This is a genomic window from Mucilaginibacter lappiensis (assembly GCF_050433765.1).
Taxonomy (GTDB): Bacteria; Bacteroidota; Bacteroidia; order Sphingobacteriales; family Sphingobacteriaceae; genus Mucilaginibacter; species Mucilaginibacter lappiensis_A.
In genome coordinates this window covers 173015-268254 of record NZ_JBNPWP010000010.1, presented here as the reverse complement: position 1 = coordinate 268254, position 95240 = coordinate 173015, and the positions used below count along the sequence as shown (strand labels likewise).

The 95240-nt window shown below is 41.4% G+C and carries 89 protein-coding genes and 1 tRNA gene (1 of these 90 cut by a window edge); 41 read left to right on the top strand and 49 right to left on the bottom strand.

The window, feature by feature from the left end:
- A partial coding sequence (locus tag M2273_RS25250) for a hypothetical protein (RefSeq protein WP_429400549.1) occupies positions 1–300 on the bottom strand: 300 nt, incomplete at its 3' end.
- A gap of 72 nt (positions 301–372) precedes the next feature.
- On the opposite strand from M2273_RS25250, the gene M2273_RS25245 reads away from it, so the two are divergent.
- A complete protein-coding gene (locus M2273_RS25245; protein WP_429400548.1) occupies positions 373–642 on the top strand; it encodes a hypothetical protein in 270 nt (89 codons plus the stop codon).
- Between the two features lie 252 nt (positions 643–894).
- Here M2273_RS25245 and M2273_RS25240 read toward each other — a convergent pair whose 3' ends face one another.
- Complete coding sequence (locus M2273_RS25240) at positions 895–1251, bottom strand: hypothetical protein (RefSeq protein ID WP_429400547.1); 357 nt, start codon at positions 1249–1251, stop codon at positions 895–897.
- A 315-nt stretch (positions 1252–1566) separates the two neighbouring features.
- On the bottom strand, positions 1567–3420 hold the full coding sequence (locus tag M2273_RS25235) for a DEAD/DEAH box helicase family protein (RefSeq protein WP_429400546.1): 1854 nt from the start codon (positions 3418–3420) through the stop codon (positions 1567–1569).
- Positions 3421–3893: 473 nt separating this feature from the next.
- Between M2273_RS25235 and M2273_RS25230 the strand changes: the two genes are divergently transcribed.
- On the top strand, positions 3894–4367 hold the full coding sequence (locus M2273_RS25230) for a hypothetical protein (RefSeq protein WP_429400545.1): 474 nt from the start codon (positions 3894–3896) through the stop codon (positions 4365–4367).
- Between the two features lie 71 nt (positions 4368–4438).
- On the opposite strand, the gene M2273_RS25225 is transcribed toward M2273_RS25230, so the two are convergent.
- The gene (locus tag M2273_RS25225; protein WP_429400544.1) at positions 4439–5620 is read right to left on the bottom strand and encodes a tyrosine-type recombinase/integrase; all 1182 of its coding nucleotides are present in this window, start codon (positions 5618–5620) and stop codon (positions 4439–4441) included.
- A 56-nt stretch (positions 5621–5676) separates the two neighbouring features.
- Between M2273_RS25225 and M2273_RS25220 the strand changes: the two genes are divergently transcribed.
- From M2273_RS25220 to M2273_RS25210, 3 genes are all read left to right on the top strand, one after another.
- A tRNA-Phe gene (locus M2273_RS25220) sits at positions 5677–5743 on the top strand.
- 182 nt (positions 5744–5925) lie between these two features.
- Positions 5926–6474, top strand: a complete 549-nt coding sequence (locus M2273_RS25215; RefSeq protein ID WP_429400543.1) for a tetratricopeptide repeat protein — start codon at positions 5926–5928, stop codon at positions 6472–6474.
- A 19-nt stretch (positions 6475–6493) separates the two neighbouring features.
- Positions 6494–8284 (top strand): ATP-binding protein, encoded by a 1791-nt coding sequence (locus tag M2273_RS25210; RefSeq protein WP_429400552.1) that lies wholly within the window; start codon positions 6494–6496, stop codon positions 8282–8284.
- 446 nt (positions 8285–8730) lie between these two features.
- Here M2273_RS25210 and M2273_RS25205 read toward each other — a convergent pair whose 3' ends face one another.
- Together M2273_RS25205 and M2273_RS25200 are read right to left on the bottom strand one after the other, a co-directional pair.
- Positions 8731–11406: a carboxypeptidase-like regulatory domain-containing protein gene (locus tag M2273_RS25205; RefSeq protein WP_429400542.1), complete on the bottom strand. Its 2676-nt coding sequence runs from the start codon at positions 11404–11406 to the stop codon at positions 8731–8733.
- Positions 11403–12335: a GLPGLI family protein gene (locus M2273_RS25200; protein WP_429400541.1), complete on the bottom strand. Its 933-nt coding sequence runs from the start codon at positions 12333–12335 to the stop codon at positions 11403–11405. The genes M2273_RS25205 and M2273_RS25200 overlap by 4 nt, the downstream gene beginning before the upstream one ends.
- A gap of 233 nt (positions 12336–12568) precedes the next feature.
- Between M2273_RS25200 and M2273_RS25195 the strand changes: the two genes are divergently transcribed.
- The 4 genes from M2273_RS25195 to M2273_RS25180 all read left to right on the top strand — a co-directional run bounded on the left by M2273_RS25195 (position 12569) and on the right by M2273_RS25180 (position 15052).
- Positions 12569–13717, top strand: a complete 1149-nt coding sequence (locus tag M2273_RS25195) for a sensor histidine kinase (protein ID WP_429400540.1) — start codon at positions 12569–12571, stop codon at positions 13715–13717.
- Positions 13714–14403: a LytR/AlgR family response regulator transcription factor gene (locus tag M2273_RS25190; RefSeq protein ID WP_429400539.1), complete on the top strand. Its 690-nt coding sequence runs from the start codon at positions 13714–13716 to the stop codon at positions 14401–14403. Before M2273_RS25195 ends, M2273_RS25190 begins: the two co-directional genes overlap by 4 nt.
- Positions 14404–14628: 225 nt before the next feature.
- The gene (locus tag M2273_RS25185) at positions 14629–14793 is read left to right on the top strand and encodes a hypothetical protein (RefSeq protein ID WP_429400538.1); all 165 of its coding nucleotides are present in this window, start codon (positions 14629–14631) and stop codon (positions 14791–14793) included.
- Between the two features lie 4 nt (positions 14794–14797).
- Positions 14798–15052 carry a DUF1801 domain-containing protein gene (locus tag M2273_RS25180; RefSeq protein ID WP_429400551.1) on the top strand — a complete coding sequence of 85 codons (255 nt, stop codon included), beginning with the start codon at positions 14798–14800 and terminating at the stop codon, positions 15050–15052.
- A 256-nt stretch (positions 15053–15308) separates the two neighbouring features.
- Here the strand turns inward: M2273_RS25180 and M2273_RS25175 are convergent, their stop codons facing one another.
- Genes M2273_RS25175 through M2273_RS25155 form a run of 5 tightly spaced genes read right to left on the bottom strand, consistent with a single transcriptional unit; the run spans position 15309 to position 17343 of the window.
- Positions 15309–15749 carry a hypothetical protein gene (locus M2273_RS25175; RefSeq protein ID WP_429400537.1) on the bottom strand — a complete coding sequence of 147 codons (441 nt, stop codon included), beginning with the start codon at positions 15747–15749 and terminating at the stop codon, positions 15309–15311.
- On the bottom strand, positions 15746–16171 hold the full coding sequence (locus M2273_RS25170; RefSeq protein WP_429400536.1) for an SRPBCC family protein: 426 nt from the start codon (positions 16169–16171) through the stop codon (positions 15746–15748). Before M2273_RS25170 ends, M2273_RS25175 begins: the two co-directional genes overlap by 4 nt.
- Entirely contained in the window at positions 16140–16553 is a 414-nt protein-coding gene (locus M2273_RS25165) for an LIC_13387 family protein (RefSeq protein ID WP_429400535.1), read from the bottom strand. Before M2273_RS25165 ends, M2273_RS25170 begins: the two co-directional genes overlap by 32 nt.
- Positions 16550–16969 (bottom strand): SRPBCC family protein, encoded by a 420-nt coding sequence (locus M2273_RS25160; protein WP_429400534.1) that lies wholly within the window; start codon positions 16967–16969, stop codon positions 16550–16552. The genes M2273_RS25165 and M2273_RS25160 overlap by 4 nt, the downstream gene beginning before the upstream one ends.
- Positions 16970–17010: 41 nt before the next feature.
- Positions 17011–17343, bottom strand: coding sequence for an ArsR/SmtB family transcription factor (locus M2273_RS25155; protein ID WP_429400533.1), 333 nt, complete (start codon positions 17341–17343; stop codon positions 17011–17013).
- A gap of 138 nt (positions 17344–17481) precedes the next feature.
- Between M2273_RS25155 and M2273_RS25150 the strand changes: the two genes are divergently transcribed.
- A complete protein-coding gene (locus M2273_RS25150) occupies positions 17482–18147 on the top strand; it encodes a DNA alkylation repair protein (RefSeq protein ID WP_429400532.1) in 666 nt (221 codons plus the stop codon).
- Between the two features lie 2 nt (positions 18148–18149).
- Here the strand turns inward: M2273_RS25150 and M2273_RS25145 are convergent, their stop codons facing one another.
- Positions 18150–18650 carry a VOC family protein gene (locus M2273_RS25145; protein WP_429400531.1) on the bottom strand — a complete coding sequence of 167 codons (501 nt, stop codon included), beginning with the start codon at positions 18648–18650 and terminating at the stop codon, positions 18150–18152.
- Positions 18651–18971: 321 nt separating this feature from the next.
- On the opposite strand from M2273_RS25145, the gene M2273_RS25140 reads away from it, so the two are divergent.
- Together M2273_RS25140 and M2273_RS25135 are read left to right on the top strand one after the other, a co-directional pair.
- Complete coding sequence (locus tag M2273_RS25140; RefSeq protein WP_429400530.1) at positions 18972–20108, top strand: YncE family protein; 1137 nt, start codon at positions 18972–18974, stop codon at positions 20106–20108.
- A gap of 289 nt (positions 20109–20397) precedes the next feature.
- Positions 20398–22293, top strand: a complete 1896-nt coding sequence (locus tag M2273_RS25135; RefSeq protein ID WP_429400529.1) for a patatin-like phospholipase family protein — start codon at positions 20398–20400, stop codon at positions 22291–22293.
- A gap of 452 nt (positions 22294–22745) precedes the next feature.
- Here M2273_RS25135 and M2273_RS25130 read toward each other — a convergent pair whose 3' ends face one another.
- From M2273_RS25130 to M2273_RS25120, 3 genes are read right to left on the bottom strand one after another with little or no spacing between them, the layout of a single operon-like run.
- The gene (locus tag M2273_RS25130; RefSeq protein WP_429400528.1) at positions 22746–24899 is read right to left on the bottom strand and encodes a molybdopterin cofactor-binding domain-containing protein; all 2154 of its coding nucleotides are present in this window, start codon (positions 24897–24899) and stop codon (positions 22746–22748) included.
- A gap of 30 nt (positions 24900–24929) precedes the next feature.
- Complete coding sequence (locus tag M2273_RS25125; protein WP_429400527.1) at positions 24930–25583, bottom strand: hypothetical protein; 654 nt, start codon at positions 25581–25583, stop codon at positions 24930–24932.
- On the bottom strand, positions 25580–26053 hold the full coding sequence (locus tag M2273_RS25120; RefSeq protein WP_429400526.1) for a (2Fe-2S)-binding protein: 474 nt from the start codon (positions 26051–26053) through the stop codon (positions 25580–25582). The genes M2273_RS25125 and M2273_RS25120 overlap by 4 nt, the downstream gene beginning before the upstream one ends.
- Before the next feature lie 130 nt (positions 26054–26183).
- Between M2273_RS25120 and M2273_RS25115 the strand changes: the two genes are divergently transcribed.
- A complete protein-coding gene (locus tag M2273_RS25115; protein WP_429400525.1) occupies positions 26184–26747 on the top strand; it encodes a dihydrofolate reductase family protein in 564 nt (187 codons plus the stop codon).
- Positions 26748–26795: 48 nt separating this feature from the next.
- Here the strand turns inward: M2273_RS25115 and M2273_RS25110 are convergent, their stop codons facing one another.
- The 9 genes from M2273_RS25110 to M2273_RS25070 form a co-directional block, all read right to left on the bottom strand.
- Positions 26796–27791: a helix-turn-helix transcriptional regulator gene (locus M2273_RS25110; RefSeq protein WP_429400524.1), complete on the bottom strand. Its 996-nt coding sequence runs from the start codon at positions 27789–27791 to the stop codon at positions 26796–26798.
- A 104-nt stretch (positions 27792–27895) separates the two neighbouring features.
- A complete protein-coding gene (locus tag M2273_RS25105; RefSeq protein ID WP_429400523.1) occupies positions 27896–28456 on the bottom strand; it encodes a biliverdin-producing heme oxygenase in 561 nt (186 codons plus the stop codon).
- A gap of 27 nt (positions 28457–28483) precedes the next feature.
- Complete coding sequence (locus M2273_RS25100; protein WP_429400522.1) at positions 28484–29758, bottom strand: S41 family peptidase; 1275 nt, start codon at positions 29756–29758, stop codon at positions 28484–28486.
- Between the two features lie 10 nt (positions 29759–29768).
- Positions 29769–30779: a hypothetical protein gene (locus tag M2273_RS25095; RefSeq protein WP_429400521.1), complete on the bottom strand. Its 1011-nt coding sequence runs from the start codon at positions 30777–30779 to the stop codon at positions 29769–29771.
- A 169-nt stretch (positions 30780–30948) separates the two neighbouring features.
- On the bottom strand, positions 30949–31587 hold the full coding sequence (locus M2273_RS25090; RefSeq protein WP_429400520.1) for a hypothetical protein: 639 nt from the start codon (positions 31585–31587) through the stop codon (positions 30949–30951).
- 242 nt (positions 31588–31829) lie between these two features.
- Positions 31830–32795: a hypothetical protein gene (locus M2273_RS25085; protein ID WP_429400519.1), complete on the bottom strand. Its 966-nt coding sequence runs from the start codon at positions 32793–32795 to the stop codon at positions 31830–31832.
- Positions 32796–32812: 17 nt separating this feature from the next.
- Positions 32813–33607 (bottom strand): HmuY family protein, encoded by a 795-nt coding sequence (locus tag M2273_RS25080; RefSeq protein WP_429400518.1) that lies wholly within the window; start codon positions 33605–33607, stop codon positions 32813–32815.
- A 31-nt stretch (positions 33608–33638) separates the two neighbouring features.
- The gene (locus M2273_RS25075) at positions 33639–34310 is read right to left on the bottom strand and encodes an HmuY family protein (protein WP_429400517.1); all 672 of its coding nucleotides are present in this window, start codon (positions 34308–34310) and stop codon (positions 33639–33641) included.
- Between the two features lie 4 nt (positions 34311–34314).
- Positions 34315–36672 carry a TonB-dependent receptor gene (locus M2273_RS25070; RefSeq protein WP_429400516.1) on the bottom strand — a complete coding sequence of 786 codons (2358 nt, stop codon included), beginning with the start codon at positions 36670–36672 and terminating at the stop codon, positions 34315–34317.
- A 362-nt stretch (positions 36673–37034) separates the two neighbouring features.
- Between M2273_RS25070 and M2273_RS25065 the strand changes: the two genes are divergently transcribed.
- From M2273_RS25065 to M2273_RS25045, 5 genes are all read left to right on the top strand, one after another.
- The gene (locus M2273_RS25065) at positions 37035–37553 is read left to right on the top strand and encodes an HmuY family protein (RefSeq protein WP_429400515.1); all 519 of its coding nucleotides are present in this window, start codon (positions 37035–37037) and stop codon (positions 37551–37553) included.
- Positions 37554–37619: 66 nt separating this feature from the next.
- Positions 37620–38495: a heme/hemin ABC transporter substrate-binding protein gene (locus M2273_RS25060; RefSeq protein WP_429400514.1), complete on the top strand. Its 876-nt coding sequence runs from the start codon at positions 37620–37622 to the stop codon at positions 38493–38495.
- Positions 38492–39532: a FecCD family ABC transporter permease gene (locus tag M2273_RS25055; RefSeq protein WP_429400513.1), complete on the top strand. Its 1041-nt coding sequence runs from the start codon at positions 38492–38494 to the stop codon at positions 39530–39532. The genes M2273_RS25060 and M2273_RS25055 overlap by 4 nt, the downstream gene beginning before the upstream one ends.
- A 1-nt stretch (position 39533) precedes the next feature.
- Positions 39534–40352, top strand: coding sequence for a heme ABC transporter ATP-binding protein (locus M2273_RS25050; protein ID WP_429400512.1), 819 nt, complete (start codon positions 39534–39536; stop codon positions 40350–40352).
- Between the two features lie 2 nt (positions 40353–40354).
- Positions 40355–41389 (top strand): hemin-degrading factor, encoded by a 1035-nt coding sequence (locus M2273_RS25045; RefSeq protein WP_429400511.1) that lies wholly within the window; start codon positions 40355–40357, stop codon positions 41387–41389.
- On the opposite strand, the gene M2273_RS25040 is transcribed toward M2273_RS25045, so the two are convergent.
- The 3 genes from M2273_RS25040 to M2273_RS25030 form a co-directional block, all read right to left on the bottom strand.
- Positions 41366–41677, bottom strand: coding sequence for a hypothetical protein (locus M2273_RS25040; protein ID WP_429400510.1), 312 nt, complete (start codon positions 41675–41677; stop codon positions 41366–41368). The genes M2273_RS25045 and M2273_RS25040 overlap by 24 nt on opposite strands.
- Positions 41678–41783: 106 nt before the next feature.
- Positions 41784–42794: a class I fructose-bisphosphate aldolase gene (locus M2273_RS25035; protein WP_429400509.1), complete on the bottom strand. Its 1011-nt coding sequence runs from the start codon at positions 42792–42794 to the stop codon at positions 41784–41786.
- A gap of 117 nt (positions 42795–42911) precedes the next feature.
- Entirely contained in the window at positions 42912–43538 is a 627-nt protein-coding gene (locus M2273_RS25030; protein ID WP_429400508.1) for a helix-turn-helix domain-containing protein, read from the bottom strand.
- Between the two features lie 364 nt (positions 43539–43902).
- Between M2273_RS25030 and M2273_RS25025 the strand changes: the two genes are divergently transcribed.
- Positions 43903–44643: a tetratricopeptide repeat protein gene (locus tag M2273_RS25025; RefSeq protein WP_429400507.1), complete on the top strand. Its 741-nt coding sequence runs from the start codon at positions 43903–43905 to the stop codon at positions 44641–44643.
- Positions 44644–45061: 418 nt separating this feature from the next.
- Positions 45062–47395, top strand: a complete 2334-nt coding sequence (locus M2273_RS25020; protein WP_429400506.1) for a glycoside hydrolase family 95 protein — start codon at positions 45062–45064, stop codon at positions 47393–47395.
- A gap of 69 nt (positions 47396–47464) precedes the next feature.
- Here M2273_RS25020 and M2273_RS25015 read toward each other — a convergent pair whose 3' ends face one another.
- Positions 47465–47698 carry a hypothetical protein gene (locus M2273_RS25015; protein ID WP_429400505.1) on the bottom strand — a complete coding sequence of 78 codons (234 nt, stop codon included), beginning with the start codon at positions 47696–47698 and terminating at the stop codon, positions 47465–47467.
- Between the two features lie 208 nt (positions 47699–47906).
- Between M2273_RS25015 and M2273_RS25010 the strand changes: the two genes are divergently transcribed.
- From M2273_RS25010 to M2273_RS24995, 4 genes are all read left to right on the top strand, one after another.
- On the top strand, positions 47907–48077 hold the full coding sequence (locus tag M2273_RS25010; protein WP_429400504.1) for a hypothetical protein: 171 nt from the start codon (positions 47907–47909) through the stop codon (positions 48075–48077).
- Positions 48078–48218: 141 nt separating this feature from the next.
- Positions 48219–48659 carry an Hsp20/alpha crystallin family protein gene (locus M2273_RS25005; protein WP_429400503.1) on the top strand — a complete coding sequence of 147 codons (441 nt, stop codon included), beginning with the start codon at positions 48219–48221 and terminating at the stop codon, positions 48657–48659.
- Positions 48660–48717: 58 nt separating this feature from the next.
- Complete coding sequence (locus M2273_RS25000) at positions 48718–48894, top strand: hypothetical protein (protein WP_429400502.1); 177 nt, start codon at positions 48718–48720, stop codon at positions 48892–48894.
- A 203-nt stretch (positions 48895–49097) separates the two neighbouring features.
- The gene (locus M2273_RS24995; RefSeq protein WP_429400501.1) at positions 49098–49889 is read left to right on the top strand and encodes a CHAD domain-containing protein; all 792 of its coding nucleotides are present in this window, start codon (positions 49098–49100) and stop codon (positions 49887–49889) included.
- Here the strand turns inward: M2273_RS24995 and M2273_RS24990 are convergent.
- The 3 genes from M2273_RS24990 to M2273_RS24980 all read right to left on the bottom strand — a co-directional run bounded on the left by M2273_RS24990 (position 49881) and on the right by M2273_RS24980 (position 51607).
- The gene (locus M2273_RS24990; protein WP_429400500.1) at positions 49881–50462 is read right to left on the bottom strand and encodes a TetR/AcrR family transcriptional regulator; all 582 of its coding nucleotides are present in this window, start codon (positions 50460–50462) and stop codon (positions 49881–49883) included. The two genes, M2273_RS24995 and M2273_RS24990, sit on opposite strands and share 9 nt — an antisense overlap.
- A 5-nt stretch (positions 50463–50467) precedes the next feature.
- Positions 50468–50722 (bottom strand): hypothetical protein, encoded by a 255-nt coding sequence (locus M2273_RS24985; protein WP_429400499.1) that lies wholly within the window; start codon positions 50720–50722, stop codon positions 50468–50470.
- A 129-nt stretch (positions 50723–50851) separates the two neighbouring features.
- A complete protein-coding gene (locus tag M2273_RS24980; RefSeq protein ID WP_429400498.1) occupies positions 50852–51607 on the bottom strand; it encodes an SDR family oxidoreductase in 756 nt (251 codons plus the stop codon).
- A gap of 324 nt (positions 51608–51931) precedes the next feature.
- On the opposite strand from M2273_RS24980, the gene M2273_RS24975 reads away from it, so the two are divergent.
- The gene (locus M2273_RS24975; RefSeq protein WP_429400497.1) at positions 51932–53707 is read left to right on the top strand and encodes a hypothetical protein; all 1776 of its coding nucleotides are present in this window, start codon (positions 51932–51934) and stop codon (positions 53705–53707) included.
- A gap of 255 nt (positions 53708–53962) precedes the next feature.
- On the opposite strand, the gene M2273_RS24970 is transcribed toward M2273_RS24975, so the two are convergent.
- The 4 genes from M2273_RS24970 to M2273_RS24955 form a co-directional block, all read right to left on the bottom strand.
- The gene (locus tag M2273_RS24970; RefSeq protein ID WP_429400496.1) at positions 53963–54946 is read right to left on the bottom strand and encodes a FecR domain-containing protein; all 984 of its coding nucleotides are present in this window, start codon (positions 54944–54946) and stop codon (positions 53963–53965) included.
- The gene (locus M2273_RS24965) at positions 54943–55518 is read right to left on the bottom strand and encodes an RNA polymerase sigma-70 factor (protein ID WP_429400495.1); all 576 of its coding nucleotides are present in this window, start codon (positions 55516–55518) and stop codon (positions 54943–54945) included. Before M2273_RS24965 ends, M2273_RS24970 begins: the two co-directional genes overlap by 4 nt.
- Positions 55519–55620: 102 nt before the next feature.
- Positions 55621–56220 (bottom strand): porin family protein, encoded by a 600-nt coding sequence (locus M2273_RS24960; protein ID WP_429400494.1) that lies wholly within the window; start codon positions 56218–56220, stop codon positions 55621–55623.
- A gap of 95 nt (positions 56221–56315) precedes the next feature.
- Positions 56316–57380: a hypothetical protein gene (locus tag M2273_RS24955; RefSeq protein ID WP_429400493.1), complete on the bottom strand. Its 1065-nt coding sequence runs from the start codon at positions 57378–57380 to the stop codon at positions 56316–56318.
- 118 nt (positions 57381–57498) lie between these two features.
- Between M2273_RS24955 and M2273_RS24950 the strand changes: the two genes are divergently transcribed.
- Together M2273_RS24950 and M2273_RS24945 are read left to right on the top strand one after the other, a co-directional pair.
- Positions 57499–57858, top strand: a complete 360-nt coding sequence (locus tag M2273_RS24950; protein ID WP_429400492.1) for a DUF488 domain-containing protein — start codon at positions 57499–57501, stop codon at positions 57856–57858.
- Positions 57855–58142, top strand: a complete 288-nt coding sequence (locus tag M2273_RS24945) for a hypothetical protein (RefSeq protein ID WP_429400491.1) — start codon at positions 57855–57857, stop codon at positions 58140–58142. The genes M2273_RS24950 and M2273_RS24945 overlap by 4 nt, the downstream gene beginning before the upstream one ends.
- 419 nt (positions 58143–58561) lie before the next feature.
- On the opposite strand, the gene M2273_RS24940 is transcribed toward M2273_RS24945, so the two are convergent.
- The gene (locus tag M2273_RS24940; RefSeq protein ID WP_429400490.1) at positions 58562–60445 is read right to left on the bottom strand and encodes a chloride channel protein; all 1884 of its coding nucleotides are present in this window, start codon (positions 60443–60445) and stop codon (positions 58562–58564) included.
- Positions 60446–60724: 279 nt separating this feature from the next.
- Between M2273_RS24940 and M2273_RS24935 the strand changes: the two genes are divergently transcribed.
- Positions 60725–61378, top strand: coding sequence for a Crp/Fnr family transcriptional regulator (locus M2273_RS24935; RefSeq protein ID WP_429400489.1), 654 nt, complete (start codon positions 60725–60727; stop codon positions 61376–61378).
- A gap of 86 nt (positions 61379–61464) precedes the next feature.
- The gene (locus tag M2273_RS24930; RefSeq protein WP_429400488.1) at positions 61465–63312 is read left to right on the top strand and encodes a chloride channel protein; all 1848 of its coding nucleotides are present in this window, start codon (positions 61465–61467) and stop codon (positions 63310–63312) included.
- Positions 63313–63314: 2 nt separating this feature from the next.
- Here the strand turns inward: M2273_RS24930 and M2273_RS24925 are convergent, their stop codons facing one another.
- Positions 63315–63674: a DUF7009 family protein gene (locus M2273_RS24925; protein ID WP_429400487.1), complete on the bottom strand. Its 360-nt coding sequence runs from the start codon at positions 63672–63674 to the stop codon at positions 63315–63317.
- Between the two features lie 22 nt (positions 63675–63696).
- On the bottom strand, positions 63697–64425 hold the full coding sequence (gene cobA / locus M2273_RS24920; RefSeq protein WP_429400486.1) for a uroporphyrinogen-III C-methyltransferase: 729 nt from the start codon (positions 64423–64425) through the stop codon (positions 63697–63699).
- Between the two features lie 278 nt (positions 64426–64703).
- Between cobA and nirB the strand changes: the two genes are divergently transcribed.
- Complete coding sequence (gene nirB, locus M2273_RS24915) at positions 64704–67193, top strand: nitrite reductase large subunit NirB (protein WP_429400485.1); 2490 nt, start codon at positions 64704–64706, stop codon at positions 67191–67193.
- Positions 67194–67259: 66 nt separating this feature from the next.
- On the top strand, positions 67260–67610 hold the full coding sequence (gene nirD / locus M2273_RS24910; protein WP_429400484.1) for a nitrite reductase small subunit NirD: 351 nt from the start codon (positions 67260–67262) through the stop codon (positions 67608–67610).
- A 16-nt stretch (positions 67611–67626) separates the two neighbouring features.
- On the opposite strand, the gene M2273_RS24905 is transcribed toward nirD, so the two are convergent.
- Positions 67627–68268 carry a Crp/Fnr family transcriptional regulator gene (locus M2273_RS24905; RefSeq protein ID WP_429400483.1) on the bottom strand — a complete coding sequence of 214 codons (642 nt, stop codon included), beginning with the start codon at positions 68266–68268 and terminating at the stop codon, positions 67627–67629.
- A 558-nt stretch (positions 68269–68826) separates the two neighbouring features.
- Between M2273_RS24905 and M2273_RS24900 the strand changes: the two genes are divergently transcribed.
- From M2273_RS24900 to M2273_RS24870, 7 genes are all read left to right on the top strand, one after another.
- Positions 68827–70368: an alginate export family protein gene (locus tag M2273_RS24900; RefSeq protein WP_429400482.1), complete on the top strand. Its 1542-nt coding sequence runs from the start codon at positions 68827–68829 to the stop codon at positions 70366–70368.
- Between the two features lie 26 nt (positions 70369–70394).
- Entirely contained in the window at positions 70395–71690 is a 1296-nt protein-coding gene (locus M2273_RS24895; RefSeq protein ID WP_429400481.1) for an MFS transporter, read from the top strand.
- Between the two features lie 6 nt (positions 71691–71696).
- The gene (locus tag M2273_RS24890) at positions 71697–75233 is read left to right on the top strand and encodes a molybdopterin-dependent oxidoreductase (protein ID WP_429400480.1); all 3537 of its coding nucleotides are present in this window, start codon (positions 71697–71699) and stop codon (positions 75231–75233) included.
- Between the two features lie 8 nt (positions 75234–75241).
- Positions 75242–76708 carry a rubredoxin gene (locus M2273_RS24885; protein WP_429400479.1) on the top strand — a complete coding sequence of 489 codons (1467 nt, stop codon included), beginning with the start codon at positions 75242–75244 and terminating at the stop codon, positions 76706–76708.
- A 25-nt stretch (positions 76709–76733) separates the two neighbouring features.
- Positions 76734–77330, top strand: a complete 597-nt coding sequence (locus tag M2273_RS24880) for a DUF4202 domain-containing protein (RefSeq protein WP_429400478.1) — start codon at positions 76734–76736, stop codon at positions 77328–77330.
- A gap of 112 nt (positions 77331–77442) precedes the next feature.
- Positions 77443–79914 carry an AsmA-like C-terminal region-containing protein gene (locus M2273_RS24875; RefSeq protein WP_429400477.1) on the top strand — a complete coding sequence of 824 codons (2472 nt, stop codon included), beginning with the start codon at positions 77443–77445 and terminating at the stop codon, positions 79912–79914.
- Positions 79915–80228: 314 nt separating this feature from the next.
- A complete protein-coding gene (locus M2273_RS24870; protein ID WP_429400476.1) occupies positions 80229–81089 on the top strand; it encodes a sigma-70 family RNA polymerase sigma factor in 861 nt (286 codons plus the stop codon).
- Between the two features lie 251 nt (positions 81090–81340).
- Here the strand turns inward: M2273_RS24870 and M2273_RS24865 are convergent, their stop codons facing one another.
- Positions 81341–81532 carry a cold-shock protein gene (locus M2273_RS24865; RefSeq protein WP_076378023.1) on the bottom strand — a complete coding sequence of 64 codons (192 nt, stop codon included), beginning with the start codon at positions 81530–81532 and terminating at the stop codon, positions 81341–81343.
- 331 nt (positions 81533–81863) lie between these two features.
- Here M2273_RS24865 and M2273_RS24860 point away from each other — a divergent pair, with 331 nt between their 5' ends.
- Positions 81864–82415 carry a hypothetical protein gene (locus tag M2273_RS24860; protein WP_429400475.1) on the top strand — a complete coding sequence of 184 codons (552 nt, stop codon included), beginning with the start codon at positions 81864–81866 and terminating at the stop codon, positions 82413–82415.
- A gap of 103 nt (positions 82416–82518) precedes the next feature.
- Positions 82519–84702, top strand: coding sequence for a TonB-dependent receptor family protein (locus tag M2273_RS24855; protein ID WP_429400474.1), 2184 nt, complete (start codon positions 82519–82521; stop codon positions 84700–84702).
- A 56-nt stretch (positions 84703–84758) separates the two neighbouring features.
- Here the strand turns inward: M2273_RS24855 and M2273_RS24850 are convergent, their stop codons facing one another.
- Positions 84759–85127, bottom strand: a complete 369-nt coding sequence (locus M2273_RS24850) for a response regulator (protein ID WP_429400473.1) — start codon at positions 85125–85127, stop codon at positions 84759–84761.
- 160 nt (positions 85128–85287) lie between these two features.
- Complete coding sequence (locus M2273_RS24845; protein WP_429400472.1) at positions 85288–85860, bottom strand: thymidine kinase; 573 nt, start codon at positions 85858–85860, stop codon at positions 85288–85290.
- Positions 85861–86038: 178 nt separating this feature from the next.
- Here M2273_RS24845 and M2273_RS24840 point away from each other — a divergent pair, with 178 nt between their 5' ends.
- The gene (locus tag M2273_RS24840) at positions 86039–87055 is read left to right on the top strand and encodes a hypothetical protein (RefSeq protein WP_429400471.1); all 1017 of its coding nucleotides are present in this window, start codon (positions 86039–86041) and stop codon (positions 87053–87055) included.
- A gap of 175 nt (positions 87056–87230) precedes the next feature.
- Here the strand turns inward: M2273_RS24840 and M2273_RS24835 are convergent, their stop codons facing one another.
- From M2273_RS24835 to mrdA, 7 genes are all read right to left on the bottom strand, one after another.
- A complete protein-coding gene (locus M2273_RS24835) occupies positions 87231–89342 on the bottom strand; it encodes a peptidase domain-containing ABC transporter (RefSeq protein WP_429400470.1) in 2112 nt (703 codons plus the stop codon).
- A gap of 4 nt (positions 89343–89346) precedes the next feature.
- Positions 89347–90516, bottom strand: a complete 1170-nt coding sequence (locus M2273_RS24830; RefSeq protein ID WP_429400469.1) for an HlyD family secretion protein — start codon at positions 90514–90516, stop codon at positions 89347–89349.
- A gap of 66 nt (positions 90517–90582) precedes the next feature.
- Entirely contained in the window at positions 90583–90756 is a 174-nt protein-coding gene (locus M2273_RS24825) for a hypothetical protein (protein ID WP_429400468.1), read from the bottom strand.
- Positions 90757–90907: 151 nt separating this feature from the next.
- The gene (locus M2273_RS24820; protein WP_429400467.1) at positions 90908–91105 is read right to left on the bottom strand and encodes a hypothetical protein; all 198 of its coding nucleotides are present in this window, start codon (positions 91103–91105) and stop codon (positions 90908–90910) included.
- 187 nt (positions 91106–91292) lie between these two features.
- Entirely contained in the window at positions 91293–91496 is a 204-nt protein-coding gene (locus M2273_RS24815; protein ID WP_429400466.1) for a hypothetical protein, read from the bottom strand.
- Between the two features lie 828 nt (positions 91497–92324).
- Positions 92325–93587, bottom strand: coding sequence for a rod shape-determining protein RodA (gene rodA, locus M2273_RS24810; RefSeq protein WP_429400465.1), 1263 nt, complete (start codon positions 93585–93587; stop codon positions 92325–92327).
- Position 93588: 1 nt separating this feature from the next.
- Positions 93589–95240, bottom strand: partial view of a penicillin-binding protein 2 gene (gene mrdA / locus M2273_RS24805; protein WP_429400464.1) — the 3' portion only. The gene runs 361 nt beyond the window's last position; 1652 of the gene's 2013 nt are visible here — the last part of the coding sequence; its start codon lies beyond the right edge, outside the window; the stop codon is at positions 93589–93591.

The following is a 95240-nucleotide window of genomic DNA, read 5'->3' as shown; positions in this document are numbered from 1 at the left end:
ACACACTTTCTCTTTCTTGACTGGTCCCTTTTGCAGCGGAATCACTGGCCCTATATGCGTCGGAATCGATGGTCCCATATGGAGCGGAATATCCAACTTCAGAATGAACTCAATCTGTCTTTCTAAATGACCTGTCAGTTCTTCCCACTCATTAAACCTTTCTTTGCCAAGTAATATTTGATTGGTGTCTGTATTCCAAAAGCCAGCTTCAAATGGCAGATTGGATGATTCAGCAACCTGAATACTGATAATCTGCTTGCTGATCTTATCAAAGAAAGAAATTGTCTGCCTTAATCCCATAGTGTAAGTATACTACAAGTAAAGATATCGGAAGTTTTAATGTTTATTTTAGCTATCCTAAACCAACGAGAAATGAAATCAGATAACTACACAAAGATTGTTTTAACTATTATAGCAGTTAACCTTACAGTCTTTACCTTTAGAACACTTAACATTATACCAACAGTTGAGGCATCAACAAAGAAGCTTGACACAAGATCTTATGGTCTCGTGCCGGTTAATCCTGACGGCTCCATAAATGTAAAACTTAAACAAGACAATGTTGTAAATGTGCAATTAGTTGGAATTGACGAGTCTTCGTATTTAAGGTGGGAAGCCATTAAAGTCAAGTCTGACAATTGATCGCATACTTTCTTATCTGTCATCAATTTGACACGAGTGAACAGTTAAAGTGAGTTTGGCAAGCGCTAAAACAAATCTTAGTTCCAACCATTCGTATTACAGGGTAAAACCTATCGAATGACTTTCAGAGTGATTTGATAAGTGTATTTGCTTCTGTACCTTTTAAATACATGTGGTTGAATGGCCTTTTAACAAGCAAGAAATCCATTTGCTGTCACAGTAAAACACGCCAGATGTAGGACAGATTGACTCTTAAATACTTGTGGGTTGTAATATCTGATTAACAACATCTGCGAAAATCATTATATCAAATGGCTTCGAGATATAAATATTTGTAATACCTGAACTTGAAATCTCTTTGAGGTCTTTCTCGTTACATATTATTATAACTTGGATATGATTAAGTTTGGCCTTTACCTTAGAAATTAGTTCACTGCCCTCATTGTCATCAATTGCGAGGTTAACTATCAATAGATCAGGATTTAACTCAATAATATCTTCTGAGCAATAAGTATCATGACAAATGGCGTTGTAACCTTGTTCCGAAAGCATATAATCTAAGGCAACATTTATTGACTGAAGTTTATCTACTATTAATACTGTTTTCATATTTTGAATCTGGAGCAGTAAAGGTAATAGATTCAGATGAAATCGCAATTGCCATCAACACTTGTAAAACACCCGTTTTGGACGCAAATTGAGCAAAAGCATCGTTTTATGATTAAAACATGCCAAATGCACGTTTTATCACTAATTCTTTTCAAAATCACCTGTTAACAAAAAAGACCTGCACTGAGGCAGGTCTATGTAATTAAAATTGAGAAGGATAAACACAGTGTAATTCTAAATTTTAAACATGTTTTGTAACATCCTTATATAAAGCAAACTTTCAAATTTTATCAGAAGTTTATTCCTGAGTAAATCTTATGCAGCCATTAATATATTGAAGTTAGCACGTATGATTAAATTGCCGTTTTCATATTCACCTTCCGCCACCTTAAGCTTGCATTTATCCGTGTCAAACCAGCCCTCCTCCTTAAGGTCAGTAGCTTTTGCTACTTTTATTTTTCCATTTGATATGCGTATGTTCAGTTGATCGTAAATTGATTGTAACTTGCTTTTAATATCTGCATTAGAATATCGTAAGCCCGGTCTGAACTGCTGGTTCAGTAATCTGGTGAGTTTGAGTTCTACCATTGTATTCTCCTTAAGGATGATGGCTGTCTCGACTTTCTTCACATTGTAATTTAAGTTTACCATTGTTGCCTCATCCAACAATCTAAATGCTTTATAAGCTGTCGGATTCTTATGGCTGATCTCCTGTTCCGGCGTTTGCCCGAAAGTAAAGATCATTGTTGTTTCCTGCTTTATCTTGAATTGTTTTAGTGTTGAATAATCGTCTTCAAGCTGTTGGGATTTTGACTTACGTTTCATTGCTGTTTTAGTTTCTACTTTGTGATCTGCCTCAAGAACCTCAACTTCAAAGTATCCATCTTCCCAGTCTTTCTTAATAAAATCTATGTGGTTGTATATCTCGTTGTTTGCTGCTTCGTTTATTTGTTGATCAAGTTTCAATGGGTTAAGTGTTGCTAATTTGGTGTCTATATTTATGTCTGCGAACTTTATTATCTCAGTAGTTTCTGTAACCGCCCTATTATGCTTTGCTCGAAGTGCAACTTTTGCGTTCCAGTAATTGATAGTCAAACGGCCTTCATCGTAGAAATCCTTGTTAAACTGGCTTAGTGGCTTAATGTGATTCAAATTCCTTGCATTAGTTATATGAATCAATTGATATGGCTCGTCTTCTGGAATTTCACCTGACCGCAATCTCCCAAATGATTGTTTACCCTTACTTCTAACACCTAAACAAGTTTGTGGTTTGTTAATATCACTAACAAATACCATTGTAGCGTTCAGATCATTCAAGTCCCAGCCTTCAAAGTATTTGCATGTATAAAAATTAACTTTGCTATAACATTCGTCTGTAGGTTCGGCTACAAAATTTGTTATGAGATCGCCAAGTTTATCCATATTCTTACTCTCCTTGTCATCGGCACAGAATATCTTAAATTGCTTAAGGGTTAAACCAGCCCTTCTAATAGCTGCAACAATTTGAGTTATGGAATTGTAAAATATATGAAGGTTACCTGGATATTTATCTAAATTCTTCAAAAGGTAATCAAGAGTGCCTTCAACACTTTTGGCATGAACAAGGGTAACGGTTCCTAAAGGAGCGTTGAATATAATTTTGTGATGATCCAGTGTTCTAAATATAGGATCTGAAAACTCGAAAGGTGTGGCCGATATGATTGACTTGGCTTTAAAACTCCAAAAGTATTGAAATGGCCTCAAGATATCTTTGCGATACGCTTCACTAATAAAGGTATGAGCCTCATCCAAAAGTAAAAACCAATTGTCGTAGACCTCTTTTGTGATATTCAACTCTTCAGCCACATTCATAATTTTCAGCATCCCTTCGGGTGTCGTCATAATTTTATGACCCTGTTTCTTCGATAAGAACATTTCCTTTACCTGTTTAGGACTAATATCACCATAAACAATGTCAATTTCAGGATGTGACCGTTGTTTACTATGTTCAATACTGATGTTTGGCACAACTATAAATGTGCAACGTTTCTTATTTTTAATCTCTGAGTAAGTTCCGCCAATGGCACAGCGTCCTTTATCAATAAAGGCATTAATGGGCAATCCATTGGGCATGATCTTATCTAACCGGGTCTTTGGGTCTACCACGTAGGTAGTTGTTGTTTTGTACATTCTTCATTTCAATTTGGGTTAACAAGGTGGATCTAAAAAGTTGAGTGAATCTGCATTGGAAAGGGCATTTACAAAAAATCGAAATTTTATAGAAAGGCCAGGCAAAACAAAAAGATCAACTCGGGAGAGCTGACCTAGAAGACCTTGTTACTGGTTATATCGATTTTGAAATGTTGACACAAAGATACTAAAATTATTGGCAATTTCATAATAAATATCACATTTACAGATACTTAGAGAATTGTAGCGCTCCTGCGATATGTCATAGAAATGTTTCATTTACTCTTAATTTAAGAAGCTATTTGAAGATGGATGTATTTTCAGTACTTTTGAATCCCGCTGTAGAACCAGCGAACGTTCATTGATTTCTTGATAATTATCTTTCAGCAGAAGTCCTGTTTTCAGAAGCCGGCGAAATTGAGCTTACGGTCAGTTTAGCGTCAATGTTGGCGTATTATTAAAAATAATATAAAATGGAAACAAATGTAAAACTAGGCTTAAATGTAGCCGAAGTAGTTAGTAATAACCCTGAGACCGTACTGACTGCGGTTCTTAAGGAACGTGTTAACGCTATACATCATATATATGGTGAAGATAGCGCACGTATTGTTAAAGAAGTTAATGGAAAGGGCATACGCTCCTGGAAGACCTTTTTTACAAACGCATTGCGAGTATACAAGGCTCGTGGAACTGAAGCAGACTACTACTCTGCGTTGAGTCATTCTTTTGAGATAGGCAAAACCTATGAGATTGAAGAAATCAGTAGAGGAGTAAACGAAGAACGTGCTGATCTTGGAATGGATCCGTATTTTCGTCGAATTAATAGTCAATGTGAAGAGGACTTTCTAAAAGTATTTTATGTCGAGTCTGTATACAGTTCGGTCATAGAACCTGGTAAAAAGCCCAAATTCGTTGGTTATAAACCAATACTTCAAATCAAAGCTTAATTTATTAAGCAGATAGCTATCAAGATCAATGTAGAAACCCGTCCCCATCAGGACGGGTTTTCTTTTAGTCTCTAATCAAGCGAAGGAGCATAAAGAGATAGCTCATCTATGTTAATTTCACCAAGGCTTCTTAAATACTTCAATGTAACGGTAATTGCAGAGTGACCAAGCAACTTTTGTAAAAGATGTACATCCTTAGTGCGCCTGTAAAGTTGAACTGCTGCAGTGTGCCTAAATGAGTAAATTGTTTGGTTTTCATGGATAAGGCCAAGGTCAAACATCTTAGCCCAGGCTCTTGACCATTGGGTGTTAAAGTAGTATTCATTAAAAGGTTCAGATTGCAAACTAAAGATATTATCACGCCTCCCTAATTGTTTTAGCTTAGGATTTACCTCAGCACGTATGAATTCAGGAATGTAAACGACTCTTACTTTCCCCCCTTTATTATCATCGCCGGATAAATGTACTTCGGTATTATCTTTTTTAAAATTATGCTTGGTTAATAACCTTATCTCTTCATGTGGTCTAAGCCAAGAGCCATATGTAAGTAAACAACACAAATGTAAGTTTGGATAATTCGCCTTTAGATAGCTTAGTATAGGTTTAATTTGATCATTCTCATATTTCTCATGCAACTTGGCTTTTGACTTCCTTTTAGGGGTCTCTTTAACCGACTTTATTTGCGTGTCGATTAGCCTCCCTCCTGCTGAAAAAATAATACTTAGGTTGCGCCTTTTATTCATGAAATAAGTCCCCGAAGAACCATACTGAGAGAGAAACTTCTCTATCCTTATGGAGGTTATATAGTTAAGTGGCCCCATTGATTCCTCAGGAGTTAAAAACTCTCTAAAGCTTCTGTAGACACTCTTTAAGTCCCGTTTATAAGTTCTACTTAGATCGGAACGTAATTTATTCCTAACAGCTTCAAAAAGCAACCTTAACGATGACGGGGTTATGATATCTCCAGATTCATGCTTTTCTTTAGACAATGAGATTTCTCTGATTGATGTTGTTATAACAGGATAATCATTATTATCTAAAGCTTTATGCAATTCAAATTGCAACTTCTTGAGTAGATGATTTCTTTCATCTACCGATTTCGCTCTATTGGGATTTATTACTTGTCCAATATTCTTTCCGTGATACTCTCTAATCCGCTCGTTGTTGAAGTAAAATGTTATATATGAACGTTGATTTAAATTATCGCTAGTAACAATTGTTGGTTCTGTGAAAGTTGATAATGTAGTTGACATTTGGCGCACTTTTGGCGCACTTTTTTGTCTGTTAAGGCTAAAACGGCTTTAAAATGATACTGAGGTCGGTAGAGCAAAGGACTGAAAATCCTTGTGTCGCTGGTTCGATCCCAGCTGATACCACAAAAAATTCACACTGTGTTATATATAGTGTGAAAGTGTTCAAGAAGTTTTTATAAAGCCTTTAGATGAAAATCTGAAGGCTTTTTCTTTGTCGGTTAATTTATATTTCTACGTTGGTATGAATTTCTTATTTTTAGGCGGTTTATCATGACCAGTTCAAAAATCCTAAGGCCTTTTTACTAATGAATTTCAAACCTTTATCATTAAAATACACTTTGGTGGGCTTACTTATGTTGATTTCGCTAAGCGTTTCAGCTCAAAAAAAAGAGCAGACACGTATTGATTCGCTGCTCAAACAGCTGCCGCCCGCCAAAGAAGACACCAATAAAGCTAACTTGTTAATAAATCTGGGGCGAACCTATTCAACGCTCAAAAAAGCAGACTCTGCCGTTTATTATCTGCAGCGTGCCCGGTTACTGGCAGAAAAGCTTCCATGGCAAAAGGGGGTGGCCAGATTATATTATTATTTGGGAGACCACTACTATAGCCAGACAGATTACGTCAAAGCGCAAAACTATCTGAAGGAAGCTACTGAACTGAGTTTTAAGATCGGCGATTACCAGTTTGCCTTTAAATCGGTTAGCTACCTTGCCGGCGCGATATATGCGCAGAAAAAAGGTTCCGCGGTGATCAGCTACCTGTTGCCTGCCGCCGGGCGTTTTAAAAAAAAACAACCAGACGGGACTACTGATAAATACGTATGTGCTGATAGGGAATTGCAGCCTGCATGAATTTAATTACAATGCAGCCATGGATTACTTTGATAAAGCATTGAAACTGCAGGCAGCCACTCCGCATAACTATTTGAGCACATACGATTTGATTGTGGTAGCCAACTTCTATTTTCGGCTGCACAATATCAAAAAAGCAAGGACGATCTTTCTGAAAGCCGCCAAAATGGCTGAGCAGACCGGCGATGAGGGCGGCATTGTCGATGTTTACATTGGTCTGGCGCATTGTGCCGATGTGGAGCATGATTATTCCAGGGCAATGGTCTATTATAATAAAGCGATACAAGTAGCTCAAAAAGCAAATAACTACAACAGTTTGTGCGCGACAGAAAATGAGATCAGCTGGGATTATTTTGTAATGAAAGACTATGACAAGGCCTGGCTGCATTCTAAACGCGCGACATCGTATGTAAAAGCCGACTCATCAATATTAGCTTATGCATTATCTACTTTGGGCAGTATTTACAGGGAAGCGCCAAATTCTGTTATGGAGAAGGCAGGCTTGAAACCTGGCCAGCAGTATGAGAAATCGCTTGCTTTATTATCTGAAGGACTCAACTATGGCGAAGCGCACCGGGATTTTGATTTGGTGAACGAAAGCTGGAGGGAGTTAAGCCTGACCTACGAAAAAATGAACCGTTATGCCGACGCTTTTAAAGCCTACAAAACCTATATAACCCAAAGGGATAGCACAGACAGTTTAAAGAACGAAAAGGCTATTTTACTGAAAGAGGCGCAACTTAACTATTCGCATAAAGAAGATTCGCTTAAATATAATCAGAACATCACGAACGCTCAACTGAAACAAAAAAAGCAGCAAAGTTATTTTTTTATAGGAGGGATAGCCGCATTATTGGTTTTATCGCTGTTTATCGCGCTGAATTACAATAACCAGCGCAAGTCGAACAAATTGCTGGCTGCCGCCAATGACCAGGTCACCAATGCCAATCATGAACTGAGCGAACAGCGCGAGGAAATAACAGCCCAGCGTGATCAACTGGAGCATACTCTTGCCAATTTAAAAACGGCCCAGCAACAACTCATTCAAACAGAGAAAATGGCATCCCTGGGTGAACTTACGGCAGGTATAGCACATGAAATACAAAACCCGCTGAACTTTGTAAACAATTTTTCGGAGGTAAGTATTGAATTATTAGATGAATTAAAAGAAGAAGCGCGGGCTGGTCATCATGAGGATGTGATAGCCATAGCCACTGATCTTACCCAAAACCTGGAGAAAATAAATCACCACGGCAAGCGTGCAGACGGCATTGTCAAAGGCATGCTGGAGCATAGTCGCCCCTCAACCGGCCAGAAAGAACCAACCGACCTGAACAAGCTGGCTGACGAATACTTACGACTGGCCTATCATGGTCTCCGGGCAAAAGACAAAAGCTTCAATGCCGAACTGATCACTCATTTTGAACAAAGCCTTCCACGGGTAAATATCATCCCGCAGAACATTGGTCGTGTTTTGCTCAACCTATTCAACAATGCTTTTTATGCGACACAACAAAAGCGAAAAATAGCTAACGAGGATTATAAGCCGACAGTTGAAATCACCACTTTACTGTCCGTAGATAATATCGTTATTCATGTGAAAGATAATGGCATAGGCATCCCCGATACTATTAAGGACAAGATATTACAACCGTTTTTTACTACAAAACCAGCCGGCGAAGGCACAGGCTTGGGATTGTCACTTAGTTATGATATTGTGGTAAAAGGACACGGAGGAAATATTGCCATAAATAGCACAATTACGGAAGGGGCCGAATTTATTGTTCAGATACCATACTTTGTGACATAGATCACCCCGGATCACTTAACTACAACAATTTGAAGTTTATTGGTTCAAATTTGCAATTAGCTGCAAATCCGAAAGGAAATAGTTCGAGATTTGTACAGTAGCCACCACAAAATAAAAACAAAAGCCTTAACTTTTAATAAGTTAAGGCTTTTGTTTTTACATCAATGTCAGGGTTGATGTCGGTTCTGATTATAAAACCACTCCTATCTTTAAGTAAGGCCATTAAGCTTATCAATCTTTATTCTCAATATAATCTTCGAATTCACCCCACTCAATTCTTTCTTCGGCTTTATCATCTACTGTAATAAACGTGACACTGAGGTATCCTGTAGCCATTATAATCTTGTTGAAAGCGCATATTCCCACGTGAACAAACTTGAATTACGTTTCACATAATCATGTACTATCGAAAGCTTACGTTTGTGAATAAAACCAACCAATGCAAATCAAATATTAAACAGCAATTTGAGCAGTATAATCCTTCCCGGCAGGGTATATGAACTGGCTGTCAACGTATTGGCTGATAAGTAAAGCGCGTTGTACGTTTTTATATTCAGGAAGTTGACCGCACTCAGCTCCAGGTCGGTTTTCCATTTTTCGATCCTGAATTTTGCTACGGCGTCCGCAAAAAAATATTTCAGATCGGGGTTGCCTTGTTGGCGGGTGAAGTAATGCTCACCCGATAATTTGAACTGCAAATTGGCAGTAGGGTTATAATTGATTGAGGCCTGCTGAAGCAACTGGTTGATATGAAAAGCTGATGCCCCCACTGCCGAATGACTGTCTGTTTGGGTAATGGTCGCCTTGTAGCTAAAGTTTACCTGCTCGTTCACTTTGGTATCGGCGCCTACATTAACGGTTTCCGAAATGGTGTTGAAAGGCAGCAGTGCATTATTCTGTATCTGCACCGACCTATTACTTTGCCATTGCACGCCACCGCTAAAAGTGGTCTTTAATATAAAGGAATATTTGCTCACGGTACCGTTCACCGTCCACGAATCGGTGCTGTTTGGGTATGGCAGCACCACGCGCTGCTGCAGGCTGTTGGTGATCGCTTGCGAAGCAATATTATTGGAAGCGATATGGTTATAAAGGATGTTCAAGCTGGCGAAAAACAGTGTAAGCGCCTTCCGGTAGTTAAACCCAACAGCTGCCAACTGGTTCCGCCGTTGGGTCAGGTCGGCATTATTGGCGTAAAGCGTCCGGTAATCCTTCAGGATATAACCCTGGTACACATCTTCTATCGTACCCGTTTCATTGCGATAACTGTATAGGAAACTCAGATAATTCTCGATCCCGGTTTGATATTTCACCTTTAACTGCGGGTTGAAATATAACCTTGATAAACGCCTGCTCAGCGCATACAGGCTATCCGAATAATTGATCTGCTGCAGGCTTACCGGCAAGGTCAGGTTCACTTTAAGGATACTGCCCGGCAGATCGTAAGCCGCTTCGGCATACAATTTTTTCCTGGTCCAGTTCAAATGGTTGATGGAGCTGTCCGATTCCTGGTTAATCCTGTTATTAGCCTGCACAACGCTCAGGTCTGATGTTAATGTTTGCGATTGTATATTAAAACCCGTTCTGAAACTTTGCGTGATGAGGTTCGACGGTATTTTGAACGAAACATAGTTATTGGTGAACCAGGTAGGCACATTCACATTTTGCACCAACTGAGCGTAGGGAATGTTGTTGTTAAATATCGCATTGTTATAGTCAGGCCCAATTGTCCTGCTCTCCGGCTCGGCCGAATGACTGATATAAGAATAGGCCTGAATAATGTTGTTCGATCTTAACGATTTGATCAGGTTAAATTCATTGGAGAAACTCAGCTTATTATCCTTGAATACTTGGTTCACGCCAGTGCCGTTGGTGTTCAGGTCCGAATAATTGATTGACCGGTTATTATCCATCAGCAGGGCATCGTTCAGGTAATATTTATCCTGATTAATGTTCAGCGTAAATTGAGTATGCAGTATATCCGGGTGGAAACGGTTGTACTGGGTTTCGTTATAGCGCACAGTGTCGCCGGGCAAAAAAATGGTGGTGCGCTGGCTGTAATCCTGCCGCTGGGTATCATGCAAATACCAGGCGTTGATCTTTAGCTGCACATTCTTTTTAAAGTTGACCAGGTTATTGAGGTTGAGGATACCCGACCGATCGAACAAATACCGGTTACGCGATAAAGCCGGGTCGTTCACCGAGCCAAGTGATAGCACGGTGGCCGGTACATTGTTATCAATCTGCTGCATATAATCAGCAAAATTGTGCGATACCAGGTCCTCCTGCAGGTCGTTACCTGTGTTATTGCCTTTGAGGTAATTAATAGCCTTATACTTATCCTTAAACATCATGGCGTTCAAATCCACGTTATAATTGCCCGGCAATCCCGCGCCGATGCTCTCCTGCCCTACCATCTGTAATTTAGCGCCTTTTTTGAAGCTGAGGTTGAGCGCCACATCGTCACTCATTACTTTATTTTGGAGCGCTTTAATAGGTTGATGATTTTCGATCACCTGCACCTGGTCTACCGCGCCCTGCGGAATAGTGGTAGTAGCGATATTATATTTATCATCCAGCAGGTTATCGCCGCCGATGTACAGGTTTGAGATCGGTTTATTATTATAGCTGATCTTACCATCGGCAGCAACCGTTATACCCGGCAGTTTTTTGATCACATCGCCAATAACCCTGTCCTGTGCGCTGCTGAAATCGGACACCTTATAGCTCAGTGTATCGCCGCTCGTCCGCAGCACCGGCCGGCTGCTTTTGATCATTACCGCCTGTAACTGGTTAATCGAAACAGATAAAATAAAATCGACAGGTGCCTGCACATCCGTAATGCTTTTGCTCTGATTTTTATAACCCACGCAGCGCACCTCGATCACCAGGCCGTTCACAGCCATATTAGCCGGGAGCGGCAAAGCATAGGCGCCTTTGGCATCAGTAATGGTATAACTTACGATACCGTTAGTGGCGGGATTTTTCAGATTAATGCTGGCGTAAGGCACAGCTTTCCCGGTAGTGTCCTTCACGATACCCTTGACACTTTGAGCAAAGCCCGGGGCCGAAAATAGTAACGTAATAACCAGTAACCCCACATATCTTATAGCCTGGCTCATTTCTTTTCGGGCAATTCGATTGGGTTATTAATAACAGGCTGCGGCCCTACTTTTATATTGATTTTCGGCGCCGGCCTGCCACCGCCCTGACTCGCCGCTTGTGCATTTACCATCGACTGTGCAAAAGCGTTAGGGTCTTTGCGCATGGCCTCCTGCAGATTGGCAAACTCCTTTTGGGTAGTTTTGATGGCCTTGGTAGGGAGCTGGATGATATTAGGATCGCTATCCTGGTCGTCCATGCCTATCATGACGGCCATTCGCCCCTGGCTATCCGACGCTTGATTGGCTGGCCGGTCATCCTTTTTTGTGGAAATAACCGCTTTTTCAATCCCGTCGAACTTAAAATCGACTTCTTTTTTAGTATCATAAGCCTCTACGATTACACCCGGCAGTCCGTTGAGTTTCCACGGGCCTATATGCAGTGGCAGATCCGGACAAAACCAGGCCGTATAATCCCTTCCCTTAAAATGAGTTGTCGCTTTCTGGCAATGCAAACCGCCAAACGTTGCTGTATCGCCGCTTATTTTCCAGTCGATGGCGGGCAAAGCATCTGGTATGAGATAATTATTGAACAGCAGCGCTTCTTTCCTCACCATTTTTTTCCCGTTCGGAAACTGGTAATATTCCGTACCTGAACCCGACGACTTTCGCTGGATGTTTACATGTCCGTCGACTGAATTGGCCTCTTGTTCCTGCACCTGTTTTTTGAACAGCGCATCCTGCAACTGCTTGTCATAACTTTTGTAAGCGCCCGCGTTTTTACCTACAATCAAAACCATGTTTTCGGTGTAGGGATGCTCCCGGTTGGTAGTATCCCTGATATGGGAAAACTTGTAATGCACCAGTAATTGCGCGGTATCGGGCTTTTGCGCCCGGGCCATAACGGTGCCGAATAAAAGGGCTGCACACAATAGAAATTGCTTTTTCATAATTTGGATATTTTTAAGCAATAGTACTTTGCCGTTTCAACCCACCGAAAACTATGTTACGAACACCGCCTTCATATCGGCGTAAAATGGATATTTGTTATCTATGGTTCTATCAGGAACAAATTGGTGAAAGGGGGGAGCCTGGATTTCAAAAATTGATAGTTTACCCGCCAAATCGCTATATTGACATCAATAGTTTATGAATAAACCAGGCTTAATATACCTTTGACAGAATGCGCCGCATCAAAGCAAAACATATCATCGAGATACTGATCCACCTGGCATTCTGGATAGGGGTGTATTATACATTGAACTCGCTAACCAGTTCAACTATTAAGGTGCGGGTAAATCACAACGGAAAGATCATAGAAAGGAGCGCGGTGGATACCATTTTTCCCTATTCGCGCTTAACACTCGCTTTTCTGGCCATGCTGTTTTACGGCAATATATTTTGGATATTTAAAAAGGCACTCCGCTATAAAAGCTTACTTGCAGGCATCGCTATAGCCGCCGGCTGGTTTATACTGATCTTTATGGCCAACTATATTTTGGTTGGGGCCAAATTAAACCATAACCAGCCCTTTGGGCCTTTGCCTCCTGGTTTTGATCAAAGCAAGGGCGGCTCTGACCATTTTATGCTGAATCGAAACGCGTTTTTTGCAATGGGGAACTGGGTGCATATGCAGCTCACCATGCTGCTTATTTTTTTAACCGCGGCCGGGCTTTCGGTAGCTTATTTCTTTCTGAAGGAATGGACACGAAATGAACTGGTGCGCAACCAGTTGGAGGCCTATCAATTGAGCACCGAGATCAAGTTCCTTAAATCGCAGATCAATCCGCATTTCCTGTTCAATACACTCAACAACCTGTTTTCGATGGCCCAGGAAAAGGGGAATGATGAGCTTGCCGACGGTATCTCAAAACTGTCGGGTATGATGCGCTATATGATCTATGATAGCAATGCCGGCAGCGTGCCGCTGAATAAAGAGATAGCATACCTGGAAGATTGTATCACCCTGAATAAACTACGTTATGCTGATGATGAGGTAAAAGTGATATTTGATTATCCGGCGCAAACCGGAAACGCCACCATTGCCCCCATGCTGTTTATCCCTTTCGTGGAAAATGCCTTTAAACACGGCGTTTCTATCGGTCAAACTTCCGGGATCGATATTGCCATCTTGGTTTCAGATCACAGATTGATCTTTACCTGTGTTAACACGAAATATAACGCCATCAAAAAAATGGAGGACGAAAAAAGCGGCATCGGGCTCGAAAATGTAAAGCGACGGCTCGATCTGTTGTACCCCGGCAAGCATAACCTGCAGATAAGTGAAGATGATGGAAAATATATTGTTAAGCTCGAAATTGACCTGATATGATAACCTGTATTGCTATTGATGATGAGCCGAAGGCGCTTGAAGTAATAGAACGCTATTGCCACAAAACCAGCCTGGTTGACCTGAGAGCCACTTTTCGCGAACCGGTGAAGGCGATAGAATTCCTGAACCGCGAAAAGGTGGACCTCATTTTTCTTGACATTAATATGCCCGATATCAGCGGAATGCAGCTGGTGCAAACCTTATCGCCCAGACCAATGATCATTTTCACCACGGCCTACAGCCATTACGCTGTTGAAAGTTATGACCTGAACGCCCTTGATTACTTGCTGAAACCTATCACTTTCGAGCGTTTTCTTGCGGCAATAAATAAAGCCGGGACGCTATCCTCAAAAAATGACCTAAGCAATGAGGATGAGTCCACCGTTTTCATCAAAAGCGGTCCGCAAACCTACCAGGTTAAGGTGGACGAAATATTGTACCTGGAAAAAGAAGGTAACTATATCACCGTTCACCTGAAAGACAGAAATATCCTGATCCGTGAAAATATGGGAGATATTTTTGACCTCGTACCGGCATCGGATTTTTTACGGGTGCACAAATCGTACGTGGTGGCCATTAAACATATTACCATGATCGAAATACATCAACTCGTAATTAACGGCGAAAAAATCCCAATTGGCAGCACCTACCGCGACCCTTTGCGCAGCAGGTTGGGGCTAAAATAATGCCCCTGCTTTATTTTCTTTATTGTAAAATACGGCGGCATCAGTCCCCGAATTGACAGAGATTATCACTTCGAGGTTTATTTTGCAACAAACTTTTAGCCTGATGGAAACCAGCAAAAAACTATAGCAACGGGCAGCCATAAAATGTATATCAATCACGTTTTATCATTGGTGCGGGAAATTTGATATTTTCGTAACACGAACGCAAACAAAGCATAGTTTCAAATGGCTGAAAAAAAGACAAAACTGGCTGAAATAAAAACAAAACCAACCTCGGCAAGCGTGGAGGAATTTATCAATGCTATTAACGATGAACAAAAGCGTAAAGATTGTTTTGTGCTTTTGGAAATGATGAAAAAAGCAAGTGGTGAAGAGCCGATAATGGAGTAACTCCATTATCGGTTTTGGCAATAAAAGATACAAAAGTCCCACCACAGGCAGGGAAGTTGATTGGCTCCTCATCGGTTTCTCTCCCCGTAAAGCGAACCTGTCGTTGTACATCAGTGTGGGTATTAAAGCGCATGAAGATGCTCTTAAAAAGCTTGGCAAACATAAAACGGGCGTCGGCTGCCTTTACATCAATAAGTTGGAGGAGGTTGATCTGAAAGTTCTAAATGATATGATAACTACCTCATTAAAAAAAAAGTAAAATACTTATCGCTTTTATTGGAGATTTCTGCCACGCGCTATCCGCGCCGTCAAAAAATTGGACCTTTCAACAAAACTTGCCACTCACTTAGACCGATCTTTGTGTTGTTAAATACAATAACATGGAAAATTCTAAAAAAGATACCCCGGTGTTAAATCTCGATGCAAACCATTGAGGTACGGCATTAATGCAGTCGAAAATGGTCATCGGATCAGCGGTGACCTCGATGGTGGTATGGTATACCTTTGATCTTGCATTATTCCATTTTTTTTAATGCCTCTTTGATCTTGGCCATATCCGGGCCGCTGCCGGCCCCTTCATAAAAGGACAGGTCCTCATCAGTTGCAACCAGGCGCAGGCACTGGCCACCCGGAGCTTGAAAATACAAGTGCGGATCGGGCACCTCCAGTTTTCTGACAAGGCCCGAGTCCAGTATTTTCCGCCTCGTTTCTATCACGTTATCTGACTTAAGTTCCAGCCAAATGGCGCGCGCACTGCGAAGGAATTCGTTGGCGTCATCCACCTCTCCATAAAGAAAGGCTATAAAGAAATCATCGCCCAAACGGATAAAATCCCGGTCGGGGTCGGCCTGCATGAGCTGTCCGCCCAGTACCCCGCAATAAAATTGACTGATATTCTCCCGCTCTTTGCGGGGAACGAGAACCGATGAATGGTTCCCAAAAATCACTTTTGTCATGATGCTTTGATATAATTAAATAACCAGTTTTTGATGACCATATCCCAACCCTTGGTACACTTCGTATAACATTCCTTTTCAGGAATCAGACCTTCATGAATAAACTTTAGTTCGGTTGTAGTTCCTTTAGAGATCAATTCAAAGATCATTGTTGTACCTGTCCATTCCGTTTTGTCTTGCTCCAGCCAGTTCAGTTCGCTCTTCGTCACCAGCCAGACTATTTTCTGGCCAGGAATCGCTTCAATGAGCCGTTGTTTGGAATAATGACGGCCGGGATGGTTAATGACAAATTCGTCACCGACTTTGTTGCTGCTGCCTTCAAAGTCTTTCGACCACCATTGGCTCAACTCGGTGAGACGGTTAAACACCTCAGCTGGCGTAGCTTCAACTTCAATGCTGGTATAATAACTTTGATTTTCCATAAGCCAATAATGTGCTTATCCCTGCCAATAACGAAAACGCCGCGGCAAAAGGGAAAAAATAAACGAATTCAATGATACCCAGAAACAATAGAAACAAGCCCAATACCAAGATAAAGCGCCGGTTTTGCTCAGCAGCCAATATCCATAATAATATACTAACCAGTAATAATACACCGATCATACTGAACCCGTAACCATCAAAAAAAGCGCCCAGTGATACCGAGCGGCCCATAAAATCAAAATGCTCATTTTGCATTCCGGTGATGACAGTGCCCACACGGGCATTTGGGGCTTCTTTCCAGGTCAGCGCCCCTATCGTGTGCCCTAAAGTATGCAGCAGCATCAACACTGCCGCGATCCTTAGTAATAGTTTTGCTTTCATTGTTCCACTTGTTTTCTGTAAAGTTCCAGGATCGTACCCCAGCCTTCGTTCATGCTTTCCACGGCTTTACCGTTGCCCAGTTTATGGAGGTCCTTATGTTCAAATTTCACACGGGTGGTCTTTGGCCCCTCGGGGATAAATTCTGCTACCACTTCCGTGATCAGGTCCGGGTCACATTTAAAATCACCGTTGATCTGCCAGGCCAGTACAAACAGGTCATAGGGCTGGTAAGTGAGTACGTAACCGATATTGGCTTCTGTGCCATCGGTGTGTTTAGTATACCAGCGCCCGTTCACGTAAGGCTCTACAACCATTTCGGTCATTTCCGCGCTGCCGATGTGGTGAGTCCGCGGCCACCAGAGATCCATTTTTTTGGTAAATACTTCAAAGGCCGTCTCCTGCGAGGCTTGGACCATGAGCTCTTTTTTGATGGAGGTTAAACTGATAGTTTCCATAATTATTGGTTAAGGTGTTTGTTATTTTCTTTTTCAGTGTTTTCGGCAAGTTTTTTGAAATTGACCAGTGCCTCATCCCAGAATTTGTCAAGGTATTCGCGCATAGCTAAAATACCCTCCCGGTTCACTTCGTAAATGTTCTTTGTGCCATAGGTTTTAATGCTGATGAGCTTGGCCTCCTTCAACACTTTCAGGTGCTGCGATACGGCGGGGCGGCTTACCGGCAAACCGTTGGCAATGTCGACCACAGCCAAAGGCCGGTCACGTAGTTTCTCGAAGATGGCCCGGCGGGTTGGATCGCCCAGGGCGTTAAAGGCGCTGCTGCTTGCACTCATGATCACACTCATTAAAGGTAAGTATTAACTTACCGTAAGTACAAACTTACCAATTATTTTGAAATATGCAAGGCTTTGTAAATGAATATCATTTATTTTTTTTGATAACTTTAATCAGGGGTTAATCAATTAATACATATGACCGTTACAGAAACCTTAACCAAACTTGAGGCCATGGGGAACGAAAGAGTGCGTCTCCAAAATATTAAACATGGAGCCCGTACTAACCAATTTGGCGTAATGCGCGGAGACATCCGAACGCTGGCCAATATGATAAAGACCGATCATGAACTGGCTAAGGCACTATGGGAAACCGGCAATATTGACGCAAGATTCCTGGCCATACTAATTATTGCCCCAAAACAGTTATCTATTACCGAATTGGATAGTATGGTTAGGTCTGAGCGGTTTGCCGAGGTGATTGACTGGCTGTATGCTTATGTGATCAAGGAACACCGCGGTAAGGAGCAACTGCGGCTGCAATGGTTATTTGACAACGACCCTATGACCGCCCGCCTGGGCTGGAGCCTCACCAGTGGCCGCATAGCGAGAAACTCAGAAGGGCTTGATATAACGGCCATTCTTGACCGTGTCGAGTTGGAAATGCCGGCTGCTCCCCCCGAGGTGCAATGGACCATGAATACCACACTGGCGCAAATTGGCATACACCATCCTGCTTACCGGGAGCGTGCCCTTGCTATAGGAGAACGACTGGGCATCTACCGCGACTACCCGGTATCCAAAGGCTGCACTTCGCCCTTTGCCCCTACCTGGATAAATGAAATGGTAAAACGGCAGGGTTGATCTTATTTGGTCGTCATGGTTCCCATTTTCGCGTACTCCGCATCGTTGGGTTCCCATAACTCAATCTTATTACCTTCCGGGTCCATCAAGTGAACAAAACTGCCATAACTGGCTTTTTCAATGGTATCCGTTGGCAGGATTCCCGCCAGTTTCATTTGGGCTAACAGTTGGGTCAATCCTTCCACCCGGTAATTGATCATGAACTGCTTTTCAGACGGCTGGAAATACTTGGTCGTTTCTTTAAAAGGCGCCCAAAGGGTAAACCCCTTCTTTGTACTGTCCATGCCCTGGTGCCATTCAAAATTGGAGCCATACCCGCCCATGCGCATACCAAGATGTTTACTATACCAGGTTTTCAGTGCTGCGGGGTCTTTGGCCTTAAAAAAAATACCGCCAATACCAGTCACCCTCGGGCCTGTATTAGCGGGGTTAGTTAAACGGCTGAAGCCATAGCCCAGCAGGAAAGTAATAATCAGCAACAGCGCGAGTGCAAATCTTTTCATAATGTATGATTTTAAAGCTTAAATATAATCAATTCATTAAATCAGGTCATGCAATTCACTCCCTTATTCATGGTTTGCGATATGCGGGGCCGCCATTGAATGTTTCGATATCAGTGATAAAATATAACGCAATTTTCAATGTTCGGACTTTAGTTCCCTTTAGAAACAGTTTCTTATTTAAATCAATACTAATCAGTTTTTTTACCCCGTATATGTTTCACAGGCTGGTTACAAACTATTTTCCATTTACACATAATAAACATTGCAGGTATTCAAATCACTTGTTAAGTTTGATAGTAATTATACCTAAACAATATACCTATGAGAACACGATTTAATGTTACTATTTTATTTCTATTGGGGATAGTCACGCTGCTTACAGCTATGAGCCCGGTTAATAAATCCCTTAATCACAGAGAAAAAGCACCTCTCTCAGGCCATTATTTGTTTGTAGCAGTGCCTGGAATACGTGACTACCTGGGATACGGTGGTCATGGTTTACTTGTATTTGATATGGATAACAATCATCAATTCGTAAAGCGGATTGAAACACGGGGTTTTCATTCAAATAAAAAGCCTTCGAATGTTAAGGGAATCGCTGTAAGTATTCCCCTTAACAGTATCTATATAAGCACTATTGAGTCACTGCAGCGTATCGATCTCAATACCGGAGAAACTATATGGGAAAAAGATATTGAAGGGGGCGCCGACCGGATGTCTATATCCCCGGATGGTAAAATAATGTATCTCCCTTCTTTTGAAAATAAAATATGGAATGTTGTGGATTGCAAAACGGGAGCAGTTATTAAAAAGATCCCAGGCTTTATAAGATCACATAATACGCTTTATGGCCTATCGGGCAATCACGTTTATCTGGACGATCTGGCGTCGCCCTGGTTAAAAGTAGCCGATACCAAAACGCATACCGTGGTTAGTAAGGTAGGCCCGTTTGGAAATTTTATCCGCCCGTTTACCATTAATGGAAAAGAAACAAGGGCTTACGTAACTGTTGATAGTTTACTTGGGTTTGAAGTAGGTGATTTGAAAACCGGAAAAAAGCTTGCACGGGTAGTTGTAGAAGGCTGGGATAAAGGGCCTGTAAGGCGTCATGGTAATCCAAGTCATGGGATAGGTCTTACTCCGGATGAGAAGGAGTTATGGGTATGCGATGGATTTAATATGCGCCTGCATGTTTTTAGTGCTGCAGAACCTTATCAGCAATTAACTACCATACCATTGCAGGATATGCCAGGCTGGGTTACTTTTAGTTTAGATGGGAAATATGCCTATCCTTCAAGCGGGGAAGTAATTGATGTTAAAACACGTCATATACTTTCAATACTTAAGGATGAGTTTAGTAATAGCGTGGGCAGCGAAAAAATGATTGAGGTAGATCTCGAAAACGGACAAGCTGTAAAGGCAGGAGATCAATTCGGCATAGGGCGGGTCACGCAATAATCAAAGTTTTGTATTAAAATATATCAACCCTAAAACGCTTAGATCAATTATTCTAAGCGTTTTTTAAATTTCTATTCCCCCCTCTTTTATCCTTATTTAAGGTCATTTTGATGATCAAACCGTGAAAATATGGGCAAATAAATGTGTTATTATTTTATTCTATAAGAATTTAATAATCAGTGTTTTAATTGTATTTTTAAATAGTATTTCATTAGGCGCCAATTAAGGTGTGGCTTATTGGGTTTTATTGGGCCTGTACATTCTGAATAAAGATAATTAGCATCAGTATATGGAAAGTCAAAGTAAAAACGATACGTTTCATGCAGGAATTTGCATGGCCGGAGCTGTATCTGCAGGTGCTTACACCGCAGGAGTAATGGATTATTTGTTCGAGGCGCTGGAACATTGGGAGAAAGCTAAGAAATTGCAGGAGGAGGGTAAACTGAAAGGAATACCAAAGCACAACTTTATTATTGAAACATTGGGCGGAGCATCTGCCGGTGGAATGACTGCTGCCATTACCGCGGCGGCGCTACAAAGTAATTTTGAACCAGTTAAGCAAAGTGATGCAACAAATGATGCTGTAACTCAAAAAAATCCATTGTATAACTCCTGGGTGAACTTGATTGAAGATGATAATAATGACATGATGAGCTATATGCTTGATACAAGTGATATAGAAAACGATGCTGAAACAAATGCGTGTAAGGAAGTAAGGGCAGGCTTTAATTCGTCATTTATAAAAAAGATTGCTGGCTCGGTGCTTGATACACGTGTGGAAAATATTTACGACCGCCCTTACCTGGCCGATGACCTCGATTTTTTCACAACCATCACTAATCTTAGAGGGTTCAGTTATATGATTTCTTTTGATACCGCCAGTGGTACAAGGGAATATTACATGAAAATGCATCGCGATTATGCTTTTTTTAAACTGAGCGAAAAACCTTATGAACAAGATGGTCGTATTCCCATCAATTTTAAAGCATCAACGGGTGGTACGGTAAACGACCAAAATATAGAGATCCTTAAAGCCGCAGCCATGTCAACCGGAGCATTCCCGATAGGTTTGGAAAGCCGTACCTTAAGCCGGCAAAGGGAATATATTGAAGACAGTAAATATTTGAACCTGCGGCTTGCGGGGCAGGACGATAACCGGGTTAAATATCATTTTTTACCCGAAGGTAATTTTGTTTCACTTAACGTTGATGGCGGCGTGATTAATAATGAGCCGTTTGAAGTGACCCAGCAACTACTTGACGACCGCCGGCGGAAAACGATGCCGGCGAAGAAAGCGGAAAATTACACACCTAAAACTTCGCCGGCTGAATTTGATAGCCTGGTGCTCATGATCGACCCTTTTCCCAGTGAGGATACGCCGGCGTCAACTGTTTTTGTCCCTCAACAGGCCTGGAAAAATGTTGTACCATCGGTCTTGTCAGCCATGTTAGGACAATTGAGGCTGAAAGATGAGCAGGTTAAACGCGCGTATCTTGATGATGATTATACCCGGTTTTTGATTATGCCGGTCCGCTCTGTAAATGGCGAAAATCAACCTTATACAATTGCCTGTGGGTCTTTAGGCGGATTTGGAGGCTTTTTTTCCAAAGCTTTCAGGAAACATGACTTTTACTTAGGGCGCAGAAATTGCCAGCGTTTTTTACAGGCCTACTTTACGGTGCCCGAAGAAGCGAAAAATCCAATTTTGGAATATGGATACGAAGGCATTACCGATTTTAGGTATGTTGTGAACAAGCCGGATAAAAGCACTACCTATATACCACTGATACCCGATCTGCGGGTAGTGGAAGATGTAGCTTCAGGAACTTTTAAATATATAACGCCGCCGGTAGAATCGGAATATCCGTATCCCCAAATCAGCCTTAGTTATTTGTTGGGTTTAAAAGATAAAATAGAGAAGCGCATCCAATGTATATTGAATAATGTTCAAAACGCTGTAGCGTTTCAAACAGCCGTACCTAAATGGGAAAGCATCATTGTACCCCGGATCCGTAAAAAATCATGGTTTGGGAGGATATTTTCAAATGTGGTAACCAATAACCTCGCTAAGGGGTACCTGAGTTTAGGCAAAACGTTTGGTAAAGGCGCTGCTGCAGATATGGCCATTGATACAATAATAAAAGATATGGAACAACGCGGATTAATAAATGATGATTACAAGTAATCGATAAATTAAAGTCACTCTGGCTTATTTAAAACCCCGGAGTGAGATTATCTGATCTTATTACGGTTATTGCCATGAAGTCCCATAACTGGCTCGGTGAATTTATAGGTCTTTGATGTCCTTTGCTACCAAATTTAGATTGTTACCGAGCTGGTGCCCGCCGCTTTCAATTTCGCGAAAGGTTGCCACTGGAAGCTTATGTCTGTAAGATGCAAGATGATCAAACGGTATCTCTTCATCGTAGCGGCAATGGTAAAAGAAGATTCGACTATTTTTTGGAAGGCTTTCGGCGAAATCTTCTTGAAGTTTTAATCCCTGCACCCATTCCTCATTACGGCTTTTCTGTACTACAAATCATCTGCGTGCACAATCGTTGCAAGCGAAGTTTGCTTACCCGCCCCTGTGAGTTATCATACGCCCACAATGTGTTAAAGCTCTTTCAAATCCTGCTTTTATACGGCTGCCATATCAAACGGTAGTTTCCTGATCCGCTTACCTGTGAGGTCAAAAATGGCAGCAGTTAAGGCAGGTGAAAAAGCAGGCAAGCCCGGTTCACCAACACCTCCCGCATCCGCATCATTATCGATTACATGCACCTCTATAGGCGGGATATCCGTTATTCTCGGCATCGGGTAATCATAAAAGTTTCGCTGCTGTACGAGCCCGTCTTTAAAAGTAATCTCGTGAATAGTAGCTGCCCCAAGGGCCATAACGATGCTTCCTTCAACCTGAGCCTGTATAATGTCGGGGTTCACATACCAACCGCAATCCATCACCGCCCATACTTTATCGATCTTCACTTTCCCGTCTGCCTTTCTGGATACCTTTACGATCTGACCAACAGTACTGGCGAAGCATTCGGTTATGGCAACACCATAGCCTTCATTCTTTTTCCGGTTTTTCCAGCCTGATACTTCCTCCATTTTATCTATCAGTTTTTGGCAACGATCCTCCTTCAGATAGGTTCTTCTGAAGTCAAGCGGATCCTTCCCCGCTTCGTGCGCCAACTCGTCGATAAAACTTTCGTAAGCAAAGCCATTTGTTGATGCGTATACCGATCGCCACCACATGTTGGGAATAGGTATTTCAAACGGAACATCGGCAAAACTTATATTTTTGATACTTTCAAAATACGGCGCTAAAAAACCTTCGGTTGTGCTGCTATTGGCTTCACCACGCTTGGGACCGCTCCAGTGATCTATATTCTGTCCCGCCATTCTGAATTTAACCGCAGTGATCTGACCATCGGCAATTGCACCCTGTGCCCTGTACGACATACCTGCGCGGTAAGGCCCTTGCGTTGTGTCATCCTCCCGGCTCCATATCACCTGCACAGGGCCACCGATTTGTTTGGAGATCATGGTGGCTTCATACGGATAATCCAAAAATGCTTTACGACCGAAACCTCCGCCTAAAAAGGTCATGTTAACTCTCACGTTATCTATGGGTACGTCAAACTTTTTACTGATATCGCCCTGTACCCAATCCGGTGCCTGGATAGGCCCCCATATCTCCACCTTATCTTTCTGGTAATGAGCGATACAGTTTACCGGCTCCATAGCACTGTGGGCCTGGTAAGGCGTTTGGTAAACAACATCAAGCGTTTTTGCAGCTTTTGCAAGGATGCCGTCCGGGTCGCCCTGCTTTTTAAAGGAAAGCCCCTCTTTTTTAAGTTCCTGTTGCTGGCGCAGATAAACATCGGCTATATTGATATGCTCAAAACCGGTATCATCCCACACCACTTTTAAAGCTTTTCTACCTTGCATAGCTGCCCAGGTACTGGTTGCCACTACCGCAACACCCTCACGAATGGTATTAAAAACCTCCATTTTTACCACAAAGACGTGCTTAACACCAGGTACCTTTTTGGTCGCGGTAGCATCAAAACTTTTAACCTTACCGCGAAACCGTGGGTTACGCTCAACAACTGCATAAAGCATACCTGGCAGTTTTTTGTCCAAACCAAATATGGCAGCACCATTTGTTTTTAAAGGCGTATCCTTGCGGTGCAACGGTTTGCCAATCAATTTATAATCCGACCGCTTTTTAAGTACAATATCCTTTGGCGCTTCCAGTTTAGAAGCGTCGGCAACCAGTTCGCCATAATGGAATTTCTTACCCGACGACCGGTGAATAACATTACCTGATTGGGCAAAGCAGTCTGTAGCCGGAACATTCCACCTGGCTGCCGCGGCAGCAATAAGCACCTCGCGTGCCATAGCACTTAACTTTAACAGATTTTTGTAGGCGCTGCGCACGGTTGAACTGCCGCCGGTTATCTGCCCGCCGTATTTTTTTGGGTCGCCCTGGGCAAAAATAACGTTCACATCTTTCAGGTCCACTTCCAGCTCCTCGGCAATGATCTGTGATACCGATTGATAAGACCCCTGCCCCATCTCTGCCCGGTGGTCTACTAAGGTAACTTTACCGCTGGCATCTATTTTGATCCAGGCGTTCATTTCGATAGCCGACTGATCCCCATCAGCAGCCACGATAACTTTAGCTTCTTTTCCATCTGATGAAAAAGTGAAGCCCAAACAAAGTGCAGCCCCGGTGATACCGGTAGTCCGCAAAAAATTTCTTCTGGATATCGTACTTGTACTCATAAATCAACGAGTTGAGTGGTGATTGATTGTTTATTTCCCTCTGGGTGCGTAGGCACCGGTCGTCAGCCAGGTGACCCAGGCTTTTTTAAATGCTGCATGGCTCATTGGCGGGAGTTTACGGCCTTCACCCGGGTTCCAAGCGGCCAGTACTAAACCATCATCGGCATGCGCTATCAGTTTCTTCATGTCCTTATGGCCGTTTTGCTTTGGATCGATGAGTTGTTTAGCCAGCTGGCGCGGCGTCCTGCCCTGAAACACCATTTTCATATCAGCTGGTGGTAAATGCCAGTTAGGGTTACCCGGCGGCGTATGCAGCCCGGGCGTATTGGTTGGTTGGTGACAATTGGAACATTTCATGGCATACACGCCTTTACCATCAATACCGCGCTTTGGCAACATGGTATGCAGGTGGTTGTCATCGCCCTGAAGCGGTACATCTCCCGAAGGATGACAATTCATACAGCGTGAACTCATCAATACCGTATAAACCTGCTTAAAAGCCTTAACAGATGCAACGCTGTCTTTCTTAACAACCGGTAGTGGTGATCCGGAATCAACTTTTGCACCATTACTATCGTTTATTACGAAGGCCATTATACCTATCATGGATAATAACACGCCGATAACAGCGAACGCCCTCAAAGGAATCCGGTAAATCCACTTGTTTTTTAGCTGCTGCTTCATTGACTTGCACTCTCCTTTCTCTGCAATTCCGCAGCCAGGTGAATAGCCTTCCTGATACGCAGATAAGTACCGCAACGACATATATTACCAGCCATAGCACTATCAATGTCGTTATCAGTTGGGTTAGGGTTTTCCCTTAACAGAACAGCAGCCGACATGATCTGTCCTGAATGGCAATACCCGCATTGCGGGACATTTTCTTCATTCCATGCCACCTGGGCTGGATGGTCATTATCTTTCGATAACCCCTCAATGGTCACTATCTTCTGGCCTTCGGCACGGCTCACCTTAGTGACGCATGAACGGACTGCTTCTCCATTCAAATGAACGGTGCAGGCACCGCATTGTGCTACACCGCAGCCATATTTGGTTCCGGTCAGGCCTATTATATCCCTTATTACCCATAACAACGGCATGTTTGGATCGGCATCTACCTGATAGGTCTTTTGATTTACATTTAGGGAAATCATAATGATTTTCTTTAAGTGATGTATGTCATAAAGTTAACAAAAAGAAATGTTTGTTTTTACAAATTTCAATCAAACTCTTTTTTACCTTCAATATTTATTTTTAACTAAATTACTTCACAGTAACGTATAAATGGCGACAGACACATTTAAAGTAACCATACATATGGTTTCAAGTCTTGACGGCTATATTGCCAAAAAAGACAATAGCGTTTCGTGGTTTGAGACAGCAGACAACTACGAGAAAGGAGTTAATGTTACTGAGCAAGATGCGCAGGAATTTCTTAAAAAGATAGACTGCTATGTAATGGGGGCCCGCACGTATGAACACGCTTTGGAACTTTCAAAATCTTATGGGTGGGTTTACGGAGACGTGCCGACTATTGTATTAACGCACAGAAAACTGCCGATTGACAGACAGAACATTGAAACTTATTCGGGCGATCTGAACAAATTGGTGAATGAACGGCTAAAACCAAAGTACAAGAATGTTTGGCTTGTAGGCGGCGCTAAACTTACTAAGGATTTCATCCGCTTAAACTTAGCGGACGAAATAAGACAGTCAATTCTGCCTGTTATTTTGGGCGACGGAACACCGTTTTTTGATCAAATAGGACAAGAACAAGCATTACACCTAAAAGGGGTAACAGCCTACAAAAGCGGAATGGTGGAGCTACATTACGAAATAAGAAAATAACAGAATGTTCAGCAAAACAAGGTAATTTTTGATTGCAGCTACCTAAAATTATGCAGTTAGCTTGACCTCGCTTGGCAGGATACCAAAATATTTCTTAAACGCATCCGTTAAATGTGCCTGGTGCTTAAAGCCTACCGCCTGGGCTACCTCACCAATGCTTTTACGGTCATAAAGGATCATTTTTTTAGCGGTTTCCATCCTAAGCCTGGTGATGTAACCATATACGGTAGTTCCATAATAAGCCTTAAACCCTTGTTTCAACTTAAACTCATTCAAACTGATCTGCCGGGAAAGTTCCCTGATCGTTGGAGGATTGGCGTAATCCCTGTCGAGTAATTCTTTTGCCTGGTAGAGTTTTTCCATATCCTCTGCTCTAATCAACGTTCTCCCGGTTTCTTCTCCACCCAACTGCATCTGTTCAAGCTGCAGCATTAACAATTCCAGTATTTTTGATTCTGTAAATAACCGCTTAAGCTCCCCGGATTTTTTGCACTCACAAATATCATTGATCACCCGCCTCATTTCCATAGTAACGGCAAGGTCTTGTGCGGCAAGAGAAGTGTAACGCCCTTCCATAATGGCCATTACAAAGGCTGAATGGATGAGGGAATGCCGGTCAACCAGGTGGAAATAATATTCCTTTGAAAGCACCATCAAAAAATAACTGTACTCCACATCGGGTACCACTTCATACTTTCCTTTTGACGAAGGGATATACCGGATATTGTGACGGTTGCTGCTATGGATGCTTTTTTGATGCGGTATTTTCAGGGACATATCACCACCCTCATAAAATATAAACTGTGAGGTAACTGTTTCTCCTTCTATATCAGATAAGATACGCACAGGCTCATTGAACTGCATATTAGCATGCATTAAGAACATTCCTCCTGAACTGATCTGGTAACAGAGCAGTTTTTTAACCGGTTCTTTTTTGATGGATATATGCTTTTCGGATAATTGCCTGACTGCCGAATATGCGTCGGGCAATTCTTCTATAAACAGCCATTCATCCATTCCTTCTATTTTAGATTTGATCTTCATTTGTAATTCGGTTACAGGTTATAATTAATGCCCTTGTTTATAAAGGATGATCTTGTTGCTTTCAGCAATCATAGGTTAGCAGGGTTGTTCAAATTGATCATCAACTAAGCGACTTCTACCCGTTCAAACATTTCGGCGAAATGGGTAAACGTTTCGTTGGCTGTCTTGATCATCACCGCTTCCTCTTCTTCGTTATCCGCCTGTTTATCCAGTATGGCCACAAATGTTCCCCACTTTTGCCCGGTTGCAGGACCATAGCCGGAAAAGAAGGAAACACCTTTTGTTATACCAGCTTTACCCAGCATTTGTACAATGATGCTGCCGCCCATAATGGAGCCTTCCATAACGTATAAAGCACCCAAAGCCTGTAACGTACTATGGATATTGGGAGCAGTTGCTATAGGCAGATTGCCAGTGTTTCCATCTAAGGCTTCGATATCATTTTTGAGATAAGAAGAATTTCTGCGCTCGCTATAATCAGGTAATAATTCTGCTGTAATAAAAGGATCAATTACCTTTTCGAGATTGTTGAAATAAGCATAAAAATAGCTTAGCAGGTCAGCATAATCTGCATTGTTGCGGATTGCTTTTAGCTTTTTTACAACCTTTTTTTCTAATTCCTGGTGAGCCGATTTTGTGGCCTCTCTGATTGCTGTACTTAACATATTTTTGCTTTAATGTGATTATTTAATTTATTGGTTTTTAAGTTTTAACCTGTTCTCGATCATAATTTTCGATACTGAAGCTGTATTTGGGGAGTTTGATTTGAAGGCGGGCTCTGTTTGTGTAGCCTGCCTCTTTACTATTTTTGCAGTAGTATTTACCGGTGAACCATTGATCATGTTCAAAACGGCGTTGAAACAGGGTTCGGCGGGGTTTCCCAGCACCGGATCACTATCCGCCGTTACCAGTACATCTGCCGGGATTCCCTGGAAATAGTCTGACCATCCTTGTGAATTACGGATCAGGAAACCGGATAAATAAACGCTGTACACATCTATATTAACTGGAAAAAAACCAACCGGCTTACCGTAAGTGGTATCACCCACCAGTTTAATATTGAAGTAAGGCTTCATGCTGCTGATCAGCAACTCGCTCGCTGAGGCCGTATTGGATGAGGTAATGAAATAGATGTCTTTTACCGATTCCAGGTTTCCTTTTTTGCTGAACTGGTGGGTATTTCCGGCAACTGTATAGTCCACATCGGCCAGGGTCGCGTTACGGCCTTTATAGGTTATGGTTTTGCCATTGGCATCGAGGTAAAGCTGGTTCTTTAAAATAGTAGCCTGACTGGCCTGTAATAAGGAGTTATACTGTTCGGAAAACATTACCTTACCGTTCAATGATGACAGCGCAATCAGATCAGCTACATATTCTGCAGTTTCTACAAAGCCACCGCCATTAGAGCGTAGGTCGACAACCAGTTGCTGCGGATTTGCAGCAGCTAATTTTGTAAATGCCCCATCGAGTGCTGCCTGGCAGGTGCTCAATTCCGGGAAAGAACCTAAGGCAATATAGGCGACCGGTTTATTATTATTAACTATTATCGTATCCTTTAACACTGCCGCCAGTACAGGTGCACCCACAGCAGCCAGGTCGCCACTGTTGCTGCGTTCTGTGAGAAACGAATATTTGGGTGAACCGGGATTTAAAGAGGCTTCGTATCTAAGTCCCGTCTGGGTATTAATTTTTAATTGCGAGATATCAAAAAGTTCAGTTTCAAATGCATTTACCGCAACGGGATTTGAATCATATTTTCTTGGGTTGAAGGCGGCATAGGAAGGAATCGCATCATTCCAGAGGTAAATCTGTTTGGCATATAAAAAAATAGAATCCAGCGTAAACTGCGTACGTGTGCCGGTTGTTGGTGAAACAGGAATTTCTGTGGGTATTTCACCACCTTTCTTACATCCCGATATACCGGTCAGTAATCCTATAATTCCTATGATACTTAACAACTTGTTCATACCCACCTGATTAATTGGAGATTGGAGTAGCCGGTTCTGTGGTAGCATCCCATACGTAGGCTGTTCCTACTTCTCCGTTATTCAACTCATAAGATAAAATGGCCAGGCTGATCTTTCCATTCGAAATGTCAGCTGGTAGTTTATAATGAACTACATTTTGATTAAGGCTGGTTAATGGTATATCATAGAAAACATCCTCAGAACCGTCTTCCGCGCCATTCACCGGTCTGACCAAAAGCTGGACATTGCCTATTTTTCCGGGATAATATTTCTGGGCTAATTTGGATATAGCATAGTTGAAACTGATGTCATCTCCGGCCTTCAGTGTTTTGCCTGCCTGGATAAAACTGCAGGTAAATAAACTTGAAGTATATTCGGGACGGCCAAAGTTATACGGACCTTTAACAATAGTATTTACGCCGCTTATCAGTTTAATCTTGTAATAGCCGGTATCTATACTTCCATCCATCGGTAATGTAACCGATATGGAAAGTGAATTGAAACTTGACGGGTTCTTTAAACTAATGGGTATTTCTTTGTTGCTGGCATTGATCAGGTATAATTTAGTTTGCAGCGTATCGGCGATAAAATATTGTCCCTGGAGGGAAAGATAGGGGATAGTGAGCGACTCGCTGTTCCTGACCTCAAAAACCGGTGCCGGCTGGTTGATCATCGGAATAAGAAAATAGGTCTTTTTACTGCCATCCTGTGCAGTAACAGTATAAGCAGTTCCGTTTTTAAAGGGAACACTCGCGCCGGAAGCAGGGCTGATACCGGCTCCGAAAGAAAGACTGATTTGTGGTGTAATATTAGCAGGAACCTTTTGAAATGGTGGCCAGTATACCCTGATGCTGTCACCAACTACAGATCCTTTTAATTTATTCCCTGCCGAATCTGTTACCGTAAACGCTTCGATATCCTTATAAGCTGTCTTGGTGTATTCCTTCTTGCAGGAAACCAGGCACAGCAGAAAATAAGAAGCTACAAAGTATAAGTAAAGGCCATGTTTTATTTTAATCATCTTTTTAATATTGAAATAGATAAGGATTTATATTGATCCGTATCGGTAAGATAGGGGCAGCCCGATCCAAATCATGTTAAGACCGGGACTGTCCCATCTTTGTTGTTGGCTTTAAAGTCTCATTAATCACTCTTGCCAACGATGTTAGTTACTATTAAAAATCCCGGGCTTAATTGATCAATGTACCTCTGCGGAACCAGTAACGGCCCCTGTTCAACGTAGCTGTACCCTGGCCAGCGGCAGCGTAGCATTGGAAAGCATAAGTGGTAGTCCCAACTCTTATAAACAGCACAATGTTATGGGTGTAGTTTACAGCATGCGTGGTACTATTATAATTCAACCAGCCATTTGCACCTAAACCGGTATTAAGTGAATCAGTCAGTGTATTTAAATTCAACGTGCTGCCTGTAGCTACAGTAGTAGCCGCTGTATAATCCGCGTTGTTAACTGTTGCCAGTGATTTAGTTGTATTTAAATATTTAAACGTGTAACCTGCACCAGCTTTTGGCGCAATGGCCAGGTTATTGGTTGAGGTAAATGTTAAATGATAGGTAATTGTCCCGGTAGAGTCTTGAGCGCCTGTGGCTATATTGAGGTATTTTGTACCATAAACCCCGGGAGCAGGTGTCGGGCTTCCGTAGTTACCGGTCAATAGCGTTGTAGTAATACCAGTTACTGTCGCGCTCTGGTTTGTCGCGGTTAATGGTTTAGAACTGTCGCTGTTATCTTTTGTACAAGATGTAAATGCTATTGAAACTGCGATTACAGCTATTGCTGTTTTTGATAGGTTTTTGATTATTGAAATCATGGTATTAGTGTTTTTAAATTAAAATTTATTTAATTCGCATGTTGAATGCCGCTAAGGCCTTCATTATCTTCCAGGATAATGATTACAAGGCCCGCGTTTTGAACTTTAGTTGGCAGGTGGTTTGCGAGAATTTACCTGCCAATTTTTTGTTTTATGACTTTGGTATTTACATAGGCTTGGTTTTTAATGTGAAACATAAGGTTGATTATTAAATCGCTTGAGTACGCGAAGCGTTTAATGCTTTAACCCGTCTTGGCTTTAACAACGAGTGGTACATTGCTGATAACCGGCTGCCAGTTACCAAACCGGAAGCTAAAGGGTGTGCTACCCCAGTTACCAACAGGAAAGCCATCAGGAACCTTTACAACAATTTTAGTGCGTGTGCTGGTTTGTATTGCCCAATCATAAGTATGGCCATTTACGGTTACTTTCACCGTTTTCAGGTCGATAAACACATCGTTATTATTTATAAAAGTGATCGAATCGCCTGCTGCTACGGTTTGGGTACTAAATGTGGTTGCAACCTGGGGTACATTATAATAAACTTTCAAAGGCTTATTCATTTTTACAGAATGCCCAAGAAAATCAACCTGAACATTATACGACCCGCTATCAATATCAAGGGGCATTTTAATATCCATTAAATAGGTATCCCCAAAATTATCTGCATTGGTATAAATCTGGGCAGTGGTCATGTCAGGTAGCACCGTTTTATTATTACCGGAATTTACCAGCGTTACTTTCAAGGTGGCTGTACTCTTACTAAGGAAATTGCCGGTGATCAGCGTGATTGCTCCTGTAGGGATTGCCCGCGGATTAGTATCAAACCAATTCAAAGAGAGATCTGGTGTATTTTGCGATACAATGCTCAGCTTATAGGTTCGTTTTGTACCGTCGCCGCCTGTTACGGTATAGGTTTGATCGGTTGCATCAACGCTTACCGGCTGCGGTGTAGCGGCCAGTGATGCATGAGCATCCAGCGTAATCTTTGGTTCAATAACCGATAAGCCATAATAATATGGTATATATACGGTTATGGTATTTTCTTTATTATCAACCGTGCCATAGATCACCGTATCCTGCACGTTCACAATTCTATATTCCAGGATCTTGTTTTGAGGGAGCGGATCTGGATTGATCGTTTTTTTACAGGCAGTGAAGGTCGTAATTAAGCCGGCAAGCAAAAAGTAAAAGTAGCTGATTTTCATTTTATAGTTTTGGGGATTTATTTAATCTCGAACTTTGTGCTTCCCGCGGGTACAATCACATATTCAAAGGTGAAATACATGTGCGGCGTGTTGGTAAACATCTGGTCGGTGGTGAATACATCTTTATAACAGCTGATCATTTTGATCTTTGCATAATCGCCCGAGGCCATTTTTAAAATGATTGTTCTTGCAGGTAAAGTACTTCCATCAGCAAGTTTTAATGCACTGCCCAACGCATAGGCTACATGTACTTTTGTGGCACTGCCGTCACCAACAGTAGTGCCTCCAAAATCATACAGGTACCAGCCTGTTCCTGCTCCAAAGCTTCCTTTATCATCTGTCCCGATCAGGCCTTTACCTGTTTTAAAATCGGCAGCTGACGGAATACTGGTTACATCATCAAAAGCCTGCTGAACAATGGTTATTCCGCCTTTACCGGGGCCCTGGTAGCCTGTATTTGTTTGATCGGCATTATTGTTACCACCCAGAAAACTGTTATAAAGACCGCTGAATGACAGATCCCAAAAGCTTGTTTTTGCATAAGATGCCGGTTGCTCTTTTTTGTAGTCAAGACTGAAAAGAAGTTCAGTTTTGGGCGTTGTAGGGTTCTGGTCATCTGTTTGAGCTGCAAAATTTTCTACCCGCTGCAGTTTGTAATAAGGGACTTTATCTGCATCCCTTGTTGGTGTTTCAGGTGTTGGGTCTGGAGTGACATTATCTGTTTTAGAACAGGAGCTTAGCAATAGGACAGCCATAGCAAGCATCGAAATACAACTGAGGAAACGTTTTTGTAATATGGGTATGATTTTCATTGTAATTAATGGTATTGATTTGAATTGTTGATTAATTTTTGGTTGATAGGTTCCTGCTGCCATCCTGTTGTACATAATAGCGAAAGGTGAAATATGGCGATGGCCAGTTCAGGTCAGTCACCACTGCCGGAGCGCCTTTGTACATACTCAGCAGTTCCAGTTTGGCATATTTGCCATCGGCGGTACGTAAAACGAAAGTGCGGTTCTTAACAGGCACCGCGATGTGTGTTTTCAGATCGTAAAAATACCAGCCGGAGCCGCTGCCGGAATCCCAGCCAACAGCAGTTACACTATTATTGGTAAATTCGGCATCAGCGGGAGCTTCCTTTACCTGGTCATAGGGCCGGTTAATAATTACCATAGCGCCTTTACCCGGCCCGCCGTAACCATAACTGGCTAAATTGCTGCCGCTGTTTACACCCACATAGGAATTGTATTCCCTTGCAAAAGATATATCCCAGGCAACTGTTTTTTTCTGGCTGGTGTCTACCCTGGCATTTGTATTAAAGCTGAAATAAAAGGTTTTAAAGCCGGTGTTGATGGTGCTGCCTACATCACCCGGCAGATCGGTAACCACAGTACTGCTGCCATCTTCTAATTGTGGCTTTACCTGCTCTTTGGTGCAGGAGCTAAGTGCTGTCATTACCATTAAGGTAATGAACAGCATGCTATAGCAGGCGTGACAGGTTTGTTTCAAATTCATAGCGTCATATTTTATTTTTAAAAAAGCGGTAGTTAAGCCCAAGCATGATCGTCCGTCCGCTTTGGGCGGGCATTAGCTGATCGCGGTAGTTCATGAAATTATCGGCGGTTACCTGTATCGAAAAATGCTTATCCATTAAGGTTTTTTGAAGCGAGGCATTCAGCAGGAAAAAGCCAGATACATAAGTATCGTAAGGGTCAAGAAAACCATTTGGCCGGTTGGCTTCCTGGAAACCGTATTTGCCGCGGTAGTTTACCCTGAATGTTGCAGTAATGCCTTTAGGCTCATATTCATAAGTGAATTTAATATTGGCCATGTGGCGCGACCGGTTATTAAGCCCGAAATAATCAGACACTTTAGAACGGCGGGTTTGGCTGGTATTGGGATCGTAAACCTGTGCATAATTCCCGGTTCCGGCTTTAATAGAGTCAATTACTCCCCTATCCTTTGCATAAAGTAACTGATAGCCTGCAGATATATTTAGCCCACGCCCCGCTTTCCAGTTAAGGCCGATATCGGCACCGGCAAGGAGGGCCCTGTCGATATTGAAATAGGAAAATACCTGTTGGCCACCCGTTTTTGATGCCACCTGATCGGTATTGATAAAATTGCGCACATCGTTATAAAAGCCATTAACGTCGGCTTTCAGATTAGCATTTAGCTGCACCGTAAAACCGGCGCTATAGGCTACAGATCGTTCGGGTTTTAACGTAGTTACCCTGGCAGCGTTGGCAAATACGGCCGAGATTTGCCCCGCGTCCTGTAATTTCTGAAGCTCGGCTGCAAATACATCCGTTCCAAGCACGGTATACCCTCCGCCAGCCAGATTGGTAAAGTTGAGGTACAACTGCCTGAAATCGGGCGTTTTAAAACCTGTTGCAACAGCCGCTTTTAAAGTAAGGGCTTTTACCGGCTGATATTTTAAACCAAAGCTTGGGTTGAGGCTGCTGCCGTACCGACTGTGATGTTCCCCTCGCACCCCACCGGTGATGCCTAATTCGTCAGAGATCTTCCAATCGGCCTGCCCGTAAACAAAAGCGGTCGACTGGCTTTTAGCTCCGCTGTACAGGTTATCGTTCATGGTTTCATACTGAATGCCGGTACCACCTGTAAGCACCATGGTACCAAAGTAGGTCTGTGCAGCCTGTAATTCGCCGCGATGCATATACTGCACAAAATTATTTGAGGGAATAACATAGCCACCGGCCAGATTAGTTATATTTTGGTCGGTAGCGTACCGGGTAAGGTAATACTGGGTTTTTACCCGCCAGCCGCTGTTAAAGTTGGTGTTTAAAATGGCTGACGCGTTGAGGTCCTTTTCATTTAATACATCGCGGGATGGAGTAGTATTGTAAGCTGTTTGGTTAACCGAGTTTCGTACGGCGTACCTGCCTGTAATGTTCAACGCGTTCATTTTACTAAGGGTATACCGAGCCCTTCCCTGCAGTGTATAGCTGTTATAGGGCGGCGCTGTTTTACCTTCGCTTAAATATGGATTGGCGTTAAAACCATCGGTGCGGTAATAATTACCAGACAGGTAGCCAGATCCTTTGCCGCCAGCAAAAGGTGTTTCACCTTCCAGCGTTGCATCCAAAGTATTAAAACTACCGTACCGCACACTGGCCAAGCCCTGGCTTTGAGCTATATTTTGCCGTGTTACTATATTAACCACACCCGCTAACGCTTCGCTGCCGAACAGGCAGGATGATGCCCCTTTAATGATCTCTATCCGCTCGATATTAGCCACGGTTATCCTCGACAGGTCGAAATTGCCGGAGTTACGGCCGGTCATCGGCTGTCCATCAATCATGATCATGGTATAACCGCTATCAAAACCCTGTAACTGAAGGCCAACGGCCCTTGCGCCCGAGCCAATATCATTTACAATGGCCAGTCCTGTTTGTTCCTTAAGCACTTCATCAAGCCGGCGGCTGCCCATCATCTCTATCTGCTTACGGGTAATAACCGTTGCCGGCATTGGTGTACGGGTAAAATCTATCAGGTTATCGTGGCTTTCCTGTTTACCCAGAACGTTTACTTCTTTAAGATTTTGTGCTAATCTTTTCAGGCTAAGATTAATGTTGTTTACAGATGTCTTATTGATGCTGATCCGTTGAAATTTCTTTTCGTAACCTACAGCCGAAATGATAAGCGTGTATTCGCCGGGTTTTAATTTATCAATCACAAACCTGCCTATAGTATCTGTTTGCGTACCCAATAAATTTTCTTTGATAAGAATGCTAACTGCTATCAGTGGTTTGCCCTGCTCGTTATGCACTTGGCCCCTGATGCTATAAAGCGGATCGGCGGCAGCTATTAAACCAAAACAGGACATTAAAAGCATCAGGTAGATTTTAAACATTAAACGATAATTTATTTGCTTATTTTTATTCAGTCTAAATAAACACAACAAAAGTCGTTCATTGGTTTCGAAAATCCTTTACGCAATCGGGATTTTCTTTTACTGTTTTAGTATAAACTTTTACCCTTTTTGCAGATAACACCTCAGTATAAACCCCTTAATAACATCGCGGTCAATAATAAACTAAACGCAACTATCTATCTATCAATATCATACACTTAAACCACATAACATTTACCAGCCCCTGTGTATAAACTTTTACTTAAATCCCGATTGCGTAAACGGCATTTCCTTATTTTGAATGATTCTAATTAAATGCTTGATTTGCGCATTCATTATCGTACTTAACTCATTTTACACTCATGGCAATCATTCAAAAATTAAGTTATAAACTGCTTTTTATCGTTTTATGCAGCCCGCTTTTTGGCGCATTTGCACAGCAACAAGACCTAAAAAAAATCCAAAACCTTAATGCCGCTGATAATACAACCTACTTTAACCTGGAAAAAGGCATTGTAGTAAATGAAGCTGATACCGCTAAAACCGGATGGGATATTTCTTTTCAGCATACCGGCATCATGGTACAGGCATCTGCCGGGGGCCAGGTAATTGGCAACACCTCCATAGATAAAATAACAGCCGCGCCAGCCGGAGGCTATAAAAAAGGCAAGCAGGCTATTCTCTGGGGAAGTGGTAACGGTTGGTATACTTATAATATGGAAAACCATACCATTAGCCCCATTGCCGGCAAAGTGATCCTGATTCACACAGCATCAGGTAAATATTTTAAGCTGGTTATTGATAGTTATTACAAAGATGGCGCCGATGGCGCGGGAGGTTACTATACTTTCCGGTACGCTGATATCGATCCGGAAAAATAAGGGTCAATTACAAATACCGCTATCACACCTGTTTTATTTAAACAACGATCCCTACATCGTACATCCATGAAAACAAACACCAAATACAACTCTCCCGCTAAAAAAACCGGACTTGTAAAAGGAATATTCCTGCTATTGCTTATCGGTTTAAGCATCCAAACTTTTGCAGTAACGCCAAAACGCATTATCACCCTTAGCGGGGCGCTAACCGAAACAACAGATGCCCTGGGTTTCGGTAAAAATATCGTGGCCGTTGATGTAACCAGCATCTACCCGGCATATGTTGGCAGTTTGCCCAAAGTGAGTAAAAATCGTTCGGTATCTGCCGAAGGTCTGATCTCTTTCAGGCCCGATCTTGTGCTGGCGCCAGAGGGTAGTGTTTCTAAAGAAATAGCTTACCAGTTAAAATCGGCAGGCATTACACTGGTAAATATCAAACAGGAATATTCGGTTAGCGGCTCAATTGCTTTTATTAAAGCTGTAGCAGCAGCCTTACAATCAACAGAAAAAGGGGAAGCATTGGCTAAGCAAACACAGGCAAAAATAGATAAAGCGCTTGCAGCGGTAAAAAAGACAAGCAAAATGCCAAAAGTACTTTTCATTTATGCCCGCGGCACCGGGGTTATGCTGGTTGCCGGGCAGCATACCAATATTGATGCAATTATAACACTTGCCGGGGGCAGGAACGCTGCACAGGGCTTTAACGATTTTAAGCCCTACACAACCGAAGCACTGGTTGAAGCCAACCCCGATGTGATACTGATGTTTGATTTTGGCCTTAGCAGCCTGGGCGGCGCGGATGGCGTTCTGAAAATGCCGGGCGTAGCGCAAACTACTGCCGGTAAAAATAAACGCATTGTTCAAATGGATGGCGAACTGCTCATCAACTTCAGCGTAAGGCTCGACCAGGCAATTACCATGCTGAATAAAAATCTGCAATGAAGAAAGGCCTTATTTATAGTATTCTGGGCTTAGGCGTTTTTTTTGCAGCAGCTTTTTCGTTAAGCATAGGAGCCATGAAAATTCCGGTTCAGGATGTGCTGCTGATACTGGCAAAAAAAGCAGGTCTATTCCACAACAGGCCGGTAGATGAGCAGTATGATACCGTACTCATGATTGTAAGAATGCCGCGTGTAATTATGGGCCTGCTTATCGGTGCTGCATTAGGAATTTCGGGCGCTGCTATACAAGGCATTTTCCGTAATCCGCTTGCCGAACCCGGACTTATCGGTATTTCATCGGGCGCTTCCCTTTTTGCTGTATTGATCATTGCTTCTGAAGTTTCCCTGATGGCAGGCCTAAGCAATCTTTTAGGTTATTATCTTCTTGCCTTTGGCTCGTTCATAGGGGCCGGCATTGCCGCCTTTGTGGTTTACCAGATTGCCCGGAGTGACGGCAAACCTAATGTAGCAACCATGCTGCTGGCGGGAATTGCTATTAACGCGCTGGCCGGTGCATTAACCGGCCTGGTTACCTATATGGCCAATGATCAGCAATTACGTAATATAACTTTTTGGCTATTGGGCAGCCTGGGTGGCGCTACCTGGCAAATTGTATTAAGCCTTTTACCGTTCATCCTCATTCCGCTTGCATTTTTACCAATGATGGGAAAAACCCTGAACGCGTTTGCTTTAGGCGAAAATCAGGCACAGCAGCTTGGCCTGCCGGTAGGCAGGGTAAAACGCTGGGTGGTGATACTTGCTACAATGGCCGTGGGTGCTTCTGTTGCAGTATCAGGCATCATCAGCTTTGTAGGCCTGCTTGTTCCGCATATGGTAAGGTTGTTTTTTGGGGTCGATAACCGCCGTGTATTACCGGCTTCGGCACTGCTGGGCGCATTGATCCTCACATTGGCCGACATGATTTCCAGGAAGCTGGTTGCACCTGTTGAATTACCTATAGGGGTTATAACGGCATTATTGGGCACCCCCGTATTCCTGTATATTTTGATAAAAGATAAAAAGAAAATTACCCGATAATATGCTGACCGTTGAAAATGTAACTTACAAAGCCGGAAGCCGCGCCCTGGTGAAAGCTGTATCATTTGCAGTGCATCCGGGCGAGATCATGGTTGTGCTGGGTGCAAACGGGGCCGGAAAATCGTCCCTGATGCGTTTGCTTAGCGGAGAAAAAAAACCATCGGAAGGCTCAATTTATTTATCAGGCAAGTTATTAAAAAGTTATCCTGCAAAAGAGCTGGCGCTTAAACGAGCTATCATGAATCAGCAAAACATCATCAATCTTGATTTTTTGGCACAGGAAATAGTGCAGATGGGACGCTACCCACATTACCGTAATCAGCCATCGCTGCATGATTGGGATATTATTAACCAGGTAATGGCCGTTACCGGAACAACCCATCTGGCCGAACAGTCATTTTTAACTCTCTCTGGCGGCGAACAACAGCGCGTTCACCTGGCCAGGGTGCTTGCACAGATCTGGGACATCCCCGGAGCCTTGCTGTTGCTTGACGAGCCTGTATCGGGTATGGATATTCAATATCAACAGCAAACCCTGTCACTGGCAGCTATGCTGGCAAAGAAAGGATTTATAGTTGTTGCTATCCTGCATGATATTAACCTGGCCTCGCAATATGCCGACAACATACTGATGCTTAAAAACGGCAGGAAATGGTATCACGGTACTCCTGCAGAAGTATTGAATGCCAAAAGCATATATGATGTGTTTGAAACAGAAGCGGATGTTTTTACAAATCCTCATACACTTAAGCAGCTCATTATGCCTAAAGACATAACCCACCAGACCCTTGAACTCAATTTAAAAACCCTTACATCATAAATATGGAAACGATCAGCCTAAAAGAACAATACCTTGCTTTTAAAGTCCGGAACCCAAAGATGCGTATCCGCGATATTGCCGCCGCGTTGATGGTTAGCGAAGCAGCGTTGCTAATGACCGGGCTTGGCGAGAACACCATTTTACTGGAAAATTCATTTGAATCCATCCTAAAAGAAATCCCTTCATTGGGCTACGTTATGGCCCTCACGCGTAACGAATACTGTGTGCATGAGCGTAAAGGCGTTTATCAAAAAGTTTCCTTTACTCCACATGCCGGTTTGGTATTGGGTGAGGATATTGACCTGCGCTTATTCATGAACCAATGGAAACTTGGCTTTGCTGTGGAAGATAACGGCCATAAGAGCCTGCAGTTTTTTGACGGTAACGGTGTAGCCCTGCACAAGATTTACCTTACTGAAAAAAGTGATACCGAAAATTATAATAGCCTGGTTAACAGGTTTCGCAAAGCAGATCAGCAGGCTGTGCCTGTATTACCAGCCAGTGTAATTGTTAAAGCAGAAAAGCCGGACAGTGAAATTGATGTCCCCTCGTTTCAGCATGCATGGAAAACCATGCAGGATACGCATGAGTTTTTTGGTATTTTAAAACGCTTTGGCCTAAGCCGCACACAGGCCTTAAGGTTTGCCCCAACCGGTTTTGCTAAACAGGTAAATGTTGATGACTTTAAAAAAGTGATGCAAAGCTGTTCTGAGCAGCAGGTACCGGTAATGGTATTTGTAGGCAATCATGGCTGTATCCAGATCCATACCGGAACAGTTACCCGACTGGTTGAAATGGGAACATGGTTTAATGTGCTCGACCCTGAGTTTAACCTGCACCTGCGCGAAGAGGCTATAGCAAACGTATGGCATGTTATTAAACCATCGGCAGATGGCGACATTAATTCCATTGAGCTTTTTGACAAAGATGGCGAAATGATAGTTCAGCTATTTGGCAAGCGTAAACCGGGCTTGCCTGAACTAACTGAATGGCGAAATGTGTTATCACAAAATCTACCCGAAAAATTCTTCGGTTGATGCGACCAGGGAAAGCAGCTCTAATTGGGGTTCTACTTCAAGTCCGCTCGCCCAAAGCTGGGCATCAAATTTTTTGAATGATTCCAATTCGGTCAACACCTGATGGCATTCCTCATTTTCAAATTGATCAAAGTGCATAAATGTTTTTCCGTCGGGCAACAACCAGCAGCCGTATTTAATTCCGGGATGATTGAGTTCTTTTAATTCCTTCACGATCCCGGCGATGTTTGTCTGATTGATTGGAGCGAACTCCGGCGTAGTGGTATATTGTACTCTTACTATTTTCATGGCTATCAACTGAGTTATTGTATGAATAAAGGTAACAGCTAAACAGCGATAATAGAGGGCTCAAATGAGACTTTTTAAGGGGTGTTTTGCGACAAGAAAAACACTTTTATATCCCGGTGTATTTCCCGGCGCGGGCCGTGTTGTTAAGAGCGGCCTGCTTAACGAGTAGCTGTTGTGCTGCAGCTATATTACTATCATTGCCCCTCCACTGTTCTAATGCAGGTTGTTGTACAGCCCTGGAAAAAGAAAACGTTAAAGCCCATGGCATCCTGCCATTAAACCTGACATGCATCGCATTTAGCCGTTCGGTTGCCAGTTCGGGCGATTGTCCGCCTGATAAAAAAGCGATACCGGGCACAGCCGCTGGTACACATTTCAGAAAACAAGTGATGGTTGCATCTGCCACAGCTGCCACGTCATCCTGTACCGGACAGTTTAAACCAGGCAGGATCATGTTAGGTTTTAATATCATACCCTCAAAATGCACGCGTTGCTGATACAACTCATTAAAAACAGTATGTAAAACTTCGTGTGTTACTTCGGCACATCTTCTTAGTGAATGATCTCCGTCCATTAATACTTCAGGTTCAACAATAGGTACCAACCCGGCTTCCTGGCACAAAACCGCATAGCGCGCCAACAAATAGGCATTAGCCTTGATACAGGCATTGGTGGGGATATGATCACCAATGGTGATCACGGCACGCCACTTGGCAAAACGCGCCCCCTTTTGATAATAAGCCGCCAAGCGTTCACCCAAGCCATCCAGTCCCTCTGTTATTTTCTCCCCCGGAAAACCATCCATAGGTATGGCACCTTCATCAACCTTTATGCCCGGGATAATTCCTTTTTCCTTCAGGATATCAATAAACAATGTCCCATCCTCCTTAGTTTGGTTGATCGTTTCATCAAATAAAATGGCACCACTGATATATTCTTCCAAATGGGGTGCGGTTACTATCAATTCCCGGTATTTTCTGCGATACTCTTCTGTTTCCGGAATATTTAGCGCTTTAAAGCGCTTGTTGCAGGTAGCGATACTTTCATCCATGGCCAGCAAGCCCTTGTCACCTGCCATTAGGCTGTGGGCTATATTTTTAAGTTCCTGGAGATTCATGATAATTTCCTTTAGATTGAAAAAATGAGTAATAGGGGAACACTAATAACTTACACTTGTTTTTAAAATCAACTTATATCAGTTAAACTTTTAACTTAACAGACCCATGCTATCCATTTAGTCTGCATGATCAAATACCGAGGAAATATTTTCAGCAAGCGGGGGTGAATTTTTAAAGAAAGAACAGGGCGTTTCACCGGCAAATTCGGTAAAATCTTTAATAAAGTGGTTTTGGTCATAATAACCGGTTTGGTAACAAATATTTGTCCAGCTTAATTTGGGTTGACCTATTTTTATGTCCAATGCCATGTTAAAACGTCTTATCCTTTCAAATAGCTTCGGGCAAATCCCTACCTGTTCTATAAATTTCCGCTCAAGGGTTTTCAGGCTCATGCAGGTTTGATAAGCAAACTTTTCAATGGAGAAGGCAATCGGTTGCCGAATCAAAAATTCTGAAATTTTTAATATACTGCAACAACCTTTTCTCGTTTTTTGACGCTGTAACCTTTCTATAAGAAATTTTTCAGTTAAACTAAACATCTCCATCGACGTTTTGGCTTCCTGCAATTGTTCGTGCAGACTTATAACATGTTCAGAAAATAAATCAGAAGAGGCTCCCAGACGGTTGGTGATTTCTGCAGGAGAAATATCAAACAACCAATAAAAGCCTGTTGGTTTAAAGTGAATGGTGAGTAGTTTTACATGTCCCTTAAAAACAATAGAACCTTTGCTGGATGTAAGCAAGCCAGAAAAAATGCAATCGGGCCCTGTTGTTTTATTAATGACATACATAGGTGAGTTATGCGTATTATTAATAAAATCGTGCATCTTGCAATTGATCATGAACATCATAATTATTTCATGTTTGGCATGCATTGGTTTTAACAGTTCTTCTTCAAACGAGTCGAATTCCTGGACCGCAAAATAACATACATAATCATTTAAAAGACCGGTAGGTTTAGCAATTATGGTTTGTATCATAATACCATACTTTAATTCGGTAAAAATTGTCTGTTTTTTACTATTTCAGAAAAATGAATGCGTTTAGCTTTACCTGTAATAATCTAAATCTTAATCATTTATATTAAAAATATTAAAAATTAAGATCATGAAAAAAGCCCTGTTGTTGATTGTTACCTTTTTGTGCAGCGTTATACAGGTTATTATGGCTCAAACAACCGAAGAAGCACTCAAAAAAGTATTACGCTTAGAAACCGAATCATATTTAAAGGGTGATTCTGCTACCTGGAAGTCCCTGTATGTACAAGATGAAACAACAAGCCGCATTTATGCGGCAAACGGTTTTTATCAAAGCAACATTGGCTGGAATAAAATTGCCCCAATCGTGCTGCAATGGATGAAACAACGGGGCAAACCATCACGTTATACTGACATACAACAAACTAATTTCATCATAAAATACTCCGATAAACTGGCCTGGGTAGGATATGATCAAAATTTGAGTGCACCATCAACTGACACTTTACCCCCATACAGTTCGCGGGAGGTAAGGACGCTGGTAAAAGCTAATGATCAATGGAAAATCAGTTCCATAATTTCCGTTGATACCTTATCATTCTCATCTACCAAACCCGCGGATGTCGAAAACGTGTTTAACGCTGCCGGTTATAATTTTTTAACCGCTAAAAAAATAACTGAAGCCATTGAAGTATTTAAGTTTAATGTTAAAATGTATCCGGGTGCATGGAATACCTATGACAGCCTCGGTGAGGCTTACGCGGCGTCGGGAAATAAAAAACTGGCTATAGAAAATTATGAAAAATCGATAAAACTTAATCCAAAAAACGACACTGGCATAGCCATACTTACAAAGTTAAAAAAAGAATAAGATCAGCATCTTGAGTTGCTGGTTTCATCCCGGTTAATACGACTAAAGCCTTCAGATTAATTTCTGAGGGCCTTTTAATTTACACCTGTTAGGTATATTTTTTAATTATATCTGGTTCACCTTATATATTTAAAATATGAACTTTTGTTCAAATTAATTACACACAGTTTAATCATAGAATTATCCATTTAAAATGCTTTAGCCCATCATTATGGTTAAAAAAGCAATATGACTAATCTTTAAAAAGTCGTTTTTGTGCAAAATAAAGTTGCATTTGTGAAATGGAATTAAATAGTATAAAAGTAGTTTAGAGTAATTATAAACCGATTGATTTTATTAATGCATGCACCTGTATTAATATCAATGCTTATACTTAATTAGCCTGATTAACCATACTATTATAAACCTTTAACCAGTTATGATCAAATACTTCTACACCTTACTTTTTTTTATTCTACCGCATTCAGTCCTCAGGGCTCAAACCACTTCCTTAAAAACCTGGTATACAAAGCCAGCCGCGCAATGGGAAGAAACCCTGCCATTGGGTAACGGAAGGTTGGGGATGATGCTTGACGGTGGCATTTCGCACGAAAACATTGTGTTGAATGATATCACCTTATGGTCTGGCGCGCCACAGGATGCCAACAATTATGAAGCTTATAAAAAGCTCCCCGAAATAAGGAAACTACTTTTGGAAGGTAAAAATGCCGATGCCCAGGCCATCATTGATAAGGACTTTATATGCACAGGCCAGGGTTCGGGAGGTGTAAATTATGGATGCTATCAAACATTAGGCAATCTTGACCTTAAATTTGATTATAACGGTATTACAGGCAAAGATGTAAAATATGAAGATTACTACCGCGAGCTATCGCTTAACAACGCCGTGGCCATAAGCCGCTATCGTGTAAATGGCATAAACTATAAACGGGAATACTTTACCAGTTTTGGTAATGATGTTGATGTGATTAGGCTTACTGCCGATAAGCCGGGGCAGTTGAACTGTAAGATTGCCATGAACCGGCCAGAACGATCTGCCACCACTGTGCAGGGAAACGAACTGCAAATGTACGGGCAACTGGATAATGGTATTGATGGCAAAGGCATGAAATACATTGCCCGTGTTAAAACGCTGCTAAAGGGCGGCAAACTTACAACAGACGCTCACTCCCTGATCGTAAAAAACGCGTCAGAGGTTATCATTTATCTTTCGGCGGCTACTGATCTTAAAAACCCTTTATACAAAGAGAAAAGCGGACAGATCCTTGATGCTGCGATGAAGGTTTCCTATGCTGTTGAAAAGCAGCACCATATTACCAATTATCAAAAACTATTTAACCGGGTAAGCGTAAATTTAGGAACCGATAACGGTAATACTGTTGCAACTGACATAAGGTTAAAAAACTTTCATGATAACCCCAAAGCCGATAATGGCTTACCCGTACTGTTTTACCAGTTTGGCAGATACCTGAGCATTTGCAGTACCCGGGTTGGCTTACTGCCACCCAATTTACAAGGCTTGTGGGCCAATCAACTTGTTACCCCATGGACGGGCGATTATCATTTGGATATTAATGTACAGATGAACCACTGGCCGGTAGAAGTTTCCAATCTTTCGGAATTGAACCTGCCGCTTACCGAACTGGTAAAAGGTATGGTGAAAAATGGTGAAAAAACTGCTAAAGCCTATTATAATGCAGATGGTTGGGTGGCCCATGTTATTACCAATATATGGGGTTTTACCGAACCAGGCGAAGCTGCGTCATGGGGCATAACTAAAGTGGGATCGGGCTGGTTATGTGATAATTTATGGCAGCATTATGATTTTACGAATGATAAAAATTACCTGCGGGATATTTATCCCATACTAAAAGGATCGGCACAGTTTTATAACAGTATGCTGATCAATGATCCTAAAACCGGGTGGATGGTAACCGCGCCCTCCTCCTCGCCCGAAAATGGATTTTATTTGCCCGATGGACGTCATGCCAGTATTTGTATGGGGCCAACCATTGATAACCAGATCATCAGGGAACTGTTCAACAATGTAATTACCGCCTCCAGGGTGTTGGGTAAGGATGAAGCTTTCAGGAATACACTGATAGCGCAGCTAAAAAAGATCCCGCCACCAGGGGTTGTGGCTAAAGATGGCAGGCTTATGGAATGGCTGGAGGATTATAAAGAGCTGGAGCCGCATCACCGGTGTATCTCACATTTATATGGCTTATACCCGGCATCACTCATTACCCCCGAAGGCACACCCGAACTGGCCGAAGCCAGTAAGAAAACACTCGAAGCCCGTGGCGATGACGGACCAAGTTTTTCTATTGCCCACAAAATGCTTTGGTGGGCAAGGCTGCATGATGGCAACAGGGCCTACAAACTGTTTAACCAGTTGATAACCCCTACACTGGCTACGTTTATGAACTATGGCGACGGCGGAGGGATTTATCCCAACATGCTATCGGCAGGACCACCTTTTCAAATAGACGGAAATTTTGGCGGTACAGCTGCTGTAGCCGAAATGCTGATACAAAGCCATGCGGGTTTTATTGAACTGATCCCTGCCATTCCTGATAGCTGGAAAGCCTCAGGTGAGGTAAGGGGTTTAAAAGCAAGAGGTAATTATACCGTGAATATGAAATGGAAGGATGGCAAAATTACTGATTACCATATCCTGTCGGCCCAAAACCGTAAGGTTAAGGTTAAAATAAACGGTGTTATTAAAAATATATCTACCGAAAAAGTATAAAACCGCTTCGGGTATAAAAAAAGCGGAGAGGCACTTAGTGCCTCCCCGTTTTCATGAATTGCTTTTTTACTAAATGGAAAGGCCTAAATTGAGACGGTCAATCCGCTCACCTATGGCATTCAGTAAACCCAAATCCAGATCATCTTCATTTCTTTGCATCCACAGGCTCCCGGATTTAAAGAGGATGGCTTCTGTACCGTCCTGGAACTTCACTTTCCATACCTTCCATTTTTTGTATGTCTCTGCGATAACCTGCAGTACTTGTTTGTAACCGTTTCGGGATAACACGATCTCGTATCGCATTGTTTATATATATTTAAGAGGTGAAACCATAACAAGAATTACTGCTATTTAAACGCCGGGATTTGTTGTTTGATTGCCCGGAATAATATTTTTTACAAAACCTGACGGTAAGATTACCGGTACCCCACTGAGTACAAATGATTTAATACGAACTTAATCTGTATGTAAAATTTTAGATGTATATTTAATTAACCAAATTTCTGGAGATATGGAAATCAATTATTGGTGGGTTGGCCTGTTCCTGCTGTTAATGGCGGCACTAATAATCTGGATTATTAAAAGGAATCTGAAAGACCAAAAAGCATTTGAGAAAAAGATCATCCAATCGGAGCTTAAGCCAACGAAAGATAATGATCATGACGAACCGGCATCCGCTTAAAACTGCCATTTAAACAAGCGTTTTTATCCTGTAATATTGTTGTTTTAAAAAACAAAAAATGACAAACCAGTCCTATTCTCACTTGTTATAAAAAAACAGGCCGGGATGGTCCGGCTCGTTAATGTTTGAGGAGGAAACATTATGACTTTAGTGAAATTCAATGAAGGGAAAAACAGGGGGCTTACCCGCTCAGGGTTTGACGACGTTTTTGAATCAATTTTCAATGACACTTTTTTATCAGACCGGATGGTGTCGCGGGTACCGGCGGTTAACATTTCAGAGACGGACGGGCACTACCATATAGAATTGGCCGCACCGGGACTAAAGAAAGAAGATTTTAAAGTTAACCTTGACGGGGATGTACTTACTATTTCGGCAGAACATCAGACCGAGCAGAACGAACATGATAAAAAGTACAATAAGCGCGAATACAGTTATACTTTATTTGTGCGCTCATTTACATTACCCGATTCTGCAGATGATGCCAGTATTGAAGCAGTATATACCGATGGTGTGTTGAGAATTAATGTGGCCAAAAAAGAAGAGGCAAGAACGGCCAGCCGGCAAATTGAAATTAAATAACAGTCATCACCATTATTGTTTAACCAGGCGCTGACTCAGCGCCTTTCATTTTTATGCCATGTTAGTCACCGAGAATAAAAACAAAGAAAAAGGTACGCAAAAACCGCTAATTAAACTAACTACTGAAGGCCCGCTTTGTGAAAAAGATGAACAGGCCATTGCTATTGAGCGCTCCAAACTGCTTCAAAAAGAAGCACTGGAAAAATGGGAACGCTTAAGAAACAGCAATCATTAAACAAAGCCCCACGCCTCGGGGCTTTATTATTTCCTGCTTTTCACTCTTTTAAGCACGAGGTTTTAACATGCTTTATTATTCAATTATTAACCTCCTGCGCCTTTTTTTCATAATCCCAACTGCCTGGCAGGTAGCAAACAACGTGTTTAAAACTAAAAGTATAAAGCGATTGTTATGCTTTAGCTATTCCATGACTTGTAGTTATGAAAAAAAGAGAAGAAAGAAAATATTTTGATAAAGAGTGGAAAGACATGAAGGCCAGTCTTGTGGCTTATTTAAAAAAGGAACAGCAAGAAGATCTGCATCATTTCAGGGTTCAGGTTAAAAAATTACGTGCCTTTTTGATCCTTTCAGACAGTACTCAACAACATCCCAAATTAACCCAACACTTTAAACCTGTACGAATGATATTTAAACAGGCCGGTGAGATACGGAGTGCTTATATAAACCTGGAACTGGGCAAAGCCCACCAAATAGATAATGGTACATTTATGAGCGACCAGCACCAGTTACAGCTAAATGCCAGCAGCAAGTTCAAATCAGATGGCGCTAAAAATCTTGAAAAATTAAAGGATTCGCACCAGCTGCTAAAAGAAAAGATAAAGCCGGTAAGCGATCTTCATATCAACTTGTTTTATCAAAAACAATTGCATCAAATTGTAGATATGCTCACTAAACCTAAATTTGATGATCAGTTGCATACATGCCGTAAAGAGGTTAAAATTTTAATTTATAACCATAAGCTGACACATGCAGCACTGGGTACCGGGGTAAATACCGATTATCTGGACCAGGTACAAATAGCTATTGGTGATTGGCATGACCATATACTGGCAATAGAATTGTTTTCAAGTAACGAAGCAAAAGATCAAGCAGCCGTCAGCTCCTTAAAAAAGCAGGATACCAAATTTAAAAGCCATATAACCAATCTCACTAAAGATTTCTATAATCGGGCTACAACCGTTGTTGAGCTGCCGGTTGAGCAGTTAAGCTAATGAAGCTATAGCAACATTAGCAATATCGCGCAGTGTTTTTTCATCAGCCCCTGTCCGGGCGGCTACCTTTATCGCGGTAATGTTGGCAAAGATGAATCTTGCTAAAGCCCGGGCTGAGTTTTTCATCGAAAATTGTCCACTCTGCTGTCCTTTCTCAACCAGTTTGGTTAAGGCATCTTCAACACTCAGGTTATTGTTATAAACTATATCCCCTATCTCTTTATCGCAGCCGGCAAGCTCAACGGCAGTATTCACCATAAAACATCCTTTTAATAAACTATCGCCCACGCTTTCTTCGATCAGGGTTTCAAAAATTTGCTTCACTGTCTCCCCTGCATTCTCCGCTTTGCCAAGCATGGCCAGCATAGCGCCTGTTTCTGTTACCTGGTATTGTGCCAGTGATTTTTTGAACAATGTTCTTTTATCGGTATAGGTGTTGTAAAGACTTGAGCGGTTTATCCCCAATTCATCAACCAGGTCCTGTGCAGATGTAGCATTGTACCCTTTTCTCCAAAACAGGGCAACTGCTTTTTCAAGCAGGGTGTCCTCATCAAATTCTTTTTTACGTGCCATGGCAATTAACTTAAATTAAAATCACTTTTAATTTTTTGAGAATCAATAAATAAATTTAGGATATGATCACAGGCTGCTGACTCATCTTTGAAAACAACTTTGTCATTTCTTCCACCTCTTTCATCTAAATAAAAAACCTCCCAATCATCATAACTATGATATAGTATTATTCTATCCGAAAACAATTCATTAAAAAGAGAATATTCAGTCTCTTTAACTTGTAATTCATCTAATACTTTCTTCAAGTTTTCTCTATTCATTTTTGCACAAAATTAAATATCAATAATGGCTGTTGCCTGATTTAACTTAGGGATAAGGAATCAGGCAACAACCATAAACTATATATATACCAAAATCTGAAACGATTGTTCCAAATTATGGTAAAAAAATTAATACATAACAGCGTTTACAGTTAAACCGCCATCAACAGTAATTTCGGTACCGGTAATAAATGATGAATCGTCAGATGCGAGGAACCTTACCACATTGGCAATTTCTTCAGGTCTTCCGAAACGGTTAAGTAATATCTTTGCGCTTAAAGCTGCTCCAAACCCGTCAACCTGTTCCTGCTCTAAACCCAATTTATCATATAATGGTGTAGTAACCGGGCCGGGAGAAATAGCATTAACACGAATTTTACGAGAAGCAAGCTCACGGGCCAATACTTTGTTGAACGATAATACTGCGGCTTTGCTGGCTGCGTAAACACTACTATCGGCCACACCTAAAACCGCGTTTACTGATGTATTAAAAATGATAGAAGCTCCATCATTTAGTATTGGGATAAATTTTTGAACAGTAAAGTAAACACCTTTTACATTCAGGTTCATCAGTGCATCGTAATGTTCTTCTGTAGCGGTTTCAACCGGACTAAAAGCTGCCATGCCTGCATTTAAGAACAGGATATCTACTTTGCCAAATTTTTCTTTAACCGCTAAAGCCAATTGATCTATCTGATCAAGTTTGCTTTGGTCAGATACAATACCTGTTGCGCCAAGTTCTGTTGCCGCTTTTTCTACTGACTCTTTATTGCGGCCTGTAATAACAACTTTTGCACCTTGTGCTATAAGTTCGGCTGCGGCTGCGTAACCAATCCCGCTGTTACCACCTGTAACTACGGCTACTTTGTTTAATAAATTATTCATTTTTTTAATGTTTAAGATCGTTGTTTTAAAATGACGAATCAAAGATAAACATTTTGAAACGATCATTCCAAAATTATTTTTGATTTATTTCTTTTTTTCGATGTAATTGACAATCAGGTGATAATTGTGGTTACAATTGGATTTTTTAACTGGGGATAAAGATTTTTTGTCACAATTTCTAAAGACCGGTATCTAACTAAAAATAATTAAAAACAGCGTAAGGGTTAAACCTGGTGAACGTGTCTTATTACGCACCGTATCATATAATCTTATAATTTTGATTGTATGATGCCGGTACAACCTATATAAAAACAGATAAACCTGATGACTGTAACCCCCAAACTAATTGCCCACATCCTGTCGTTTTTTATACCTCTAATTTTTTGCACAAAACTATCCGCACAAAACAACCTGATGAAAGAGGTATCTATAGGCGAAATAAAACAACAGCGCATGGGCAAAGTACTGGATAACATTGCCAGCAAAGGCAATTTTTATTTTGCTTATAACAACAAAACCATTCCGGCCGATAGCATAGTATCAGTTTCAGGGTACCGGGGTACCCTTTTTAGTTTGCTGGATAAATTATTAGGCGATAGCTATGAGTTTAAAGAAGTGCCTGGCTATATTGTATTAAGGCATGCCCCGGGTAAGCTGTATTTAACCGCCGAGGTGGAAAAAGATCCCGGAAAACAGGCTGTGGTAAAAGGCTACGTAAACGATGTTTCCAGTAAAAAAGAAGTAGCAAAAGCCAGCGTTTATGAAAAGAATTTATTGGTATCGACACTTACAGATGATAGGGGATATTTTGAAATTACGCTAAAAAACTGGAGCGGGTCGCTTTTACTCACAGTAACTAAAGAAAACTACCGCGATACCTCACTTTATGTACTACCTGTAGTTAATGTAGATGCTAAACACCATAACAGAAAATATAAATATTATCCTGATGATGGTTCAGAAGATGGAGTAGAACACAGCCGCTTTGCCCGTTTCTTTATCAGTTCAAAGCAGCTGGTGCAAGGCTTAAACCTCGGCAACTTTTTTGCTTCCCGCCCTTACCAGATTTCGCTTATTCCCGGTTTAAGTTCGCATGGCATGTACAATAGCCAGATAGTTGATCATTTTTCCTATAACATTTTGGGTGGATACACCGCGGGGATTGATGGAATTGAAATGGCCGGTTTATTTAATATCAACAAAAAAGACATGAAATTTTTTCAGGCCGCCGGCATATTTAACTTTGTGGGCGGCAGCACCAAAGGCGTCCAGCTTGCCGGTATTTATAATAATGTATCATATAATGCCTGGGGTTTACAGGCAGCTGGTTTGTTCAACAGGGTCCAGAATTTTACAGGTGGTATGCAACTTGCAGGTTTAGCCAATGCTGATAAACGCGCCAGCGGCTTCCAGGTTGCCGGTTTATTTAACCATACCCGTAACTTTAAAGGCGGCGTGCAGTTTGCCGGCTTATTTAATACTACCGATACCTTAAATGGCTTACAGCTCTCCAGTTTATTTAACCGTTCGACGGGACCAACCGGGTCGCAGTTTACCGTGTTTGTTAATACTGCTAAAAAAGTAAAAGGCTTTCAGTTTGCTCTGGTGAATGTTGCCGATAGCAGTGATTATACCATAGGTATCCTGAACTTTATTAAAAATGGCGAAAAAAGCCTTGCCCTAAGTACCGATGAAACTTTGTTTACCCATCTTGATTTCCGGTCGGGCGGCAGGGTGTTATACGGGCTGATTGGTGCCGGATATAAATTTGGTAACGATGAGGTTAAATACGCGCTTGATATTGGGTTGGGTGCGCATATTGTTAACAAAGGTAAGTTTTCTTTAAATGGTGAATACGCAACACAGTTGATCACCGATACCGAGAAGAAGTTCTATCAAACAGACTCTTTCAAAATATTATCTGGTTATAAGCTCAATAACCATTTAAGGCTGTTTGCCGGCCCCTCCCTCAATATCATATCTGCCGATGTAAGCGATGGCGCAAAGGTTAATGGATGGGTGCTTAGCAACCATATCAGCAATGATAAATTAACCGCCGTTAATGTTGGGATAACCGGTGGGTTGCAACTGGTATGGTAGTTTGAGGTGTATACACCTCTTTTGGATGTAAAAAGTGTTCTTTATGCTAAATAAACACAAGCTCTGTCATTTCGAGCGATAGCGAGAAATCCTCCACGGCTTTTCATGCGAGCTTTGAGCAGTGTAGAAGATTTCTCTTTCGCGCTTCCCTCATTCCCTCCCCTGGCTCTATCGAAATGACATTTTTTGTCCACTCAGGGTCTCCCAATGGAAACCCTGAGGAAACATAAGGGTTTTTTAAACCCTTCCGTCTACTTATTTCAGAATAAAACCATGATCAGTTTTATTCACATGCATTTCGGGAGTAGTACTTCTTATTATTTCCAATATGTTACTAAGCGAGTCTTCATACCTGATAGTAACCGTGATCTGCGTATTACGCAAGGCACCGTTCTCGATCTCAATATCAGCACCATAAGCTTCATTCAATATATCAACCAGGCGCCATAGCGGTGTGCCCTTGGCAATAAAGGTGTTGCTCCTGTAATAGTTATATAACTGATCGGTACTTTTTTCAATTTTAAGCTGTTTATCATCTGGTTTTATCCGTACCATTTCGTTGGGGGTTAGCCTTATTGAATTAGCGGATCTACTTACCTGCACTATGCCGCTTTCTACAATAACCTCGGTATTTTGTTGTTTGGTTTTTACGTTAAAGGCAGTACCTACATCGCGTATGTTAATATCATTTACATGCACGGTAAAGGGTACCTGCTCATTGTGTTTCACCTCAAAAAACGCCTCACCGGTAAGTTTTATCTCTCTCCTCGATTCAAAATCGCCGGCATAGGTGATGCTGGAATTTTTATTGATATGCACAATAGAGCCATCAGGCAGGGTATCAATCCGCACCGTATTTGTCGTTTTGATGCTCACGAGTTCCGCCGGGTTACCGCCACGTTGATCATACAAATAATAGGCTATCCATCCGCCACCTATCAGGAATACAACAGCGGCGGCTATGCGTAACCAGCCGGTATTTGAACTAATGGACCGGACTTTAGCCGGTTCACGCCTTGTTGCGCGTTTTTCCTTAAACTTTTCCCATGCCTCGGTTTCGCCCAATGGGCTCACCTGCGCCAGGCGCTTGCTGGTTTCCAGGATAATTTTTACCTGTTCAAACTTTTTAGCATTAGCGCTGCTGGCTGCTATCCAGGTTTCAATTTCTTGTCCTTCGGCTATAGTTGCTTCTCCAAGAATATATTTGATCAGTATATCTTCGCTCATATCCTGTTTCATGATCTAAACATATTAAATAGCATCAGTGTAATTAGTGGTAAAAATTCTTTCATCTCTTTTCTTAATATTCGTAAAGCTTTACCCATATGCGTTTCTACAGTTTTTATAGATATGTTAAGTTGGTTGGCTATCTCCTGGTATTTTAACTCTTCAAACCGGCTCAGGTGAAATATGGCCCGGCATTTTTCAGGTAATTTATCAAGGGCTTTGCTTAAATGCTGCTCCAATTCGCCCATTTTTAATTTGCCGGCAGCATCGTCTGTATGGTTCTTCATGGAATGCGCAGTTATGGTTTGGTACCTTAGTTGAACTTTTTGTCGCCTTATGTAATTCAGACTGTCATGATATGCCGATTTGTACAGGTATGATTTTATGGATGTTTGTATATGGCTCCATTCATTTTTTTCCCAAAGTTTAAGAAACAGGGCTTGCACAATTTCTTCCGCAACATCCCAGTCCTTCAATAGCGAGAAAGCATAGGCATGCAGCTCCCTAAAATGTTTTTTGAACAGCTGTTCAAAAACGGCTTCATTTTCCTGGATCAAATCGACGGTCACTTCCTTATTATCCATTATCGGGTATTGGGTTCGGCAAAGTAAATATATAATTGATTGAAAAATGGTCTAAAGCGGATAGCCACCAACGGCGCCTATCCGCATGATCAAACTTAGTTATTATTGAAATTTAAAACCAACTCCCAAACTGAAGATATTGGCTTTCTGCCCAAGCTCCTTGTTAAACTTACTTAAACCTAAACTATAGCGGGCATCAAAAGTTAAGCTGCCAATGTCAACGCCCGCATTAATAACACCACCCGCGGTGAAGTCTTTATATTTAAAACCTCCGGGAGCTACTGGCTTTTTAAGGCTGTAATACAGATCAGGTCCGGCTGAAACACGGAAGTTCAGGTCGGATGTATTTATTAATTTGTACCCAACCATTAAAGGCAGGTTCAGTTGCCTGAATTTGGCTTCGTACGAGTTGGAGTTAAAACGGTATTTGTCGCTAAAGGTAACGTAGTTAAGCTCCGGCTGAAAGAAAAGGTCTTTACCTACCCTGGCAAATACGCCCGCGTTAAACCCTATTTTGCCAGATTTATCGGTAACCGCATTCAAGCCCGTTTTCAAGGTCGAAAAGTTAACACCCGCCTTAATACCAAACTCAGGATCTGAGGATTGGGCTTTTACTGAACTAAGCCCCAGCGTAAATAAGATGGCCGTGGTAAAGAGTTTAATTGATTTCATTTTTTGGTTTTTGTTTGTGATTGTTTTCATTTGATGATATTTATTGTTCTGTGCTTATGACACGCCGGGTAAACTTTACCCTGATTGGTTTTTAAAAAATAATGAATGGTGATTTGTACGCTCGATTAAAAAAGCACCTGTATACCCGCGTTATAACCAAAATAAAATCCATACAGGTCGCGTCCGTTATTTCGGGTCCAGCTTGAAATATATTTTTTGGTGAGTTTCCTGCCCTCTTCGGTATCGGTGTTGATATAATTAATGGATGGACCACCAAATATTTCAATTGATGGCGTGATACGGAATGCCGGTATTAATCTGAACGACGATTTGGAATAGTTTTCCTCACCTTTAAGGCTTTCCAGGCCGCCGCCCACCAGCTCGGCATTTAAACGGAACGATTGAATCTTGAGCACATGGGCGCCTATACCGGCCTCATAAGCGTATTTTTCTCTTTTATTATTGAAGTTATAGCCAATGCCGATGATGCCATACAGTGTTTTACCTCCTGAACGAAAGGCCAGTATGGTGGTCTGGTTTTCGTCGATAGTGGCGCTGATACCTTTTTCGCCGTTTTTGGCAATGTTGATAATACCCACCTGGGTGCCCGCGCTATCGGCAATATTGATAAAGCCGATCTGGCTGCCTTTTACTTTTTTGGCAACGTTCATAAAACCTGCTATCTGCACGCCTTTTACATTGCTGGCAATATTTAAAAACCCGGCTATCTGTAAAGAAGATACATTACCACCTTTATTCAGGAACCCGGCTATTTGGGCGCCGCTGCTGCTCCGCGCTATATTGGCAAACCCAGCAACAGCCACGCTATTACCACTGCCGTAAGTATTTAAAAAGCCGGCAAACATGGTGCCCCCGGCATTACCGCCAATATGGTTCGAAAAGCCTGCAACCTGCAAACCCCTGGTATCATGATGCACAATGTTTGAAAAACCTGCAAGGCTAACCCCGCGTTCCGCCGCGGATACCCCGGCTATCAGATTTAACGAAAAACTATTGGTATCTCTTGGAGCTTGCGTTCCGTTGCTGCTCAGGGGATAAACCAGGCCGATATTTGTTCTGGCCCGGTCACTTTGAGCGTAACTATTGGTACTGGCAAACACTATTAAAAAAAATGTCCAGATTTTTAAAATAGTTAATAAGATGCTGTCTTTGTACAGATTAAAATTCATATGTATATTATTTATCGTGTATTTGCAGCTATGACACGCTATATGAACTTTACCCTGACTCTGTTTTTTAATTTTTTAAATTGACTATCTTATCTTTGATAATATTGACGAATATTCAATGGGCAATTTACTTATCAAACGCATATATGACCCAGCTGATAAAGCTGACGGGCTAAGGATCCTGGTTGATCGTTTATGGCCCCGCGGGATGACCAAAGAACGCGCGCAAATAGACAGGTGGATGAAAGAAGTGGCTCCATCAACCGCGTTACGCCAATCATTTCATAAAAACCCGCAAAACTGGCCCGGCTTTGAACATGATTATATAGCCGAATTACAGCAACAAGAAAGCGTTAAAGAATTGGCCGAACTAATACAAAAACATGAAACCGTTACCTTATTGTATGCGGCCAACAATGAGCAACAAAACCATGCTATAGTTCTGCGGCATTTTTTGCAATCCTCATTAGAGAAATGAGCTTTTTTAAAACATACATTGAATTTACCCTGCTATACGATGGCGAAACCTACAGAGTGAAAACTTTTGAAGGCGAATATGACGATCTGCGGGAGTTGATCAATGATCATGTACAACCGCCAAATTTCGGCAGATGCGATGGAATGGGCCGTTGTGCCACCTGCATGGTAGCACAACAATATGATAACCCATTAATTAAATCCGAAATAAATCTATCCTGCCAGCTAACTATCAATGATGATCTGGCGAACAAAGTGTTAAAGATATTGCCATATACAATATAGTTTATTATTCTGCCAGGATAGCTTGACATTCTGAGTATTAAAATTTGGAAAACATTGAAAGTAGAATAACCTGCTTATCCACGCCCCGTCGGGGCATCGTGTTTATAGCCATTAGGAAGTGAATTATCAGCTCCGTAGGAGCTTCCTGCTTAAGCTCAATAACGTTATAGGAAGCTCCTATGGAGCTAACGCTTGGTATTGTTATTCTATAAACACGATACCCCGATGGGGTGTACTGTTCACTGTAACTTTCTTCCAGGACGATACACCCAAAACAAATACACCATGCAGAGTGTAACAAAGAACTTGCTCTTGACATAATGAAAAATCTATAGCAAGGTGTATGTATCTGCTAATAGGTCTCCCTCGTTCCTTACTGGCAGGCAGGCTACCCATGACAAATTTGACGTAAAAGTTAGCTACTTAGTAGCTGTATTTACACTAACTGTTTTCCTGCCTCTCACCAGCATTTTCATCCGCTGGCGTTTTAAGGAGATTTTTACATACGGGTGCTGGGTTTTATCAGCATCAATTTTAAAGGCCGATATAATATCGCGGTAAGATAAGATGCCTATTACCTTATGATCTGTTGGTGACAACACGGGCAGCACCTCCACTTCTGTTTTCGACATGGTTTCCATCGCATAACGCAGTGTGTCCGTACTGTTAACGGACGAACTGATCTCCTTTTTAAGCATTTCCTGCAATGATGCTTCAGGATCAAACTCGCTGCTATAAATATCCGTTAACTTTAAGGTGCCGCTAAACTCGCCATCGTTATTAACCATAATAAAATAGTTATCCGTGATGCTGTTGGCATTAACCCAACTTCTTACATCGGCTATGCTATTGTTCACATTGATCACGGTACCTTCATCACTGATCACTTGCGAAACATGCATCTTTTGTAAAACATCCGGCTCAAATGAGTCGGGTGTAAAAATTCCGCGACGGGCAATCTTTTCAGTCATGATGGTGTTTTCCATCAGGAAGAACGAAACCATATAAGCGGCCGTACAAGCACCCAATAATGGCAGCAAGGCATGTGATTGCATAGTGGCCTCCAATGCAAAAGTAATACTGGTTAAATACGCCCTCGATGCCCCTGCAAACATAGCCGACATACCAATCAGCGCGGCCATAGGTATACTGACCCCTGAATTTGGAAACAGTATTAATGTAATAGAGCCAATAATTGCACCGGCTGCCCCCCCTATGGTTAATAAGGGAGCCAATGTTCCGCCGGATGTTCCACTGCCTAAAGCAATGGCCCATGACATAAACTTACAAAGGCATAAGGTGCAGATAAGCGTTAAAGGCCACCGGCCCGATAGTATACCCGTTATATTATCATACCCTACGCCGAGCGTATGCGGTGCAAAAAAACCAATAACACCAACTGCCAAACCACCAATTGCGGGCCACCAGATCCAGTGAATAGGTAATTCCTCAAAAAGATCCTCAATAACATATACTATTTTGGTTACGCCGAGGGATAAAAACCCAATGATAATACCCATGAAGCTATAAATGCCCAAAGCCAGGTTTGATGGTGTAAGCAAATCAGGCATAGGAAAAACCGGACCAGCCTCAAACAGTAAATGATGCCCTGCCGCGCCTGTGATACAAGCCAACGCAACCGGCAGAATAGATTTGGGCGAAAATTCAAACAGCAGCAGTTCAATAGCCAAAAATACCGCGGCTATAGGCGTACCAAAAATAGCCGACATACCCGCTGTGGCCCCGGCGGCTAAAATGATCTTGCGCTCATTAGCCGTTATTTTAAATAACTGTCCTAATGTGGAACCTAATGCACCTCCTGTTGCTATGATTGGCCCTTCGGCACCAAATGGGCCGCCAGTACCAATGGCTATGGCCGACGATATGGGTTTTAAAAAAGTGATGGATGGTTTAATATTACTTTCGTTAACCAGTATTTGCTCCATAGCCTCGGGAATCCCATGCCCACGTATAGCTTTGGAACCATAAAAAGCCATGATACCAACTAAAATCCCCCCTATTGCAGGGATAATAATAACCCATACACCTAAATGATTATTTGCCGGTGAATGAAAGCCAAATGCAAATGAGCCGTAAAAAGAAATATTGGTAACCAGGTTGATGAGATAAATTAAAATTTTAGCGATAATGCTTATAGCCACGGCTACCGCTACCGACAAACAGGAGATAACTATCAGCCTCTTTTTTAAAAAAATACTGTTTCTGGAATTACCGGGTGGCGTTTCCATATTATTTAATGATGGCGAGATAGGGATACCTATTTTATTTATTGTTTTTTTCATTTTTTCTTACTGGCTATTTTATTGTTTCTGCCAGCTTTTGAGTTGCAAAATTAAGATTTAATTATAATAAATATTGCACAAACAATATAATTAATCATTAATTTTACGTTAAACATCAAAATATATTACACAAACAACAAATTACACCCATTAACTGCAATGCGTACCTTTCATACTTCCTTATGTAGATCGGGGTTAAATAATTAATATTGCATACCTGCAGGCAACTGAACATTTATGACAAAAACCACCCACACTTGCGATTTAAACACTTGTTTTTTGTGCAAAAATTGCCTGAAAGACTGGCTACCCGCCATAAGTGCCAACCGGGAAAATTTTATACTTAAAAAAGGGCAACAGCTATTTAAAGAAGGTGATGACGTTACCGGCATATACTTTATGTACAAGGGTGTTGTAAAAGTTCATAAGCAATGGGACCAGGAAAAAGACCTCATACTGAGATTTGCTAAACAGGGCGACATTTTAGGCCATTTAGGTTTGGGCGATATTTCAACCTATCCTGTTTCGGCAACAGCGGTGGAGCCGGGGATGGTTTGTTATGTTAAAATGGATTTCTTTGAATCGTCATTAAATGTAAACAGCCAGTTCACCTATAAACTCATGAAGTTTTTTGCGAATGAATTGCAGGAGTCGGAAAAAAGGATGCGCAACCTGGCTCACATGCCGGTAAAAGAACGGATAGCCCAGGCCCTGTTATCGCTCCGCAACCAGTTTGGGTTAAATGCCGATGGTTATGTTGATATTGAACTAACCCGGCAGGATATATCATCATACGCGAGTGTGGTGTACGAAACCTTTTTTAAAGTAACACAGGAGTTTATTCAAAACAACCTGATATCGCTTGACGGTAAAAGTTTTAAGTTGTTGAATGAGGATGCATTGAAAGAAATAACCCTAAGCCGGAAAAAATAAAAGTGGGTTGCTTTTTAACCTTTCTGCATTAGCCTTTTTCAAACATCACATTCAATTAATGTTTAAATTGCAGCCGGAGGTACAAATTGAGCAAGTACAGCAAATTAAAACGTTATCATAATTTTTTAAAATTCCAACGGGATTTCAGGGCGAACAGCGTCCGTAAAATGCGGAGTTATGAGATCATCCTGCTTTGGGTGCGCAATAATCTTTCACACAGTCATTTTTTGATACTGTCAGGTATCCTTGTTGGCTGTACGGCAGGCTTGGCCGGCGTAGTTTTAAAAATGCTGGTGCATTATATCCATTACCTTATCACCTCCAAATTCCAGTTCGAGCAGCAAATCGTTTTTTATGTGGTATTCCCGTTATTGGGTATTGTACTTACCACACTGGTAGTACTATACATATATAAAGGGAACGACCGCAAGGGTATCCCTGCCATATTGTATGAAATTGCGCAAAACTCCAGCCTGGTATCACCGGTAAAAATGTACTCGCAAATTGTACAGAGCGCCATTACGGTCGGTTTGGGTGGGTCAGCCGGTTTAGAGAGCCCTATAGCAGTAACCGGATCGGCCATTGGCTCCAACTTTGCCAAAACTTATAAGTTAGATTATAAAGACCGCACCCTTTTACTCGCCGCAGGTGCTACAGCAGGTATCGCATCGGCCTTTAACGCCCCCATCGCGGGTATGATGTTCGCCTTTGAGATCTTGCTCACCGGGGTTGTATTTACAGATTTTATTCCGCTGGTTGTTGCCGCAGTTTGTGGCAGCTTGGTATCAAGGATCATTCTTAACGAAGAAGCACTGTTTCAATTTACTACACGCGCCCCTTTTAACTATAAAAACATTCCCTTTTATATTGTGCTGGGCATTGCCTGTGGTTTATATGCCCGATATTTTGTAGTCATATCGCAATGGGTTGAGCACCAGTTTAAACACTCAAAAAGAAGTCGCCTGCAAAAAGCACTAATAGCGGGAGCGCTGCTTTCCTTACTATGTGTACTATTCCCACCATTATTTGGCGAGGGATATTCCACCATTAAGGTACTGGCCACCGGGCAAATAGAATCGGTTGTAGCGGTTAGCTTTTTTAAATATTTCGCCTTTCACCAGTGGTTTATTTTATTGTTTTTAGGATTCATTTGCATTTTAAAAGCCTTTGCTACATCAATTACCATTTATGGTGGCGGTAATGGCGGTAATTTTGCCCCGGCATTGTTTTCGGGCGGAACTTTGGGCTATTTTATCGCTGTGCTGTGCACCCAGTTGGGTATCCCGAACGTGCCAACCACCAACATGGTGATCGTGGGGATGGCTGGTGTAATGAGCGGTGTATTATATGCGCCATTAACAGCCATATTCCTGATCGCGGAATCAAGCTCGGGGTACGATCTTTTTATACCACTCATGATCGTTTCTGTAACATCATTCCTGATAGCCAAACGTTTCTCGGCTATATCTCCTGATCTGAAATTGCTGGCCCAGGAAGGCAAGATCTTTACCCGTGAGCATGATCAGAACTTGCTCTCATTGTTAAACACTCCCGATCTGATCGATAAGGATATGCAGGAGATCAACATATACGCCACATTTAATGAACTGATAGAATTAATCAGCAAAGGGAAGAAAAATTTCATCGCAGTAACCAATGATGAGCATGTGCTGGAAGGCATTATCCTGCTTGATGATATCAGACCGGTAATGTTCAATAAGGAACTGTACGATGAACTAAGCGTTCAAAAAGTAATGGTTACCCCTACGGCCATTATTGATATTAACGACGATGTACGTGAGATTGTTAAGAAATTTGATGAAACCAATACCTGGAACCTGCCCGTAGTTGATGGGCATAAATTTGTTGGCTTTATATCAAAATCGAGCGTATTAAACCAATACCGCCAGTTATTGAAGGAATATTCAGGCTAAACTCAATTAAGTTGCTTACTTAGTAAGGGATTTGGATAATTATCGCTTTGATCTTCGGCTACATTATCCAAACACTTAAAATCTTTTTCAACTAATAAATAAAGTGGGCCGTTGGTTTCCTCAAATCCCACCTTTTCTGTGGTCGCCCAGTTTTTGGCCATTAACTCTGGCATAAAAAGGGTTATTTTATGGTTATCAAAACTGGCCGATAACTGATCTGAGCTACCACGCTGTAAAGCGTAGGTTAATACACCGCTGCCAAAAACAGTTACTTCTTCTAAATAGCCCTCTTTAGCAAAGCGTTCAACATCACTTTTGGTAAGGCGATATCGTAATGAGTTTCCTTTGATCCTGATTTTCATATCTATATAATATAGTGTGTAATTAAGCAGATAAACCGGCAACCTCACCTATAATAATAATAGCCGGATAAGTTAACTGATGTTTAGCAGCCATTTCGGGCAGATCCTTAACCAGTCCCTTAACCGCTTTTTGATGAGGCAACGAGGCATGCTGAATAATTGCCGCCGGTGTTTGCCCTCTACCCTCAGCTACATAAGTTTGGGTAATGGAATCAATTTGTTTCATGCCCATATAAATTACCACAGTGGCATTACTTTGCATAGCCAGCTTCAGGTCGGCAGATAGGGTGCCGTCCTTTTTAGTGCCGGTTATGATCCATATACCTTCGCTCATGGCCCGGTGGGTTAGCGGGATATCCAGAAAACCTGAAGCCTGCATACTGCTGATGCCTGGTATAAAATGGGTTTTAATACCTTGCTCCCGCGCATACATAATTTCTTCAAAGCCCCGGCCAAAAATAAAAGGGTCTCCCCCTTTAAGGCGTACTACACTGCCTTTGGTAAAAGCATAATGCTTTATCATTTCATGAATGGTTTCCTGCGGGGTATAACTACCATAAGGATGCTTGCCAACATAAATTTTTTCGCAGTCGGCTTTTGCAATATCGAGTAATGCCTTGTTAGCCAGGTTATCATATAATATAACATTAGCCTGCTGCAAAATTTTATATCCTTTCACGGTTATTAATTCCGGGTCGCCGGGACCGGCGCCTAAAACAAACAATTCAGGAAATGGAGTTTTATTTTCCATATATCTATTAAAAAATTCTAAAAATCTTAATTACCACCAATTATAATCAATTTTCAACACATTAAAATCATACACATCATAAAAAAATGCAAATTTTCGCACTTATACATCGTAATTTATTACCAATATCATAAAAATTACTAAAAATTTAAATTTTATCACTTCAAAATATTGAAATAATGATTTAATTAGTTATTATTGTTACCATAATGCTTTAAGGTCGCAACTAAAATGCATTATAAATACAGTTTTTGCTTTAACATTTAAAAAATTAGGATATGTTTCAACCAACCATCGTAGTTGTTGGCAATGGAATGGTAGGTTATAAGTTTTGCGAAAAACTGATAGCCAAATCATCACATTTCAATATCATTGTTTTTGGCGAAGAATCCCTCATGGCTTATGACAGGGTTCACCTCAGCGAATATTTTAACGGCAAGTCCGCAAACGACCTATCGCTCTCAACTGCTTCATGGTACACCGACAACGGCATAAAGTTACATCTTAATGATCCCGTTCAGGAAATAAACCGTTCCGAAAAAACAGTTCATTCACTAAAAGGACTTACCATACAATACGATTACCTGGTACTGGCTACCGGATCATCGGCTTTTGTACCTGATATTCCGGGCGTTGAAAAAGAAGGTGTATTTGTTTACCGCACCATTGATGACCTCGACCTGATCAAAGCCTACGCTGCCAATGCCAAAGTTGGTGCCGTAATGGGGGGCGGCCTTTTGGGGCTTGAAGCCGCGAAAGCATTAATAGACCTGGGCATACAGGAAACACACGTTATTGAATTTGCACCCCGGCTAATGCCCCGGCAAATAGATTCCGCGGGCAGCGGTATGTTACTATCCAAATTAAAAAGTCTTGGATTAAACATCCACCTTAATAAAAGCACATCAGCTTTTGTTGGCGAACACAAAATTGAAGCCCTGCGTTTTAATGACGACACCAGCCTGAATATCGACATGATGGTCATATCCGCAGGTATCCGCCCGCGCGATGAACTGGCAAAACTGGCCGGGCTACACACTGGCACCCGGGGCGGTATAATAGTAAATGAAAGAATGCAAACCAGCGATGAGTGCATTTTTGCCATTGGCGAGTGCGCCCTTTACGAGGGTATGATATATGGCCTTGTAGCCCCCGGCTACGAAATGGCCGACATTGTAGCATCTTACTTAACCGGAGGCGAGAAAGGCTTTTATGGTTACGACATGAGCACCAAGCTTAAACTGATTGGTGTTGATGTGGCCAGCTTTGGCGATGCCTTTATTACAGAGCCCGATTGCCGTACTATTGTATTTGAAGATACCCACAAAGGCGTGTACAAACGTATCAACATCAGCAATGATGGCAAATACCTGCTTGGCGGTATTTTAATTGGCGATGCCGATGCCTATAACATGCTGCTGCAAACAGTTAATAACAAAATCACATTACCTCCAAACCCCGAAGACCTGATATTAGGCTCAAGAGGCGGCGAGGCCAGCGAAGGCGCCGGTGTAATGAACCTGCCCGATGAGGCATTGATCTGTTCATGCGAGGCAGTGAGCAAGTCTACAATATGTTCGGCGGTTAATGATGGCGCTTGCAATATTGATGGAATAAAAAAATGCACTAAGGCCGGTACCGGTTGCGGCGGTTGTGTTCCATTGGTTAAAGACCTGATAGCAGGCACCATGAAAGCCAACGGCCAATACGTCAAAAATGTAATCTGCGAGCATTTTGAATACTCCAGACAAGAACTGTTTGACCTGGTAAAAATAAATAAGGTTAAAAACTACGACCTGGTGCTTGACCATTTTGGCAAAGGCGATGGCTGCGAGGTTTGCAAACCGGCTGTAGCCAGCATCCTATCGAGCCTTTGGAATGATGTAATTGTAAAACAGGATACCATACAGGATAGCAACGACCGCTACCTGGCCAACATACAAAAAGGTGGCACTTACTCTGTTGTGCCGCGAATTCCAGGTGGTGAGATCACTCCTGATAAATTAATAACAATAGGACAGGTAGCCAAGAAATACGGATTATACACTAAAATAACCGGCGGTCAACGTATTGACATGTTCGGTGCACACGTAAATGACCTGCCCGAAATTTGGGAAGAATTGATAGATGCCGGTTTCGAAAGCGGGCACGCCTATGGCAAAGCCTTGCGGACTGTTAAAAGCTGCGTGGGCAGCACCTGGTGCCGATTTGGTCTACACGATAGTGTATCATTTGCTATTGAAATTGAAGAACGGTACAAAGGGATCCGTGCTCCGCATAAAATAAAAGGAGGCGTAAGTGGCTGTATCCGCGAATGCGCCGAGGCACAATCAAAAGACTTTGGCATTATAGCTACCGAAAAAGGCTGGAACCTGTACGTTTGCGGCAATGGTGGCTCAAAACCACAACATGCCCAATTGCTGGCTACCGATGTTGACAACGCGACCTGCATTAAATACATCGACAGGTTCCTGATGTTCTACATTAAAACTGCCGACCCGTTAACCCGTACCGCCACCTGGCTCAATAAAATGGAAGGCGGCATGAGCTATCTGAAAAACGTAGTTATTAACGATAGCCTGGGCATTGCCGAAAAACTTGACGAGGAAATGCAGCAACTGGTTGACACTTACCATTGCGAATGGAAAGAGGTGGTAGAAAACCCCAACCTGCGCAAACGCTTTGCCCACTTTGTTAACGCACCCGAAGAAAAAGATCCTTCGGTAAAATTTGAAGCTATGCGCGAGCAGGTAAAAGCACAATGGTAAAAAGCTATTAATTATATCGAAATAAACATTAAAACTTCCGGTCTTTCGGACTAAAAAAACATAAACATGGAAACAGTAGCAGATATTCAATGGATTTTAGCTTGTTATACTGATGACGTGCCCGAAAACGGTGGCGCCTGCGTAAAACATGGTAATGAACAAATAGCATTATTCAATTTTTCGCGCCGGGGCGAGTGGTATGCCACGCAAAATCTTTGTCCGCATAAACAGCAAATGGTGCTTTCGCGCGGCATGATAGGGAGCACCGGCGAAGATTGCACGCCCAAAGTGGCCTGTCCATTCCACAAAAAAGCATTCTCGCTCATTAGCGGCGAGTGCCTGGATGATGAAAGCTATCAAATAAAAACCTACCCAGTAAAAGTTACCGATGGTAAGGTTTATATAGGGGTTGCTTAATTATGGCAGTTTGAATTTACGGAAAGAAAGCATCCTGGGCCATTTTTGAAAGTTCTTCATGATTAGTAATGCTGATGCTTTTTCCTGATAAACTGATTAGTTTTTCGCTCACCAGTTCATTCATCATCCGGAAAACGGTTTCATAAGTGGCCCCTGCATAGGATGCCAGATCCTGCCGGCTCAGATCTATATTAATAAAACCATCGGCAGTTGCACCAAATTGATTTTGGAGGGAGATCAACGCTTCGGCAACACGGCCTTTAACCGACATGTGTGCCAGGTTTCGCATCTTCCGTTCAGACTGCTTTAGCTCTTCCATAAAAAACAGGAGCAACTGGTGCGTAAAATCAGGATTAACCTTTAATGAAGCTTCAAAAAATGCCACATCTACATAACAAACCACCGTTGGTTCCAGCGCTGCTGCAGATATTGGATAGGTACTGCCAATACCCAAACCCCGGTGACCAAAAATTGAACCTTGTTTTGCAAAACGAACAATGAGCTCCTTATCCTTATCCCATTTTTTATAAACTTTTACATTACCCGAGTAAACAAAGTAGATTCCCGTCACTGGATCACCTTCTTTAAAAATCACTTCGCCTTTTTTTACTTTATAATTTGTTTTATGAGCCAAAATTGCCGGCTGCCACTCATTCAAGCAGTTTCTACACAAAAAACAGCTCTTAGTATCACAAATATTTTGACTTTTTTTCATTAACAGTATTTTACTCTACACAAATAACAGAATTTGCAATATTAATTAATAAATACTACAAATCAAGCGCACCAATAACATGATAAATGTCACAATTTGTAACATTTTTATAAAATAATCGAAATTAAATCAAAAAATCGATTTTAAAATCATCATTATTAGAATTTATGACAATTAAAATGAACAAAAACTAAATTTTATATTATAAATATGTTATTTAATCAGTTTATATGAAGTATAAAATTAATAATTTGATAAAAAAATTGATTTTTATGATTTAAATCATAAAAATACCAAAATAAACTTACAATTATTGTTAAACTATACCAATTTGGATATATTTATAACAATTAAAAGTCATTAACAAAGAAATAACAAAAATTAAATGCCTATGGATGCAAACATTTAAATACAGAACATAAAAAAGCCCTGCCGGGAGGTCGCATTCCCAGACAGGGTTAAACAGTTTTCATTGCTTTAACAAATAAAAAACTATTTCAAATGTACAAAAATGTATTAAACCAATACACTATTCCTGCCATTGCATTTATCCTTGTTTGTTTTTCCTGTTCGAATGTAAATGCACAGATCTCTTTTTCGGGACAGTTACGAACAAGGGGCGAGTTAAGGGATGGTTACGGTACCCTGCAAACTACAGGGTACAAAGATGCAGCGTTCATTTCCCAGCGAACGCGTTTAACACTTGATTACAGATCAAGTAAACTCATTTTTCACACCGCTATTCAGGATGTAAGGCTGTGGGGGCAGGATGCCTCTACAACAACTTCTGCTGATGGTAACAAATTAGGGCTGCACGAAGCCTGGGCCGAAATCATTTTATCCAACAAAAAAGACACTTCTTTTAAAAACTCACCCCTTGATTATTTTGCTGTTAAAATTGGCCGCCAGGAACTTGTTTATGATGATGAACGCCTGCTGGGTAATCTGGACTGGACACAACAGGCCCGCCGCCATGACGCCATCGTATTAAAAATGCTTCAAAACGGCTGGCAGCTTGACCTCGGTGCCGCATTCAACCAAAATTCCGACGCTATTAATTACAACGGCACTTATTATACACCGGCTAACGTGCCTGCTACGGTAAAAGATAGTAAAGGTAACCTTGTAAATACCCCCGCTGGTTTTATTCCGCTTATTAACGCTGCCGGCATTAGCGCTAAAAATGGCAGTCCGGCATACCTCAACCCTCCCGGCTCCAATGCATCTACCCAAAACTATAAGGCTTTTGAGTATTTATATGCAGCCAAAAAATTCAATAAAACAAAAATATCAGGCTTGTTCCTGGCCGATCAGTTTAGCAAGTATATACTTGATTCGGTTAAAAATACTTCGGGAGCCGATGTTGGATATGTATATGGTAAGCGTTTTAACCAAACCGGTGTAAATACTCGTTACACTACAGGTTTATTGATCAATCCGGCCTTTGGCGATAAAAACCAACTGGCATTAACCGGCGGCTTTTACTACCAGGGAGGTCATGACCGCGAGGGCTTATCATTAAGCGCTTATACCATTACCACATCTATAACTTATAAACCAAATACTTTAAGCTACGCCGCCGGCTGGGATTACCTGTCGGGCAATGATGCATTTTCCACTTCAAAAACCAACCATCGCTTTGACCCATTATATGGTACACCGCACAAATTTTGGGGATACATGGATTATTTTTACGCGGTAAGCGGCTCGCCAACGGGCGGTTTAAACAATCCTTATTTAAAAATAAAGTATGCATCGGCCAATAACCGCTTTACAACAGAGCTGGCTAATCACTATTTTTTATTAGCCCAAAACCAGAAAAACATTAATGGTCAAGCAGTAAGCAAATACCTCGGTACCGAGTTTGACCTTACTACCGGTTATAAGCTCAATAAATTTACTGGTATTGACCTCGGCCTGTCATACATGGCGGCTACCCGCAGCATGGAGTATGCCAAAAATATAACACCTGGCACTGCTAATTTAAAGCCGGTATGGGCTTACCTGCAGATCAACATAAAACCCGAATTTTTAAATAAATAACCCCTTACAATTAAAAATTTAGAACAATGAAAAATCAACTTACTAAACTTAATATATTTTCGGTAAAGGGTGTGCAAATGCGCACGTTCCACATCACCTGGCTCATGTTTTTTGTTTGTTTCTTCGGCTGGTTTGGCCTGGCACCATTGATGCCCACTATCCGTACCGAATTGCACTTAACAAAAGGCCAGGTAGGTAATATTATCATAGCGTCGGTATCGGCAACCATCATAGCCCGCCTTATTATAGGTAAGCTTTGCGATACCTGGGGACCACGCAAAACGGCTATCAGGTTATTGTTGGTAGGATCATTACCTGTATTCTTCGTGGGCCTGGCACATGATTATACCACCTTTCTATTATTCAGGCTGGCTATCGGTATTATCGGCGCATCATTTGTAATTACTCAATTTCATACGTCCATGATGTTTGCACCCAACTTAAAAGGTACAGCCAATGCGGTTACCGGTGGCTGGGGTAATTTAGGCGGCGGTGTAACCAATATGGTAATGCCTTTAATATTTGCAGCCATTGTGGGTTTTGGTTATACCAAAGCCGAAGCCTGGCGCTATGCCATGATCGTACCCGGTGTAATGATGTTGGTTATTGCTTTTTTATATTCAAAATACACTAAAGATACCCCCAACGGAAACTATGACGAGGTTGGCTATACCCAGGGCAAATCATCAAAAACCGATTGGAGCGTACTTGCCGACTGGCGCATTTGGGCTTTAACCCTGGCTTACGCTATGTGCTTTGGTATGGAGATCACTTTTGATAATGTGGCCTCACTTCATTTTGTTGATTCGTTCCATTTATCACAAAGCCAGGCTGGTTTTTGGGCCGGCATCTTTGGGTTCATGAATTTATTTGCTCGTGCTTTGGGTGGTATAGTATCTGATAAGGTTGGCAACAAATTTGGCATGCGAGGCAAAGGCTTATTGCTTGCCGGAGTGTTATTATTTGAAGGTTTAGGGTTGATATTATTCGCACAATCGGGTACGCTGTTGGCCGCCATTGTTTCTATGTTATCATTCGCGCTGTTCCTTAAAATGGCAAATGGCGCTACCTATGGTATAGTGCCGTTTGTAAACACCAAAAATGTGGGCCTGGTAAGCGGCATAGTTGGTGCCGGTGGTAATTTCGGAGGCATGCTGTTCGGCTTCCTGTTCAAGTCCGATTCCATTACTTATGTGCAGGCATTCACTTATATAGGATATACCGTTATCGCGGTAGCATTAATAGTTTTTATTACCCGTTTTTACAAACAATCGGTTCCCAGTACAGAAACTGACCCTGTAATAGCAGGCAGCATGGCATAATTTACAATGAGCGTAAAAGCATCAACATCTAAAAACAGGTTAACCGCCAATGCCGTAACCTCCACCTGCTGTTATTGCGGGGTGGGTTGCGGCGTTGTGGTGAACAAAGAAAAGAATGGCACTATTACGCTGCAGGGTGATGCAGCGCACCCTGTAAATAAAGGGATGCTTTGCAGCAAGGGACTTAACCTGCATTATACCGTAAATGATAAAAGCGACAGGCTGCTTTATCCGCAGATGCGGTACAACAAAAGTATGCCCATGCAACAGGTAAGCTGGGATGAGGCCCTGGACCGCACTGCCGCTGTTTTTAAAACTTTTATTGATAAATACGGACCAGATTCCGTAGCCTTTTATGCCTCAGGACAGTGCTTAACCGAAGAATACTATGTGGTTAACAAATTAATGAAAGGATTTATCGGCAGTAATAATATCGATACCAATTCGCGTTTGTGCATGAGCAGCGCAGTGGCTGCTTATAAAATAGCCCTGGGCGAGGATAGCGTTCCGCTTTGTTATGATGATATTGAACTGGCCGATTGCTTTTATATTATGGGTGGTAACCCGGCCTGGTGCCACCCTATTTTATGGAGAAGGGTTGAGGCGCACAAAGCGGCTAACCCCAATGCAAAGATCATTGTGGTTGATCCGCGGGTTACGGATACCTGTGCCATTGCCGATCTGCATTTACAGATCAATCCGGGTACCGATATTACCCTTAACCATGCCATAGGCAGGTTATTGATAGAGAACGGCGACATCGACATTGATTTTATTAATAACCATGCCGAAGGCTTTGAGCAGTACAGCACCATTGTTTTTGAAAGAACATTATCCGAAGCAGCCCATATTTGCGGGCTGCGCGAAGCCGACATCCGCCTGGCGGCAAAATATATTGGCGAGGCAAAAGGGTTTATTACTATGTGGACCATGGGCCTTAACCAAAGCGCTATTGGTGTAAACAAAAACCTGAGCCTCCTTAATTTAAATCTCATTACCGGGCATATCGGAAAGCCCGGCTCGGGCCCGTTATCATTAACAGGTCAACCCAATGCCATGGGCGGCAGAGAAGTTGGTGGGCTGTCAAATATGCTCCCAGCCCATCGCAACCTGGCCAATCCCCTGCACCGGGAAGAAGTACAAAAATTTTGGGGCGGTACAACTATACAACCCAAGCCCGGCTTAACGGCTACTGAAATGTTCGAGGCTTTGAACGATGGCCGCTTAAAAGCCATCTGGATCATGTGCACCAACCCATTGACCAGTCTGCCTAATGTGCGCCTGGCCGAAGAAGCTTTAAAGAAAGCCAAGTTTGTAGTAGTACAGGAGATCAGTAACAAACCCGAAACTTTGGCTTATGCCGATGTGATATTCCCCGCCGCTGCCTGGGCCGAAAAGGAAGGCACCATGACCAATTCCGAACGCCGCATCAGCTACTTAAATAAGATCCTGGAACCGCCGGGCGAGGCCTTGCCCGATGCCGAGATCATTTGCCGTTTTGCCCGTAAAATGGGTTACAAAGGTTTCGATTTTGAAAATCCGGCTGCTATTTACGCGGAGCATGTAAAACTCACCGCCAAAACCAATATTGATATCAGCGGATTGAGCTATGCTGTTTTAAAGGAGCAAAAAACGGTACAATGGCCCTATAAAAAGAAAAGTCCGCCAAAAGGCACACCCCGTTTATTTACGGATAAGATATTTTATACCCCATCAACAAAAGCGGTGATCAGTCCGGTTGCGGATACCTTAACCAGCGAGATGCCCGATGACGAATTTCCATTCATATTAACCACCGGCCGCATCCGCGATCAGTGGCATACTATGAGCAAAACGGGTAAGGTGAACAAGCTTAACCAGCATTATAAACAAGCTTTTTTAGAGATCCATCCTAATGATGCTGCCACATTGCAACTCAAAGAAGGCGATATCACCGTTATAACATCACGCAGAGGTGAAGTAAGGGTGCAAGCCAAATTAACTACTCAAATAAAACAGGGTGTGGTGTTTTTACCTATGCACTGGGGCAAAATTTTAAATAATGATCTTAATCGGGCTAATAATCTGACCAGCGATAGGGTTGACCCTATATCAAAAGAACCTGATTTTAAATACTGTGCCGTTAGTCTGCAAAAATACAAAAAGCCATTTCAGCGTATTGTGGTAGTTGGCGCAGGTGCAGGTGCGTATGGCTTTGTAAAATCGTACCGGGAACTGAACCCCGATGATGAGATTACCATATTCAGTAAAGAGAATCATCCTTTTTATAACCGTGTCATGCTGCCCGACTACATTAGCGGCGAACAAACATGGGAGCAACTGGTAAAAATGAAGGACTCGGAAGAGCCGGCCTACAAGATCAGGATGCTGCGGGGTGTAAGTATTGAAAAAATTGACCGGGCTAACAAGCAGGTTACCGACTCACGGGGAGTTAAAACACCTTATGATATTCTGCTATTAGCCACTGGCAGCCGGGCATCGGTACCCAAAAATGTACCATCGTTACCGGGCATATTCACCATGCGCAGCCGTAACGATGCCGATAGTTTTATTAAGCATGTACCGCAGGGTGGTCATGTTGTAATTGTTGGCGGTGGTTTACTGGGTTTGGAGATGGCTGCTTCGTTGCGAGAAATTGGCATCAGGATCACTATTGTACAGCGTGTATCGCGCTTTTTAAACCGACAGTTGGATGTGCTGGGCAGTCAGCTACTGGCAGAAGAAATGGCTGATCAGGGTTGTGATATTTATTATGACGATGAGGTGCAGCTGTTCTACGGCCGGTCTAAGTTAACAGGGGTTGGTTTAAAGAGCGGGAACAAAATAGACTGTGATGCCATGATATTGGCCATTGGCACTACGCCCAACCTGGAGATAGCTAAAGATTGCGGGCTGGATTGCAAACGCGGTGTTATTGTAAATGAACGCATGCAAACCAGCGATCCTGACATATATGCCATTGGCGAAATTGCCGAGTTTGAAGGCACTATGTATGGTATTACCGCCGCAGCCGAACAGCAAGCAGAGGTAATGGCCAAATACATGAACGGTGATATTGCCAGCTATTATAAGGGCACGCTGTTTATGAACATCATTAAAATTCATGGGTTTGACCTTTGCAGCATTGGCTTGTCTGAATGCCCGGACAATCAAAACTATGAGGAAATTGTGTTTATTGACAAGGCCAAGCGTTACTATAAAAAATGTATTATTCACGATGACAGGTTGGTTGGCACTATATTAATAGGCGATAAAAGTGAGTTCCTGGAATTTAAGGAACTGATAGCCAATAAAACTGAACTGAGCGAAAAACGCATCCAACTGTTACGCAGCGGCAACAAGGCCGAACCTGTATTGGGCAAACTGGTTTGCAGTTGTAATAATGTAGGCAGCGAAAACATCCAGAACAAAATTGCTTCGGGATGCGATAACCTGAAGGACCTGTGTAATAGCACGGGTGCGGGAACTGGCTGCGGGTCATGCCGGCCCGAAGTAAAACGTTTGCTGGAAGAGATGCTTAAAAGTGATGTTTTAGTAAAATAAGGAAAGCGATGGAGGAAAAAGAAACTTATTGTATCAAAGTAAATCTGCCGGGTGGTGTGGTATCTGCCGGTGACCTGTATGAGCTTTTATTGATCGCCGAAAACGCGGGTGCTCAGGCAATCCGGGTTGGCAACAGACAGCAATTGTTTTTCTGTATTGAGGCTAACCGGCTGGAAGATATGGAGACAGACATGCTGCGGGCCGAGATCGACTATGAAATAAACGAAGATGAGTTTCCAAACATCATCAGCTCCTATGTTACCGATGCTGTTTTCAATAGCGAAAGCTGGATAAAAGAAGGGGTTTATAAAGATATTTTTGATCTGTTTAATTTTAAACCCCGTTTAAAGATCAACCTGGTTGATAAGCATCAAACTTTTGTACCTTTCTTTAGCGGCAATTTTAATTTCATCACCTCTGATGTAAGCAATTACTGGTACCTGTATATCCGTTTCCCAAAAACAAATGATATATATTGCTGGCCTTCGCTGATTTACTCAGATGATATCCCGGTTATCAGTAAAATAGCCGAAAAAGTGATTGCCGATCATAAAGCGCTGTTCTACGACCAGCAAAATATCAATTATCAAAAATTCCATAAACTGGTTATTGCCGAAAATGAATTTATTGATCAGCCTATAACCGAGCCATTGAAACTGCCCGATTTTCAGCTTCCTTATTATGAAGGCTTCAACAAGTATGTGAACAATAAATACTGGCTGGGCATTTACAGGCGTAATGAGCTGTTCCCCCTGGAGTTCATGAAGGATATTTGTACCATATGCGTCAAAAACCGTATCGGCCAAGTATATACCACTCCCTGGAAATCATTAATGATAAAAGGCATCAACGAGGCCGACCGTAAAGAATGGGGTATCATCCTGAACAAATACCGGGTAAATGTAAGACATGCCTCTAATGAACTGAACTGGCAACTGGAAAACCTAAACAGCGAAAGCCTGGAACTAAAGCAGCAACTGGTAAGGGAGTTTGAGGAGTACGACCTGCGTACATACCGTCTTTGCTTCGCCATAAAAATGCAGCCTAAAACAGGCCTTCCGGGTTCTATCATCATCAAAAAGCGAAAAACTGATGTGTTTGATGTTTTGCATACCCGCGATTTTAATCCAAACACCAAAGACTATGTTACTTATAAAGAGAAAGTAGCACGACATGATCTTGGCCAGTGTTTGATTGGGCTGTGCAACTATTTTTATGGTATTTTAATTGACGACAGCATATCACTGCCTTCCCCATCAATTGAAATGGAGGATCAGGAGACCAACCAGGAGACCCATCATATTTATCAATGCAAAAACTGTTTCAGCATTTATGATAAAACCTATGGCGATATAATGAATGGAATTGCTGCAGGTATCGATTTTGAAACACTCATTGATTACTCATGCCCGGTTTGTGAATCATCAAAAGATAGTTTTATCCGTATAGAAAACAGAGCAACCAGCGTTAAATAAATTATATTTACGCTAAGTTATAGCTATGAGTAAATTAAACGCCGCCTTTGAGCAATTTGATGCATACAATCAAAAAGACCCCAATACTTTTACCTGGGAAAGTATTACCTACCCGCAGGAGTATTTTTTAGCTTTAAAACTATACGAGTGGGTTAATAAGCTTGACCCTACTGCCGACGAAGAATTGTTGCTCGCATCCCGTAGTCAGCACATAGGCCGTTGGGAAATACCCCGCAACACCTACCCCGAAGGCAGGGAAGCCTATTTAAAATGGCGTAAGGACCTGGCCCAATATCACGCGGAAAAAGCGGCTGCCATTATGGAACAGGTTGGTTACTCCCCTGAACAAATTGCGCGTGTTAAGCAAATTTTACTCAAGCAAAAGATCAAGGTTGATCATGACGTACAAACCATAGAGAATGCCTTGTGCCTGGTTTTTCTGCAGTTTCAGTACGAGGATTTCCACCCTAAATACGAACCCGAAAAAGTGATCAATATCCTTAAAAAATCACTGTTAAAAATGGATGCGCATGGGCATCAGTTTGCGCTGGGTCTAAATTATTCTGAAAAGGGTTTGCATTATATACAGGAGGCTTTAAAACTCATCAAAATTAACTTTTAAAACATATTATTAAAGAGGCGTTTTGTAACAATTCGCTTGCATCATGCTACTATAAGCTTTATAAACAAACAATTAAGCTGTTAAACCCTTTACTATTGATAAATCAATAAGAATGTCAAAAGGGGTTAAAATAACATTAAAAGTATTAGGCAGCATTATAGCTTTGGTTATAGTTGCCTTTATTGCTGTTTTTGTTTATGTTGTTTTAAATAAGCAAAAGGTACTTAAGCTCATCACTACCGAGCTTAGTAAGAACCTGAATGGCACCCTTACCATTGGCGCGCTTGATCCTACTTTTTTCAGGGGCTTCCCGGGGGTATCAGTGGTGTTAAAAAATGTGGTAATTAAAGATAAGCTTTGGCCAGCCCACCATCATACTTTATTGGATGCTAAAGATCTTTATGTTTCGGTAAACGCCATGGCCTTGCTTAAGGGCACTGTTGACATTAACAAAATTGAGATCAGTAATGCCAATATTGATCTGTTTACAGATAGTACGGGCTATAGCAATACCGCGGTTTTTAAAGTTAAACCTAAAGAAAACAACAAACCCGACGAAAAAGCCAGCACATCAACCCAAATAAAACGCTTTGAACTGAACAATGTAAACTTTGTTGTAGACGACCGCAGGGCATTTAAACTATTTAAGTTTGAGGTAAATGATGTAAATGGAAGAATGGACTACCCCGCTACCGGCTGGAATGCTCATCTCCGGTTAAAAACACTGGTAAAAAGTTTTTCTTTTAACACCAGGCGAGGCAGTTTTTTAAAAGACAAGCTGCTAAGCGGTCCTTTTGATATCAGTTACAATAACAAGAGCAAACTTATAGTTGCTGCTCCTAATAAACTAAATATTGGTGATGATACTTTTACAATAGGCGGTAAATTTAACCTGGCTAAAGATCCGGCTGATTTTACATTAGATATCGCAAATGATAAGATCCTGTGGTCAAGTGCTGCAAACCTGCTTGCGCCAAACATCACTAAAAGTCTTAATATGTTCAATCTTGACGATCCTATTGCCGTAACCTGCACCCTTAATGGCAGTTTTGGTGGTGGTGGCGATCCCTTAATTTTTGTTACCGCCAAAATAAAAAATAATACATTGACCACCCCTGGCGGCAAGATTGATAACTGCAGCTTTAACGGTGTATTCTCTAACAATTATATCAATGGCAAAGGATTAAATGATGATAACTCCATTATAAAACTGTATTATTTTAATGGCAGCTATAAGCAAATACCGTTTACTGTTGATACCGCTTTGGTAAACAACCTGAATGTTCCTATAGCCACGGGCATATTTAAATCACACTTTGATGTGAAAAAACTTAACCAGGTAATTGGCGAACAGAGCCTTAGATTTACTAATGGTACGGCTGATATTAAAATGGCATACCAGGCTCCCCTCGTAAATTTCAGACTAACCAAACCCATGCTAAGCGGAACCGTTAACATTAAAAATGCCGATGTAAGTTATTTACCGCGTAACCTTAACTTTAAAAACACAGGTATCTCGCTCAAATTTACCAGGAATGATCTGTTCATAAACAACATCCGACTGCAAACAGGCAATAGTGTGGCATATTTGGAGGGGCGTGTCAATAATTTTTTAAATCTGTATTATACCGCTCCCGAAAAAATATTGATAAGCTGGCAAATACGCAGTCCGCAACTGTACATAGCCGAGTTTTTAGGATTTTTGAACGCCCGGCAAAATACTGCACATCCAGTTAAAACAAGGAACGGTAACCCCAATTTACACAACCAGTTAAATACGGCTTTTGATAAAGGTAAGGCCGAACTGCACCTGCGCGTTGCTAAAGTTTATTATAAAAAGTTTTTAGCTACCGACGCCACTGCCGATCTGTTATTGGCCGATAATAGCATACATGTTCAAAATGTAAGTGTAAAACATGCCGGTGGATCGTTAAAGTTAGCCGGGAATATTAAGCAGAACGGGGCGGTGAATAATTTTTTGCTTAACACCCAAATTGACAATGTAAATACCAGTAACTTCTTTTATTCGTTTAATAACTTCGGGTTGAAGGATTTTGGTTATAAAAACCTGAAGGGTTTCCTGTCGGCGCAGGCTCATATTACTGGTAGTATAAATAATGCAGGCAACATTGTTCCAAGATCAATAAATGGTACAACTACTATCGATCTTAAAAAAGGAGCGCTAGTTAATTTTGGCCCTATTCAAAGTGTAGGTAAATTTGCATTCCCTTTCCGCGATCTGGATAATATTACTTTTTCAAACCTGAAGGGGCGGTTTGACATTAATGGCGATAAAATAGTCATTAGCCCCATGCAAATCAATTCGAGCGTGCTTAATATGGATGTGGCAGGAGTTTACTCACTATCAAGAGGAACAAATATTGCACTGGATATACCGCTCCGTAACCCCAAAAAAGATAGCGCTATTGTTGATCAAACTGAACGAAATAAAAAGCGAATGCGCGGCATTGTATTGCATATATTAGCTACAGATGGCGATGATGGTAAAATAAAAATAAAATGGAACAAAAACAGGGCAAAAAAGGAGGAGACAAGCGCGGAGGTCGCTGATGCAAAACAATAAAAAAAGCAGGCATATTATCTGCCTCATTTTTAATGTTAAATAGGTGTATTTGTGACACAAAAATAGCAATTCTTTAAGTACCTTTGTAAATCCATTTAAGAGATCATATATTGGTTAAACATTTATTGGTTACTAACACCAGGCTTCTTACTGCAATTATATCAATAGCCAACCCTCGTTTAATAACTATCCCGGGAGTAGAAAATTTGAAGAAGCAAAGTTTAATTTAATTTATTTTTTATACCGTCCGGTTAAACTAATCGGACAAATTCTTATCGGACTGTTTATTAGCTGAAAAAAATCTATTCAAAAAAATGAGACAACTCAAAATATCCCAATCCATTACCAATCGTGAATCTCAGTCGCTTGAAAAGTATCTGCATGAAATAGGTAAAGTAGATTTAATTACCGCGCAGGAAGAAGTGATCCTGGCGCAAAAGATTCGTGAAGGCGATCAGGCTGCATTAGAGAGGTTAACTAAAACAAACCTTCGCTTTGTGGTATCCGTAGCAAAACAGTACCAAAACCAGGGCCTTACTTTAGGCGATCTTATAAACGAAGGAAACTTAGGTTTAATTAAAGCGGCCAAACGTTTTGATGAAACCAAGGGCTTTAAATTCATTTCATATGCTGTATGGTGGATCCGCCAGTCTATATTATCAGCCGTGGCCGAGCAATCACGTATTGTACGTTTACCATTAAACCAAATTGGTTCTTTAAGTAAAATACACAAAGCGGCTTCAAAATTGGAGCAACAGTACGAAAGACAACCAACGCCTGAAGAATTGGCTGAGGATCTTGAAGTATCGGTTGATAAAATATCTGATTCGCTGAGCAATGCCGGTCGCCAGATATCAATGGATGCTCCTTTTATACAAGGAGAAGAAAACACATTGCTTGATGTACTGCAAAGTACTGACGCGGCAACTGATACCGATCTGATGATCGATTCATTATCGCAGGAAATTAAACGTTCATTAGGTATTCTTGCCGAGCGTGACCGTGAGGTTATTATTTTATTCTTTGGTTTAGGTGGCTATGCCGCTCATTCATTAGAAGAAATTGGCGAGAAATTTAACCTTACCCGTGAGCGTGTACGTCAGTTAAAGGATAAAGCTTTGATGCGTTTACGTCACAACTCAAAATCAAATCTTTTACAATCGTATTTGAACTAAGTAATTACCAGGATGTATAGCATCCTATTATAAAAAAAGCGCTGATGGTTAACCATCAGCGCTTTTTTTGTTACCAGCCACCCACTTGACTTGTCATTCTGAACGATAGTGAAGAATCTGTCCTACAGCATACATAGTTCATGAATAGATCCTTCGCTATCGCTCAGGATGACAAATTCTAAAAATATAGGCACAAAAAAAAGCATCTGCCTTATTAGACAGATGCTTGTACGATTCTTATATATAATAGTTTAACCTACTTTTACATTTACCGCATTTAAGCCTTTTTTACCTTGTTCTACATCGTAGGTAACACTGTCGTTTTCACGGATAGTGTCAATAAGGCCTGAGGCATGTACAAAAACTTCGGCACCACCATTACTTGGTGTAATAAATCCAAAACCCTTGCTTTCATTGAAAAATTTTACTGTTCCTTGCATTATATTTTTATTTAATTAAGTAAAGATACAGTTAATATTCAACAATTAACTATAAATAAGGCAATTAAGTTTTTTAAACGACAAATAACTCAGAAAGCAGTTGGTAAAAAAATGGCACATACTTAACCAAATGCCCTTACTTTAAGCATTTTAGCCTAACAGATAGTGTAAGAATAACACCACTAACTTTTTTTTATAATAGCATTGTTTGGTTATGCTATATATAATAAACGTTTAAATCAGGAAACATTGCAAACACCTGCAATTATTTATAAATAAATTGTAACTAATTAAAATTATGCTTAGCATTGTTTTTATTTAGACTCATTATTGATTGAAACGTTACTTCGCTGTTATACTGCTTGTTGTACACCTGTTTAATTTGGGAGGTTATTTGCTGCTGAACCAATACCTGGTATATCGCTCAAATAAGTTTATTACCGAACAAATAAGCAATGGTAAATACGATGTTAACAATCTTATCGAAATAAAAATAAAACAACACCTGCCTCAAATTCATGATTGGAAAACCTATGTGCGTGTATCGGGGCAAATACAATTAAAGGGCGTTGCTTACAACTACGTTAAACTTAAAATGACACGTGATACGCTGTTTGTACAATGTATACCAAACTACGAAACAACCAAACTCTTAAATGAGAACATTATATGCGCCAGGCAGATCAATGATATCCCTACCAGTAAAAAAGCACATGAATCATCTGGTAAAAAAATCGGGGTCGATACTAAGTACAATCACCCGATAGCGGTACATACTTTTTTCGCTGCATCACAGGCTACGTTAAAATTCAGCACTTTTATTTATATCAGCATCAAACAACCGCTTGTTGCTATAGTTGGCAGGCCCCCGGAAGCCATTGCTTGATCCCACGTTAATTATTAAACATCAAACCCCATTCAACGGCATAACCTATTAGTTTTTATGCTCTAAAAATGGCATTGACTCAACTTCCCCTATCCTTTAAACTATGAACAATTATTACAAAATATTTTTGGTTGCGCTGCTTGTTTCAAGCTCAGGCTACTTGTTTGCACAACAAAAAAGCATTAAAGATACCCTACAGCTCGACAGTGTAATTATTAAAGAAAACCGCCTTAAACATTTACCTAACGTAACAGGTGTCTACATTTTTGCAGGTAAAAAAACAAATCTGGTATACCCTGATGCGGGCAAAATAAACCTGGCCAATAATACTGCCCGTATGGCCATGGCCAAAATACCTGGAGTTAATGTTTGGGAGATGGATGGTGCAGGCTTGCAAATGAATATTGGCACCCGCGGAACTGATCCGCACCGGTCTATCGAGGTCAATATACGTCAGAATGGATATAACACCAACTCGGATGTATTTGGCTATCCCGAAAACCATTACAATGTACCGTTCCAAGCCATCAGCGAAATTCAGTATGTACGCGGTTCGGCAGCTTTACAATTTGGAAGCCAGTTTGGAGGCATGATGAACTTTAAAATTAAAGAGGGTGACAGCACCAAAGTATTTGGTTTTGAAACGGAGCAAACCGGGGGCTCAAACCGGTTTTTCAACTCCTACAACGCCATTGGTGGTAAAGTGGGCAAGATAAGCTATTATGCCTTTTACTCTGCCCGCAGTGGCGATGGCTGGCGGCCGGATGCTGCCTTTAACTACCGTGCTTATTATGCCAATATCCGCTACCAGTTTAATAGCAGAGGCAGCATTGCCCTGCAATTTTCAAGGTCCGACTATAGGCAGCAAATCGCGGGCGGCTTAACCGATGCTCAATTTAGTGCCAACAACAGGCAATCAACCCGTTTCCGTAATTTCTTTAATCCCGAAATAAATATTCCGGCCCTGTTGTTTAACTACGCGTTTAACAGCAACACAAGACTGGAAGTTACCTCGCATGTTTTATTTGGTCAACGTAATAGCGTACAGTTCATCAATACACCCAACATAGCTGATACGGTTAACACCAGCCTGAAAACATATAATCCCCGCCAGGTTGACCGCGATTATTATGCCGGCTTTACTACCGAGGCCAGTTTATTGCATACTTACAAATTAGGAAACCTTAACAGCACTTTTATCACGGGGCTAAGATATTTTGAGGAAACAACCAAACGCAAGCAAAAAGGTATAGGAACCATCGGCAGCGATTTTGACCTGAGCCTGGTTAAACCTTATGGCATCGATTTAAAATTGCACAGCCTTAACTATGCCGCCTTTGCCGAAAACATATTCCAAATCACTCCGGCATTTACGGTAACCCCGGGCGTAAGGTACGAGGTGATCAAAACCACCACTTCGGGAGTTATCAATAATGCAAACTATTCTATTGGATATAAAGGTAACCGCAATTACCCTTTGTTTGGTACCGGCTTACAATACCAGTTTAATAATGGCAGCCAATTGTACGTTAATATTTCGCAGGCCTACCGCCCCTATTTATATGCCGCCGTTACCCCTGCAGATCAGCTTACTATAATTGATCCTAATATAAAAGATAGCCGTGGTTATGATATTGACCTGGGCTACCGCGGGCGCATCAGCACCTTTTTTAATTACGATATTAATGGCTTTTATGTGTACTACGGTAACCGTGCAGGTACTTTAACCCAAACCGATGCCAATAATGTAGCTCATTTATTTGCCACCAATATTGGTAACGCGGTGGCTAAAGGAGTTGAGGCCTATACGGAAGTATCGTTGCTGCGGTCGTTTAATGAACATTCGGGTAGTGATATACGCCTGTTTAATTCGCTTGCATATACACATGGTCGTTATACCAGCGGCTCCATTAACCAATCAGGCAAAAACATCAGCTTAAAAAACAACCAGACTGAAAACACTCCCGACTGGATAAACCGCACCGGTTTAACTTTTTTAAACGGACATGTGAGCAGCACACTGCAATTGAGTTACACCAGCAAAAGCTTTAGTGATGCCACCAATACGGTAGCTAACCCTATCGGTGCTACGGGAATTGTGCCTGCTTACCATGTTTTTGACTGGGCGTTTAACTATACTTTCCTCCGGAATTATCATATCAACGCTAATGTCAATAACCTGTTTAACGCCAAATATTTTACACGCCGCATAAACATGTACCCCGGACCAGGTATTTTGCCTGCCGACGGTCGTACATTTAACATAGGCTTTGGGTTAAAGTTATAAACCAAAAACGGCCTTTCAAATATTTGAAAGGCCGTTTTATTTATAAATGGATAAAACTATTTAACATGCAGTTTAACTATATCAATCAACGCGGTAAGGTCAAATGGTTTTTGTAAATAACCATTAGCATCACCGGCTGCGGCAATTTCTTTTAAATTACTTACTGCCGAAATGAGGATCACCGGAATATGGCTCGTTGCAGGATTATTTTTTAACCCTTTGCTTAACTGTTGCCCGCTGGCATCACTTGCCCAATCGGTAAGCCAGTTATCGAGCAGTATCAAATCAGGATCAATATCTTTTATCTTTTTAAGGATCTTGGCATCTTCCGAAGCTATCACTTCATACTTTTGCTCTTCCAAAACATAAACAATAGTTTCCCTGATGTCTTTATCATCCTCTATTACTAAAATTTTTTTAGTCATAAAAATCTCCAGCTTAAGAACGAATATAGTTTAAATTTTAATCTTTAATTAAAAAATTAAATTAACTAAAAACTATACCCCATTCAAAAGCATAAACACGCGGTATGGCCCCTTTTGTTTTGAAAAACAGCTATTTATATAATAATTTATCGCAAACAGCCTAAATATTGTAGCAAACACGACAGCGTGGCTCGTAACTCTCCTTTTCGCCTAATAATATTTTAGCATTATCAGGTACCAGGCGGTAAGAGTAAAGTGCAGGGTTGCCACATTTAACGCATACGGCATGTAACTTGGTAACCGATTCGGCAATGGCCATTATGGCTGGCATCGGCCCAAAAGGACGGCCTTTAAAATCCATATCCAAACCAGCTACAATTACCCGTATACCTTTATTAGCCAATACATTGCAAACCTCGGGCAGCTCATCATCAAAAAATTGGGCTTCATCAATGCCAATTACATGAGCATCATTACTTAACAACAATATAGCCGAGGCACTGTCGACAGGTGTTGAGGGGATGGAGTTGGCATTATGTGACACAAGGGCGTCTTCAATAAAACGTGTATCGGCCTTGGGGCTAAATATCTCCACCTTTAACTTTGCAATGCGGGCACGGTTAAGCCTTCTTATCAATTCTTCCGTTTTACCCGAAAACATTGATCCGCAGATCAGTTCAATGCTGCCGCCAAATTCACTTTTCCTTCTAAAAACATCCTCGTGATATACCATTATTTGTATAAGCTGTAAATCCTAAACACTAAATTCTGAACGCTAAGAAAAATATCTTAAATACTAAATCAAAGCTGTAATACTAATGCCATGCTTGTAATTTACAACCCATAACAAAGCGCCAAATATCAGAATTTAATCCTACTTTTGATAAGCATTTTTCACAACATTGGAAGCCATGAAGCAAATGGATGTATTTAAAAAGATAGGTGGTATTTTAAAAGAGCTTAATGACCAATATGATTACCTTGAAGCTGAAAGCAGCGATTTAAATGAGCTTGAACTGGAGCTGTTTGTAGCCAATGCTCATTTTTTAAAAGACCATGCCGAAATACTGCGCAGACTACACGAACGCAGTACCCCAGTCCCCCATGTACCACCTACCGAAAAGCCAGAACCTGTTATAGAAAATAATAAGCCAGCACCCGAAAAAAAGTCGGAGCAAATTCATGAGCAACGTTATTTTGAACCGGTTGTACAACAAAAACCCACTGAAAACACGCTTGAACTAACTCAAACAGCCGAACCACCTGTTCAGGTTCCATATAACCCGGTTAAAATTGAACCAGTTGTTCCTTTAACGGAAGATCAACAACCTGTTTCACAAATTGATCTGAAAGCTGAAAGCAATGGCGATTCATATTCGTTTGAACGACGTGAACCCGAACCGGTAAAAGAGGAACTGGAAATTGATGAAGTGCAGGATTGGGAGGACGAAGTAGATCATTTTGAGCAGGAAGAATTAATTGAACAGGTGCAGCCTGCAGCAACTGAAACAGAGCCTGCTGAAAATCATTCAGTTAACCATGACACGCCAGAGCCGGTTGCCGGTCAAACTGATGGCAATAATGCTAAAGCTGATAACGAGGATAGAGTGCTTACTATTAACCAAAAGATCTCGGCACTAAAGGCCGAAAAAGAAAAAAGCGCATCACTGCAAGCAAATATACTACCTATTACCGACCTTAAATCGGCTATAAATCTGAACGATAAACTGCTGTATATAAAAGATCTTTTTAATGGCTATAGCCTGGCCTATAGTGAGGCCATTGAAATTGTGAACCGCTTTAACTCATTTGAAGAAGCCGAACGTTTTTTGAAAACTAATTACTTAGTAAAAAACAATTGGGAAAGTAAACCCGCAACAGTGGAAAAATTTTATGCTTTGCTGAAGCGGAGATATCCGAGTAGCTAAAGGCTAAAGGCTAAAACAACAAAAGCGGGCTTCATGCCCGCTTTTGTTGTTTTAATAAAAATGCGTCATTGCGAGGAACGAAGCAATCTCTATGCTATACAGAGCCCCTCTGCAAATCGGGGATTGCTTCGTTCCTCGCAATGACGCAGTTATTTATTATGCTGTATTTCTTAAATTAGCTCAAACTGTATTTCAACATTTTGTGGCTGCCTTGCTCCACAACCACGCCTTTATCAAGCACAATGATCTTGTCTGCATGGTTCAGGGTGCTTGAGCGGTGTGTAATCACGATCACGGTTTTGCGATCTGCCTTTAACATTTCGATCATCCTTTGCACATATTTTTCAGATACCGAATCAAGTGATGAGGTTGCTTCATCAAGAATAAGTATCTCAGGATTGCGGTACAGGGCTCTGGCTATTGCTATACGTTGCCTTTGCCCCCCCGATAATGAGGTTCCATTCTCGCCCAGGTAAGTTTGAAACCCTTTTGGTAACGCCTCTATAAAACCCATTATTCCCAGTTGCGAGGCTATGTCAATAATCTTTTGCATATCTGGCTCATCATCACCAACAGCTATATTATCAATAACATTGCCTGCAAACAGATCAATTTGTTGTGGTACAACCGATATTACCTGTCGCAACGACGAGTTCCTGATATATTTTAAATCATACTCCCCAATACGGACATTTCCTTTTTGTATCGGATAAATATTCTGGAGTATTGACATTAGGGTTGATTTGCCAGAACCGCTTTCGCCTACTATCGCCGTAAATTTGCCTTTCGGTATAATTAAGTTCAGATCCTCAAAAACAACAACCCTTGTTCCATACCTGAACGAAACGTTTTCAAAATGGATATCGCCTATTTTATCCGGACTAAGTTCAATTTGGTTTTCATCATTTTCACGCTCCAGATCCATAATTTCAAATAGCCTGTCGGCCGCAATTACCGCGTCCTGTACCGTTCTATTCATCCCGATCAATGAAGAAACCGGACCTGTAAAATAACCTATCAGGGTATAAAATGATAATAACTCGCCGGGGGTAATGGTATTATCCATAACAAAACCCGCCCCCACCCAAAGCAAAACAATAGTTAATAACCGGGAGATCAACTCTGACGATGTTCCCGAAAAAACCGAATTCATATTTGATTGAAATCCGGTTTTCAATAGCTTTATAAACCTGACTTCGGTTTTCTCATTAGTATGATCTTCCAGACCAAAGCGTTTTATAGTACCTACCGCGTTTAAACTCTCCACCAATTGCGTTTCCAATTCGGCAGAGTCTTCCATTAGCTTCCGTTGCGCCTTTTTATTGAGTTTATCCGTTATAAAATAAATAGCTAAGTACAGCGGGATAACTGTTAACATGATGAGGGCCAGTTTCCAGTAATAGGTAAACATCATGATAAAAGAGAAAACCACGATGAATATGTTTACCAAAAAGTTGATGCTTACATCATTTAAAAACGTCCTGATTTTTACGGCATCATTTATTCTTGAAATGATCTCGCCAACGCGCATCGTATCAAAAAACTGCTGCGGCAACCTTAACAAATGTTTGTAATACCCCAATATAAGCTGAGAGTCGATCATTTGCCCGGTTTTTAAAGTAAATATGCTTTTTGCTGTGCCTATAAAAAGTTGCACCGCCAGAATAATGATCATGGCCACTCCCATCAGGTTAAGCAGGTTGTGGTTGCCATCAACCAATATAAAGTCGACCAGTTTTTGCACAAATACAGAGGTCGACAAACCTAAAATGGTATATATAACCGCGCCAAACAGCGCCTGGATCAAAATACTTTTATGCGGCTTTATTAAACTCCAGAAACGTCCCTGTATTGATTTTTTTTCGTTACCGGTTTGAAAATCCTCTGAGGGCAGCAATAATACCAACGTGCCGCTCCATTCTTTCTTAAATTCATCATGTGTTTTCTGGTGTATTTGCCCATCAAAGGGGTCCATAACCTCAATGAATTTGTTTGTGACTTTGTAAATCACTACATAGTGCTGCAAAATGTCTTTAACAACTAAATGAGCAACCGCGGGTAAGGGTATTTTAAATAAACTATCAAAGGGCCCTTTTACCCCTTTGGCTTCATAACCTAATTTTTGGGCAGCCTCTACCATGCCCAAAACGTTGGTTCCCTTTTTATCAGTACCTGCAAGCTGCCTGATGCGGGCAACCGCGAGGTCTAATTTATAATGCGATGATATAGAAGCTAAACAAGCCGCGCCGCAATCCGTTATATCCCGTTGTTTTATTTTGATACTCATAGCTTTACTGTCCGCTTATATTAGGATTTACCCAATCATCTACCTTATCATATAATAATTGATATAAACTACGGTTGGTTACCTTAAAACGGGCGGTAAAATTCATACCTTTTTTTAAGTAGCCTTTATAACCGTTTTTTAGCTTCAGATAATTTTGATCAAGGGTACATTTTACTTTAAATACTGGTTGGTTATTGTTTACAATAATGATATCGTCAGAAATGTCGAGTACTTTGCCTAATACCAGGCCCCACTGATTGTAATTAAAAGCATCTATTTGAAACCGTACTTCCTGTCCTTTTTTTATCAACCCGATATCTTCAGGTCTGATATAACAAAAGGCGGTTAAATTAGCATCGGGTGATATTTCTCCAATTTTTTGATTGGCAAAAACATAGGCCCCATTTTGAATGCCTGAAATATTTTGAACGGAACCGCTTATTGGCGCCTTCAGTATGTATTGTCTTTTTTGTTCGTTTAGTTCTGCTTCCTGCCCGGTTAGCTGACGAAACTCGTTCCTAAATCCATTGGCCTCGGTTTGCCATTGTGTTTTATATTTTGCCAGCACCATTAAGTAAGCCGATTGAGCCTGGTCATATTCAAACTTATATTTTTCGTACTCAGATACAGTAAGCACTTTATTTTTATATAGTTCATTATAACGGTTAAAGGTATTTGCAGCCTGCTTTTTTGCAATCGCGGCATTTTGCAGCTCCTGTGCAAATTGCTGCCATGAGGCATTATACTGGCCGGTTTGCAAATTTGGAGCAGCTAATCTGCCCTGGCCAATCCCAGCTAACAGTTCGTTTATATCCTGCAAAAACTGCCTTATCTGGCTTTGGCGATTTTCGGCCAAAGCACTTTGTTGTTTTGGCAAAGCGGCATCTATAACTAAAATGGTATCGCCTTGCTTAATTTTTTGATTGTCGGTAAGTTTAAGGCTTATCAGCCTGCCGCTAACAGGAATGGTTAGCTCAGTTTTTTCAATAGACGACTGTAAAAGGCCCGATCCTTTCACACTAATAGGGGTTTTAACAAATGGCAGAGCCGCAAAAGTTACCAATATAAACACCACTGTAACCAGGTATATCAATTGCGTTCGCCTGCTGATGTGCGAGCGGTAAACAATGGCAGTTGAGGAAATTGTTTCGGTAGAGTAATTATATAGAGCCATATGTTTTAAATATTAAAATAGCCGTTATCCTGAAATTCAGGATAACGGCTATCTCATAATTTTTCTCTATAAGCCTTGAAGTAAATTTACAAGCCCGGTTAATAGGTCTGCAACCAATTTAAAAACTGGATCAAGATTTATATTGATAAGGATATCGCCGAAACCGCCGCCTTCAACATTGGTCATTTCGGTAGTATTCATTTCCTGAACACCAAGGCCTTCTAATTCTAACTTTTTCATGGTAGTGATTTTTTTTTGTTAATTCCCGTACGCTGTTAAGGCCTTTCAGGGTACACCTTAATTAGCCGGATACCTCGGTAATAGTTAATAAAACCATATAATTAAATAGCCGTTTTCCCTGTTGAGTTAACGGCTATTTAGCATGATTTTATTATAAGTTTTGAACAGCTTTAACAATAACGCCTAATTGTGCGCCAATGAAAGCAAAAGTTTCGCTCAGTGTTTTATTAACTTGAGAAAGAAGCGGGCTAAGATCTAAGCTTAAACCTAATAAACCGCCATTAACATTAGTCATTTCGGTAGTGTTCATTTCCTGAACACCAAGTTCTTTTAATTCTAAATTTTTCATAATAGTATTTTTGTTCATTAAGTCCTTACTCTGTTAAGGCTTTTCAGGATTCGCCTGTTGGCCAGCCATTTATTAATAGCAACGCCATAAGTTAAGTACAACCACAACGAGTTAGATCAGCTATGTTGATTTAGCGTATCTGCAAGAAACATGATTGTGGGAACTGCCTTGGGAATAGTTAAATAAATTAGCTTAAAATTACGCCTACAAGCTTATTTAAAGTATAACCAAGGAAATTTACAGTGTTAGTTGCTAAAATGTTAACAGTAGCTCCAACTGTAGATACAGTATTAAAAAGCAGGTCGTTTAATATACCACCACCTTCAACTTTGGTCATTTCGGTAGTGTTCATTTCCTGAACACCAAGTTCTTTCAATTCTAAATTTTTCATAATAGTGATTTTTTGTTCGTTAATTCCCTTACTCTTTTAAAGGCTTTTCAGGATTCGCCTCGGTTCGGCCAAACACTTAAAACAAATATAATATATAACAATATATACTTAAATATCAGGTAATGGTGAGGGTTGGCTTTACGAGGGTTGGGAGATTAAAAACAAAGACCTCTTCTGTATAAAAGTGCCTTTTTAGCCTAAAAAAGCACTTTTAGTCAATCTTATTCAATTTATTCATTTTAATATCTTGCAATTTTACAGGCAATCTGAGTGAGTATTTAAATGAAAAAATACATGTAATATACATTTTAAAATGACCTTCACTAAACATAATTTATAATTAACACAATTGTTACAAAATCAATATATTAACTAAAAACACAATAAATAAATTAATTAAAAACCACATTAAAAATTAACCAATTGGCAATTATAATTTCCAACAATATTTAATAATAATATTAATCTAACTCAATTTTAATAATATAATCTTATACATATATTGAAATAATTGCAAATAAGTAAGAATGCCTATAAGCACGGAAGTTATACTGGTGATAAATTATCTTATACCGAAGACGGTTGTCGGTCATTTCGTCTTAGTGTTCAGAAGAAATAAATTTCTATAAAAAAGTTGTCATTTCGATGAGCAGGGGTGGGTTGTGCGATAAGGGCGAAGAGAAATCTTATACATAATGCAAAGCTTCAATTGCAAATCGTATAAGATTTCTCCTCGCTCCTCGTCGAAATGACAACCTTTTTATTTCTTCCGAACACTTATGGTCATTTCATGAACTATGCCCTTTAAGCAATAGCAATGTTCATAAATTAAACAATCCCCATACGGTTGGAGTCGAGCTTGATGAGTATGAATAATAGTATAGTAAAGCTAAGTAAAGACGATCCGCCATAGCTTATAAACGGTAGTGGGATCCCTATTACAGGTACCAAACCTATGGTCATGCCTATATTAATAACCACGTGAAAAAACAGCACAGATGCCACCCCGTAGCCATATATACGTGAAAATGGGGATCGTTGCCTTTCGGCCAAATAAACCACCCTCAATATCAAAAACAGGAATAAACCTATTACCACTATTGAACCTGCAAAACCCCACTCCTCGCCTATGGTGCAAAAAATAAAATCGGTGCTTTGCTCAGGCACAAAGGCGTATTTGGTTTGTGTGCCGTGTAAATAGCCCTTACCCCATAGCTTACCAGAGCCAATGGCTATTTTTGATTGGTTTACGTTGTACCCCTTACCCCTTAAATCGGTAGTGATACCTAATAATATATTTATGCGCTCGGTTTGGTGAGGTTTTAAAACACTGGTATAAATAAATTTAACGCAAAAAATAAACGTAATTGAAATGGCCAGGCCTACCAGCATGGTAAAAATAAATTTCCTGTTACGTTTAAATAAAAATATGATAAAAGCGGTTAACGCCGCCATTATCAAAATAATATAAAGCGGATTAAACAGAAGCGTCACTATAAAAAGTGTTATCAGCAAACCTGTTATCACTAAAAAATATGGTGATAACCCTTCACGATAAAGCACGAAGATAAGTGAACAAAAAACCAGTGTTGATCCGGTATCAGGCTGCAGCATAATAAGCAGCATCGGGAAACCAATAATAGCTGCCGCAATTAAAAACGACTTTAATTCCGTAACCTTTATATTAACAGAACTTAAGTACCGTGCAAGCAGCAAACAGGTTGCAAACTTGGCAAACTCCGACGGCTGCAGCCTAAACCCCCCACCCATATTTATCCAGGCCTGGTTACCGCCTACGTTACGGCCCACAACCAACACCACAATCAGCAGCAGCACGGTTATTCCATAAAATGCAGGGGCAAGCGCCGTAAGGAACCGACTCTCCAGTAAGAGTATAATAATGGCTACAACAATTGATACATTAATGTAGATGAACTGTTTACCATAATTGGTAGCAGTGTCAACAATACTGGGATGCTTATCATCAAACACAGCCGCATGAATATTGAACCAGCCTATAATGCACAGGGCCAGGTAAAGGAGTACTGTTAGCCAATCAACATTAAAAAAGAAACTGCGCTGGTTATTCATCTTATTTGCCTGCCCCCCTGTTAGCTAAAAAATTACCAAAACTGTTTAATCTGTTATTTTTCGCTGTTTTCATTTGAGCCGCCTTTTTTATTGAATCGGCTTTAATTTTTTTTATGGAGTCGGCTTTTACTGCCCGGATGCTATCACGAGTATGCTCTTTTTTCATTTTGAGCGAATAAATACTCAGATCGGGCAACAGGTTGGCATTTATATAATACTCAGGCGTAATCCCCGACGGACGCTGTGATATACTTCTTTTTAAATACTGCTCAACAATAAAACTGGCAATAGGCGCTGCCCATGTAGCACCCTGTCCCGCGTTTTCAACTACCACAGCTATCGCAATTTTAGGATTCTCTCGCGGTGCAAAAGCAACAAATACTGAGTTATCCTTACCCGTTTTATTTTGAGCTGTACCTGTTTTACCACACATAATAATGTCCGGTATTTTTGCACCCCTAGCGGTACCAAAATCAACCACGCTTTGCATACCATCTATAACCGGGTCAAAATATTGCGGGTCTACCCCTACATAATTCTTAACCGTGTACTCGCTTTTTATTATTTGTTTATCGCCTATAGCTTTTATCAGATGGGGTTTATAAAAGAACCCATGATTTGCAATGGTAGCCTCAATGTTGGCCAGCTGTAATGGAGTAGCCAACAACTCCCCCTGCCCAATACCCAGCGAAATAACCGTACTCGAGCGCCATCCTCCTTTCTGATACACCTTATCATAATATGAAGCTCTTGGCAGGTTACCTCTGCCTTCACCGGGCATGTCAAGATCTAACTTTGTACCCAAACCAAATTTAGCTACATTATTTCTCCAATAGTTAAACGAAGTATCGGTATTCCGGGCTCCATTACGGTTTATCAATTTCTCAAAAACCATATCAAAGTAGCCATTGCATGACTCTGCCACAGCCCTGCTCAAATTAACCGGACCATGTACCTCGCCGTGAAAACATGGCACCCTCCGGTTACCCGCCATGTAATACCCCCTGCAATTATAAATGGTACTTGGTGTAACGATACCCTCCTGCATGGCAATAAGAGCGCTCAGAGGTTTAAATGACGAACCTGGAGGATAATAGGCCTGTATAGGCCTGATAAAAAACGGATTGTATGGATCGTTATACATTTTAGCCGCATTATTACCACGTTCGCGCCCAACCATCAGGTTTGGGTCATAGGTAGGGCTGCTCACATAGCATAATATTTCGCCGGTAGATGGCTCAATGGCTACAATACTGCCCAGTTTATTTTTCATCAGCTGCTCACCCAGCTTTTGCACAGTAATATCCAATGATGAAGTAAGCCGCTCGCCCGAGCGGGCTACGGTATCAAAAGCGCCATTGGCGTAAGACTCTTTGAGTATGCCGCGCGAATCAACCATCATGTTTTTTACACCGCGTTGCCCACGTAAAACTTCCTCATATGCCTTTTCAACACCGGTAACGCCTATATAATCGCCCGGACGATAATACCCTCCAGAGCGCTTGATATCACGATCCTGTGCCTCCCCAATAAAACCTAAAAACTGCGCTGCTATCGAATCGGGATAAGTACGTACTGTACGCGGTTGTACATAAAATCCGGGAAACTCAAACAACCTTTCCTGGAACGATGCATACAACTCAACCGATAGCT

Coding starts and splice junctions, on each gene's coding strand:
- M2273_RS25245 (WP_429400548.1), top strand. CDS start 373: ATGAAATCAGATAACTACACAAAGATTGTTTTAACTATTATAGCAGTT.
- M2273_RS25240 (WP_429400547.1), bottom strand. CDS start 1,251: ATGAAAACAGTATTAATAGTAGATAAACTTCAGTCAATAAATGTTGCC.
- M2273_RS25235 (WP_429400546.1), bottom strand. CDS start 3,420: ATGTACAAAACAACAACTACCTACGTGGTAGACCCAAAGACCCGGTTA.
- M2273_RS25230 (WP_429400545.1), top strand. CDS start 3,894: ATGGAAACAAATGTAAAACTAGGCTTAAATGTAGCCGAAGTAGTTAGT.
- M2273_RS25225 (WP_429400544.1), bottom strand. CDS start 5,620: ATGTCAACTACATTATCAACTTTCACAGAACCAACAATTGTTACTAGC.
- M2273_RS25215 (WP_429400543.1), top strand. CDS start 5,926: ATGAATTTCAAACCTTTATCATTAAAATACACTTTGGTGGGCTTACTT.
- M2273_RS25210 (WP_429400552.1), top strand. CDS start 6,494: ATGGATTACTTTGATAAAGCATTGAAACTGCAGGCAGCCACTCCGCAT.
- M2273_RS25205 (WP_429400542.1), bottom strand. CDS start 11,406: ATGAGCCAGGCTATAAGATATGTGGGGTTACTGGTTATTACGTTACTA.
- M2273_RS25200 (WP_429400541.1), bottom strand. CDS start 12,335: ATGAAAAAGCAATTTCTATTGTGTGCAGCCCTTTTATTCGGCACCGTT.
- M2273_RS25195 (WP_429400540.1), top strand. CDS start 12,569: ATGCGCCGCATCAAAGCAAAACATATCATCGAGATACTGATCCACCTG.
- M2273_RS25190 (WP_429400539.1), top strand. CDS start 13,714: ATGATAACCTGTATTGCTATTGATGATGAGCCGAAGGCGCTTGAAGTA.
- M2273_RS25185 (WP_429400538.1), top strand. CDS start 14,629: ATGGCTGAAAAAAAGACAAAACTGGCTGAAATAAAAACAAAACCAACC.
- M2273_RS25175 (WP_429400537.1), bottom strand. CDS start 15,749: ATGACAAAAGTGATTTTTGGGAACCATTCATCGGTTCTCGTTCCCCGC.
- M2273_RS25170 (WP_429400536.1), bottom strand. CDS start 16,171: ATGGAAAATCAAAGTTATTATACCAGCATTGAAGTTGAAGCTACGCCA.
- M2273_RS25165 (WP_429400535.1), bottom strand. CDS start 16,553: ATGAAAGCAAAACTATTACTAAGGATCGCGGCAGTGTTGATGCTGCTG.
- M2273_RS25160 (WP_429400534.1), bottom strand. CDS start 16,969: ATGGTCCAAGCCTCGCAGGAGACGGCCTTTGAAGTATTTACCAAAAAA.
- M2273_RS25155 (WP_429400533.1), bottom strand. CDS start 17,343: ATGAGTGCAAGCAGCAGCGCCTTTAACGCCCTGGGCGATCCAACCCGC.
- M2273_RS25150 (WP_429400532.1), top strand. CDS start 17,482: ATGACCGTTACAGAAACCTTAACCAAACTTGAGGCCATGGGGAACGAA.
- M2273_RS25145 (WP_429400531.1), bottom strand. CDS start 18,650: ATGAAAAGATTTGCACTCGCGCTGTTGCTGATTATTACTTTCCTGCTG.
- M2273_RS25140 (WP_429400530.1), top strand. CDS start 18,972: ATGAGAACACGATTTAATGTTACTATTTTATTTCTATTGGGGATAGTC.
- M2273_RS25135 (WP_429400529.1), top strand. CDS start 20,398: ATGGAAAGTCAAAGTAAAAACGATACGTTTCATGCAGGAATTTGCATG.
- M2273_RS25130 (WP_429400528.1), bottom strand. CDS start 24,899: ATGAGTACAAGTACGATATCCAGAAGAAATTTTTTGCGGACTACCGGT.
- M2273_RS25125 (WP_429400527.1), bottom strand. CDS start 25,583: ATGAAGCAGCAGCTAAAAAACAAGTGGATTTACCGGATTCCTTTGAGG.
- M2273_RS25120 (WP_429400526.1), bottom strand. CDS start 26,053: ATGATTTCCCTAAATGTAAATCAAAAGACCTATCAGGTAGATGCCGAT.
- M2273_RS25115 (WP_429400525.1), top strand. CDS start 26,184: ATGGCGACAGACACATTTAAAGTAACCATACATATGGTTTCAAGTCTT.
- M2273_RS25110 (WP_429400524.1), bottom strand. CDS start 27,791: ATGAAGATCAAATCTAAAATAGAAGGAATGGATGAATGGCTGTTTATA.
- M2273_RS25105 (WP_429400523.1), bottom strand. CDS start 28,456: ATGTTAAGTACAGCAATCAGAGAGGCCACAAAATCGGCTCACCAGGAA.
- M2273_RS25100 (WP_429400522.1), bottom strand. CDS start 29,758: ATGAACAAGTTGTTAAGTATCATAGGAATTATAGGATTACTGACCGGT.
- M2273_RS25095 (WP_429400521.1), bottom strand. CDS start 30,779: ATGATTAAAATAAAACATGGCCTTTACTTATACTTTGTAGCTTCTTAT.
- M2273_RS25090 (WP_429400520.1), bottom strand. CDS start 31,587: ATGATTTCAATAATCAAAAACCTATCAAAAACAGCAATAGCTGTAATC.
- M2273_RS25085 (WP_429400519.1), bottom strand. CDS start 32,795: ATGAAAATCAGCTACTTTTACTTTTTGCTTGCCGGCTTAATTACGACC.
- M2273_RS25080 (WP_429400518.1), bottom strand. CDS start 33,607: ATGAAAATCATACCCATATTACAAAAACGTTTCCTCAGTTGTATTTCG.
- M2273_RS25075 (WP_429400517.1), bottom strand. CDS start 34,310: ATGAATTTGAAACAAACCTGTCACGCCTGCTATAGCATGCTGTTCATT.
- M2273_RS25070 (WP_429400516.1), bottom strand. CDS start 36,672: ATGTTTAAAATCTACCTGATGCTTTTAATGTCCTGTTTTGGTTTAATA.
- M2273_RS25065 (WP_429400515.1), top strand. CDS start 37,035: ATGGCAATCATTCAAAAATTAAGTTATAAACTGCTTTTTATCGTTTTA.
- M2273_RS25060 (WP_429400514.1), top strand. CDS start 37,620: ATGAAAACAAACACCAAATACAACTCTCCCGCTAAAAAAACCGGACTT.
- M2273_RS25055 (WP_429400513.1), top strand. CDS start 38,492: ATGAAGAAAGGCCTTATTTATAGTATTCTGGGCTTAGGCGTTTTTTTT.
- M2273_RS25050 (WP_429400512.1), top strand. CDS start 39,534: ATGCTGACCGTTGAAAATGTAACTTACAAAGCCGGAAGCCGCGCCCTG.
- M2273_RS25045 (WP_429400511.1), top strand. CDS start 40,355: ATGGAAACGATCAGCCTAAAAGAACAATACCTTGCTTTTAAAGTCCGG.
- M2273_RS25040 (WP_429400510.1), bottom strand. CDS start 41,677: ATGAAAATAGTAAGAGTACAATATACCACTACGCCGGAGTTCGCTCCA.
- M2273_RS25035 (WP_429400509.1), bottom strand. CDS start 42,794: ATGAATCTCCAGGAACTTAAAAATATAGCCCACAGCCTAATGGCAGGT.
- M2273_RS25025 (WP_429400507.1), top strand. CDS start 43,903: ATGAAAAAAGCCCTGTTGTTGATTGTTACCTTTTTGTGCAGCGTTATA.
- M2273_RS25020 (WP_429400506.1), top strand. CDS start 45,062: ATGATCAAATACTTCTACACCTTACTTTTTTTTATTCTACCGCATTCA.
- M2273_RS25015 (WP_429400505.1), bottom strand. CDS start 47,698: ATGCGATACGAGATCGTGTTATCCCGAAACGGTTACAAACAAGTACTG.
- M2273_RS25010 (WP_429400504.1), top strand. CDS start 47,907: ATGGAAATCAATTATTGGTGGGTTGGCCTGTTCCTGCTGTTAATGGCG.
- M2273_RS25005 (WP_429400503.1), top strand. CDS start 48,219: ATGACTTTAGTGAAATTCAATGAAGGGAAAAACAGGGGGCTTACCCGC.
- M2273_RS25000 (WP_429400502.1), top strand. CDS start 48,718: ATGTTAGTCACCGAGAATAAAAACAAAGAAAAAGGTACGCAAAAACCG.
- M2273_RS24995 (WP_429400501.1), top strand. CDS start 49,098: ATGAAAAAAAGAGAAGAAAGAAAATATTTTGATAAAGAGTGGAAAGAC.
- M2273_RS24990 (WP_429400500.1), bottom strand. CDS start 50,462: ATGGCACGTAAAAAAGAATTTGATGAGGACACCCTGCTTGAAAAAGCA.
- M2273_RS24985 (WP_429400499.1), bottom strand. CDS start 50,722: ATGAATAGAGAAAACTTGAAGAAAGTATTAGATGAATTACAAGTTAAA.
- M2273_RS24980 (WP_429400498.1), bottom strand. CDS start 51,607: ATGAATAATTTATTAAACAAAGTAGCCGTAGTTACAGGTGGTAACAGC.
- M2273_RS24975 (WP_429400497.1), top strand. CDS start 51,932: ATGACTGTAACCCCCAAACTAATTGCCCACATCCTGTCGTTTTTTATA.
- M2273_RS24970 (WP_429400496.1), bottom strand. CDS start 54,946: ATGAAACAGGATATGAGCGAAGATATACTGATCAAATATATTCTTGGA.
- M2273_RS24965 (WP_429400495.1), bottom strand. CDS start 55,518: ATGGATAATAAGGAAGTGACCGTCGATTTGATCCAGGAAAATGAAGCC.
- M2273_RS24960 (WP_429400494.1), bottom strand. CDS start 56,220: ATGAAAACAATCACAAACAAAAACCAAAAAATGAAATCAATTAAACTC.
- M2273_RS24955 (WP_429400493.1), bottom strand. CDS start 57,380: ATGAATTTTAATCTGTACAAAGACAGCATCTTATTAACTATTTTAAAA.
- M2273_RS24950 (WP_429400492.1), top strand. CDS start 57,499: ATGGGCAATTTACTTATCAAACGCATATATGACCCAGCTGATAAAGCT.
- M2273_RS24945 (WP_429400491.1), top strand. CDS start 57,855: ATGAGCTTTTTTAAAACATACATTGAATTTACCCTGCTATACGATGGC.
- M2273_RS24940 (WP_429400490.1), bottom strand. CDS start 60,445: ATGAAAAAAACAATAAATAAAATAGGTATCCCTATCTCGCCATCATTA.
- M2273_RS24925 (WP_429400487.1), bottom strand. CDS start 63,674: ATGAAAATCAGGATCAAAGGAAACTCATTACGATATCGCCTTACCAAA.
- cobA (WP_429400486.1), bottom strand. CDS start 64,425: ATGGAAAATAAAACTCCATTTCCTGAATTGTTTGTTTTAGGCGCCGGT.
- nirB (WP_429400485.1), top strand. CDS start 64,704: ATGTTTCAACCAACCATCGTAGTTGTTGGCAATGGAATGGTAGGTTAT.
- nirD (WP_429400484.1), top strand. CDS start 67,260: ATGGAAACAGTAGCAGATATTCAATGGATTTTAGCTTGTTATACTGAT.
- M2273_RS24900 (WP_429400482.1), top strand. CDS start 68,827: ATGTACAAAAATGTATTAAACCAATACACTATTCCTGCCATTGCATTT.
- M2273_RS24895 (WP_429400481.1), top strand. CDS start 70,395: ATGAAAAATCAACTTACTAAACTTAATATATTTTCGGTAAAGGGTGTG.
- M2273_RS24890 (WP_429400480.1), top strand. CDS start 71,697: ATGAGCGTAAAAGCATCAACATCTAAAAACAGGTTAACCGCCAATGCC.
- M2273_RS24885 (WP_429400479.1), top strand. CDS start 75,242: ATGGAGGAAAAAGAAACTTATTGTATCAAAGTAAATCTGCCGGGTGGT.
- M2273_RS24880 (WP_429400478.1), top strand. CDS start 76,734: ATGAGTAAATTAAACGCCGCCTTTGAGCAATTTGATGCATACAATCAA.
- M2273_RS24875 (WP_429400477.1), top strand. CDS start 77,443: ATGTCAAAAGGGGTTAAAATAACATTAAAAGTATTAGGCAGCATTATA.
- M2273_RS24870 (WP_429400476.1), top strand. CDS start 80,229: ATGAGACAACTCAAAATATCCCAATCCATTACCAATCGTGAATCTCAG.
- M2273_RS24855 (WP_429400474.1), top strand. CDS start 82,519: ATGAACAATTATTACAAAATATTTTTGGTTGCGCTGCTTGTTTCAAGC.
- M2273_RS24850 (WP_429400473.1), bottom strand. CDS start 85,127: ATGACTAAAAAAATTTTAGTAATAGAGGATGATAAAGACATCAGGGAA.
- M2273_RS24845 (WP_429400472.1), bottom strand. CDS start 85,860: ATGGTATATCACGAGGATGTTTTTAGAAGGAAAAGTGAATTTGGCGGC.
- M2273_RS24840 (WP_429400471.1), top strand. CDS start 86,039: ATGAAGCAAATGGATGTATTTAAAAAGATAGGTGGTATTTTAAAAGAG.
- M2273_RS24835 (WP_429400470.1), bottom strand. CDS start 89,342: ATGAGTATCAAAATAAAACAACGGGATATAACGGATTGCGGCGCGGCT.
- M2273_RS24830 (WP_429400469.1), bottom strand. CDS start 90,516: ATGGCTCTATATAATTACTCTACCGAAACAATTTCCTCAACTGCCATT.
- M2273_RS24825 (WP_429400468.1), bottom strand. CDS start 90,756: ATGAAAAAGTTAGAATTAGAAGGCCTTGGTGTTCAGGAAATGAATACT.
- M2273_RS24820 (WP_429400467.1), bottom strand. CDS start 91,105: ATGAAAAATTTAGAATTAAAAGAACTTGGTGTTCAGGAAATGAACACT.
- M2273_RS24815 (WP_429400466.1), bottom strand. CDS start 91,496: ATGAAAAATTTAGAATTGAAAGAACTTGGTGTTCAGGAAATGAACACT.
- rodA (WP_429400465.1), bottom strand. CDS start 93,587: ATGAATAACCAGCGCAGTTTCTTTTTTAATGTTGATTGGCTAACAGTA.